97 protein-coding genes and 2 pseudogenes (2 of these 99 running past the window's edge) are annotated in these 115,343 nt (G+C 72.6%); 49 read left to right on the forward strand and 50 right to left on the reverse strand.

The features are described from left to right. Positions 1–588 carry the 3' portion of a glycerophosphodiester phosphodiesterase gene (locus tag B0I32_RS47210; protein WP_245956581.1) on the forward strand. It extends 507 nt beyond the left edge of the window, so the window shows 588 of its 1,095 coding nt (coding positions 508–1,095); the start codon falls outside the window, past its left edge; its stop codon occupies positions 586–588. An 11-nt stretch (positions 589–599) separates the two neighbouring features. Here B0I32_RS47210 and B0I32_RS47215 read toward each other — a convergent pair whose 3' ends face one another. Then, positions 600–1,418, reverse strand: coding sequence for a DUF1206 domain-containing protein (locus B0I32_RS47215; protein WP_245956583.1), 819 nt, complete (start codon positions 1,416–1,418; stop codon positions 600–602). A gap of 126 nt (positions 1,419–1,544) precedes the next feature. Between B0I32_RS47215 and B0I32_RS47220 the strand changes: the two genes are divergently transcribed. The 3 genes from B0I32_RS47220 to B0I32_RS47230 all read left to right on the forward strand — a co-directional run bounded on the left by B0I32_RS47220 (position 1,545) and on the right by B0I32_RS47230 (position 5,879). Next, positions 1,545–2,960, forward strand: coding sequence for a tetratricopeptide repeat protein (locus B0I32_RS47220; RefSeq protein ID WP_106250932.1), 1,416 nt, complete (start codon positions 1,545–1,547; stop codon positions 2,958–2,960). A gap of 55 nt (positions 2,961–3,015) precedes the next feature. Beyond that, entirely contained in the window at positions 3,016–3,843 is an 828-nt protein-coding gene (locus tag B0I32_RS47225) for a PIG-L family deacetylase (RefSeq protein WP_106250934.1), read from the forward strand. 359 nt (positions 3,844–4,202) lie between these two features. Next, the gene (locus B0I32_RS47230) at positions 4,203–5,879 is read left to right on the forward strand and encodes a PQQ-dependent sugar dehydrogenase (protein ID WP_106250935.1); all 1,677 of its coding nucleotides are present in this window, start codon (positions 4,203–4,205) and stop codon (positions 5,877–5,879) included. A gap of 57 nt (positions 5,880–5,936) precedes the next feature. Here B0I32_RS47230 and B0I32_RS47235 read toward each other — a convergent pair whose 3' ends face one another. Next, on the reverse strand, positions 5,937–6,971 hold the full coding sequence (locus B0I32_RS47235; protein ID WP_219912369.1) for a LacI family DNA-binding transcriptional regulator: 1,035 nt from the start codon (positions 6,969–6,971) through the stop codon (positions 5,937–5,939). 173 nt (positions 6,972–7,144) lie between these two features. Here B0I32_RS47235 and B0I32_RS47240 point away from each other — a divergent pair. Next, positions 7,145–8,358, forward strand: a pseudogene (locus B0I32_RS47240) (RNA-guided endonuclease InsQ/TnpB family protein). A 28-nt stretch (positions 8,359–8,386) separates the two neighbouring features. On the opposite strand, the gene B0I32_RS47245 reads toward B0I32_RS47240, so the two are convergent. The 3 genes from B0I32_RS47245 to B0I32_RS47255 are packed head-to-tail and all read right to left on the reverse strand — an operon-like array spanning position 8,387 to position 11,177. Further along, positions 8,387–9,205 carry an ATP-binding cassette domain-containing protein gene (locus B0I32_RS47245; RefSeq protein WP_106250940.1) on the reverse strand — a complete coding sequence of 273 codons (819 nt, stop codon included), beginning with the start codon at positions 9,203–9,205 and terminating at the stop codon, positions 8,387–8,389. Then, positions 9,202–10,179, reverse strand: coding sequence for an ABC transporter permease (locus B0I32_RS47250; RefSeq protein ID WP_219912370.1), 978 nt, complete (start codon positions 10,177–10,179; stop codon positions 9,202–9,204). Before B0I32_RS47250 ends, B0I32_RS47245 begins: the two co-directional genes overlap by 4 nt. 8 nt (positions 10,180–10,187) lie before the next feature. After that, a complete protein-coding gene (locus tag B0I32_RS47255) occupies positions 10,188–11,177 on the reverse strand; it encodes a sugar ABC transporter substrate-binding protein (protein ID WP_106250944.1) in 990 nt (329 codons plus the stop codon). Positions 11,178–11,328: 151 nt separating this feature from the next. Between B0I32_RS47255 and B0I32_RS47265 the strand changes: the two genes are divergently transcribed. Then, positions 11,329–12,399 carry a carbohydrate kinase family protein gene (locus B0I32_RS47265; RefSeq protein WP_245956588.1) on the forward strand — a complete coding sequence of 357 codons (1,071 nt, stop codon included), beginning with the start codon at positions 11,329–11,331 and terminating at the stop codon, positions 12,397–12,399. A gap of 81 nt (positions 12,400–12,480) precedes the next feature. On the opposite strand, the gene B0I32_RS47270 is transcribed toward B0I32_RS47265, so the two are convergent. From B0I32_RS47270 to B0I32_RS47280, 3 genes are read right to left on the reverse strand one after another with little or no spacing between them, the layout of a single operon-like run. Next, positions 12,481–16,833 (reverse strand): TIGR02680 family protein, encoded by a 4,353-nt coding sequence (locus tag B0I32_RS47270; protein WP_219912371.1) that lies wholly within the window; start codon positions 16,831–16,833, stop codon positions 12,481–12,483. Further along, a complete protein-coding gene (locus B0I32_RS47275) occupies positions 16,830–18,155 on the reverse strand; it encodes a TIGR02678 family protein (protein ID WP_106250949.1) in 1,326 nt (441 codons plus the stop codon). The genes B0I32_RS47270 and B0I32_RS47275 overlap by 4 nt, the downstream gene beginning before the upstream one ends. Further along, on the reverse strand, positions 18,152–19,720 hold the full coding sequence (locus B0I32_RS47280; RefSeq protein ID WP_219912372.1) for a TIGR02677 family protein: 1,569 nt from the start codon (positions 19,718–19,720) through the stop codon (positions 18,152–18,154). The genes B0I32_RS47275 and B0I32_RS47280 overlap by 4 nt, the downstream gene beginning before the upstream one ends. 225 nt (positions 19,721–19,945) lie before the next feature. Here B0I32_RS47280 and B0I32_RS47285 point away from each other — a divergent pair, with 225 nt between their 5' ends. Genes B0I32_RS47285 through B0I32_RS47295 form a run of 3 tightly spaced genes read left to right on the forward strand, consistent with a single transcriptional unit; the run spans position 19,946 to position 23,530 of the window. Further along, complete coding sequence (locus B0I32_RS47285) at positions 19,946–21,097, forward strand: LacI family DNA-binding transcriptional regulator (protein ID WP_181308562.1); 1,152 nt, start codon at positions 19,946–19,948, stop codon at positions 21,095–21,097. Then, on the forward strand, positions 21,094–22,209 hold the full coding sequence (locus B0I32_RS47290) for a mandelate racemase/muconate lactonizing enzyme family protein (protein ID WP_106250953.1): 1,116 nt from the start codon (positions 21,094–21,096) through the stop codon (positions 22,207–22,209). The genes B0I32_RS47285 and B0I32_RS47290 overlap by 4 nt, the downstream gene beginning before the upstream one ends. Before the next feature lie 34 nt (positions 22,210–22,243). Further along, positions 22,244–23,530, forward strand: coding sequence for an MFS transporter (locus tag B0I32_RS47295; RefSeq protein ID WP_106250954.1), 1,287 nt, complete (start codon positions 22,244–22,246; stop codon positions 23,528–23,530). Between the two features lie 13 nt (positions 23,531–23,543). On the opposite strand, the gene B0I32_RS47300 is transcribed toward B0I32_RS47295, so the two are convergent. Continuing rightward, positions 23,544–24,422 (reverse strand): helix-turn-helix domain-containing protein, encoded by an 879-nt coding sequence (locus B0I32_RS47300; protein WP_106251073.1) that lies wholly within the window; start codon positions 24,420–24,422, stop codon positions 23,544–23,546. Positions 24,423–24,527: 105 nt separating this feature from the next. On the opposite strand from B0I32_RS47300, the gene B0I32_RS47305 reads away from it, so the two are divergent. The 8 genes from B0I32_RS47305 to mnhG all read left to right on the forward strand — a co-directional run bounded on the left by B0I32_RS47305 (position 24,528) and on the right by mnhG (position 33,367). Then, a complete protein-coding gene (locus B0I32_RS47305) occupies positions 24,528–25,223 on the forward strand; it encodes an SDR family NAD(P)-dependent oxidoreductase (RefSeq protein WP_106250956.1) in 696 nt (231 codons plus the stop codon). 193 nt (positions 25,224–25,416) lie between these two features. Next, the gene (locus B0I32_RS47310; RefSeq protein WP_106250958.1) at positions 25,417–26,808 is read left to right on the forward strand and encodes an alpha/beta hydrolase; all 1,392 of its coding nucleotides are present in this window, start codon (positions 25,417–25,419) and stop codon (positions 26,806–26,808) included. 145 nt (positions 26,809–26,953) lie between these two features. Then, positions 26,954–29,734, forward strand: coding sequence for a Na+/H+ antiporter subunit A (locus B0I32_RS47315; protein ID WP_245956590.1), 2,781 nt, complete (start codon positions 26,954–26,956; stop codon positions 29,732–29,734). A gap of 16 nt (positions 29,735–29,750) precedes the next feature. After that, positions 29,751–30,563: a Na(+)/H(+) antiporter subunit C gene (locus B0I32_RS47320; RefSeq protein ID WP_245956592.1), complete on the forward strand. Its 813-nt coding sequence runs from the start codon at positions 29,751–29,753 to the stop codon at positions 30,561–30,563. Between the two features lie 15 nt (positions 30,564–30,578). Continuing rightward, positions 30,579–32,135: a Na+/H+ antiporter subunit D gene (locus B0I32_RS47325; RefSeq protein WP_245956593.1), complete on the forward strand. Its 1,557-nt coding sequence runs from the start codon at positions 30,579–30,581 to the stop codon at positions 32,133–32,135. A 54-nt stretch (positions 32,136–32,189) separates the two neighbouring features. Next, positions 32,190–32,726, forward strand: coding sequence for a Na+/H+ antiporter subunit E (locus tag B0I32_RS47330; protein WP_245956594.1), 537 nt, complete (start codon positions 32,190–32,192; stop codon positions 32,724–32,726). Further along, positions 32,723–32,983, forward strand: coding sequence for an MrpF/PhaF family protein (locus B0I32_RS47335; protein ID WP_106250961.1), 261 nt, complete (start codon positions 32,723–32,725; stop codon positions 32,981–32,983). Before B0I32_RS47330 ends, B0I32_RS47335 begins: the two co-directional genes overlap by 4 nt. A gap of 66 nt (positions 32,984–33,049) precedes the next feature. Further along, complete coding sequence (gene mnhG, locus B0I32_RS47340) at positions 33,050–33,367, forward strand: monovalent cation/H(+) antiporter subunit G (protein WP_106250962.1); 318 nt, start codon at positions 33,050–33,052, stop codon at positions 33,365–33,367. 13 nt (positions 33,368–33,380) lie between these two features. Here the strand turns inward: mnhG and B0I32_RS47345 are convergent, their stop codons facing one another. The 4 genes from B0I32_RS47345 to B0I32_RS47360 are packed head-to-tail and all read right to left on the reverse strand — an operon-like array spanning position 33,381 to position 37,445. Then, complete coding sequence (locus tag B0I32_RS47345) at positions 33,381–33,911, reverse strand: DUF6328 family protein (RefSeq protein ID WP_219912373.1); 531 nt, start codon at positions 33,909–33,911, stop codon at positions 33,381–33,383. Between the two features lie 50 nt (positions 33,912–33,961). Then, complete coding sequence (locus B0I32_RS47350; protein ID WP_106250964.1) at positions 33,962–35,992, reverse strand: xanthine dehydrogenase family protein molybdopterin-binding subunit; 2,031 nt, start codon at positions 35,990–35,992, stop codon at positions 33,962–33,964. Beyond that, positions 35,989–36,960, reverse strand: a complete 972-nt coding sequence (locus B0I32_RS47355) for an FAD binding domain-containing protein (RefSeq protein ID WP_106250965.1) — start codon at positions 36,958–36,960, stop codon at positions 35,989–35,991. Before B0I32_RS47355 ends, B0I32_RS47350 begins: the two co-directional genes overlap by 4 nt. Next, positions 36,957–37,445 carry a (2Fe-2S)-binding protein gene (locus tag B0I32_RS47360; RefSeq protein ID WP_106250967.1) on the reverse strand — a complete coding sequence of 163 codons (489 nt, stop codon included), beginning with the start codon at positions 37,443–37,445 and terminating at the stop codon, positions 36,957–36,959. The genes B0I32_RS47355 and B0I32_RS47360 overlap by 4 nt, the downstream gene beginning before the upstream one ends. A 125-nt stretch (positions 37,446–37,570) precedes the next feature. On the opposite strand from B0I32_RS47360, the gene B0I32_RS47365 reads away from it, so the two are divergent. The 3 genes from B0I32_RS47365 to B0I32_RS47375 all read left to right on the forward strand — a co-directional run bounded on the left by B0I32_RS47365 (position 37,571) and on the right by B0I32_RS47375 (position 41,599). Beyond that, positions 37,571–38,722, forward strand: coding sequence for an acetate/propionate family kinase (locus B0I32_RS47365; RefSeq protein ID WP_245956599.1), 1,152 nt, complete (start codon positions 37,571–37,573; stop codon positions 38,720–38,722). Positions 38,723–38,852: 130 nt separating this feature from the next. Beyond that, on the forward strand, positions 38,853–40,985 hold the full coding sequence (recD2, locus tag B0I32_RS47370; protein WP_106250970.1) for an SF1B family DNA helicase RecD2: 2,133 nt from the start codon (positions 38,853–38,855) through the stop codon (positions 40,983–40,985). Positions 40,986–41,056: 71 nt separating this feature from the next. Then, positions 41,057–41,599, forward strand: a complete 543-nt coding sequence (locus B0I32_RS47375) for an RNA 2'-phosphotransferase (RefSeq protein WP_106250972.1) — start codon at positions 41,057–41,059, stop codon at positions 41,597–41,599. Between the two features lie 23 nt (positions 41,600–41,622). Here B0I32_RS47375 and B0I32_RS47380 read toward each other — a convergent pair whose 3' ends face one another. Continuing rightward, on the reverse strand, positions 41,623–42,201 hold the full coding sequence (locus tag B0I32_RS47380) for a riboflavin biosynthesis intermediates N-glycosidase (protein WP_106250973.1): 579 nt from the start codon (positions 42,199–42,201) through the stop codon (positions 41,623–41,625). Between the two features lie 124 nt (positions 42,202–42,325). Then, positions 42,326–43,294: a helix-turn-helix transcriptional regulator gene (locus B0I32_RS47385; RefSeq protein ID WP_106250975.1), complete on the reverse strand. Its 969-nt coding sequence runs from the start codon at positions 43,292–43,294 to the stop codon at positions 42,326–42,328. A 154-nt stretch (positions 43,295–43,448) separates the two neighbouring features. On the opposite strand from B0I32_RS47385, the gene B0I32_RS47390 reads away from it, so the two are divergent. The 5 genes from B0I32_RS47390 to B0I32_RS47410 all read left to right on the forward strand — a co-directional run bounded on the left by B0I32_RS47390 (position 43,449) and on the right by B0I32_RS47410 (position 47,477). Continuing rightward, entirely contained in the window at positions 43,449–44,618 is a 1,170-nt protein-coding gene (locus tag B0I32_RS47390) for an epoxide hydrolase family protein (RefSeq protein ID WP_106250977.1), read from the forward strand. 85 nt (positions 44,619–44,703) lie between these two features. Then, positions 44,704–44,925 carry a hypervirulence associated TUDOR domain-containing protein gene (locus B0I32_RS47395; protein WP_106250979.1) on the forward strand — a complete coding sequence of 74 codons (222 nt, stop codon included), beginning with the start codon at positions 44,704–44,706 and terminating at the stop codon, positions 44,923–44,925. Continuing rightward, on the forward strand, positions 44,922–45,251 hold the full coding sequence (locus B0I32_RS47400; protein WP_106250981.1) for a DUF3140 domain-containing protein: 330 nt from the start codon (positions 44,922–44,924) through the stop codon (positions 45,249–45,251). Before B0I32_RS47395 ends, B0I32_RS47400 begins: the two co-directional genes overlap by 4 nt. A gap of 221 nt (positions 45,252–45,472) precedes the next feature. Continuing rightward, a complete protein-coding gene (locus B0I32_RS47405; protein ID WP_106251078.1) occupies positions 45,473–46,822 on the forward strand; it encodes a TrkH family potassium uptake protein in 1,350 nt (449 codons plus the stop codon). Continuing rightward, entirely contained in the window at positions 46,815–47,477 is a 663-nt protein-coding gene (locus B0I32_RS47410) for a potassium channel family protein (protein ID WP_181308564.1), read from the forward strand. The genes B0I32_RS47405 and B0I32_RS47410 overlap by 8 nt, the downstream gene beginning before the upstream one ends. A gap of 6 nt (positions 47,478–47,483) precedes the next feature. Here the strand turns inward: B0I32_RS47410 and B0I32_RS61505 are convergent. Further along, positions 47,484–48,305, reverse strand: a pseudogene (locus B0I32_RS61505) (alpha/beta fold hydrolase). A 77-nt stretch (positions 48,306–48,382) separates the two neighbouring features. Between B0I32_RS61505 and B0I32_RS47420 the strand changes: the two are divergent. The 7 genes from B0I32_RS47420 (at position 48,383) to B0I32_RS47450 (ending at position 59,738) form a co-directional block, all read left to right on the forward strand. Further along, positions 48,383–49,237: a helix-turn-helix domain-containing protein gene (locus tag B0I32_RS47420; protein ID WP_245956606.1), complete on the forward strand. Its 855-nt coding sequence runs from the start codon at positions 48,383–48,385 to the stop codon at positions 49,235–49,237. 22 nt (positions 49,238–49,259) lie between these two features. Then, complete coding sequence (locus tag B0I32_RS47425; protein WP_106250983.1) at positions 49,260–49,703, forward strand: CBS domain-containing protein; 444 nt, start codon at positions 49,260–49,262, stop codon at positions 49,701–49,703. Between the two features lie 106 nt (positions 49,704–49,809). Next, entirely contained in the window at positions 49,810–50,418 is a 609-nt protein-coding gene (locus tag B0I32_RS61210) for a TetR/AcrR family transcriptional regulator (protein ID WP_106250985.1), read from the forward strand. Between the two features lie 202 nt (positions 50,419–50,620). Then, positions 50,621–50,986, forward strand: coding sequence for an STAS domain-containing protein (locus B0I32_RS47435; protein ID WP_181308566.1), 366 nt, complete (start codon positions 50,621–50,623; stop codon positions 50,984–50,986). Positions 50,987–51,311: 325 nt separating this feature from the next. Continuing rightward, entirely contained in the window at positions 51,312–55,283 is a 3,972-nt protein-coding gene (locus B0I32_RS47440; RefSeq protein ID WP_106250987.1) for a HAMP domain-containing protein, read from the forward strand. Continuing rightward, positions 55,280–57,562, forward strand: coding sequence for a SpoIIE family protein phosphatase (locus B0I32_RS47445; protein ID WP_106250989.1), 2,283 nt, complete (start codon positions 55,280–55,282; stop codon positions 57,560–57,562). Before B0I32_RS47440 ends, B0I32_RS47445 begins: the two co-directional genes overlap by 4 nt. A 52-nt stretch (positions 57,563–57,614) precedes the next feature. After that, complete coding sequence (locus B0I32_RS47450; RefSeq protein ID WP_245956608.1) at positions 57,615–59,738, forward strand: DEAD/DEAH box helicase; 2,124 nt, start codon at positions 57,615–57,617, stop codon at positions 59,736–59,738. 15 nt (positions 59,739–59,753) lie between these two features. Here the strand turns inward: B0I32_RS47450 and B0I32_RS47455 are convergent, their stop codons facing one another. From B0I32_RS47455 to B0I32_RS47480, 6 genes are all read right to left on the reverse strand, one after another. Next, positions 59,754–61,448: a RyR domain-containing protein gene (locus tag B0I32_RS47455; RefSeq protein WP_106250992.1), complete on the reverse strand. Its 1,695-nt coding sequence runs from the start codon at positions 61,446–61,448 to the stop codon at positions 59,754–59,756. A 98-nt stretch (positions 61,449–61,546) separates the two neighbouring features. After that, positions 61,547–64,072 (reverse strand): CHAT domain-containing protein, encoded by a 2,526-nt coding sequence (locus B0I32_RS47460; protein WP_106250994.1) that lies wholly within the window; start codon positions 64,070–64,072, stop codon positions 61,547–61,549. 16 nt (positions 64,073–64,088) lie between these two features. Next, positions 64,089–64,586: a hypothetical protein gene (locus tag B0I32_RS47465; protein WP_106250995.1), complete on the reverse strand. Its 498-nt coding sequence runs from the start codon at positions 64,584–64,586 to the stop codon at positions 64,089–64,091. After that, positions 64,583–65,317 (reverse strand): RNA polymerase sigma factor, encoded by a 735-nt coding sequence (locus B0I32_RS47470; RefSeq protein WP_106250997.1) that lies wholly within the window; start codon positions 65,315–65,317, stop codon positions 64,583–64,585. Before B0I32_RS47470 ends, B0I32_RS47465 begins: the two co-directional genes overlap by 4 nt. Then, positions 65,317–66,915 (reverse strand): S8 family peptidase, encoded by a 1,599-nt coding sequence (locus B0I32_RS47475; RefSeq protein WP_106250999.1) that lies wholly within the window; start codon positions 66,913–66,915, stop codon positions 65,317–65,319. Before B0I32_RS47475 ends, B0I32_RS47470 begins: the two co-directional genes overlap by 1 nt. Positions 66,916–66,996: 81 nt before the next feature. Then, positions 66,997–67,989 (reverse strand): helix-turn-helix transcriptional regulator, encoded by a 993-nt coding sequence (locus tag B0I32_RS47480; RefSeq protein ID WP_106251000.1) that lies wholly within the window; start codon positions 67,987–67,989, stop codon positions 66,997–66,999. A gap of 89 nt (positions 67,990–68,078) precedes the next feature. Here B0I32_RS47480 and B0I32_RS47485 point away from each other — a divergent pair, with 89 nt between their 5' ends. Genes B0I32_RS47485 through B0I32_RS47495 form a run of 3 tightly spaced genes read left to right on the forward strand, consistent with a single transcriptional unit; the run spans position 68,079 to position 70,835 of the window. Next, a complete protein-coding gene (locus tag B0I32_RS47485; RefSeq protein WP_106251002.1) occupies positions 68,079–69,209 on the forward strand; it encodes an ABC transporter ATP-binding protein in 1,131 nt (376 codons plus the stop codon). Continuing rightward, positions 69,206–69,988: an ABC transporter permease gene (locus B0I32_RS47490; RefSeq protein ID WP_245956610.1), complete on the forward strand. Its 783-nt coding sequence runs from the start codon at positions 69,206–69,208 to the stop codon at positions 69,986–69,988. Before B0I32_RS47485 ends, B0I32_RS47490 begins: the two co-directional genes overlap by 4 nt. Positions 69,989–70,016: 28 nt before the next feature. Next, the gene (locus B0I32_RS47495) at positions 70,017–70,835 is read left to right on the forward strand and encodes an SDR family oxidoreductase (protein ID WP_106251004.1); all 819 of its coding nucleotides are present in this window, start codon (positions 70,017–70,019) and stop codon (positions 70,833–70,835) included. Positions 70,836–70,905: 70 nt separating this feature from the next. Here B0I32_RS47495 and B0I32_RS47500 read toward each other — a convergent pair whose 3' ends face one another. Continuing rightward, positions 70,906–71,679, reverse strand: a complete 774-nt coding sequence (locus B0I32_RS47500; protein WP_219912375.1) for a phytanoyl-CoA dioxygenase family protein — start codon at positions 71,677–71,679, stop codon at positions 70,906–70,908. Positions 71,680–71,808: 129 nt separating this feature from the next. Between B0I32_RS47500 and B0I32_RS47505 the strand changes: the two genes are divergently transcribed. Both B0I32_RS47505 and B0I32_RS47510 read left to right on the forward strand, forming a co-directional pair. Beyond that, the gene (locus B0I32_RS47505; RefSeq protein WP_106251081.1) at positions 71,809–72,783 is read left to right on the forward strand and encodes an aldo/keto reductase; all 975 of its coding nucleotides are present in this window, start codon (positions 71,809–71,811) and stop codon (positions 72,781–72,783) included. A gap of 107 nt (positions 72,784–72,890) precedes the next feature. After that, on the forward strand, positions 72,891–74,039 hold the full coding sequence (locus tag B0I32_RS47510) for a DUF418 domain-containing protein (RefSeq protein ID WP_245956611.1): 1,149 nt from the start codon (positions 72,891–72,893) through the stop codon (positions 74,037–74,039). 138 nt (positions 74,040–74,177) lie between these two features. Here B0I32_RS47510 and B0I32_RS47520 read toward each other — a convergent pair whose 3' ends face one another. Beyond that, the gene (locus tag B0I32_RS47520; RefSeq protein ID WP_106251007.1) at positions 74,178–75,161 is read right to left on the reverse strand and encodes an aliphatic sulfonate ABC transporter substrate-binding protein; all 984 of its coding nucleotides are present in this window, start codon (positions 75,159–75,161) and stop codon (positions 74,178–74,180) included. Between the two features lie 427 nt (positions 75,162–75,588). Here B0I32_RS47520 and B0I32_RS47525 point away from each other — a divergent pair, with 427 nt between their 5' ends. Both B0I32_RS47525 and B0I32_RS47530 read left to right on the forward strand, forming a co-directional pair. After that, positions 75,589–76,179: a hypothetical protein gene (locus B0I32_RS47525; protein ID WP_146178566.1), complete on the forward strand. Its 591-nt coding sequence runs from the start codon at positions 75,589–75,591 to the stop codon at positions 76,177–76,179. Positions 76,180–76,445: 266 nt separating this feature from the next. Then, positions 76,446–77,489 carry an endo-1,4-beta-xylanase gene (locus tag B0I32_RS47530; protein WP_245956612.1) on the forward strand — a complete coding sequence of 348 codons (1,044 nt, stop codon included), beginning with the start codon at positions 76,446–76,448 and terminating at the stop codon, positions 77,487–77,489. A 60-nt stretch (positions 77,490–77,549) separates the two neighbouring features. On the opposite strand, the gene B0I32_RS47535 is transcribed toward B0I32_RS47530, so the two are convergent. The 6 genes from B0I32_RS47535 to B0I32_RS47560 form a co-directional block, all read right to left on the reverse strand. Next, positions 77,550–78,083 carry a hypothetical protein gene (locus tag B0I32_RS47535; protein ID WP_146178567.1) on the reverse strand — a complete coding sequence of 178 codons (534 nt, stop codon included), beginning with the start codon at positions 78,081–78,083 and terminating at the stop codon, positions 77,550–77,552. A gap of 55 nt (positions 78,084–78,138) precedes the next feature. Continuing rightward, entirely contained in the window at positions 78,139–78,639 is a 501-nt protein-coding gene (locus B0I32_RS47540; protein ID WP_106251015.1) for an RrF2 family transcriptional regulator, read from the reverse strand. Between the two features lie 12 nt (positions 78,640–78,651). Beyond that, a complete protein-coding gene (locus B0I32_RS47545) occupies positions 78,652–79,590 on the reverse strand; it encodes a sulfite exporter TauE/SafE family protein (protein WP_106251016.1) in 939 nt (312 codons plus the stop codon). Between the two features lie 175 nt (positions 79,591–79,765). Further along, a complete protein-coding gene (locus B0I32_RS47550; RefSeq protein ID WP_106251018.1) occupies positions 79,766–80,158 on the reverse strand; it encodes a hypothetical protein in 393 nt (130 codons plus the stop codon). Then, positions 80,155–81,507 (reverse strand): hypothetical protein, encoded by a 1,353-nt coding sequence (locus B0I32_RS58380; RefSeq protein WP_181308568.1) that lies wholly within the window; start codon positions 81,505–81,507, stop codon positions 80,155–80,157. The genes B0I32_RS47550 and B0I32_RS58380 overlap by 4 nt, the downstream gene beginning before the upstream one ends. After that, positions 81,504–82,610: a hypothetical protein gene (locus B0I32_RS47560; RefSeq protein ID WP_181308571.1), complete on the reverse strand. Its 1,107-nt coding sequence runs from the start codon at positions 82,608–82,610 to the stop codon at positions 81,504–81,506. The genes B0I32_RS58380 and B0I32_RS47560 overlap by 4 nt, the downstream gene beginning before the upstream one ends. Before the next feature lie 342 nt (positions 82,611–82,952). On the opposite strand from B0I32_RS47560, the gene B0I32_RS47565 reads away from it, so the two are divergent. Further along, positions 82,953–83,990, forward strand: coding sequence for a PP2C family protein-serine/threonine phosphatase (locus B0I32_RS47565; protein WP_106251020.1), 1,038 nt, complete (start codon positions 82,953–82,955; stop codon positions 83,988–83,990). A 98-nt stretch (positions 83,991–84,088) separates the two neighbouring features. Here the strand turns inward: B0I32_RS47565 and B0I32_RS47570 are convergent, their stop codons facing one another. From B0I32_RS47570 to B0I32_RS47600, 7 genes are all read right to left on the reverse strand, one after another. Beyond that, positions 84,089–85,117, reverse strand: coding sequence for a LacI family DNA-binding transcriptional regulator (locus tag B0I32_RS47570; protein WP_106251022.1), 1,029 nt, complete (start codon positions 85,115–85,117; stop codon positions 84,089–84,091). 182 nt (positions 85,118–85,299) lie between these two features. Next, on the reverse strand, positions 85,300–86,349 hold the full coding sequence (locus B0I32_RS47575; RefSeq protein WP_219912376.1) for an ABC transporter substrate-binding protein: 1,050 nt from the start codon (positions 86,347–86,349) through the stop codon (positions 85,300–85,302). After that, positions 86,346–87,161 carry an ABC transporter permease gene (locus tag B0I32_RS47580; RefSeq protein WP_106251023.1) on the reverse strand — a complete coding sequence of 272 codons (816 nt, stop codon included), beginning with the start codon at positions 87,159–87,161 and terminating at the stop codon, positions 86,346–86,348. The genes B0I32_RS47575 and B0I32_RS47580 overlap by 4 nt, the downstream gene beginning before the upstream one ends. Further along, a complete protein-coding gene (locus tag B0I32_RS47585; protein WP_219912377.1) occupies positions 87,158–87,928 on the reverse strand; it encodes an ABC transporter ATP-binding protein in 771 nt (256 codons plus the stop codon). Before B0I32_RS47585 ends, B0I32_RS47580 begins: the two co-directional genes overlap by 4 nt. Positions 87,929–87,936: 8 nt before the next feature. Then, positions 87,937–88,857 carry a DUF6282 family protein gene (locus B0I32_RS47590; protein ID WP_106251027.1) on the reverse strand — a complete coding sequence of 307 codons (921 nt, stop codon included), beginning with the start codon at positions 88,855–88,857 and terminating at the stop codon, positions 87,937–87,939. Between the two features lie 68 nt (positions 88,858–88,925). Continuing rightward, on the reverse strand, positions 88,926–89,558 hold the full coding sequence (locus B0I32_RS47595) for a GntR family transcriptional regulator (RefSeq protein ID WP_245956613.1): 633 nt from the start codon (positions 89,556–89,558) through the stop codon (positions 88,926–88,928). Positions 89,559–89,690: 132 nt separating this feature from the next. Beyond that, positions 89,691–90,482 carry a class I SAM-dependent methyltransferase gene (locus tag B0I32_RS47600; RefSeq protein ID WP_106251029.1) on the reverse strand — a complete coding sequence of 264 codons (792 nt, stop codon included), beginning with the start codon at positions 90,480–90,482 and terminating at the stop codon, positions 89,691–89,693. 145 nt (positions 90,483–90,627) lie between these two features. Here B0I32_RS47600 and B0I32_RS47605 point away from each other — a divergent pair, with 145 nt between their 5' ends. Next, a complete protein-coding gene (locus B0I32_RS47605; RefSeq protein ID WP_106251089.1) occupies positions 90,628–91,791 on the forward strand; it encodes a citrate synthase/methylcitrate synthase in 1,164 nt (387 codons plus the stop codon). Here the strand turns inward: B0I32_RS47605 and B0I32_RS47610 are convergent. Beyond that, positions 91,721–92,980: a cytochrome P450 family protein gene (locus B0I32_RS47610; RefSeq protein ID WP_219912378.1), complete on the reverse strand. Its 1,260-nt coding sequence runs from the start codon at positions 92,978–92,980 to the stop codon at positions 91,721–91,723. The genes B0I32_RS47605 and B0I32_RS47610 overlap by 71 nt on opposite strands. A gap of 239 nt (positions 92,981–93,219) precedes the next feature. Continuing rightward, positions 93,220–93,834 carry a TetR/AcrR family transcriptional regulator gene (locus B0I32_RS47615; RefSeq protein WP_106251032.1) on the reverse strand — a complete coding sequence of 205 codons (615 nt, stop codon included), beginning with the start codon at positions 93,832–93,834 and terminating at the stop codon, positions 93,220–93,222. A 137-nt stretch (positions 93,835–93,971) separates the two neighbouring features. Here B0I32_RS47615 and B0I32_RS47620 point away from each other — a divergent pair, with 137 nt between their 5' ends. Together B0I32_RS47620 and B0I32_RS47625 are read left to right on the forward strand one after the other, a co-directional pair. Next, a complete protein-coding gene (locus B0I32_RS47620) occupies positions 93,972–95,201 on the forward strand; it encodes a cytochrome P450 (protein ID WP_106251034.1) in 1,230 nt (409 codons plus the stop codon). Next, positions 95,198–96,016, forward strand: coding sequence for an oxidoreductase (locus tag B0I32_RS47625; protein ID WP_106251036.1), 819 nt, complete (start codon positions 95,198–95,200; stop codon positions 96,014–96,016). Before B0I32_RS47620 ends, B0I32_RS47625 begins: the two co-directional genes overlap by 4 nt. A gap of 1,080 nt (positions 96,017–97,096) precedes the next feature. Here the strand turns inward: B0I32_RS47625 and B0I32_RS61870 are convergent. From B0I32_RS61870 to B0I32_RS47635, 3 genes are all read right to left on the reverse strand, one after another. Next, positions 97,097–97,414: a helix-turn-helix domain-containing protein gene (locus tag B0I32_RS61870; protein ID WP_425438146.1), complete on the reverse strand. Its 318-nt coding sequence runs from the start codon at positions 97,412–97,414 to the stop codon at positions 97,097–97,099. A 293-nt stretch (positions 97,415–97,707) separates the two neighbouring features. Further along, positions 97,708–98,916 carry an acyl-CoA dehydrogenase family protein gene (locus tag B0I32_RS47630; protein WP_106251038.1) on the reverse strand — a complete coding sequence of 403 codons (1,209 nt, stop codon included), beginning with the start codon at positions 98,914–98,916 and terminating at the stop codon, positions 97,708–97,710. A gap of 54 nt (positions 98,917–98,970) precedes the next feature. Next, positions 98,971–99,897: a glucosyl-3-phosphoglycerate synthase gene (locus B0I32_RS47635; protein WP_106251039.1), complete on the reverse strand. Its 927-nt coding sequence runs from the start codon at positions 99,895–99,897 to the stop codon at positions 98,971–98,973. A 214-nt stretch (positions 99,898–100,111) separates the two neighbouring features. On the opposite strand from B0I32_RS47635, the gene B0I32_RS47640 reads away from it, so the two are divergent. Further along, positions 100,112–100,756: a TetR/AcrR family transcriptional regulator gene (locus tag B0I32_RS47640; RefSeq protein WP_106251041.1), complete on the forward strand. Its 645-nt coding sequence runs from the start codon at positions 100,112–100,114 to the stop codon at positions 100,754–100,756. On the opposite strand, the gene B0I32_RS47645 is transcribed toward B0I32_RS47640, so the two are convergent. Both B0I32_RS47645 and B0I32_RS47650 read right to left on the reverse strand, forming a co-directional pair. Next, positions 100,677–102,776: a bifunctional copper resistance protein CopD/cytochrome c oxidase assembly protein gene (locus B0I32_RS47645; RefSeq protein WP_106251042.1), complete on the reverse strand. Its 2,100-nt coding sequence runs from the start codon at positions 102,774–102,776 to the stop codon at positions 100,677–100,679. The genes B0I32_RS47640 and B0I32_RS47645 overlap by 80 nt on opposite strands. A gap of 300 nt (positions 102,777–103,076) precedes the next feature. Next, the gene (locus tag B0I32_RS47650; RefSeq protein ID WP_245956614.1) at positions 103,077–103,940 is read right to left on the reverse strand and encodes a helix-turn-helix transcriptional regulator; all 864 of its coding nucleotides are present in this window, start codon (positions 103,938–103,940) and stop codon (positions 103,077–103,079) included. Between the two features lie 168 nt (positions 103,941–104,108). Here B0I32_RS47650 and B0I32_RS47655 point away from each other — a divergent pair, with 168 nt between their 5' ends. Beyond that, positions 104,109–105,038, forward strand: coding sequence for an NADP-dependent oxidoreductase (locus B0I32_RS47655; protein WP_219912379.1), 930 nt, complete (start codon positions 104,109–104,111; stop codon positions 105,036–105,038). Positions 105,039–105,307: 269 nt separating this feature from the next. Here the strand turns inward: B0I32_RS47655 and B0I32_RS47660 are convergent, their stop codons facing one another. The 3 genes from B0I32_RS47660 to B0I32_RS47670 form a co-directional block, all read right to left on the reverse strand. After that, a complete protein-coding gene (locus tag B0I32_RS47660; RefSeq protein ID WP_219912380.1) occupies positions 105,308–107,440 on the reverse strand; it encodes a SpoIIE family protein phosphatase in 2,133 nt (710 codons plus the stop codon). Positions 107,441–107,507: 67 nt separating this feature from the next. After that, on the reverse strand, positions 107,508–108,140 hold the full coding sequence (locus tag B0I32_RS47665; RefSeq protein ID WP_106251044.1) for a response regulator transcription factor: 633 nt from the start codon (positions 108,138–108,140) through the stop codon (positions 107,508–107,510). After that, positions 108,133–109,425 carry a sensor histidine kinase gene (locus B0I32_RS47670; RefSeq protein ID WP_106251045.1) on the reverse strand — a complete coding sequence of 431 codons (1,293 nt, stop codon included), beginning with the start codon at positions 109,423–109,425 and terminating at the stop codon, positions 108,133–108,135. The genes B0I32_RS47665 and B0I32_RS47670 overlap by 8 nt, the downstream gene beginning before the upstream one ends. 174 nt (positions 109,426–109,599) lie before the next feature. Between B0I32_RS47670 and B0I32_RS47675 the strand changes: the two genes are divergently transcribed. The 3 genes from B0I32_RS47675 (at position 109,600) to B0I32_RS47685 (ending at position 112,234) form a co-directional block, all read left to right on the forward strand. Next, positions 109,600–110,130, forward strand: a complete 531-nt coding sequence (locus B0I32_RS47675; RefSeq protein WP_106251047.1) for a hypothetical protein — start codon at positions 109,600–109,602, stop codon at positions 110,128–110,130. A 71-nt stretch (positions 110,131–110,201) separates the two neighbouring features. Continuing rightward, the gene (locus B0I32_RS47680) at positions 110,202–110,690 is read left to right on the forward strand and encodes a PH domain-containing protein (protein WP_106251049.1); all 489 of its coding nucleotides are present in this window, start codon (positions 110,202–110,204) and stop codon (positions 110,688–110,690) included. After that, entirely contained in the window at positions 110,687–112,234 is a 1,548-nt protein-coding gene (locus B0I32_RS47685) for a PH domain-containing protein (RefSeq protein WP_106251051.1), read from the forward strand. Before B0I32_RS47680 ends, B0I32_RS47685 begins: the two co-directional genes overlap by 4 nt. Positions 112,235–112,283: 49 nt before the next feature. Here the strand turns inward: B0I32_RS47685 and B0I32_RS56945 are convergent, their stop codons facing one another. Beyond that, positions 112,284–113,381, reverse strand: a complete 1,098-nt coding sequence (locus B0I32_RS56945) for a hypothetical protein (protein ID WP_146178568.1) — start codon at positions 113,379–113,381, stop codon at positions 112,284–112,286. Positions 113,382–113,906: 525 nt separating this feature from the next. On the opposite strand from B0I32_RS56945, the gene B0I32_RS47690 reads away from it, so the two are divergent. Continuing rightward, positions 113,907–114,404 (forward strand): signal peptidase II, encoded by a 498-nt coding sequence (locus tag B0I32_RS47690; protein ID WP_106251053.1) that lies wholly within the window; start codon positions 113,907–113,909, stop codon positions 114,402–114,404. A gap of 105 nt (positions 114,405–114,509) precedes the next feature. Here the strand turns inward: B0I32_RS47690 and B0I32_RS47695 are convergent, their stop codons facing one another. Together B0I32_RS47695 and B0I32_RS47700 are read right to left on the reverse strand one after the other, a co-directional pair. Next, positions 114,510–115,109, reverse strand: coding sequence for a DinB family protein (locus B0I32_RS47695; protein ID WP_106251055.1), 600 nt, complete (start codon positions 115,107–115,109; stop codon positions 114,510–114,512). Between the two features lie 142 nt (positions 115,110–115,251). Further along, positions 115,252–115,343 carry part of the coding region annotated (locus tag B0I32_RS47700) for a sigma factor-like helix-turn-helix DNA-binding protein (RefSeq protein ID WP_281262603.1) on the reverse strand (this coding region is incomplete at its 5' end). 2 nt of the annotated region lie beyond the right edge of the window, so 92 of the 94 annotated nt are shown.

Consider the following 115,343-nt stretch of genomic DNA (forward strand, 5'->3'; position numbering starts at 1 on the left):
GGCGTCTACCCCGAGACCAAGCATCCGACCTACTTCGACTCCATCGGCCTGTCGCTGGAGGAGCCGCTGCTCGACGTGCTGGGCCGGCACCGGGTGCGGAAGGCGTACATCCAGTCGTTCGAGACCGCCAACCTGCGTGAGCTGAGCGGCCGGACGCGGCTGCCGCTGATCCAGCTCATCAGCGCCGGCGGGGCGCCCTACGACTGGGTGGCCGCCGGCGGCACGCGGACCTACGACGACATGGTCACGCCCGAGGGGCTGCGTGAGGTGGCCCGCTACGCCGACGGGATCGGCGTGGACACGCGGCGGGTCGTCCCCGTGGACGCGGCCGGCCGGACGCTGGAGCCCACGACACTGGTCGCGGACGCGCACCGCGCGCGGCTCGACGTGCACGTCTGGACGGTGCGTAACGAGAACTCCCAGCTTCCCGCCGACCACCGGCTCGGCGATCCGGCCAGCCCGGCCTATCCGCGGGCCACCGGGGACGTCATGGGGTGGCTGTCGCGGCTGGTCGAGCTGGGGATCGACGGCGCCTTCTGCGACGACCCGGCCATGGGCCGCGCGGTGGTGGCCCGGCACTCGGCCTGAGCGGTCGCTGATCAGGTGCGGCGCCAGCGGGACTCGCCGAAGCAGTAGCCGGCGAACAGCAGCAGCCCGAGCGCCACCACGACCAGCAGCCACGGCCCGACCGGCGTCTCGGCGAACTCGCGCAGCGTCGCGTCGATGCCGCCCGCCTTGTCCGGGTCGTACGTGAGCGCCGCCTGGACGACGAGGACGCCGGCCAGCCCGGCGATCACGCCCCTGGCCACGTAGCCGCCGACGCCGAGCCGTTCCATGATCGTCCTGGCACGCGGCGACATGCGGCCGAGCTCCAGCTCCTCCTTGAAGCCCTTCGTCACGCCCCGGTGGATCCAGTAGACGCCCAGCGCGATCAGGCCGAGCCCGACCGCGCCCACGATGATCTGCCCGCCGGGCAGCTCCAGCAGCTTGGCCGTCAGGTCCTGCGACTTCTGGTCGTCGGACTTCGCCTTGTGCGTGGTCAGCACGCTGATCAGGGTGAAGACGAGCAGCCCGTACACCACGACCCGGGCGACCGCCTCACCCTTCTCGAGTGCCTTGCCGGAGCCGAACAGCGCCTCCGACGCCTGCCAGAGCGCCAGCGCGACGAATCCGGCCGTCATCACCCACAGGATGACGGCCCCGAACGGCAGCCCGGCCAGCGTGGTGATCGCACCCGCCTTGTCGGCCTGCTGCGAGCCGTCGCCGGTGGCGATCTGCAGGGCCACCACGCCGATCAACGCGTACAGCACGCCGCGGCAGGCCAGGCCCACCCGGGTCAGCACGGCCATGGGCCGGCTGGAGGTCGCGCGCCGCGTGGCGGCCTTCGCCTCGCGACCCGCCTGTTCCGCTGTGTTCACGCTTCCTCCCAAGAGAACGCTCATTCGTTGCCGGTCCCGAGTGCCCTGGAACGGGGCGTCTAGGCGTGGCACACCTGTTTCCGCAGGTCTTCCCGCTGGTCACGGCGGCCCGGTTACAGTGGGGCGGTGAGCTGCGATCAGCACGGCCTGGCCATGACGGGTGCGGGCGCCGCGGCGGTGCGGCACTACGACCGGGCGATCGACGAGTTGCTGCGGTTCCGGGCCGAGGTGGACGCCGAGTCGGGGGCCGCGCTGGCCGAGTCTCCCGACTTCCCGATGGGCAACGTGCTGGCGGCCTACCTCGGGCTGCTGACCACCGAGGTCGAGGACGCGCGCACGGCCCGGGTCCGGTTCGAGGCGTTCCTGCGCAGGATCGACGCCACCTCGCTGCTGCCGCGTGAGCGCGCGCACGTGGCGGCCGTGCGGGTGCTGTTCGGCGGCGACTACCTGACCTGCGGCGAGCTGCTGGCCGGCATCGCGGCCGAGCATCCGCGCGACGCGCTGGCGCTGGCCGCCGGCCACCAGATCGACTTCTTCACCGGCGACGCCCGCATGCTGCGCGACCGGATCGGCGGCGCGCTGAACGCCTGGCACGAGGACGATCGTCACTTCGGTCACCTGCTCGGCATGTACGCCTTCGGTCTGGAGGAGGCGGGCCACTACGACCGGTCCGAGGAGGTCGGCCTGCGGGCGGTGGAGCTCGACCCGCGCGACGTGTGGGGCATCCACGCGGTGGTGCACACCTACGAGATGCAGGGGCGCTTCGGCGAGGGCCTGCGCTACCTCGACGCCCGGATGGGCGACTGGTCCACCGGGACGTTCTTCAACGTGCACAGCTGGTGGCACTACTGCCTGTACGCGCTGGAGAGTGGCGACGAGCGGCGGGTGCTGGCGATCTACGACGCGGTGCTCGCCGACGGGCAGTCCTGCATGGAGCTGCTCGACGCCGCCGCGCTGCTGTGGCGGCTGCACCTGGAGGGCTCAGAGCAGCCGGAACGCTGGCGGGTCCTGGCCGAGGCGTGGCCGCCGCGGATGGGCGAGCCGTTCTACGCCTTCAACGACATGCACGCGGTGATGTCGTACGTGGGGGCGGGGCGGATCACGGAGGCCGAGCGGCTGATCACGGGGCGGGAGGCGTACGTGGCGCGGCCGCGTCCCGGCGTCACCAACCACGCCATGACGCTGCGGGTCGGGCTGCCGGTGTGCCGGGCGATCGTGGCGTTCGGGCGGGGCGACTACGAGGCGGTGGTGGAGCTGCTGCATCCGATCAGGCACCGGGTCGGCGAGTTCGGCGGCAGCCACGCGCAGCGCGACGCCGTGCAGCGCACGCTGCTGGAGGCGGCCCTGCGGGCGGGGCGGCGCGACGTGGCCAGGGTGCTGGTGAGCGAGCGGATCAGCGTGCGGCCGTGCAGCCCGTACAACTGGCTCAAGCAGGCCTCGCTGGCCGACGCGATCGGCGACGGCGCGGCGGCGGCCGTGGCGCGCACGCGGGCACGGGAGCTCGCGGCGGGCGGGGGCCGGATCGCCGGCTCCCCCGGATAGCGATCCCACCGGCGGGGCGCTCGCTTGTCGGACCCGGCGAGTAGTGTTTCCGGACATGAACCGGCAACTCACCCTGATGGTCGTGCACGCCCACCCCGACGACGAATGCCTGACCACGGGCGGCATCCTGGCCCGCTACGCCGAAGAGGGCGTGCGCACCGTGCTGGTCACCTGCACCAACGGTGAGCAGGGCGACGACCGGAACGGCGTCAAGCCGGGCGAGCCCGGTCACGACGACGCGGCGGTGGCCGCGAAGCGGCTGGAGGAGCTGCGCGAGTCCGTGGGCCACCTGGCCGTCGAGCACCTGGAGCTGCTCGGCTACCGCGACTCGGGCATGGAGGGCTGGGAGGCCAACGGCCATCCCGACGCCTTCGCCAACGTCCCGGTGGAGAGCGCCGCGGCCCGGCTGGCCGCGCTGATGGAGCACTACCGGCCCCAGGTCGTGGTCACCTACGACGAGACCGGCGGGGGCGGCTACGGTCACCCCGACCACGTGCAGACCCATCGCGTCACGGTGGCCGCCGTCGAGCGCAGCGGCATCCCCGACAAGTTCTACTACACCGCCATCCCCAGGTCGTCGATCATGCGCATGTTCGAGCTGATGAAGGAGAGCGGCGTCGACGTCGGCGACTTCGATCCCTCCGGCGACTTCGGCACCCCCGACGAGCGCGTGACGAGCGTCGTCGACGTCGCCCCCTACGTCGAGCGCAAGCTGAAGGCGCTGCAGGCGCACGAGAGCCAGGGCGACAACATCTTCCTGCTGCGCATGGCGGAGGACGTGCGCATGCAGGCGTTCGCGCACGAGGCGTTCGAGCGGGTGCTGAGCAAGGTCGACGCACCCGCCCACGAGGAAGACCTGTTCGCCGGCCTCCGCGACTCCTGACGCCACCGGCGCCCCCGACACGTCCGGCCTGGTCCGGGACCACGCGATCCGGGACCACCCGGCCCGGGACCAGCCGGCCCGGGACCACCCCGTCCGACCGGGACCTGCGACCGCCCGACCGGTGCACGTCACCACCTGGGCGGGTGATCTCAACGGCCCGCGGCATGACCTCGACGGGTTCGGGCCGTGACCTTCGACGGTCTCGGTGGTGAAAGTTTCAGCGGGCCGGTGGTCGCCGCCGACGATCACCGCAGATCGCCCGATGTCTCCGGAGCCGGGCGGCCGGGCGGATTGTGATGCGGTGACCGATGCGCGTACGGTGCTGACATCCGCCCGGTGGCCCGGTCAAGGAGTCCGTCATGCGCGCGAGAGTCGTCCCGGCCCTGATCGTGATGCTGCTCGCGCTGGGCATCCACGTCCCGGCCGCCCACGCCCTGGGCGGCTTCGACTTCTCCAGGGCGGAGGTCTCCGTCACGGGTCTCCAGGTGCCGTGGGCGATGGCGTTCCTGCCCGACGGCAGCGCGCTGGTCTCCGAACGGAACACCGGGCGCGTCATGCGCGTGCGTCCCGGCCAGGCGCCCGCCGCCGTCGCCACGATCAGCGGGGTCAGCGCGTCGGGCGAGAGCGGGCTGCTCGGCCTCGCGGTCTCCCCCGGCTACGCGCAGGACGGCTGGGTGTACGCGTACTTCACCAGCACCAGCGGCGACAACCGGCTGATCAGGTTCCAGCTGAGCGCCCCGCAGACGCAGACGGTGCTCTTCTCCGGGGTGCCGAGCGCGACGATCCACGACGGCGGCCGCATCGCGTTCGGCCCCGACGGCATGCTGTACGCGGGCACCGGCGACGCCGGTAACACCGCCAACGCCCAGAACCTGGCCAGCCCGGCCGGGAAGATCCTGCGCATGACGCCCACCGGCGGTGTCCCCTCGGACAACCCGTTCCCCGGCTCCCGCGTCTGGAGCTACGGCCACCGCAACGTACAGGGCCTGGCCTGGGACGCGCAGGGCCGGATGTACGCCACCGAGTTCGGCCAGAACACCTGGGACGAGATCAACCAGATCGTCGCGGGCGGCAACTACGGCTGGCCTTCCTGCGAGGGCGACTGCGGCAACACGAACTTCCGCCGCCCGATCGTCACCTGGCCGACCGCGCAGTCCTCGCCGAGCGGGCTCGCGTACGCGAACGACACGCTGTTCGCGGCGGCCCTGCGCGGGCAGCGCCTGTGGACGGTGCCGCTGACCGGCGCCGGCACGCCGGGCACGCCACAGGCCGAGTTCACCTCTCAGTACGGCCGGCTGCGCGCGGTCGCGGCCGGGCCCGACGGCTGGCTCTGGGTGGCGACCAGCAACCGCGACGGCCGCGGCACCCCGGTCGCCCAGGACGACCGGATCATCCGCGTCCCGCCGGCCGCCGGCGGCACCGACACCGCCGCGCCCACCGCGCCCGGCGGCCTGGCCGTCACCGGCACGACCGCCACCACGGCCACCCTGACCTGGACCGCCGCCACCGACGACGTGGGCGTGACCGGCTACGACGTGCTGCGCGCCCCCGGCACCTCCGGCGGGGCCTTCACCCAGGTGGGCACCTCGGCGGCCACCACGCACACCGACACGGGGCTGAGCGCCGGCACCGCCTACCGCTACCAGGTCCGCGCCCGCGACGCGGCCGGCAACGTGTCACCGGTCTCCGCCACGGTCACGGTCACCACCACCGGCGGCGGCGGTCCCTCGGGCGGCTGCACGGCGACGGCGTCCGTCCAGTCCCAGTGGGGCACGGGCTACGTCGTCCAGCCGGTCACGGTCACCAACACGGGCACCACCGCGACGACGGGATGGACGGTGACGTTCACGCTGCCCGCGGGCCACACGGTCACCGGCTCGTGGAACGCCGTCCTGACCACCTCCGGCCAGACCGTCACGGCCGGGAACACCACGCACAACGGCGCCCTCACCCCAGGCCAGAGCACCACCTTCGGCCTCCAGGCCACCCGCCCGACCGGCGACACCCGGCTCCCGGCCACCTACACCTGCACCTGACCGCCTCAGCCAACCGACCCTCTTGAATCCCCCGCTGAATCCCCCACGACAGGCGTCTCATCCCGGTCCCGCGCTCACCCCCACGGCGGGCGGAGCGGCCCCGGGGGGCGGAAGCTCGCCGGAGCCGCGGGTGAGCAGGCGGGTGGGGACGACCACGCGGCGGGCGCGGGAGCGGTCGCCGTCCAGCCGGGACAGCACCAGGTCCGCCGCCGCGGCCCCCACCGCCGCCGGGTCCTGGGCGACCACCGTCAGCGGCGGGTCCAGGACCTCGGCCAGCGGCAGGTCGTCGAAGCCGACGAGCGCGACGTCCTTGCGCCCGGCCCGCGCCAGCGCCAGCACCGCCCCCATGGAGGCGAAGTTGTTCCCGGCGAACAGCGCGGTCGGCGGGTCGGCCAGGGCCAGCAGCCGGAGGGTGGCGCGGGCGGCGGCCTCCATGTCGTGCCCGGTGTCCACGAGCGACCGGTCGAACGGCAGGCCGGCCGCCTCCAGGGCGTCGCGGTAACCCTGGAGGCGTTCGCGCCGGGTGTAGAGGGTGGCGGGCACGTCGCCGACGAAGCCGATCCTGCGGTGGCCGTACCCGATCAGATGGGCGACGCCGGCCCTGGAGCCCTCCCGGTTGGCGCTGACCACGCAGTCCGCGGTCAGGCCGGCGGCCGGCCGGTCGAGGAAGACGATCGGCAGCCCGGCCACCCGTTCCGAGCGCAGGTGGCGATGGTCGCCGCCGGCGGCGGGGACGACCATGAGGGCGCTCACCCGGCGGGCCAGGAACGTGGCGATCAGCGACTGCTCCAGCCCGGCCGTCTCGTCGGAGGAGCCGACGATGAGCGTGAGCCCGCGCGCCCGTACGGCGCTCTCGACGCCGCCCGCGACCGTGCCGAAGAACGGGTTGCCCATCTCGGGGATGACCAGGCCGATCGCGGCGTCGCGCGCGCCCACCCGGGTGTTGCGGGCCATCAGGTTGGGCTGGTAGCCGAGCCGCATGACCGCCGCCAGGACGCGCTCACGCGTCTCGACGGCGACCGGGCCCTCGTCGTTGAGCACCCGGGAGACGGTCTTGGCGGTGACTCCGACCTCGCGTGCCACGTCTGTCATCGTCGGACGCCGCATTCGGCTCATCAGAAGCCTCCGAAGAAACCCCCGCCTTGAGGCGGGGGAGGAATCGGACTCCTGCGGAGCAGGGCAGGAACAGGCGATTCGCCGACAGCCGAACCGGCATATCGAACACAAAAGCGAATTTTCCTTGATCGTTCGATAGGATGCCAGGCATGGCGCAGATCGTGAAGCGGGCCTACAAGTACCGCTTCCACCCCACCCCCGAGCAGACCTCGCAGCTTGCCCGGACGTTCGGCTGCGTCCGCTTCGTCTACAACAAAGCCCTCGAAGAGCGCACCCGCGCCTACGCTCTGGAGGGCAAGCGGGTCTCCTATGCGGAGTCGTCGGCGATGCTCACGGCGTGGAAGCACAGCGGCGAGTTCGGCTTCCTGCGCGAGGTGTCGTGTGTGCCCTTGCAGCAGGCGTTGCGCCATCTGCAGGCTGGGTTTGCGAACTTCTTCGCCAAGCGGGCGAAGTACCCGGTCTTCAAGTCCCGTAAGAAGTCGCGGGCGTCGGCGGAATACACCCGCTCTGCCTTCCACTGGCGGGATGGGGAGTTGACGCTGGCAAAGATGGACGCCCCGCTGGCGATCGTGTGGTCGCGTTCGCTGCCGGAAGGCGCGCAGCCGTCCACGGTGACGGTGTCGAAGGACGCTGCGGGGCGCTGGTTCGTGTCGATCCTGGTGGAGGAGACGATCGCCCTGCTCGCTCCAGTGCAGCAGGCGGTGGGCGTGGACGCGGGCATCACCGCGCTGGCCGCCCTGTCCACCGGCGAGAAGATCGTCAACCCCCGGCACGAGCGCCGCGACCGGCGCAAGCTGGCCAAAGCCCAGCGGGCGCTGTCCCGCAAGGAGAAAGGCTCGAACAACCGGGCCGAGGCCCGCCTGAAGGTAGCGAAGGCGTACGCCCGGATCGCCGACCGGAGAAGAGATCATCTGCACAAGGTCACCACACGGCTTGTTCGCGAGAACCAAGTGATCGCCGTGGAAGACCTGACCGTCCGCAGCATGGTTCGCGATCACTCGCTGGCCCGCGCCGTCTCCGACGCGGGCTGGCGGCAGTTGCGGTCGATGCTGGAGTACAAAGCGCGCTGGTACGGGCGCACGCTGGTGGCGGTGGACCGCTGGTTCCCCTCCAGCGAACTGTGCTCCGTGTGCGGCTGCGTGCAAGAGAAGATGCCGCTGAACGTCCGGATGTGGCAGTGTGCCTGCGGCGCGCTCCATGACCGGGATGTGAACGCGGCCCAGAACGTGCTCGCCGCCGGGCTGGCGGAGAACTGAAACGCCTGTGGAGCCGGTGTAAGACCTCAACGAGACCCCTCTCGGGCGGGCGACCGGCGGTGAAGCAGGAAGACCCATGGGCGACCGTGGGACTCTCCCTCCTTTAGCGGGGAGAGGATGTCAACCTAGATCCCGTTACAGGCCGATCGCCTTCGCCGCGTCCTCGTCGTGGACCACGGACTTCCCGTCCGACAGCTGCAGCGCGCCGGTCATGATGGCCACCACCTCGGCCATGCTGTGGTCGCGCGGGCTGAGCTCGGCGACCCTGCGGCCCAGGCGCTGCACGTGGACGCGGTCGGCGATCTCGAACACGTGCGGCATGTTGTGGCTGATCAGCACCACCGGGGTGCCCCGGTCGCGGACCTGCCGGATGAGGTCGAGCACCTGGCCGGACTCCTTGACGCCGAGCGCCGCCGTGGGCTCGTCCATGACCACGACGTTCGTGGCCCACGCCACCGCCCTGGCCACGGCCACGCCCTGCCGCTGCCCGCCGGACAGCGACTCGACCGGCTGGGTGAGCGAGCGCAGCCCGATCTTGAGCTCGGCCATGTGCCGGGCCGACTCCTCCCGCATGCGTTTCTTGTCGAGCATCCGGAAGACCGTGCCGAGCAGGCCGGGTTTGCGCACCTCCCGGCCCAGGAACATGTTCGTCGCGATGTCGAGCGAGGCCGCGATGGCCAGGTCCTGGTAGACGGTCTCGATCCCGTGCCGGCGCGCGTCGAGGGGGTCGCGGAAGCGCACCGGCTCACCGTCCAGCCGGATCTCGCCCGAGTCGGGCTGCAGCGCGCCGGTCAGCGCCTTGATCAGGCTGGTCTTGCCGGCGCCGTTGTCGCCGATGACCGCCAGCACCTCGCCGGGCATGAGGTCGAAGTCCGCGCCGTCGAGCGCGGTGACGTGACCGTAGCGCTTGACCAGGCCGCGCGCCTGGAGGATCGGCGTAGGCGGGCTCGTCATCGGTTCCTCCTGCGGGAGAGCTGGTCGACGGTGACCGCGAGGATCACCAGGATGCCCGTGATGAGCGTCTGGTAGATCGACGGTACGCCCATGAGCTGCAGCCCGTTGCGGAAGACGCCCACGATGAGCGCCCCGACGAGCGTCCCCAGGACCAGGCCCCGGCCGCCGAACAGGCTGGTGCCGCCGAGCACGACCGCGGTGATGCTGTCCAGGTTGTCGGTCTGGCCGGCCTGGGGGTCGCCGACGCCGGTCCGGCTGACCAGGAGGAGAGCGGCGATGCCGTAGACGAGGCCGGCCACCGTGTAGACGCCGACGGTCAGGCGGCCGGTCCTGATGCCGGTCAGGCGGGCCACCTCCGGGCTGTTGCCCAGCGCGTACACGTGCCGGCCCCACGCGGTGGAGCCGAGCAGGTACGCGAACAGCACGAACAGCAGGATCGTCAGCAGCGAGCCGTAGGTGACGTTCGTCTGGCCGACCTGGAACGTCTGCCCGAGCACCGTCAGCAGCGCGGGCAGCTCGGTCACCGTCTGCTCGTCGGAGTAGATGTGCGTCAGGGCGAAGACCACGTTCAGCATGCCCAGCGTCACGATGAACGGCGGCAGCGAGATCCGCGTCACCAGCAGCCCGTTGACCAGCCCGAACCCGGCGCAGACGGCGAGCCCGGCGGCCAGCGCGAGCACGGGCGGCAGGCCGGTGTCCACGGCCAGCTTGGTCATCACGATCCCGCCGAAGGCCATGATCGCGCCGCAGGCGAGGTCGATGCCCGCGGTCAGGATGATCAGGGTCTGCCCGATGGCCAGCGTGCCGACCACCATGACCTGCTGGATGATCAGCGAGAAGTTGGGGCCGGTGAAGAACTGGCCGCTGTTCACGCCGAAGAACAGGCAGGCCAGCAGGAGCGCCACCAGCGGGCCCGCGACCGGGGTGGCGGCCAGGCGGCGCGGCAGCGTCGCGTGGGTCGTCGCTTGCGTCACGGCCATGCTCAGCCCCAGCAGTTGGCCAGGCCGAAGGCGGTGTCCTCGGCGTCGACGCCGGTGACGGCCTTGTCGGTGATGAGCGTGACGCCGGTGTCGGTGTAGCCGCTGGCCTTCTGGCCGCTCTTGGCGAACGTGGCCACGGCCTTGACGCCCTCCTCGGCCATCTTCAGCGGGTACTGCTGGCTGGTGGCGGCGATCTGGCCGGACTGCACGGCCTTGGTGCCGGTGCAGCCGCCGTCGACGGAGACGACGAGCACGTCCTTGTCGCGGCCCTTGGCCTTCAGCGCGGTGTGCGCGCCGAGCGCGGCCGGCTCGTTGATGGTGTAGACGAGGTTGATGTCGGGGGCCTTCTGCAGGCAGTTCTCCATGGCGGTCTGGCCCTTGGCCTGGTCACCGCGGGTGTCCTGGGAGCAGACGATCGACGGGTCGCCCTCCTGGACGCCGAACCCCTTGAGGAAGCCGTCGTGCCTGAGCTGCCCGACGGTGATGCCGGGGGCCAGGTCGAGGGTGGCGATCTTGGCGGGTTCGCCGGCCATGGCGGCCTTGGCGTACTGGCCGATCAGCTCGCCGGCCTTGAAGTTGTCGGTGGCGAACAGCGCGTCGGTGGCGTCCTGCGGCTCGGTGGGGGTGTCGAGGGCGATCACGAGGACGCCCGCGTCGCGCGCCTTCTTGATCGCCGGGACGATGGCCTTGGTGTCGCTCGGGGTGATGAGGATGCCCTTCACCCCGGCGGCGACCATGTTCTCGATCGCGGTGATCTGGCTGGCGTTGTCGCCGTCGAACTTGCCCGCGGCGCTCATCAGCTCCAGGCCGCCGGCCTGGGCGGCCTTCTGCGCGCCTTCCTTCATCTTGACGAAGAACGGGTTGGTCTCGGTCTTGGTGATCAGGCCGACCTTGGTGGCGGAGGCGCTCTGCGTGCCCCCTCCTCCGCCGCCGCCGCAGCCGGCGACGAGCAGCACGGTGACCAGGATTCCGGCAGGAAGCTTCGCGTTCATTGCGGTTCCTAACAGGGGGGATTCAATGTCATCGTTGACATATGTCATCGTTGACATCGGCTGTGCTGCGATGATGAGCTTCGATCCGGGAAACGTCAATGCCCTTGTGCCGTAACGAATCGGCAACAGGCGGCGAGAGGCAGGCCGGACCATGATCGCTGTCCTGGGCGAGTGCGTCGCCGACGCCTTCACCGACCACCGCCCCGCCGACCCGCCTGTCCGCCCGTCCGACGGGCCGGCGGGCGGGCGGACAGGCGGGTCGGAGAACGGGCCCGCCGGCGGACCAGAGGACGGGCCGGCGAGCGGACCGGCGAGCGGACCGGGCGCCAGGCCGGTGGGGATGGCGCTGCGGGTGTTGCCTGGTGGCGGGCCGGCGAACACGGCGGTGGCGCTGGCTCGGCTGGGGACCGCCGCCCGGTTCCTGGGCCGGCTCTCCCATGACGTCTTCGGCGACCTGTTCCGGGCGCACCTGACCTCCTCGGGGGTGGACCTGTCGGCGGCCGTCGCGGCCGGCGAGCTGAGCACGCTGGCGGTCGCCGCGCTCGACGCCGACGGCCGGGCGGTCTACACCTTCTACGCCGACGGCACCGCCGACTGGGGCTGGACCCCGGACGAGCTGGACGGCGACCGGCTCGGCCCGGCCTCCTGCCTGCACACCGGCTCGCTGGCGCTGGTCAGGCGGCCGGGTGGCGAGGCGGTGGAGGAGTTCGCCCGCGCCGTGCGCTCCCGCGCCACGGTCTCGATCGATCCCAACGTCCGTCCCGGCTTCGCCACCAGGGACGACTACCGGGTGGAGCGCTGGTGCGCGTGGAGCGACATCCTCAAGCTCAGCACCGACGACGTGGACTTCCTGCTCCCCGGCGTGCCGTACGAGCGGGCCTGCGACACCTGGCACGCCGCCGGCGCCCGCCTCGTCGTCGTCACCAAGGGCGCGGCGGGCGCGCTGATCTCCCTGGACGGCGAACGGGCCGAGGTGCCGGCGCCGCGGGTGCGGGTCGTGGACACGGTCGGCGCGGGGGACGCGTTCACCGCCGGGCTGCTGCACGACCTGGAGGCGCGGGGCCTGCTCGGGGGCCGCCTCGACGCCCTCGACCTGGAGACCGCCGTGGCGGCGGCCACGTTCGCGGCCGAGGTGGCGGCGCTGACGTGCTCGGTCCCCGGGGCCGACCCGCCCTGGCGCGACCGACTGACCGGACGTCGGTCGTCCGGCCCTGCCCGATAACCGTCCCCCTGCGTCGATCCCGCACCGGGACCACGGACGACGTCAGTCGCCCGGCACCGTCCGAGACCACTACGGACGACGTCAGTCGCCCGGCACCGTGCGGTAGCCGTTCCAGACGAAACGGGCGGTCGTCACCGCGTCGTCGCCGTCGCCCGTGATGAGCTGATGGATCGCGATCCCGTCCAGCTCCCGGTACTCGCACCACTCGTGGTCGGAGGTGAGCACCAGGTCCAGCCCCAGGTCCACCAGCAGGTCGAACACCTGCCCCCGGTTCGTCCTGTCCACCCCGACGAACACCTCGTCCAGCAGGATGAACCGCGGGCATCCGGGATCGGTCTGATAGTGCGCGGCCACGGCGGCGAACAGCGGCAGGTGCAGCGCGATCGCCTTCTCCCCGCCCGACAGCGCCCCGTGCAGCTTCCTGGTCAGCTCCTGCCAGCCCTGCCCGTCGCCGCGGTCGAGCCGGACCACGAACCGGTGCCAGGCCGTGTAGTCGAGCACCTTCATCAGCTGGTCCTCCCAGCTCGCCGAGGAGTCGTCGGCCCGCGCCTCCTCCACGCGGTCCATGAAGAAGACGTACAGGGCCTCCTTGTCGGCCTCGCTCAGCCCGGCGGGGTCGCGCAGCAGCAGGTCGCGGGCGGCGCGGGTGCCGGGCGCCTGGGCAGGGTCCACCTGCCACACCAGCCGCACCGCCACCCGGGAGGCGGTGCGGACGCGTTCGAGGCGCTGGTTCATGCTCTCGACCAGCGCGGTCGCCTGCCTGATCCGGTCGGCCAGGTGCCGCCGCGTGTCGCCGGCCAGCGTGCGGTCGAACAGGTCCCGCTCGGCCTCCGTGATGTCGGTGCGCCGCTCGTCGCGCTCCTCGCGCAGCACCTGGCTGAGCGCGGCGGCGCCGGCCCGCACGCCGCTGACGGTGGCGGTGAGCACCTGCACGTCCTCCTCCGGGGCCAGCTCCAGGTCCGCGCGACCGGCCAGGATCTCCCTGGCGTGGTGGAAGGCGTCCTGCAGCCGCGTCTCGGCCTCCCTGACGTTCTTGTGCTCGTACGGGACGGCCGCCAGCTGCTCGGCCACCGCCCTGGCCGCCTCCAGCACCGCCCGTGTCCCGGCCTCCGGCGCCAGCTCGATCGTCACCCCGGCGTCCACCGGCAGGTGCCCGGCCGCCAGGCGGCGGAAGCGCCCGGACACCTCGTCGCGCTCCCGCCTGGCCTCGGCGTGCCGGTCCTCGGCGGTGCCGAGCTCGCCCCTGAGCCGGCCGAGCTCGGCGTTCAGCTTCGCCAGGCCGTCGTTGATCGACTTGATCAGGCGACGGCACGCCTGGTGAGCGCCCTGGGCCTCGCGCAGCCGCTCCAGTACGTGCGCCTGCCCGGCCCCGTCCTCGCGATCGATGTCCGACGTGTCCCCAGATCCGTGTCCTGAGCCGTCGGCGGAGCCGGTCGCGCGATCGATGCCCGGCTTGATGGCGGATTCGATCGCGGACAGTCGTTCGGCCAGCACCATCGCGGCGGCGGCGGCCTCCTCGGCCCGTTCGACCGCCTGGACGGCCAGGCGTTCGTACTCGCCCGCCGTCGCCTCGGCCTGCTCGGCGCGTTCCCGCGCGGCGCGGGCGTCGGCGCGGCGGTCGTGCCAGACGGTGCCGGTCGTCTCGGTGCCGCGCAGCGCCTCCTCCAGGTTGTCCAGCGCGGGCGGCGCGGCGGGCAGGGCATGCCGGTCGGCCAGCTCGGTGAGGTGGCGCAGCGACCGGCCGACGTCCTGCTCGCGCTCGCGCAGGCGCTGCTCGCCGGCCCGGAGCCGGTCCTCCAGCAGCGCGACCTTGCCTACCGCGCCGTCGAGGTCCTGAAGCGCGTCGGCGTACGGCGTCCGGTCGGGCCTGCGCCGCAGCTCGGCGGTCAGCGTGTCGCGGTCGGCCTCGATGACGGCGAGCAGGTGGTCGCACTCGGCGATCCGCCCGGCGAGCTCGCCGAGCCGGTCGTCGAGCTCGGCGACGCGGCGGCGCCTGGCCCGCTCGCGAGCGGTGGCGCCGATGTAGGAGGGCTCGGGCTTGACCCAGCGGCCCGTCGCGGGGCCCAGCCGCCAGGTGCCGTCCGCGCCGATGACGGCGGGATGGTCGACGCCGATCGCGGTGGGCGCGAACGCGATCCCGGCCAGCACGGTGTCCGCGGACACCGGCGAGTCGGCCTCGGTGAACAGCACGTGCGCCAGGCTGTAGCCGGGCGCGGGCCTGGACAGCGCGGCCACGGCGAACGCGTCGTGCTCGCCGGCGTCGAACCCGCCGTCGGGGCGCAGCCACAGGTCGAGCAGGCCCGACGCCTCCAGTGCGGCCTCCAGCCCGGCCTGGGCGACGGGGTCGAGCCCCGACCTGAACGCGATGGCCCGCCACAGCGGGGTGCCCGGGCGTCCCGGTCTGGTGGCGGTGGCGCGAGCGTGCGGGGCGGGCGGCTCCAGTACGGCCTGGTCGGTGAGGCTCTCGCGCTCCTTGGCCAGCTCGGCGCGCTCGGTGAGCAGCCCGGCGCGCCGGCTCGTGACGTGCTGCTCGCGGGTGGTCAGCTCGACGGCGGCCATCGTCCTGGCGGTGCCGACCAGGTCGTCGGCCCGCCCGAAGTCGGTGGCCAGCCCGGCGAGCGTACCGGGATCGAGCTGGAGCTGCGCGCAGCCGCCCGCCCAGTCGGCCAGGGCGGCGGCCAGATCGCGGGCGCGTTCCTCACACCGGCGCCCGGCCTTCTCGTGCGCCTCCTGGGCGGCGGCCAGGTCGTCGCGGGCCTGGTCGCGCTCGTGCTCGGCGGCGGTACGACGCCTGACGGCCTCGTCGTGCCGGACGGCCCCCGCCCTGACGTCCCTGATCTGCGCGGCCCGGCTGGTGACGGCGGCCCGCAACAACTCCCGCGCCCGCCGCACAGCCTCATCACTGTCCGGCACCCGACCGCCGGACACCCGATCAGCGGGCCCGCCACCGCCGGCCCCGGAGACCGGGCCACCACTCGCATGACCGCCGAACGCGGGCGCGCCGGACCCGGAGTCGGAAGACGCGGGCGCGCCGGAGGCGGGGGCGGAGGACGCGAGGGCGCCGAATGCGGGGGCGCCCGACGCCAGACCACCGGACGCGGGGTCGGCGGGCGCGGGCTGGGTGGGGTCGTCCTGGTGAAGGGTCGGGGTGGCGTCGGTGACCGTTCGTTCGGTTTCCTCGTGGACGCTGAGCAGGCCGGCGCGTTCGGCCGCGTGGCGGGCCTCCGCGCGGGCGCGGTCGGCCAGGGCCGCGGCGGCGCGGGCCGTGCCGGCGGCGCGGGCCGACAGCTCCTGCTTGGCCGTCACGGCACGGGCCGCCTGGCCGGCCTGGTCGCGCAGGCGGGCGGCCAGTTCGTGCGCGGCGCGTGCCTCGGTGCGCAGCCGGTGCAGGTCGCCGCCCGTCCGGTACGCCTCGCTCTCCTTAAGCCCGTCGATCTGCGCGGCCAGGGCCAGCTCCTGGGCCTCCTCCTCCCCCAGCCGCAGCGTCGTGGCATCGAGCTCCCGTTCGGCCTCCTTGAGCCCGTCGCGCCTGGCCCTGACCTCGGCGGCGAGCGTCTCCAGGGTGTGGCCGGCGGAGGTGACGGCGTGGGCGGCGGCCCGCAGAACCCGCTGGGCGTAGCCGCGCTGCCGGACGGCCAGCCGGTCGGCCTCCTCCACGTCGCGGTCGAGCAGCCGCAGCTCCTCGCGCCGGCGGTCGAGCCGTTCGAACCCCTCGGCGATCTCGTGGATCTCGCCCTCGCCCAGCGGCGGCAGCGCGCTGGACAGCAGCTCCGACAGCAGCCCCGGATCGAGCCGCTCGGACAACTTGGGCGTGCGGAGCTGGCGGAGCGCGGTGAGCAGGGAGTCGTAGCGCTGCTCGTTGAGCCCGGGGTAGAGGGTCCGGCGTACAGCGGTTCGATAGGAGGCGGCCGATTCGTGGACCGTTCCACAGCCGTCCAGCTCGTCGGCGAGCTGCGCCTTGGTCAGCGGCTGGCCGGCCTCGCCGCTGAGACTGACGCCGTCGGGGGCGCCGACGCGGGCCTCGGTGGTGAAGTAGGTGGCGGTGACGTTCTTGGTGTGGACGGTGGCCTGCAGCCGGGCGCCGCAGGTGAACCAGCGGCCGTCGGCGTGCCGGAACTCCAGCCACACGTAGCCGACCCGGGTGGCGCCGCCGGCGCCGTCGCCCATGAGGTTCCAGTGCATGGTGCGCTCGGTGCCGCCGAACGTGGACAGCCGGCTCGGCTTGAGGCTGGCGTCCAGCACGTACGGCAGCAGCAGCTCCAGCACCTTGGACTTGCCGCTGCCGTTGGGCCCGCGCAGCAGCAGCCGCCCCCGGTGGAACTCGAACACCTCGTCGTAGTAGCGCCACACGTTGAGGATCCCGGCGCGTACGGGAGTCCAGCGGGCGTCCATCCCGTGCGCGGGGCGCGACGGGGTGAGCTCGGTGACCGTCAAACTTCCTCCTGTACGTGCGAAGCCTGAAGCTGGAGGCCGGAGTTCTGCGGACGGTTGCGGTAGCGGGCGGCGGCGGGCAGGGCGGCGATCCGGCCCCCGGCGCGGCGGGCGAGCCCGAACGACGTGAGCACCTCCAGCGCGTCGGCGGCCAGCCGCGGCCCGCCCCCGTCGGACTGGTACGCCTTGGCCCACTGGGGGAAACGGCGCAGCAGCCCGGCCGCCTCGGCGTCGAGCCTGGCGTCGGTGACGGGGCCGGAGGTGACGAGCAGGTCGAGCATGAGGAGGGCGGCGACCTTGGCGTGGCTGCCGTCGTCGGGGAAGCGGGTGTCGGTGGCGATGCCGTCGGGGTCGATGAGCAGGAAGCCCTCGGCGCGTTCCTCCAGCACGAACCCGGCCTCCCCGGCGGCGCGGCGCAGCAGGCGGCGGCCGGTGAGGGAGTCGGCGTAGGCGGCCTGGTCGGGGGTGAGCTCGTCGCGGTGGACGACGGGCTCGTCGAGCAGGCGGCGGATGAGCGAGTGGCGGGCCCAGAGATTGCGCTGCGTGGCGGTCGGCTCGTCGCCCCCGTAACGCGCCTCGAACGTCAGCGCCGCCGTCACAGGCGACCCCTCCCCCACCGGCCGCTCCCCTGCCGGCCGCTCCCCTGCCGGCCGCTCCCCTGCCGGCCGCTCCCCTGCCGGTCCGGCGCTCGCCGCCGGAGGCCCGCCCTCCAGCGTGGCGGCCACACGGGAGGGCGGGACCGGGGCGGCCAGGAGGCGGATCACGCGGGTGGTGTCCACCCGGTAGAGCACCTTGGCCTCCTCGTCGTCCAGGTAGGCGTCGGTGGCGCCGTCCATGGCGGTGAGCGCACCGTAGTGCTCAAGCAGCTTGAGCGCGTCCACGAACGCGGCCCGCTCCTCGCTCCTGACCGGGTCGAACGCGGGCACCCCGTCCTCCACCGCCGCCGCCTGCACGACCCGCTGGGCCAGCATCCCGATCGTGGTGACCGGCGAGGTGAGCAGTTCGGCCGCGCACAGGCAGAGCAGTGTGTAGCGGCGGCGGTCGAAGGGCGCCCTGGTGGTACGGCGGCGGCGCGCCGGCCGGGTGGCGCCGGGCTCGGTCTTGACCTTGACCAGCCGGGCGTACCCCTGGCGCGGCTCCACGACCAGCCGCCAGCCGCAGAAGTAGTCGAACCACTGGATCAGCGGCTGACGCCGCTTCCTGATGAGGTCGAACGCGGCCGGGTCGTCGTGCCGGGACACCAGCGGGCGGCCGAGCAGGGTCCTGATCGCGCGGGCGATCTCCTCCTTCTCGGCCCGGACGAGCTGGTTGGCCAGGCTGCTCATTCGCCCGCCGCCCGCCCGCGCAGGCCCGCGCCGCCGCGCGCCTCGCCCAGGGAACGCACGTCGATGAGGTAGTCGGGCCCCCTGAACCAGCCCGCGGGCGTGCGCAGCACCGCCACCGCGCCGTCGTCGGGCGCTCGCAGCACGATCTCGACCCGGCCGTCGGAGGTGACGGCCCGCCGGAAGCCGGTGGAGTCGGGCCGCTCGGCCAGGGCCCGGCCGAGCAGGTCGAGCAGCCGGCCGAACGTGTCGTGGTCGAGGTCGCCCATCCGCGACAGCCGCATCGCGCCGGTCGTGACCAGCGCCGCCCAGGCGGCCTCCAGCTCGGCCCGCTCCCGTCCGGCCAGCGCCCTGCGCTGGGCCCGCAGCGCCGCCACGTCGCGCACCCGGCCGGTCCGGCCCATCCGTTCGGTACGGCCGCGCGAGCGCAGCAGCGCCGACACCTCCACCGGCGCGGCCCGCGCCCAGGGCACCCCGGCCGGGATCAGCTCGGCGTCAGCGTGCCCGAGGTGGGCATGGCGGGCCGAGCCGAGCCCGAAGGCCGCCTCCCACAGCCGGTGCGCGTCCTGCTCGCCGGGCGCGGCGGCGAACCAGCGGGCCAGCGTACGGAAGTCGGCGGCGGCGCTGGAGGAGCGGCGGCGCGAGTCGGTGATCCGGTCGAGCACCTGGAGCAGCGAGACGATGGCCCGCCGCGCCACGTCGTGCAGTTGCCGCACGCGCGGCCGGGGGTCGGCGGACCCCTCCTCGGGCGCGAACCACTGCCGCAGCCCCTCCCACCTGGCCCGTCTCGCGGCCAGCCACGGGGTGGCGTGGTCGGCCCCCGGAACCCTGGGCAGGTCGGCGCCGTCGAGCGCGCGGGCGTGCAGCACGCCGACGCCGTGGCCGGCCACGGCCCGCACGCCGGCCGCGACGGCGTCGCCGCGCTGCTCCAGGTTGGTCACGAACTCCTGGAGGTAGGCCACCGTGGCCGCCTTGACCTCGTGGAACGTGGCCAGGTCGGCGCCCTCGACGCGCAGCAGCCGCTGCAGCTCGCCGTTGAAGCGCTGGGTGTTGCCGCGCAGCCCTTCGAGGTGGCCTTCCAGCTCCTGGAGCGCGGTGAAGATGCGCCGGTCACGGCCGGGGTCGGGGTCGCGCAGCAGGGCGTCCAGCTCGCGCAGCCGGTCGGCGATGGCGTCGAGCACAGCCGTCTGCAGCGCGCCGGCCGACTCCAGCGCGGCCATGGCGTGCCGGACGCCCGCGACCGCCGCCTCGCCCCGCCTGGTCAGCGAGTAGTGCAGGTTCTTGCGCTCGTACTCCTCGGCGGTGGCGAAGCTGCCGGCGTGGTTGAAGATCACGTCGAGCAGGCCCCAGCCCGCGAGCTGCTTGAGCGTGGCGGCCAGCTCCTGCTCGCGTACCGGGGCGTACCATCCCGACTCGCGCAGCCGTTCGCGGACCTGCTCGACCGTCAGGGCCGTTTCGAGCCGTTCGCCGGCCTCGCCGAAGGCGTGCAGGACCGCCGTGTGCAGGTCGGCCCGCTCGGTGGTGGTGAACCGGAACATCTCCGGCGGCACCCGTGGCGGCTCCGCCATCGCCCCGCTCCCCTCGCCGCACGATTGTCCGGACGCCACCGTAGCGGGAGAGACCGGCGGCGGGACCGCTGTTTGCGAGCAGATCACGGGCGTTCGGCGCTCGCATGGGAACGCCGGGGGGCGATCTGGCCGGGTTCGGGATGGGGCTTGTCGCTCCGTCCCGCGACGGGGTAACGTGCGGTTTTGTCCACAGTTATCGATAACAGCGCGGAGAGTAGCCGGACGGTGGCGGAAGCGAAGGCGACGATCTACACGGTCGCGCGGGCGGTCGGGGTGAGCGCCCAGACGGTGTCGCGGGTCCTCAACGGGACCGGCCAGGTCAGTGAGAAGACCAGGGCCGCCGTGCTGGCCGCGATCGAGGCGCAGGGTTACCGGCCCAACGCGGTCGGCCGGAGCCTGCGCGCCTCCCGTACCCCGATGGTCGGGGTGCTGGTGGCCGACATCGGCAACCCCTTCTACGCCCGGCTGCACCGCGCCATCGAGCGCCGGCTGTCCGGCAGCGGCTACTCGCTGATGCTGATGAACTGCGACGACGACGCCCGCATCGAGCGCCGCCAGCTGGAGCTGCTGCGCTCGTACCGGCCGACGGGGCTGGTCATCGTCCCGTCGGTGGGCAGCTCGCTGAGCGCGGCGGACCTGCCGGCGTACGGGCACGTGGTGAGCGTCAGCCGGGTGCTGGACGGCCTGCCCGTGCCCGCCGTCGTCACCGACGAGCGGGAGTCCGTCAGGGCGGCGGCGGAGGAGCTGATCGCGCACGGGCACACGGAGCTCGCCCTGATCTCCGGCCCGGAGCAGGCCTCCACCGCCCGCGCCCGCGAGGAGGGCTTCCACCAGGCGCTGGCCCGGCACCCCGGGCGGCGCGGGATCGTCCGGCACACCGACGGGACCAGGGCGGGCGCGCAGGCCGCGGCCGGCGAGCTGCTCGGCACGCGACCAGGCCCGGCCGCAATGGGCCCGGCCGCGACGAATCCAACCGCGACGGGCCCGACCGCGATGGTCGGGTTCAACGCGCTCGTCACCGAGGGGATCGTCAGCGCGATCATGGCGGCCGGTCTGCGCTGCCCCGAGGACGTCTCGGTGGTGGGGTTCACCGACGCCGGCTGGATGACGCTGCACCGCCCGCCCATCTCCGTGATCGACCAGCCGGTGGAGGAGATGGGCGCCCTGGCCGGGCGGCTCCTGCTCGACCTGGCCGCGGGCGAGAGCGTCGCCCCCGGCCCGCGGGTGGTGCCGAGCACGCTGATCCGGCGCGGCTCCGTCGCCGCACCGTCCACGAAGATCGCCGCACCGGCCATGAAGACCGCCGGGCCGGCTACGCAGGTCACCGGGTCGGACACGAAGACCGCCGCGCCGGACACGAACGAGGAGAGGTCATGAAGATCGACCGGGTGGAGACGCACGTCGTCACCGAGCGGTTGCGGACGCCGTTCGGCATGTCCCAGTGGCACTGGGAGGCGCGCTCCAGCTGCCTCGTCGAGATCGTGACCGACGAGGGCGTCACCGGGTGGGGCGAGTGCTTCGGCCCGGCCGAGGGCAGCCGGGCGCTGATCGAGACGGTCTTCGCCCCGCTCCTGATCGGGGCGGACGCGTTCGAGCACGTGGCCCTGTGGGAGTCGATGTACAACCGCAGCCGCGAGTGGGGCCGCGCGGGGGTGCCGATCGCCGCCGTCTCCGGCATCGAGATCGCCCTGTGGGACGCCGTCGGCAAGGCGCTCGGCCAGCCGGTGCACCGGCTGCTCGGCGGCCGGGCGCCCGCCTCGTTCGAGTCCTACGCCTCCGCGTTCTACTACGACGGCGAGTGGGCCGGCGACCTGGAGGCGGAGGCGCGTCACCTCCTCGACCAGGGCTACCGCCACGTCAAGATGAAGGTCGGCGCCGACCTGCGCTCCGACGTCGAGCGCGTGCACCGCGTACGCGCCGCGCTCGGCCCCGGCGTGCGCCTGGCCGCCGACGCCAACCGCGGCTACACGACGGCGGAGGCGCTGGCGTTCGCCCGCGAGACCGAGTCCGACGGGCTGTGGTTCTTCGAGGAGCCGGTCATCCCCGAGGACCTGGCCGGCTACCGCGAGCTGCGGGCGGCCACAGCGGTGCCCATCGCGGGCGGCGAGTCGGCGTTCACCCGGTGGGGCTTCGCCGAGCTGATCGAGTCGCGGGCGGTGGACCTGCTCCAGCCCGACGCCACGGCCTGCGGCGGGCTGCGCGAGACGCTGCTGATCGCCGGCATGGCGAGCGTCCACGGCATCCCGACGCTGCCGCACGTGTGGGGGTCGGCGATCACGGTGGCGGCCGGGCTGCACCTGGCCACCGCGCTGCCGGTGGTGACTCCTTCGCTGGGGCGCACGCCGCCGGTCATCGAGCTCGACCAGGCGCCCAACTCGTTCCGCCAGACCCTGTCGGACCTGGAGATCGGGCCGGTGATGTCCGTGCCCCATGGTCCCGGGCTCGGCATCGAGATCGACCGTTCGGTGATCGAGGCGTACCGGGCCTGACCACCACCACAGTTCCAGCTCTAAGGAAGACCCCGTGCCATCGGATCAGCGTTCCACCCCGCACCCCCTTCCCGCCACCGTCCCCTCGCTTCCGCACAAGTGGTTGCGCATCAGCGGGCTGCTGCTCGTCGGCCTGTTCGTCGCCTACCTCGACCGTTCGAACCTGTCGATCGGGATCAAGAACATCAGCACCGACCTCGGCTTCGCCGGCGACGGCTTCGCCGCCACGTCGAGCCTGGCGTTGACGGCGTTCCTGGTCGGATATCTGATCTCGAACTTCCTCGGCGGCTTCCTCACCGCCCGCGTGGACGCCAAGTGGATCCTGCTCGTCACGGTCGCGGGCTACTCACTGTGCACGCTGCTCATCGGGTTCACCGACTCCGTGGGCGTGCTCGTCGCGCTGCGCGTGGGCGTCGGCGTGTTCGAGGGGGTCTACTGGCCGCAGCAGTTCAGGATGGCCAAGGCCTGGTTCGACGAGCGGGAGATGACCCGGGCCAGCGCCATGATCCAGTACTACGGGCAGTATCTCGCGCTGGCGCTCGGGTTCTTCCTGCTGACCCCGATCGAGGCGTCGTTCGGCTGGCGGCCGATGTTCTGGGCGCTCGGCGCGATCGGCCTGCTCGTCGTCCTGCCGCTCTACGCCCGCTTCCTGCCGGCCGCGCCCGGGACCACCACTCGCGCCACCCCGGCGGAACGCGGCGGCGGGGCGGGCGGGCGGCTCACGTTCGCGGCCTTCGGCGGCGGGCGCTTCCTGCTGCTCGTCTTCAGCTACTTCGCCAACGGCATGCTGTTCTGGGGCATCACGCTGTACATCCCGCTGATCGTGCCGACGTTCGGGTTCGCGCCGAGCGTGAACGGGCTGCTGTCGGCCGCGCCGTACCTCGTCTCGCTGGTGCTCACGGTGCCGATGATGCTCCTCGGCGACCGTACGGGGCGGCGCGGGCCGATCGCGGTCTCCGGCCTGGTGGTGGGAGGCGTGCTGCTGGCGTGCGTGGCGCTGACCGGGTCGCCGGTGGCGCAGTTCTCGCTGATCTGCCTCGGGCTGGGCTATTTCACCGCCGCGTACACGCCGAACATCTGGGCGATCGCGGTGACCGACCTGCCCGCGCACGTGGTGGGCCCGGCGACGGGCATCATCAACGGTTTCGGGGCCGGCGGGGGCGGCGTCGTGGCGGGGGCCCTGGTGGGCGCGCTGCTGGCGGCCACGGGGACGTACACGCTGGGGCTGTCGATCCTGGGGCTGGTGGCCATTCTGGGCGGGCTCGCCCTGTTCCTCTACACCAGGATGCGTCCGACGACCCCCGCCGTCACCGCCGCTTGACCAGGCGGCCGGGTCACGGCGTGGGGAACGGGCCGCGCAGCGAAGGTGCGGAGCCGTCGGCGGACAGGCCGTTGGTGACCCGCAGGAACTCCAGCTTCTCCGCGTCGGCCGAGCCCGCCGCCACCGTGTAGAGGACGAGCCGGACCTCGCACCCGGGGACGGTGAGCACGTCGCAGTCGCACGTCACCTCGCCGACCTGGGGATGCACGATGACCTTGCGGGCGGAGACGTGCCGGCCGACCGCGCCCTCGTCCCACAGCCGGGCGAACTCCGCGCTGCCGACCCGCAACTCGGCGATGAGGTCGGTCAGGCCGCGGTCGGCCGGGTGGTCGACGAGCGCGGTACGCAGGTCGGCGACGAGCGCGCGGTTGAGCCCGTCACCGTCGTTCAGCACGGGCCAGGAGGCCAGCCCGCGCGGCCCGGTGGCGAAGACCGCCCGCACCAGGTTCCGCTCGGCCGGTGAGCGCGCGGCGGGATCGCCGATCAGCACCGCCCACGCGGGCGTCCAGGACAGCAGGGTCCAGTCGGCGCTGAAGACGCCCACGGGGAACTCCCCGAGGCGGGCCACCATCCGCTGTACCCCGGCGGGAACGTGCGTGGAGATCGTCCCGTCGCGCGGCGGCAGCAGGCCGGCCAGCCGGTAGGCGTGGTCGCGTTCTGCGGGCTCCAGTTGCAGCGCCCTGGCCAGGCTCGCGACGACCTGCGCCGACGGGTGCGTGGCACGGCCCTGCTCCAGCCGTACGACGTAGTCGACCGACAGGCCGGCCAGCTCGGCCAGCTCCTCGCGGCGCAGCCCGGCCGCGCGCCGCCCGGCCCGCGCGATCCGCCCGACGTCGGCCGGAGAGAGGCGGTCGCGCCAGCGGCGCAGCGCCGTTCCCAAGGTCTCGTCCACATCCTCCATCATGCCTCCCCGCCCCGCCGTCCTGCCTGGTACTGGCCGACCCACCGTCGCGCAGGGCACTGGCCCGCCCGCTCGCCACCGGCCGAGAGTGGAGGCATGACCACGACGTTCATCACCGGAGCCAACAAGTCACTCGGGTACGAGACCGCCCGCCGCCTGATCGAGGCCGGGCACACGGTCCTCGTCGGCGCCCGCGACCCGGAGCGCGGCCGGGCCGCCGCCGACGCGCTCGGCGCCCGTTTCGTCCAGATCGATGTGACCGACGACAGCTCGGTGGCCGCGGCCGCCGCCGACATCGAAGCGCACGAGGGCCACATCGACGTCCTCGTCAACAACGCGGGCGTGCACGGGACGCACAAGCCCGCCGACCGGATCACCGCCGCCGACGCCAGGGAGGTGCTGGAGGTCAACGTGGTGGGAATCGTCCGGGTGACGCACGCGTTCCTCCCGTTGCTGCGCCGGTCGGCGAACCCGGTCATCGTCAACGTGTCCAGCGGCATGGGGTCGTTCGCCGCCACGCAGGACCCCGCGCGCCCGGAGTCGAAGGCCGTCGAGCCGCTCTACTCGCCGTCGAAGTCCGCCGTGACCATGCTGACGACGCAGTACGCCAAGGCCCTGCCCGACGTGAAGGTGAACGCGGCCGACCCGGGCTACACCGCGACCGACTTCAACGCGCACAGGGGACCGCAGACGGTGACCGAGGGGACCGACGCGATCGTCGAACTGGCCACCATCGGGAAGGACGGTCCCACCGGGGTCTTCCGTGACCGGAGGGGCCCGATGGCCTGGTGAGCAGGGCGGGGAAAAGGGCCGGGCGGCGCGAATTTCTTTACTAAAATCGCTATCCCTTTCCCCGCCGCGCACCTGGGCAAATGCGCGCCCTAAACGATCTGATGGCACTTGCGATGGATCTTTTCCGTTGCCTATAAAGGTCGTCGAATCGTTTGCCTACCCATGTCTGAGTATGCGAATTCTAAGCAAAGTCATGACGCCCGCGGTCGCGGGCCTGCTCGCCGTGGCGGGCCCCGCCTGCCCGGTCAAGGCCGCGGAGCCCGGCGGGCTTGGCGCTTACTATCAGCAGCGACCGGCCTGGACCGCCTGCGGCGACGGTTACGAATGCGCGGACGTGACGGTGCCGCTCGATTACGCCAAGCCGGACGGCAAGAAGATCAAGATCGCGCTGACCCGTCTGCCCGCCACCGGCAAGAAGATCGGCTCGCTCGTGCTCAACTTCGGCGGCCCGGGCGGCTCGGGCGTGGACGCGCTGAAGGGCAGCGGGGCCACGGTCTCGCCGGCCGTGCGGGAGCGGTTCGACATCGTCAGCTTCGATCCGCGGGGCGTCGGCGGCTCCTCGCCGGTGCGCTGCCTGGACACCGTCAGGCAGGACACCTACCTCGCGCTCGACCCCACCCCGGACAACCGCGCCGAGGCCAAGCGGGCGGACAAGTGGGACAAGGTGTTCGCCAAGTCCTGCCTGGCGCACTCGGGCAAGGCGCTGCTGTCCCATGTGGGCACCGTGGACGTGGCCAAGGACATGGACGTGCTGCGTTCCGCGCTGGGCGACCAGCGGCTGAACTACCTGGGCTTCTCGTACGGGACCTACCTCGGCTCGATCTACGCCGACCTGTTCCCGAAGCGCATCAGGACGATGGTGCTGGACGGCGCCGAGGACCCCTCGCAGCCCGCCGCGGACTTCTACGCCGACCAGGACCGCGGGTTCGACGTGGCGACGAAGTCGTTCCTGCGCGACTGCTTCAGGTCCAAGGACTGCCCGTTCCGGGTGCACACCGTCAAGGCGGCGATGAAGCAGCTCGACGAGCTCTACCGGCGGGCCGACGAGTCGCCGCTGCGCAACGACCACGACGGCAGGCAGGTCAACGAGGCCATCGTGCGCACCGCGGTGAACGCCGCCATGTACCAGGCCTCCAGCTGGCCGCTGCTGCGGCGGGCGCTGGCGAAGGCGTACGAGAGCGGCGACGGCACCAAGCTGCTGCTGCTGGCGGACGGCTACAACGGGCGCATGCCGGACGGCAGGTACGACAACAGCCTCGACGCCCTCATGGCCGTCAACTGCGTCGACCATCCCGAGGAGCCGTGCCCGTACTGGCCGGTCAAGGGCACCCGTTACCCGAAGAAGGTGACGGCCGACGGCGCGCCGCCGATCGTGGTCGTGGGCACCACGCGTGATCCGGCGACGCCGTACAAGCTGGCCAAGGCGCTGGCCGGGCAGCTGTCGAAGGGCGTGCTGCTGACCAACGACGCCGACGGCCACACCGGCTACGCCACCGGCTCGGCGTGCCTGGACGCCAAGGTGGACCGGTACCTCATCACGGCGGTGGCGCCGAAACCGAGCACCTGCACGAACGAGAAGGCTTAGGGGCCGGCGGCACCAGTTCCACCCCTCGGTGTGGGACTGGTGACGTTCGGGTCAATCCCGGCCGCGCCTGCGTGGCCGCGGTGGCGTGGCGGGAGAGATTGGGCGGACGTAACCCGAAATTCCCGCCCGAGAGCCCGAGGAGCCCGTGGGTCCCCTGCAGCCTGTCGAGTCGCTGCTGATTCTGCACGCGGTCGCCGCGGCCTGTGCTCCCTGGCTGGTCGTCCGCCTGGGCCGGGCCTCCTTCGCACTGCTGGCGCTGCCTCCGGCGGCCGGATTCGCGTACGCGGGCTGGACGGGGTGGCGCGGGCTGCCCGCCCGCGAGAGCACCCCGTGGGCGCCGGTGGCGGGCCTGGAGCTCTCCTTCCGCGTCGACCCCCTGGCGCTGCTGATGACGGCGCTGGTGACCGGCGTCGGCGTGCTCGTCCTCTGCTACAGCGCCCGCTACTTCCCCGAGGGCGACGAGGGGCTCGGCCGCTACGGCGGCGTGATGGTGGCCTTCGCCGGGTCGATGCTGGGGCTGGTCACCGCCGACAACCTGCTGCTGCTGTACGTGTTCTGGGAGCTGACCACGGTCTTCTCCTACCTGCTCATCGGCTCCGACCCGCAGAGCCGGCCGAGCAGGCAGGCCGCGATGAAGGCGCTGACGGTCACCACGCTCGGCGGGCTGGCCATGCTGGCCGGGTTCGTGCTGCTCGGGCAGGCGGCGGGGACGTACCGGATCTCGGAGATCGTGGCCAGCCCTCCCGGCCTCGCTCCGGCCGCCGTGGTGCTGGTGCTGGTGGGCGCGCTGTCGAAGTCGGCGATCTTCCCGTTCAGCACGTGGCTGCCGGCCGCGATGGCCGCGCCCACGCCGGTGTCGGCGTACCTGCACGCGGCGGCCATGGTGAAGGCCGGGGTGTACCTGCTGGCCAGGCTCGGTCCCGCGTACGGCGACCTGACGCTGTGGCGGGCGGTCGCGGTGCCGCTCGGCGTGGTGACGATGCTGCTGGGCGGCTGGCGGGCGCTGCGCGAGAACGACCTGAAACGGCTGCTGGCCTACGGGACGGTCAGTCAGCTCGGCTTCCTGGTGCTGCTGTTCGGGGCGGGCACCAGGGGCGCGGCGCTGGCCGGCGTGGGCATGCTGCTGGCGCACGCGCTGTTCAAGGCGGCACTGTTCCTGGTGGTGGGCATCGTCGACCACGCGGCCGGCACCCGGGACCTGCGCGAGCTGAGCGGAGCCGGGCGGGCGATGCCGTGGGTGTGCGCGGCGGCGGTGCTGGCGGGCGCGTCGATGGCGGGACTGCCGCCGCTGGCGGGGTTCGCCGGGAAAGAGGCGGCGCTGGAGTCGCTGATGGGCTCGCCGGCGCTGGTGGGCGTGGTGGCGGGCTCGGCGCTGACGGCCGCGTACACACTGCGCTTCCTGTGGGGGGCGTTCGCCGCCAAGCCCGGCGTGCCGCCGCGCCCGATGCACCCGACGCCGGCGGCCATGTCGGGCCCCGCCGCGCTGCTCGCCGTGCTGGGGCTGGTGCTCGCCCCGCTGACCTCCTGGTACGCCGGCGCGATGTCCGGCTACACGGACACGTTCCGCGAAGCGGGCCATCACTCCCATCTCGCGCTGTGGAGCGGCTTCACACCCGCGCTGCTGCTGTCCGCGCTGGCGCTGGCCGCCGGCGTGCTGCTCTTCCTGACCAGGGCGCCGGTGGCACGGGCGGGGGCGGCGCTGCACGTGGCCGACTCCGGCCAGCTCTTCTGGCTGGCCGTACGCCGGCTGGACCGCTTCGCCATCCAGCTCACCGGTTTCATCCAGCGCGGATCCGTGCCCGACTACCTGATGCTGACGCTGCTGGCGGCGGTCGGGGTCGGGCTGTTCTCCGTCGTCTACGGCGGCGCGCCCCACGTGGACGTGCCGATCGTGGCCTGGCAGCGCCCTGAGCAGCCGATCGTCGTGGCGCTGCTGGCCGCCGCCGCCGTGCTGGCCCTGTTCTCTCGCGCGTACGTGCTCCTCGCCCTCGTCGTCGGCCTCACCGGCTACGGCACCGCCCTGCTGTTCCTCGCCCACGGCTCCCCCGACCTGGCGCTGACCCAGTTCCTGGCCGAGACGCTGAGCCTGGTGGTGTTCGCCCTGGTGCTGCGGCGGCTGCCGATCCAGCCCGTCAGAGGGCGGGTGCCGGTGGCGGTCAGGCTGGCGCTGGGGCTGGCGGTGGGCGTGGTGGCCTCGGGAGGCGGCATGGTGGCCATGGCCGCGCGGGGCACCGAGCCGGTCGGCGCGCTGATGGAGGAGGCGGCCAGGGAGTCCGGCGCCCGCAACATCGTCAGCGCCATCATCCTCGACATCCGGGCGTGGGACACGCTGGGCGAGAGCGCGGTGGTCATCGTGCTGACCCTGGGCGTGACGAGCATGGTGTTCCTGCGGCGCAGGACGTTCGCCATCGAGCGGAGTCTGGCCGGGCACCGCACCGAGGAGCGTCCCCACTGGCTGGCGGCCACGCTGCCGCGCGGGCAGCGGGCGCTGGCGCTGGAGGTGGTGGCCAGGCTGACGTTCCACACCGTGCTCACACTGTCGGTGTTCCTGCTGTTCATCGGGCACAGCGGCGTCGGCGGCGGGTTCGCCGGCGGCATCGTGGCCGGGCTGGCGATCACCGTGCGCTACCTGGCGGGCGGCAGGAACGAGCTGGCCGTGGCCGTGCCGGCGCACGCGGGCGTGCTGATGGGCGCCGGGCTGACGCTGTCGGCCGGCACGGCGCTGATCGGGCTGCTGTTCGGGCGGGCGGCACTGGAGATGCTGGCCACGGACGTGAGCGTGCCGCTGCTGGGGCACGTGCACCTGTCCACCGGCCTGCTGTTCGACCTCGGCGTGTACGTGTCCATCGTCGGCATGGTCCAGGACGTCCTGCGCGGCCTGGGCGCGGAGCTGGACCGGCAGATCGACGCGGAGGAGACCCCGTGACCGCGGAGGAGATCCCGTGAACAGCGTCTCGCTGCTGCCCTTCGCCGCCTGCTGCGTCATGATCACCGTCGGGGTGACGCTGCTGCTGGAACGGAGCCTGGTCCGCGTCCTGGCCGGCGTCATCGTGCTGGGCAACGGGGTCAACCTGCTCATCGTCACCTCGGGCGGCGACGCGGGCGGCCCGCCCTTCGTCGGCCGGCCCGGCATGGCCGATCCGCTGCCGCAGGCCATGGTGCTCACCGCCATCGTGATCACGCTGGGCGTGACCGCGTTCCTGCTGGCCATGGTGCACCGCTCCTGGCAGCTCACCGGCAGCGACGAGGTCCAGGACGACACCGAGGACCGCTGGGTGCGGCTGCGCCTCAGGCGCGGCGAGCTGGGCGACGCCGTCCGCGCGCGGCGCGACGCCTACCGGCGGCTGGTCGTCGAGCAGCGGGCCGAGCTGGCGAACCTGGAGGCCGAGCAGGCCGAGCGGGAGCGGCTGGAGGAGGCCGACCTGGAGCGGCGCATCTCCCGGGTGCACAACGAGCTCGAACAGTGGGCCACCCGGCTGCGCGAGCAGGGCCTGCCGGAGGAGGAGCTGCAGCTGCGCCTGGAGGAGGCCGGGCTGCGCGACGACACGGGCGCCCTGTCGAACCTGGAACGCATCGAGCAGCTGCGCGAGGAGTACGAGCGCAGGCGGGCCCGGCAGGCGGGCCGGGAGAAGGAGCTGTTCAAGCAGCTCAAGGCGCGCCAGAAGGAGGCGCGCAAGCAGATGCGGACGGCCATCAGGGAGGAGCGGGAGCGGCAGGCGCTCGCGCAGGACCCCGAACTGGAGGGCGACGACTGACCCATGGACGGTCCGGTGCCCCTTTCCAGCCTGGTCTGCGTGCCCGTGCTGCTGCCGCTGCTGGCGGCGGGGGTGAAGCTGGCGATCGGCGGGCGGCTGCGCCGGCTGCAGTCGCTCATCAGCCTCGTCACGCTCGGCCTCTCGCTCGCCGTCTCGGTGCTGCTGCTGGTCGCGGCCGACACGAGCGGCCCGCTGGTGACCGACCTGGGCGGCTGGGCGGCCCCGGTCGGGATCTGCCTGGTCGCCGACCGGCTCTCCACGCTGGTGCTGGTGGTGTCGTCGGCGGTGACGCTGTGCGTGATGGCGTACTCGGTGGCCAACTCCTACGACGAGCAGGAGCACGACGCGCCGATGGCGATCTTCCATCCGGCGTTCCTGGTGATGGTGGCGGGGGTGGCGGACGCGTTCCTGTCGGGGGACCTGTTCAACCTGTTCGTGGCGTTCGAGCTGCTGCTGAGCGGTTCGTACGTGCTGCTCACCTTCGGCGGCACCGAGGCCAGGATCCGGGCGGGGGCCACGTACACGCTCATGGCGCTGGCCTCGTCGATGTTGTTCCTGATCGCGCTGGCCATCACCTACGGCGCCACGGGGACGCTGTCGATGGCGCAGCTCGCCGAGCGCTTCGCCACGCTGCCCGAGCAGGTGAAGCTGATGGTGGAGCTGACGCTGCTGCTGGCGTTCGCGATCAAGGCGGCGATCTTCCCCATGTCGGCGTGGCTGCCCGACTCCTACCCGACCGCGCCCGCCCCGGCCACGGCCGTGTTCGCCGGGCTGCTCACCAAGGTCGGCGTGTACTCGATCATCCGGCTGGAGGCGCTGCTGTTCCCCAGTGGGCCGGTCTCGACGCTGCTGATGTGGGTGGCGCTGGCGACCATGCTGACCGGGGTGCTGGGCGCGGTGGCGCAGACCGACATGAAACGGATGCTCTCCTTCACGCTGGTCAGCCACATCGGCTACATGGTGTTCGGCGTCGCCCTGTCCACGGTGGCCGGGCTGGCCGGGGCCGTCTTCTACGTGGTGCACCACATCACCGTGCAGACGAGCCTGTTCCTGGTGGTGGGGATGGTCGAGCGGCGCACCGGCACCACGTCGGTAACCCGGCTGGGCGGGCTGATGCGGGCGGCGCCGCTGATCGCCGTGCTGTTCTTCGTCCCGGCGATGAACCTGTCGGGCATCCCGCCGATGTCGGGCTTCCTGGGCAAGCTCATGCTGGTGCAGGCGGGGCTGGCCGACGGCGGGTGGCTGCCGGTCACGCTGGTGGCGGCCGGCCTGGTGACGAGCCTGCTCACGCTGTACGCGGTCGCGAAGGTGTGGGGCAAGGCGTTCTGGCGCGGCCCCCGGGCCGACCGCATGGGCCGGGTCGTGGAGAGCGAGGAGGGCACCGGCGAGGACCCGGTGGTGACCACGACCGCGATGCCCGCCGCGCTGCCGCTGTCGGTGGCGGCGCTGGTCACGCTGGGGCTGTCGTTCACGGTGCTGGCCGGGCCGCTGTCGGCGCTGGCGCAGCGGGCGGCGGCGGAGCTGATGGCGCGCGAGCCGTACATCTCGGCGGTTCTGGGGAGGCACCCGTGAGGCGGCGGGTCGCGGGGAGGCGTTCGTGAAGCGGCGGGTTGGGGGGAGGCGTCCGTGAAGCGGCGGGTTCTGACGACGGTGCGGCTCTTCGGGCGGCGGGTGCCGCTGGCGCTGGTGGCCTGGCTGGCGCTGGTGTGGGTGACGTTGTGGGGCGACCTGTCGGCCGGCAACGTGCTGGGCGGGGTGGTGACCGGGCTGGTGGTGACGTGGCTGCTGCCGCTGCCTGTCCTCGATCCGGGCATCCGGATCCATCCGGTGGGGCTGGTGCGGTTCCTGCTCTGGTTCGGCTGGGACATGGTGATCTCGACCGTGCGGGTGGTGTTCTGGGTGGCGCATCCCGGCCGGCCGCCGGCGCAGCTGGTGCTGGTGCCGCTGCGCACGTCGTCCGAGGCCATGACGGTGATCATCATGGTGGCGCTGTCGACCGTGCCCGGCAGCCTGGTGCTGGAGGCCTACCCGAGGGCGCTGATGCTGCACGTGCTGGGGCGTCCCGGCGACGTCGCGGACGCCGTGCGGGCGGACGTGACCCGGCTGGAGTCACGCGTCGTGGCCGCGTTCGGCACCCGGAGGGACCGGAAGGAGCTGGAATGACGTCGGTGTACGCGGTGACGCTCGTCCTGCTGGGGGCCGGGGCGGCGGCCTCGCTCTACCGGGTGGCGCGCGGGCCCTCGATGCTGGACCGGGCGGTGTCCCTGGACGTGTTCACGTCGCTGTCGATGTGCGGCGTCGGGGCGTTCGCGGTGGCCAGGGATGACTACTCGGACCTGCCGATCCTGCTGGTGCTGTCGCTGCTGGGGTTCGTCGGGTCGGTGTCGCTGGCCAGATTCTTCGCGGGGAGGTCCCGATGAGTGTCCCGGTGAAGGTCCCGGTGAAGGTCCGGTGAAGGTCACGGTGAATGTCACGGTGATGACGCGATGAGCGCGCTGGACGTGGCCGCGGCGGCCTGCCTGCTGGCGGGCGCGCTGCTGGCACTGTCGGCCGGGGTCGGCCTGGTGCGCTTCCACAACACGCTGAACCGCATGCACGCCGGCACCAAGCCACAGGTGCTCGGCGTGCTGCTGGTGCTGCTGGCCATGTGGCTGCACCGGCCCACCTGGTCGACCGCCGGGCCGCTGCTGCTGGTCGCGATCTCCCAGGTGGTCACCGTGCCGGTGGCGGCGTACATGATCGGGCGGGCGGCCTACTCGCGGGAGTCGTCCGACGACGACACCGAGCTGCCGGCCGCGGACTGAGCCCCGGGCGGGGTCAGCCCCGCCGGTCGAGCGAACCGGCGTCCTCGGACCGGCCCTCGTCGTCGGGGGCGTCGCCCGCGGGCCCGTCGCCGGAGCCGTCCTGCCGGTCCAGGGCGGCCTGGCCGAACCACGTCCACAGCGCGAACGCGGCCAGCAGCCCCGCGGTGACCCAGGCCAGCGTCGCCTCGAACAGGTAGTCGATGACGAACATGGTCGACGTGGTCATCGACACCATCAGCGCGAGCGCCCCGGCGATGCCGTACAGGTTGGACCGGCGTACCAGCGTCTCCTTGCGCCCCTGCCGGAACAGCACGCGGTGCTGCGCCGTCGGCGCGATGTAGCAGATCGACGCGACCGCGGCGCTGAGCAGCGCCGCGAAGTAGAGCCACCGGTCGGCCTGGTCCATCCGGGCGAACCCGGTGGAGAAGGGCACGGTGAGCAGGAACGCGAACAGCACCTGCACACCGGTGACCGCGACCCTGGCGCCCTGGAGCAGCTCGACGAAATTACGATCCGCGCGCTCCTGATCCGACTCGTTCTTCAACGCCGCCTCCCGCCTTCCACGAGAGACTTCCTCTTCTCTGCCAAAGAGGGCTAAAACCTCGGCATGAGAACCTTCGCCGGAGTGATCGGAAGCTCGCGCACCCGGTGGCCGGTGGCATGGAAGACGGCGTTGCCGATCGCGGCGGCCGTCCCGACGATGCCGATCTCGCCGATGCCCTTGCTGCCCATCGGGTTGAGCTCGCCGTCGCGCTCGTCCAGCCAGACCGCCTCCACGTCCCGCACGTCGGCGCAGACGGGGACGTGGTACTGGGCCAGGTCGCGGTGCAGGAAGCCGCCGAACTCCGCGTCGGTGAGCGTCTCCTCCATCAGCGCCATGCCCAGGCCCATCGTCATCCCGCCGATGAACTGCGACCTGGCCAGCGTCGGATCCACGATCCGCCCGGCGGCGAAGACGCCGAGCAGGCGCGCGACGCGGATCTCGCCGGTCACCGAGCTGACCCGCACCTCGGCGAACTGCGCGCCGAAGGCGTGCCTGGCCAGCTCGGCGTCGCCCTTGATCTCCTCGGTGGTGTCGGCCCGGCCCTCCTTGCCGTCGCGCTTCAGCTCCTCGCAGGCGCGCACGACGGCCGAGCCCCACGAGGCCGTGCCCATGGACCCGCCCGCCACCGGCGCCCGCGGCAGGTCGCTGTCGCCCAGCTCGACGTGCACCCGCTCCGGCGACACCTCCAGCGTGTCCGCGGCGATCCTGGTCAGCGCCGTGCGCGCGCCGGTGCCGATGTCGGCGGCGGCCACCTGGACGAGGAAGTCGCCGTCCCGGACGGTCGCCACGGCCTGGCACGGGCTGCGCCTGGCCGGGTACGTGGAGGCGGCCACGCCGGTCCCGACCAGCCACTCCCCCTCGCGCCTGATCCCCGGCGCCGGGTCGCGGCGCTCCCAGCCGAACCGGCGGGCGCCCTCGCGCAGGCAGCCGACCAGGTCGCGGGAGCTGAACGGCAGGCCGGTGCCGGGCTCGGTCTCCGCGTCGTTGACGATCCGCAGCTCGACCGGGTCCAGGCCGGCCGCGTAGGCCAGCTCGTCCATGGCCGACTCCAGCGCGTACATGCCGGGGCACTCCCCCGGGGCGCGCATCCACGACGGCGTGGCCACGTCCAGCCGGACCAGCCGGTGCGCGGTGCGCAGCGCGGGGGTGGCGTACATGACCCGCCCGGGCACGGTGGTCTGCTCGGCGAACTCGATCAGGGTGGAGCTCTGCTCGTACGCCACGTGCTCCAGCGCCGTGAGCCGGCCCTGGGCGTCCGCGCCGAGCCGCAGCCGCTGGATGGTGGGCGTGCGGTAGCCGGTGACGTCGAACATCTGCTGCCGGGTGAGCGCGATCTTGACCGGGCGGCCCACCACCCTGGCGGCCAGCGCGGCCAGCACCGCCTGCGGCCGGGTGGTGCCCTTCGAGCCGAACCCGCCGCCCACGTGCCTGGAGACCACGCGGACCCGGTCCGGTGGCAGGCCCAGGGCCGTGGCGATCATGTCGCGGCTGGTCGAGGTGCCCTGCGCGGTGTCGTACACCAGCAACCTGCCCTCCGCGTCCCAGTAGGCCAGCGCGGCGTGCGGCTCCATCGGGTTGTTGTGCAGGACGGGCGTCTCGTAGGTGACCTCGACGGTGGTCGCGGCCGCGGCCAGGCCCGCCTCGACGTCGCCCTTGCCCGTGTCGGTGGGGAAGCCCGGGTTGACGACGTCGGGCTTGTAGAGGCCGGGATGGTCGGCGCTCAGGGTGACGTCGTGGTCGTCGGGGTCGTAGTCGACGCGGACGGCCGCGGCGGCGGCGCGGGCGTTCTCGTAGGTGTCGGCGACGACGGCCGCGACGATCTGCCCGCGGTAGGCGACCTCGCGGTGCTGGAACAGGGCCAGCTCAGGATCGGCGTCCTCGGACATGCGCGGCGGGTCCTCGCAGGACAGCACGGCCAGCACGCCGGGCGATTCCAGCGCGGGCCCGCCGTCGACGCGCTTGATCCGGCCCTTGGCGATCCGGGACTGGACGGCGCAGGCGTAGGCGACGCCCTCGGCCGGGTATTCGGCCGCGTACGTGGCCAGCCCCGTGACCTTGACGCGGCCCTCGATGCGGTTCACGGTGCGAGCTCCTCCAGCGTGGCGACGATCAGGTTGCGGGCCAGCGGCACCTTGTAGGCGTTGCGCGGCAGCGGGCCCGCCTGCTCCAGCTCGGTCTCGGCGGCCTGGAGGAACGCCTCCCCGGTCGCCGGGCCGCCGATGAGGGCCTGTTCCGCGCGCTCGGCCCGCCACGGCACGTGCGCCACGCCGCCGAGCGCGATCCGGCAGCCGGCCACGGCGCCGTCGCGCACGTCGAGCACGGCGGCGACGGACACCAGCGCGAACGCGAACGACGACCGCTCGCGCACCTTCCGGTAGTGCGAGGCGCCCGGGGGCGGCGGCGGCAGCTCCACCGCGGTGATCAGGTCACCGGGTTCGAGCACGGTGTCGCGCTCGGGCTCGTCGCCGGGCAGCCGGTGCAGGCCGGGCATGGGGATGATCCGGTCGCCGCCGGGCCCGGTGACGTGGACGTCCGCGCCGAGCGCGGCCAGGGCGACGGCCATGTCGGAGGGGTGGGTGGCCACGCAGGCGTCGGACGCGCCGAGCACGGCCAGGCCGGCGTGGTCGCCCTCGATGGCGGGGCAGCCGGAGCCGGGGCGGCGCTTGTTGCACGGCCTGCTGACGTCCTGGAAGTAGGTGCAGCGGGTGCGCTGGAGCAGGTTGCCGCCGACGGTCGCGACGTTGCGCACCTGGCCGGAGGCCCCCGCCAGCACCGCCCTGGCCAGCATCGGGTAGCGGCTCCTGATGACGGGGTGGGCCGCCAGGTCGGTGTTGCGCACGGTGGCGCCGACGCGGACGCGGTCGCCGTCCGTCTGCTCGATCGCGTCGAGCGGCAGGCGGCTGACGTCGAGCAGCCGTTCCGGCTCGGCGACGCCCAGCTTCATCAGGTCCACGAGGTTGGTGCCGCCGCCCAGGTACATGGTGCCGGGGGCGAAGCCGCGCACGGCCTCGGCGGGGCTGGCGGCGCGGGCGTACTCGAAGGGCTTCACCGGGCCACCTCGCCGATCGCGGTGACGATGTTGACGTACGCGCCGCACCGGCACAGGTTGCCGCTCATGCGTTCCCTGATCTCGTCGGGCGTCAGCCCCGGGTCGGTCAGGAGGTCCTCGGTGATCGCGCTCGGGCCCGGCTCTCCCAGCATCCCCTCGGCCGAGCAGAGCTGGCCCGGCGTGCAGTAGCCGCACTGGAAGGCGTCGTGCTCGATGAAGGCCGCCTGCAGCGGGTGCAGCTCGTCGCCGTCGGCCAGCCCTTCGACGGTGGTGATGTCGCGGTCGTCCACCGCCACGGCCAGCGCCAGGCAGGAGTTGGCCCGGCGGCCGTCGATCAGCACCGTGCAGGCGCCGCACTGGCCGTGGTCGCAGCCCTTCTTGGCGCCGATGAGGCCGAGTCGTTCGCGGAGCAGGTCGAGCAGCGACATTCGCGGGTCCACGTCCGCCTTGCGCGGCACGCCGTTCACCCGCAGGGTGATCTCCATGGCGCTCGACTACCCGACCTGACGACGAGACAACCCATGAGTGCGGCAAAACATGTGACCGTTCGTCCAAAGATGCCCGTTTTGCTGGGGCGGTCGGGGGTAGCCGGGCGGGCATGGTCCTGGCCATGGACGAGCAGGTGACGGAGTCGGCGGCGGTGCTCACCGTCAACGCCGGGTCGTCGAGCCTGCGCCTCGATCTCGTACAGGGCGGGTGCGTGATCGACAGCGCCCGCTCCGAGCGCGCCGTCGACCCCGGCTCGGCCGGGGAGAAGCTGTCGGACTTCCTCGGCGGGCACTTCGACCGCGACGTCAGGGCGGTGGCGCACCGGGTGGTGCACGGCGGCGACGTCGTCCCCGCTCCCGTGGTCGCCGACGACGAGACGGTGCGCGCGCTGCGCGGCCTGACCGGCCTGGCGCCGCTGCACCTGCCGCCGGCGCTGGCGCTGATCGAGGCGGCCCGCGAGCAGCTGCCCGCGGTGCCGCAGGTGATCTGTCCCGACACGGCCTTCCACGCCGGGCTGCCGGAGGAGGCCGCCGTCTACCCGCTGCCGCGCGAGTGGCGAGAGCGGCACGGCCTGCGCCGGTACGGCTTCCACGGGCTCTCCTACGCCTGGGCCGCCGACCGGGTGGCCGAGCTGCTCGGCCGCCCGGTGGCCGAACTGGACCTGGTGCTGACGCATCTGGGCGGCGGCTGCTCGGTGTGCGCGCTGTCGGGCGGGCGCAGCCTGGACACCTCGATGGGGTTCACGCCGCTGGAGGGCCTGCCCATGAGCAAGCGCTCGGGCAGCGTGGATCCCGGGATGCTGCTCTGGCTGCTGCGCTACGGCGGGCTCACGGCCGAGGAGCTGGCCGACGGCCTGGAACGCCACTCGGGGCTGCTCGGGCTGTCGGACGGGCGCTCGGGGGACACCCGCGAGCTGGTGGCCGCCGAGCGGGACGGCGACGAGGCGGCCGGGCTGGCGCTGCGGGTCTTCGCCCACCGGGCGAGCCGGGAGATCGCCGCCGCGGCCACCTCGCTCGGGCGGATCGACGCGCTGGTGTTCACCGGGGAGATCGGCTGGAACCAGCCCGAGGTGCGCGAGGCGGTGTGCCGGCGGCTGGGGCTGCTCGGCGTGCTCCCGCCGGTGCTGGGCAACCGTTCCGACGACGGGCCGGTCAGCGACGGCGGCGTGCCCGTCCTGGTGGTGCAGGTACGCGAGGAGCTGCAACTGGCCCGCGAATGCCTGCGCGCCCTCGCCGAGGACGACGAGCCGGAGATGTTCCCGACGGCGGGGTGAGCCGTCCGCCGCCGGGTGAGCGGTCCGGCCACCGGGTGAGCCGTTCGCCGCCGGGTGAGCCGTTCGCCGCCAGCGATGTTCCCGCGGCCGGTTGCGCCGTTTGTCGGTCGCGAATGGTTGGATCTCCCGTGTGGAGGCGTCCGTCGAGCAGCTCGTCTACGTCCGTGACGACGAATACACCGTCGCGCGCATGAGCGCCGACGGCGAGCCCGACTTCGTGGCCACCGGGCGGGCGCTGGCCGGGGTGCAGCCGGGCGAGACGCTGCGGCTGTTCGGCGACTGGAGCAGGCACGCGCGGTTCGGGCGGCGGTTCGCGGTCACCGGGTGCGAGCGGGTGACGCCGTCGTCGGTCCGGGCCATCCGCATCTACCTGGGCTCGGGGCTGATCAGGGGCATCGGGCCCAGGCTGGCGTACGCGATCGTCGACCATTTCGGCGAGGCCACGCTCAAGGTCATCGACGGCGAGCCCGAGCGGCTCACCGAGGTGGTCAACATCGGGCCGCTGCGGCAGGGGCAGATCGTCGAGGCGTGGCAGGAGCAGAAGGCCATCGCCGCGCTGATGGTGACGTTGCAGGGGCTCGGCGTCAGCCCGCTGCTCGCGGCCAAGATCTACCAGGTGTTCGGGCAGGACGCCGACGAGGTCCTGACCACCGACCCCTACCGGCTCATCGGGCGGGTCAGGGGCGTCGCCTTCCGGGTCGCCGACCGGATCGCCCTGCAGGCCGGGGTGCCCGAACGCAGCCCGCAGCGGGTCAAGGCGGCGCTGCTCGACCGGCTGGAGGCGGCCGGCAGCCGCGACGGCCACTGCTTCGTCCCGGTCGCCACGCTGGTCAGGGAGGCGGCCGAGCTGATCGAGCAGGACCAGGAGCTGGTGCGGCCGATGGTCGACGCGCTGGCGGCCGAGCGGCGGCTGGTCGTGGAGGCGGCCCCGGACCAGCCCGGCCAGGTGGTGGCGTACCTGAAACACGTGCACAGCCGCGAGGTGGCGCTCACCGCCCAGCTCACCGCGCTCATGGAGGCCCGCTCGACGCTGCCGCTGCGCTCCTACCGCGAGGACCCGGGCCTGCACGAGGACCAGCGGGCCGCCCTCACCATGGCCCTGACCAGCACCGTCTCGATCATCACCGGCGGTCCTGGCTGCGGCAAGAGCCACACGGTCAAGTCCATCGCGACCACCGTGCGCGCGGCGGGCGGCACGGTGACGCTCACCGCTCCCACGGGCAAGGCCGCCAAGCGGCTGTCGGAGCTGACCGGGCTGCCCGCGATGACCGTGCACCGCATGCTCGCCCAGCAGCCCGACCCCGACCCCGAGACGCTCTTCGACGAGCTGCCCGCGCAGGCCGACCTGATCGTGGTCGACGAGGCGTCCATGCTCGACCTGCACCTCGCCACCCGGCTGACCGCCGCCGTCCGGCCCGGCAGCCATCTGCTCCTCATCGGTGACAGCGACCAGCTGCCCAGCATCGGCCCGGGCGACGTCCTGGCCGACCTGCTGCGGGTGCCGGCGCTGCCCCGGGTCCAGCTCACCCACGTCTTCCGGCAGGCGGGCGGCAGCGGCATCATCGACGCCGCCCACCGCATCAGGACCGGCCGGCTGCCTTCGACCCCGGGCGGGGGCGGGTTCTGGTTCGAGGAGCTCGACGACCCCGAGCAGGTGGCGCGGCGGGTGGCGCACCTGGCGATGGTGGCGATCCCGCGCAAGCAGAACGTCGATCCGGGGCAGGTGCAGGTGCTGTGCCCGATGCGCAAGGGCGACACCGGCGCCACCGCGCTCGGCCGGCTCATCCAGGACCAGCTCAACCCGGCCGCCGACGACAAGCCCGAGCACTGGTCGGGGTCCTCGGTGTTCCGGGTGGGCGACCGGGTCATGCCGATCCGCAACAACTACGACAAGGGCGTCTTCAACGGCGAGACCGCCACGGTGACGGCCGTGGTGCGCGAGGAGCGCGTGGTCGAGCTCCGCACCGACGACGGCGAGAGCGTGAGCTACTCCTTCGACGAGCTCGACGACCTGACCCACGCCTACGCGATCAGCGTGCACCGGTCGCAGGGCAGCGAATACCCGTTCGTGGTGGCGCCGATCGTGGCCGAGTCCGGCGGCGTCATGCTGCGCCGCAAGCTGCTCTACACGCTGGTGACGCGGGCCAAGGCGTGGGTGGTGCTGGTGGGGCAGCGCGAGGCGCTGGAGCTGGCGGTGCACCGCCTCGGCCACCGCCGCAACACCGGCCTCGCCCGCCGCCTCGCCTCGGCCCTCGACGCCTGACCGGACCCGGCGGCGGGTTCTCCGGTTATCCGGTTGGCGGGGTCGTCTCCGGCACGGCAGCATGGCCGGTGATGGACGAACCGCGCATGATCCGCATCTCCAAATATCTCGCCAGGCACCTGCGGCACGATCCGCGGCGCATCGGCCTCACCCTCGACGAGGGCGGCTGGGCGGAGGTGGACGAGCTGCTGCGCGCCGCCACCGAGCACGGCTTCGCGATCACGCCGGAGGAGCTGCGGGAGGTCGTCGCGGCCAACGACAAGCGGCGCTACACGATCGAGGGCGGCCGCATCAGAGCCAGTCAGGGGCACTCGGTGCCGGTGGACCTCGGGCTGCCCGCCGTCGAGCCGCCCGAGGTGCTCTACCACGGCACCGTCGGCCGCTTCCTGCCGGCGATCAGGGCGGAGGGGCTGCGTCCGATGAGCCGGCACCACGTGCACCTGTCGCCCGACCGGGAGACGGCCATCCGGGTGGGGGCACGGCGCGGCGTTCCCGTGGTGCTGGTGGTGGCCGCGGGTGACATGCACAGGGACGGGCACACGTTCCGGCGCAGCGCGAACGGCGTGTGGCTGACCGACCACGTCCCCCCGGCCCACCTGCGCTTCCCGTCCTGACGACCGGCCCGGTCACGCGGGGGTCAGCGGGCGTGGTCGGCGGTGAGGGCGGTGCGGGTGGCCATGAGGGCGAAGCCGAGGAGGTTGAGGCCCTTCCAGGCGGACGGCGTGGTGGCGCGTTCGTCGGTGGCGGCCAGGCCGATCCCCCACACCCGGTCCAGCGGGCTGGACTCCACCAGGACACGGCCGGCCGTCCCGAGCAGGTAGGCGGCCAGCTGCGGGTGCTGCCCGAACTTGGCCGCGTTCCCGCGCACCACGATGGCGAAGCGCCGGTCCTCCCACACCGCCTCGTCGAAGCCCCGTACGCCGCGGCCGAGCGCCTTGGCCTCGCCCGGGCTGCCGGCGGCCAGGATCGCGGCCGCGGTCGCCTCGTCCCCGAACAGCCAGGCCTTGTGCGCCATCATGTAGTGCTCGGCCGAGGCGAACGTGTGCCCGTCCTCGGTGAAGGTCACCGGCCACCACTGACTCAGGCAGCCGGCCCCGACGCCTCCGTCGCGGGCGGGCCGGTGACCCCAGAAGCAGAGGTACTTGAGACGCCGGCCGGATCGCTCGGCGGCGATCGCCTCGGCCACGGTCATGGGCAGGGGGAGCTCGTCGGACATGACCCTCACCGTCCCACAAAACGGGCCACGACTTCGTGTCATTTCTCCGGGCGGCGACCCCACCGCATCGCCTCACTGAGACGCCTCTTTCGACCGCCTCACTGGGCACCCCCGCTAGGCCGCCTCACCGTTCCTCCGGTCCGGCGGCGCGGCTGAGGCGGTCGGAGAGGGCGCGGAGCACCGGCACCAGCTCCGGCGGCTCCAGGACCTCGAAGTCGAAGCCCTTCGTCGCGACGTAGACGGCCAGGTCGTCGAGCGAGTCGGAGCCGGCCAGGAACCGGCACGTGTGCGCGTCCACGGCCTCCAGCCGGCCCGCCCCGGGCGAGGTGCGCGGCGCGACCGCCGCCAGGGGCGCGTGGAAGAGGATGCGGGCCTGGTAGCGGTAGGGGGCGGAGGTGATGGAGCGCGACACGTACGCGGCCACGTCGTCCTGCGGCAGCGGCCGGGGCGTGAACCGGGCTCCGGGCAGGCTCAGCGGCCCCTCGATCCGGTCCACCCGGAACGTGCGCCAGTCGTCCTTGCCGGTGTCCCAGGCGAGCAGGTACCAGCGCCACGGCGTGTGCACGAGCCGGTGCGGCTCCACCTCCCGCTCCGTGACCCCGTCGCGACCCCGGTAGCGCAGCCGCTGCCGGCGCCGGTCGCGGCAGGCGGCGGCCAGGTCCGCCAGGAGGTCGGCGCCGACGGCGGGCGCGGCGGCTCCCGCCAGCGGCACGGTGGCGGCCTGGAAGGCGCTCACCCGGTGCCGCAGCCGCGACGGCAGCACCTGCCGCAGCTTGGCCAGCGCCCGCAGCGCGCCCTCCTCCAGGCCCGCGACGCTGCCGGTGGCGGCCGTGCGCAGGCTGATGGCCACGGCGACCGCCTCCTCGTCGTCGAGCAGCAGCGGCGGCAGCGCGGCGCCGGGCCCAAGCCGGTAGCCGCCGGCCACGCCGGGGGTGGCGTCCACGGGGTAGCCGAGCTCGCGCAGCCGGTCGATGTCGCGCCGCACGGTACGCAGCCCGACCTGGAGCCGGCCGGCCAGCTCGGCGCCGGTCCAGTCCGTACGCGACTGCAGCAGGGACAGCAGGCGCAGCAGCCGCGCGGAGGTCTCCAGCATGCTCCCGATTCTGCCCTGGCATCGATGCCAGAGGCTGACACCGATTCCGTGGCATCGGTGCAAGACCGCGACCCCGACGGCCTTTGGCGGGACCACGATTCCGCCGTCGAATCGGTGCCAGAAGCTGACACCAATCGTTTCTATCGTCGATGACATGACGAAGAGCGACAGCACCTCCCAGATCCGCCCGTACCGCATCGAGATCCCGCAGGCGGAGCTGGACGACCTGCGCGACCGGCTCCGGCGCACCCGCTGGGCTCCCGACCTGCCCGGCGCCGGCTGGGAGCGCGGCGTGCCCGCGAGCTACCTGCACGACCTGGCCGCGTACTGGGCCGACGGCTTCGACTGGCGCGCCCAGGAGGCGGCGCTGAACGCGTACCCGCAGTTCGTCACCACCGTCGACGGCGCGGACGTGCACTTCCTGCACGTGCGCTCGGCCGTGCCGGACGCCACCCCGCTGCTGCTCCTGCACGGCTGGCCGGGCGGCGTGATCGAGTTCCTCGACCTGATCGGCCCGCTCACCGACCCGGCCGCGCACGGCGGTGACGCCGCCGCGCCCGCCTTCCACCTGGTGATCCCGTCGCTGCCCGGCTACGGCTTCTCCGGGCCGCTGCCCGGCACCGGCTGGACCGACGGCCGCACGGCCGCCGCTCTGGCCACGCTGATGGACCGGCTGGGCTACGACCGGTACGGCGTCCAGGGCGGCGACGTCTCGGCCTTCATCGCGCCGCTGATCGGGCGGGCCGCGCCGGACCACGTCATCGGCGTGCACGTCAACGCGCTGCTGACCTTCCCCACCGGCGACCCGGCGGTGATGGGCGCGCTGACCGAGACCGAGCGGGCCCGGCTGGCCGGGATGGAGGAGTGGCAGGAGCGGCTCGGCGCGTACATGCGGCTGCAGGGCACCCGCCCGCAGACCCTCGCCGCCGCGCTGCACGACTCCCCCGCCGGGCAACTGGCCTGGATCGTGGAGAAGTTCAAGGACTGGACGGACAAGGCCGCCGAGCTGCCCGAGGACGCCGTGGACCGGGATCGGATCCTGGCCGACGTGAGCGTCTACTGGTTCACGGGGACGGCGGGTTCGTCGGCGCACACGTACTTCGAGCGTTTCACCGATCCGGGCATGTGGCGGCCGGTCGAGCGCGGGAGCGTGCCGACGGCCGTGGCGGTGTTCCCGACGGACTTCTCGGTGCGGCCGCTGGCCGAACGGCAGCACAACGTGGTGCGCTGGACGGAGTTCGGGCACGGCGGCCACTTCGCGGCCCTGGAGACGCCGGAGGTGCTGGTCGCGGAGCTGCGCGCGTTCTTCGGCGCGCTCAGCTGAGCGGCGTACGCCGCCGACGGCGGTGAAGCGTAAAGAAACGGCAGGTGGCGGCTACGGGGCGGGGCGCCGGGTAGCCCGGGTCGGCATGACGAAGAAGAAGGAGCCGAAGCCGGGCGACGAGGTCACCTGGCGCAGCCATGGCTCCACCGCCAAGGGCAAGGTCGAGAAGAAGCTGACCGAGCGGCAGCACGAGGCGGGCCGCGAGGTCGCCGCCTCGCCCGACGACCCCCAGTACGTCGTGCGCAGCGAGAAGAGCGGCAAGAAGGCCGTGCACAAGCCGTCCGCCCTGCGGAAGGGCGGCAAGTGAGCGACGACGGCGAGGCGGTCGCGGCCGAGTTCGGCGAGGTCGTGAACATGACCGCGAAGGAGATCGAACGCTGGCTGGACACGGACGAGTCGAAGTCCGTCGGCCAGAAGGACGGCGGCGGCGAGTCCGTGGGCCACGAGTCCGGCCGCAAGATCGTCAAGCTGCTGCAGGGGAAGGCGTCCGACCGGACCGAAGAGGACTACGCCCACATGCGCAAGGTGATCGGCTACGTGCATCGGCACCTGGCCCAGCGCCCCTCCGGCGACGTGAAGGACACCCACTGGCGCTACTCGCTGATGAACTGGGGCCACGACCCGCTCAAGTGAACGCCCCAGCTCGGGGCGCGTATGTTTCCCGTAGGGATCCGTCGTTTCTCCGTCAAGGAGGCGTAGGTGCGCTGGTGGCGGCGGGGCCTGTTACGGTAGTGCGCGGCACGCCGGGAAGTACGGTCGGCATCGACTGCCGGTCCGCTGCCTGGGGAGGCGTTCACAATGTGTGGCCGTTGCCGAAGCCGGCGCCGGGGCCGCAGCCGCCGGACGGCGCGGTGGTGAGCGTGCGCCTGCCGTTCAGCTTCCGCTTCCAGCACCCGGCCCAGGTCGTCGTGGCCGGGTTCGGCCTGGTCATCGCGGCCGGCACGCTCCTGCTCACGCTGCCGGTCGCGACCGCGTCCGGCGAGCCGGCCGGCTGGATGGCCGCGCTGTTCACCTCGACCTCGGCCGTGTGCGTGACCGGGCTGGCCGTCGTCGACACCGAGACGCACTGGTCGGCGTTCGGCGAGGTGGTGATCGCCGGGCTGGTCCAGGTGGGCGGTCTCGGCATCATGACGCTGGCCACCCTGTTCACCCTGCTCGTGTCGGGCCGGTTAGGACTGCGGGCCAGGATCGCGGCCCAGGCCGAGACCAAGGCGCTGAGCATGGGCGACGTGCGCCGGGTCGTGCGCAAGGTGGTGCTGTTCAGCCTGCTGTGCGAGAGCGTCGCCGCCGCCGTCCTGGCCGCGCGCTTCCTCATCGGGTACGGCGAGCCGTTCGGCCGCGCCCTCTACCTGGGCGCCTTCCACGCGGTCAGCGCGTTCAACAACGCCGGCTTCGCGCTCTGGCCGGACAGCCTGGTCCGGTTCGTCGCGGACCCGTGGATCTGCCTGACCGTCGCGTTCGCCTGCATCGTCGGCGGGCTCGGCTTCCCCGTCGTGTTCGAGCTGGCCCGCGCCTGGCGGCGGCCGCGCACGTGGTCCGTGCTGACCAGGATCACGCTGGGCACGAGCCTGGCCCTGCTGCTGCTCGGCACCGGGGTCTTCCTGGCCACCGAGTGGAGCAACCCGGGGACGCTCGGACGGCTCGACGATCCGGGCAAGGTGCTGGCGGCGTTCTTCACCGCCGTCATGCCACGCTCGGCCGGGTTCAACACCCTCGACATCACGCAGCTGTACCCGTCGAGCTGGCTGGCCACCGACCTGCTGATGTTCATCGGCGGCGGCAGCGCGGGCACAGCGGGCGGCATCAAGGTGACCACGATCGGGCTGCTGGCCTTCGTCGTGTGGGCGGAGATGCGCGGCGAGAGCCGGGTCAACGTCGGCCGCCGCAGGCTGCCGGACACCACCCAGCGCCAGGCCGTCACCATCACGACGCTGGGCGTGGCGCTCGTGGGCCTGGCCACCTACCTGCTGCTCGCCCTCACCCCGCACGGCCTCGACGTGGTGCTCTTCGAGGTGATCTCCGCGTTCGGCACGGCCGGCATGACCACCGGCATCACCGCGAGCCTCGGCACGGCCGGCCACCTGCTGCTGGTCGTGCTCATGTTCATCGGCCGGATCGGCCCGCTCACGCTGGGCTCCGCGCTGGCCCTCAACACGCGCGCACGACACTACGAACTACCCGAGGAGCGAGTCATCGTTGGTTGAGTACAAGGGCGACCCGGTGGTCGTCATCGGGCTGGGCCGGTTCGGCACGTCGCTGGCCCTGGAGCTCACCCGGCGCGGCACCGAGGTCCTGGCCATCGACCACCGGCCGAAGATCACGCAGAGCCTGGCCGGTCACATCACCCAGATCGCCACCGCCGACGCCACCGACATGGAGGCGCTGCGCCAGCTCGGCGTCCCCGACTTCTACCAGGCGGTCGTGGCCGTCGGCAGCGACATCGAGGCCAGCATCCTGACCACGTCGCTGCTGGCCGAGCTGGAGATCAACGACATCTGGGCCAAGGCGATCAGCACCCAGCACGGCCGCATCCTGAGCCGCATCGGCGCCCACCACGTCGTCTTCCCCGAGCACGACATGGGCGAGCGGGTGGCCCACCTGGTCAGCGGGCGGCTGCTCGACTACATGCAGGTGGACGAGAGCTTCGCCCTGGCCAAGACCCGCCCGCCGAAGGAGTACGTGGGGGTGCCGCTGGGCCGCTCCAACCTGCGCCGCAAGTACGGCGTCACGATCGTGGCGGTGAAGCCGCCCGGCGAGGACTTCACGTACGCGACGGCCGACACGGAGCTGACCTACGGCGACATCGTCCTGGTCTCGGGGCGGACCGAGCAGGTCGAACGCTTCGCCGAGCTGCCCTGAGGACGATCACCGGCGGGCGGTGAAGGCCAGGAGGGGCGCGGCCGTACGCGGCGGGTCCTCCAGGATGGGCGAGTGCCCGAGACCGGGCAGCAGCTCCACCGTCGCGCCGGGGACGACGCGGTAGCGGTCGGCCGAGGCGGACCGCCACCTGCGGTCGTCCGCCCCGAAGAGCACCAGGAGCGGCTTGCCCAGCTCCGCCAGCCGCTCGGGGAGCGCCCGCGCCGCCAGGTACTCGCCGGTGGCCCGCATCGTCGCGGTGAGGCTGTGGTGGGTCATGGCGCGCACCTCGTCCAGGAGCTCGTCCGGGATCCGGTAGCCGGGGCGGCTGAACCCGGTGCGCGCGAACCGGCGGATCTCCTCGTCGGCCGGCGGCTACGTCCCGGGGCTGATCGCGGCCTGCTCCGAGGCGATGAACGCGTCCAGCCCCGGTCCCGTGTTGATCAGGACGAGCGCGGTCACCAGGCCGGGCCGCAGCTCGGCGAGGGCGGTGGCGGCCACGCCCCCGCTGGAGTGGCCGGCCACCACCGCCCGCCGGACGCCGAGCAGGTCCATCGCGGCGGCGACCCGGCGCGCCTGGCCGGGCAGCGCGTAGTGGTCACCGGCCGGTTTCGCCGACCGGCCGTGCCCGAGCAGGTCGATCCTGATGACGCGGTGGGATCCGGTCAGCAGCGGGACCAGCGCGTCCCACGACCGGGCCGAGGACGCGGATCCGTGGATGAGCAGGAGCGCGGGGGCCTCACGCGGGCCGTCCTGGCACACGTGGACGTCACCGCCGTCCAGGGGCAGGAGCAGGCTTTCCGTCGCGTGCGGTTCGTGGTGAAGAGTCACGGCGTCACTGTGGCCGCCGTTGGGCGGCGGCGTCTTGAACGAATGTTCCCTTCGCCCGGCTCACGTAGCATGGCCTGGTGCGTAGGTTCGTGCACGGTGCGGCGGAGTGGGGGGTCGCGCGCCCGCGCCGGTCCAGCCGGGTGGCCGGCGTCACCATGGCCGGGTTCCGCGTCGGTGACCTCCACACGCTCAGGATGGTCCCGCACCCGGCCGTGACGCTGCTGCTCGACTTCGGCGCCGGCACCTCCGTGGTGGAGTGCGCCGCCGGGCGGCGGCAGCGGGGCAGCCTCGTCGCCGGGCCCGGCTTCGGCTCAGGAGGCACGGTACGGGCGCGCGGCGAGAACGTCGAGTGCGTGCAGGTGCGCCTGTCGCCCGTCATCGCCCAGGCGGTCCTCGGCGTCTCCCCCGCCGAGCTCGACGACGCCCCGGTCGCCCTCGACGACCTGTGGGGCCGGGACGTGCCGTTGATCAGGGAACGGCTGAGCGAGGCCGCGTCGTGGCCGGAGCGCTTCGCGCTGACCGAAGCGCTGATCACCCGCCGCCGCGAGTACGGGCCGCCGGTGGACCCGGAGGTGGCCTGGGCCTGGCGGCGCATCGTGGACCGTCACGGCCTGCTCCGGGTGGAGGGGCTGGCGGACGAGGTCGGGTGGAGCCGTAAGCGCCTGTGGTCCAGGTTCAGGTCCCAGCTCGGGCTGGCCCCGAAGCGGGCCGTCAAGCTGGTCCGCTTCGACGAGGCCGCGCACCGCCTGGTCGCCGGCGAGCCCGCGGCCGCCGTCGCGGCGGAGGCCGGTTACGCCGACCAGTCCCACCTGCACCGGGACGTCATGGCGTTCACCGGGACGACCCCCGCGGCGGTGGCGGATGAGACGTTCCTGGCGGTCGACGACCTCGCCTGGGCCTGGCCGGGAGCGCCGGGCGCGGCGGTTGGCTAGGCTGACCCGCGGAGGATCACTGATGCGCGCACGCGATCTCGCCGTCGAGTTCCCGACGGTCACTCTCGGCACCCCTGCGCTGGAGGCCGCCAAGCTGCTGGCCGACCAGGATCTGCCGGGCCTCATCCTGGTGGACGACGACGGCCGGCCGCACAGCATCCTGCCCGGCACGCAGGTGCTGCGGCTGGCGGTGCCGGCGTACTGCCAGGACGATCCGGCGCTGGCGCGGGTGGTGGACGAGGCACACGCGGACCGGTTCCTGCACCGGCTCGGCGGCAAGAGCGTCCGGGAGTGCCTGCCCGAGCGGCGGCGCGAGCTGCCGGTGGCGGACCCGGGGGCGACCGTGCTGGAGCTGGCGGCGCTGATGGCGCGCACGCACAGCCCGCTGGTGGCGGTGGTGGAGGACGATCGCCTGATCGGGGCGGTGACCCTGCAGTCCCTGCTCGACCGGGCGCTGCTGCTCTGACGAAGGCGCGCCACCGGCTCCCCTGGTCACGGCCCTCGGGAGAACGTGCGCCGGTCAGGGGTGGTGCCTGCGGAAACAGGTCCTGACGGGGTCGTAGGCTGGTCACATGGTGACGACCGTGGCATGTCAGCCCGTACCCGCCCGGCGCGCGGACGCCGAGCGGGACGTCGCCGCGATCCTCGAAGCCGGCGCCCGGCTGCTCAGCGCCGATCCCGCCGCCGGCCCGGCCGACGTCGCCACGGCGGCCGGCGTGAGCCTGGCCGTGCTCCACCGCCACTTCCCGTCACGGGAGGCGCTGGTCGACGCCGTGCTCGACCGGGCGGCGGACCTGGCGGACGCCGTGCTGGAGCACGAGTGCATCGACGCGGCGCCCGCCCCGGAGGCGATGGCCGGGCTGCTCCGGTCGGCGTGGGAGGTGCTCGACCGGCATCGCCGCCTGTTCGTGGCCGTGGACCCGGCACCGGCCACGGAGAAGGACAGGGAGCATCGCGAGCGCCCGCTGCGTGGGGTGCGGCGGCTCATCGAGCGCGGCAGGCGCGACGGGGACTTCCGGCACGACCTGCCGTTGCCGTGGCTGGTGACCACCTTCTTCGCGATCATCCGCGGCGCCGCGCAGGAGCGGGAGGCGGGCCGGCTGAAGCCGGAGGAGGTCGGGCACGTGCTGGCCACCACGATGTTGTCGCTGCTCGCGCCCGCCGGCGACCGCTCACGCTGAAGCGAGGTCCCGTCCGGGCACCGCCCGGGAGCCGGCCGCTTCCTGCGGCGCGACATCCGGCCTGACCCGGCCTGACACGACCTACGACAGCCGGCCCGACCGGACCTGACAGGACGCACGAATGTGGGATATCGCCGGCGAGTCCGGCGGTCTATCCTTCGTTGATGGTCGCATTACCCCGGCAAGACCGGTGACCCCGCCGATGCCGTCCCTGACGCTGGCTCACCAGCACCTGCCCGAGGTGACCGTGATCGTCGTGACCGGCGAGATGGACGCCACGAACCGGGCGCAGCTCGAAGGTTATCTGCGCGAGGTCAGGCGGAGCCCGGCCGAGACCCTGGTGTTCGACCTGGCACGGGTGCCGTTCATGGACAGCTCGGGCCTGCACGTCCTGCTGGTGTGCGCCACCGAGTGCCTCAGGCTTGGCGGGGCCGTGCACCTGGCCGGCGTGCAGCCGCTGCCGTCCCGGCTCTTCGAGATCACCGGCGTGGTGGCGCACCTGCCGATGCACGACACGGTCGAGCAGGCCGTGGCCGCCGCCACCCCTTCCTCGCAACCCTCCCACTGACCGCGCCCCGCGAAGCCGTGCAACGACTGTGCGGGCGGAAGGGCACGGCCGCGCCAGGCAGGGTGAGAGTGTTCTCACCACCCGTACACGTCCTGTGATAGATAGATGACAACTCGCGGCTAGCGCGCGCGGCAGGCACGTCCGGCTACTCTCTCCGCTACCTGAGCAACTCAGGCACGGAGGTCCGGTATCGATCCTCTCCCTCCGGGGAGAGGAGCTCTGCTTCATCGCCGATCGCCCGCCGAGGAGGATTCCTCTTGAGGTCTTACGCATCGCGCAGACGTTCCGCCCCGCAGCACCTTTCCGCGTTGCTCAAGGAGATTCGATGAGCGATCCCAGCGTCGGCTCGTCCCGTCCGCCGGCACGGGTCAAGCGCCCCAGAGGCTCAGGCGAGGCCGGCGAGGAACCGGAGCTGCGCCGGCTGCTGGCCGGGCTGACCGCCGTCAGGGACGGCGACTTCCGCACCAGGCTCCCCGACGACGCCGACGGGCTGCTCGGCGAGATCGCCTCGGTCTTCAACGGCATGGTCGACCAGCTCTCGCTGTTCACCTCCGAGGTGACCAGGGTGGCGCGGGAGGTCGGCACGGACGGGCGGCTCGGCGGGCAGGCCGACGTGCCGGCGGTGTCCGGCACCTGGAAGGACCTCACCGAGTCCGTCAACGCCATGGCGGGCAACCTGACCGACCAGGTACGCAGCATCGCCCAGGTCACCACGGCCGTGGCCAAGGGAGATCTGTCGCAGAAGATCACCGTGCACGCGCGCGGCGAGATCCTGGAGCTGAAGAACACCGTCAACACGATGGTGGACCAGCTGTCGTCGTTCGCCGACGAGGTCACCCGGGTGGCCCGCGAGGTCGGCACCGAGGGCCAGTTAGGCGGCCAGGCCGACGTGAAGGGCGTGGCCGGCACCTGGCGCGCGCTGACCGACTCGGTGAACTTCATGGCCGGCAACCTCACCGACCAGGTGCGCAACATCTCGCAGGTGGCCACCGCCGTGGCCCGCGGCGACCTGTCGCAGCGCATCACGGTGTCGGCGCGGGGCGAGATCCTGGAGCTGAAGAACACCCTGAACACGATGGTGGACCAGCTGTCGTCGTTCGCCGACGAGGTCACCCGGGTGGCCCGCGAGGTCGGCACCGAGGGCAACCTGGGCGGCCAGGCCACGGTCAGGGGTGTGTCCGGCACCTGGAAGGACCTGACGGAGAACGTCAACGTCATGGCCTCCAACCTGACCAACCAGGTGCGCAGCATCGCCCAGGTGGCCACCGCCGTGGCCCGCGGCGACCTGTCGCAGAAGATCACGGTCGAGGCGAAGGGCGAGGTCGCGGCGCTGGCCCAGACGATCAACACCATGGTCGACACGCTCGGCGCGTTCGCCGACGAGGTCACCCGGGTGGCCCGCGAGGTCGGCACCGAGGGGCAGCTCGGCGGCCAGGCGCGGGTCCCCAACGTGGCCGGCACGTGGAAGAACCTCACCGACAACGTCAACTCGATGGCCGACAACCTGACCAACCAGGTGCGCAGCATCGCCCAGGTCACCACGGCCGTGGCCCGCGGCGACCTGACCCGCAAGATCGACGTGGACGCCCGCGGCGAGATCCTCGAACTCAAGACCACGATCAACACGATGGTGGACCAGCTGTCGTCGTTCGCCGCCGAGGTCACCCGGGTGGCCCGCGAGGTGGGCAGCGAGGGCAGGCTCGGCGGCCAGGCCGAGGTCGAGGGCGTGTCCGGCACGTGGAAGCGGCTGACGGAGAACGTCAACGAGCTGGCGGGCAACCTGACCCGCCAGGTCCGCGCCATCGCCGAGGTGACCAGCGCCGTCACCTCCGGCGACCTGACCAGGTCCATCACCGTGGACGCCGAGGGCGAGCTGGCGGACCTGAAGGACAACATCAACTCGATGGTGAAGTCCCTGCGCGAGACGACCAGCGCCAACGAGCAGCAGGACTGGCTCAAGTCCAACCTGGCCCGCATGTCCGGGCTGATGCAGGGGCACCGCGACCTGGCCGCCGTGGCCGAGCTGGTGATGAACGAGCTGGCGCCGCTGGTCGCGGCCCAGTACGGCGCGTTCTTCCTGGCCGAGGAGAGCGAGCTGCAGCTCATCAGCGCGTACGGCTACCCGGTGGCCCCCGATCGCCCGGCCCGGTTCAAGCTGGGCGAGGCGCTGGTCGGGCAGGCGGCACGCAGCCGCAGGACGATCGCGATGACCGATCTGCCGCCCGGCTACATCACGATCTCCTCCGGGCTCGGCCGGACGGCGCCCACGTCGGTGATCGTGCTGCCCATCGTGGTGGAGGAGCAGGTGCTCGGCGTGATCGAGCTGGCGTCGGTGCAGGCGTTCACGCCGGTGCACCGGGCCTTCCTCGACCAGCTCATGGAGACGATCGGCGTCAACCTCAACACGATCGTGGCCAACGTGCGCACCGACGAGCTGCTCAAGGAGTCGCAGCGACTGGCCGTGGAGCTGCAGGCCCGTTCGGAGGAGTTGCAGCAGCAGCAGGAGGAGCTGCAACGCTCCAACGCCGAACTGGAGGAGAAGGCCACGCTGCTGGTGCGGCAGAACCAGGACATCGAGACCAAGAACCTGGAGATCGAGCAGGCCAGGCAGGAGCTGGAGGACCGGGCGCACCAGTTGTCGCTGGCGTCCACGTACAAGAGCGAGTTCCTGGCGAACATGAGCCACGAGCTGCGCACGCCGCTCAACTCGCTGCTCATCCTGGCCCAGCTGCTGGCGCAGAACCACACCCGCAACCTGACGCCCAAGCAGGTCGAGTACGCCGGGATCATCCACTCGGCCGGCTCGGACCTGCTGCAGCTGATCAACGACATCCTCGACCTGTCCAAGGTCGAGGCGGGCAAGATGGACATCAATCCCGAGTGGGTGCAGCTGCCGCAGCTGCTCGACTACGTCGAGGCCACGTTCCGGCCCATGACCGGGCAGAAGAGCCTCGACTTCCGCGTCACCACCGCGCCGAACGTGCCCGCCGAGCTGCTCACCGACGACTCGCGGCTGCGCCAGGTGCTGCGCAACCTGCTCTCGAACGCGGTCAAGTTCACCGAGACGGGCAGCGTGGAGCTGCGCATCGAGCCGGCCGCCGCCAGCGAGCTGCCGGCGTCGGTGCGCCCGAACGGGCCGGCGATCGCGCTGCGGGTGATCGACACCGGCGTGGGCATCCCGGAGCAGCAGCTTGAGGTGATCTTCGGGGCGTTCCAGCAGGCGGACGGCACCACCAGCCGCAAGTACGGCGGCACGGGGCTGGGCCTGTCGATCTGCCGCGAGATCGCGTACCTGCTGGGCGGGGCCATCACGGTGCACAGCACGCCGGGGCAGGGCAGCGTGTTCTCGCTGTATCTCCCGGTGGCGCGGCCCGGGTTCGACGCCCAGGTGGACGTGGTGCCCGCGGAGAGGGGGCAGGACGCGCAGCTCGCGGAGGGGGCGCCGATGCCGGCGCGGCGGCTGCTGGTCATCGAGGAGCGGCGGCACGGGCTGCTGTCCCTGGTGACCGAGAGCGTCGTGGGCGATCTGGCGAGCGCGCACCATCTCGGCGGTTCCCTGGAGGTGGTGACGGCCGCCGGGGCGGAGGAGGCGGGCCGGTTGCTGCTGACCGGGGAGACCTGCCACTGCATCGTCATCAATCTCGACATGCCCGACATGTCGGCATATCGGCTGCTGGAGGTGATGGACGGGGACGCGCGCCTGCACGGCGTGCCCGTGCTGGCCTACAACAACTGGCGCTCCCACCCGCAGCAGGAGGTCGGCCTGGCCAACCAGCCGCTGGAGCTGCTGTCGAGCCTCGACGAGCTGCGCGAGCGGATCGCCCTGCACCTGACCGCGAACCAGCCCGGCGACGTGCTGCCCCTGGTCAGGACCGGCACCGTGGCCGCGGCGGCGGGCCGGGAGATCGACAACACCCTGGCCGGCCGCACGGTCCTGGTCGTGGACGACGACGCCCGCAATCTCTATGCGCTCACCAGCATGCTGGAGATCCACGGCATCAACGTGCTGCACGCCGAGAACGGCCGCAAGGGCATCGACACGCTGACCGCCCACCAGGAGACCGACCTGATCCTGATGGACGTCATGATGCCGGAGATGGACGGCTACACGGCCACCGAGACGATCAGAGCCATGCCGCAGTACGCCGACCTGCCCATCATCGCGGTCACCGCCAAGGCGATGCCGGGCGACCAGGAGAAGAGCCTGGCGGCGGGGGCCAGCGACTACGTCACCAAACCGGTCGACGCCGACCATCTCATCGAACGCATCCAGCACTGGATGGACCCGTCCCGATGACGGGCCACCCCCACCCCGCCCCGGACGAGCGCGGTCTGGAGCGGCTGGTGGCCACCGTCGAGCGGCTGCGGCGCGAGGCCGAGCGGGCCCGGCGCGAGGCCGACGACCGCGCGCTGATCGAGCTGGCCACGGGCGTCCTCGTCGAGCGGCTCGGCTGCGGGCCCGCGCAGGCGGCCGGGCAGCTGGCCACGCTCGCCGCCAAGGCGGGCGTGTCACGGCTGGAGGTCGCCGCCGACGTGCTGCGCGCGGTGGCCGGCGACCGCATCGGCGCGGCCGGCGCGGCGGATCCCCAGGCCGCGGTACGGCTGCGCGTGGCCGAGAGCGCGGCACTCGGCGCCCCCGACACCCAGGCGGCGGCCGCCGGGCTCCTGGAGCACGCGCTCGCCCCGCTCGGGGCCACGGCGGTGGCGGTGTGGGCGACCGAGCCCGGCGGCGCCCTCACCCTGGCCGGCTACGCCGGTTTCACGGCCGAGGAGGCCCGGCGGTGGCGGCACGTGCCGCCCGGCGTGCTCACCCCGGCCGGGCGGTCGCTGACCGAGCGGCGGATGATCTGGCATCCCGACTCCGGCCTGCCCGCCATCGGCCGCCCCGCCTCCGCCGGCGGCCGGGTCACCGTGCCCATGACCGCGGCCGGGCGGCAGCTCGGCGTGCTGGAGATCTGCTGGCCGCACGACCTGCCGCCGCGGCCGCCCAGGATCGAGCGGCAGATCGAGGCCCTGGCCGAGTTGTGCGCGCACACGCTGGACGCCCCGTACGCGGCCCACGCGCCCGCCACACCCGCCCAGACCGAGATCGTGGACCTGGCCGACACACTGCCCGATCCGGCCCTGGTGCTGCGGGCGCACCTGGACGCGGAGGGCGAGCCGGCCGACTTCCTGGTCCGGCACGTCAACGAGCGGATCACCGCCGGTGACGGGCTGCTGCTGGAGGCGTACCCGCTGATGCCCGGCGCGCGGCTGCTGGAGGCCTGCCCGCCGGCCGCGGAGGGCCTGTTCGCGCGGCTGGAGCACGTCCACGCCACCGGCGAGCCGTTCCGCGCGGAGCGGATGCCGTTCGGCCTGACCACGACCGGCGTGGCCGACGTCAGCATCACCCGCCACGGCGACAGCCTGCTGCTGGTGTGGCGCGAGCACGACGAGGACGCCCGGCTGGCCGGGCTGCTGGAGCACGCGCAGCGGCTGGGCCGCATCGGCGGCTTCGAGGAGAACGCGCTCACCGGGCAGATCACCTGGAACGCCCAGCTCTACTCCCTGTACGGCCTCGCGCCCGGCGACCCGCCCATCCCGCTGGAACGCCTGCGCGACCACGCCCACCCCGACGACGAGGTCGCGCTGGGCCGCTTCCTGCGCACGGTGCTGCACCACCGGCGCTTCGCGGCCACGGCGTTCCGGCTGCAGCGTCCCGACGGGGTGGCCCGGCACATGCGGGTGGTGGCCGAGCCGGTCTTCGGGCCGGACAGGCGGCTGATGGCGGTCCGGGGGGCGTACCAGGACATCTCCTCCCAGCACTGGACGGAGGTCGCGCTGGCCGTCACCCGCGACCAGCTCGCCCACACCGAGGAGCAGTCCGCCGCGCGCGACCGGCTGGCCCTGCAGCTGCAGCAGGCCATCATGCCGCCCTCGCACGGCCGGATCGACTCGCTCGGCCTGCGCATCGCCGTCCGCTACCGGCCCGCGCAGAAGGAGCACCTGGTCGGCGGCGACTGGTACGACGCGGTCGCGCTCCCCTCCCGGCAGGTGCTGCTGTCGGTGGGCGACGTGGCCGGGCACGGCGTGGAGGCGGCCACGGGCATGGTCGTCCTGCGCAACGCGCTGCGCGGCCTGGCCGCCACCGGGGCCGGCCCCGCCCAGCTCCTGTCCTGGCTCAACCAGGTCGCCCACCACCTCGCCGACCGGATGACCGCCACCGCCGTCTGCGGCCTGTACGACCCGCCGACCAGGACCCTGCGCTGGGCCAGGGCCGGGCACCTGCCGCCCATCCTGTTGCGCGAGGGCGACGGGGCGGAGCTGGCGCTGGTCAAGGGGCCGCTGCTGGGGGCGTTCACGGACGCCCGGTACGAGGAGAGGCAGGTGCAGGTACAGGCCGGCGACACGCTGCTCATGTACACCGACGGCCTGATCGAGCGGCGCGACCACAACCTGCGGCACGCCCAGGACCGGCTGCTGGACATCGCCAGACGGCCGGCGGCCACCCTCGACCACCGCCTCGACGACCTGCTCACCCACTGCAACTCCGACACCGACGACGACACCTGCCTCATCGGCGTACATGTCACCTGACAGGGTGGCCGGGGATTTCGTGCGGCGCCCCGGCTGGGGCATGCTTGATCCGGTGGACTTCCGTGAGGCGGACCGGCTGCTGGCCGACGCACGCGCGCTGCTCGACGAGCACGGCTCGGTGCGCGCGCAGGCCGCGCACGCGCTCGACGCGCTCCGCCGCGACCTGGCCAGGGCCGGGCTGGAGGCCGTGCCCGTCTCCCGGCTGAAGGACGTGACCGACGGGCGGCTGCGCGTCGGCACGCTGGAGAAGGCCGGATACACGACGGTACGGCAGGTGCTGGAGACGACGCCGTACCAGCTGCAGCTGCTGCCGGGGATCGGCGCGCGCACGGCGGGGCAGATCCACGCGGCCGCCCGGCAGATCGAGCAGGCCGCCGCCGAGGCCGCGAGCCTGCGGCTCGACGTGGACGAGCCCGACCACCACACCACCGAGCTCGTGATCGCCCTGCACCGCCTGGTGAACGTGGGCCCCGAGCTGCCGCGCGCCCTCGACGCCGCCCGCGACCTGGCCGGGCGGCTGGAGCCGCTGCTGGCCGAGGCGCGCCCGGCGCGCAGCCGGCTGCGGATGGCGCTCACCCTCCCCCGGCGGCGCCGGCGGGCGCGCGAGGCGGTGGCGGCGATCGAGGAGCTGCTGGCCGGGTTCGGGGAGCGGCTGCTGCTCACGCAGGTCACCACCGACCTGCTGCGGCCCGCGGCGCGGGACTTCGAGGCGTGGGCGGACTTCGAGTCCCGTTCACCCGAATATTTCGGCTTACTGGCGGAGATGGCCGGGGAGCCGATCGGGCGTGAGCAGGGGCTGCTGCCCGACGACCTGGCCGCCAAGGTCGCGGCGCAGCCGCTCGACGACCGTCACCGGCGCGTGTCGCTGCGCGGCTACCAGGCGTTCGGGGCGCGGTTCGCGCTCGCGCAGGAACGCGTGATCATCGGCGACGAGATGGGGCTGGGCAAGTCGATCGAGGCCATCGCGGCGCTGGCGCACCTGCGGGCGGGCGGGGAGACGCACTTCCTGGTGGCCTGCCCGGCGAGCGTACTGATCAACTGGGTACGCGAGATCGAGACGCGCAGCACGCTGGGCGCGTACCCGCTGCACGGGCCCGACCGGCTCGCCGCCCTGCGGGAGTGGACCCGCGTGGGCGGCGTCGCCGTGGTCACCCTGGACGGCCTGCACCGCTTGGAGCCGGGCACGACGAGCGGTGCGGAGGGGCTGCCCGAGGTGGGCATGCTGGTCGTGGACGAGGCGCACTACGTCAAGAACCCGGAGACCAGGCGCTCGCGGGCGGTCGCCGCGTGGTGCGGGCGGGCGCGGCGGGTGCTGTTCCTGACCGGGACGCCGATGGAGAACCGGGTCGAGGAGTTCCGTACGCTGATCGGTTACCTGCGGCCCGAGCTGGCGGCCGGGCTGCGCAGCAGTGACGTGGTGGCGGGGGCGCAGGCGTTCCGCAAGGCGGTCGCGCCCGTCTACCTGCGGCGCAACCAGCAGGACGTGCTGTCGGAGCTGCCCGAGCGGGTGGAGGCCGACGAGTGGGTGGAGTTCAGCGGGGCCGACTTCGAGGCCTACCGGCGGGCGGTGACTGCGGGCAACTTCATGGCCATGCGGCGCGCCGCGTACGCCGAGCCGGCCACCTCGGCCAAGCTCAAGCGCCTGCTCGAACTGGTCGAGGACGCCGAGGCCAACGGGCTGAAGGTGGTGGTGTTCTCCTACTTCAGGGCGGTGCTGGCGGCCGTGGGCGACGCGCTGGACGGGCGGACGCACGGGCCGCTGTCCGGTGACCTGGCGGCGGCGCGGCGGCAGCAGGTGGTGGACGACTTCTCGGCCGCCGCCGGGCACGCGGTGCTGCTCAGCCAGGTGCAGGCGGGCGGGGTCGGCCTCAACCTGCAGGCGGCGTCGGTCGTGATCCTGTGCGAGCCGCAGGTCAAGCCGAGCATGGAGACGCAGGCGGCGGGCCGGGCGCACCGGATGGGGCAGGTACGCCGGGTGCAGGTGCACCGGCTGCTCAGCGTGGACTCGGTCGACCAGCGCATGCTGGACATCCTGCGGCGCAAGTCGAAGCTGTTCGACGCCTACGCCAGGCGCAGCGACCTGGCCGAGTCCTCCGGCGACGCGGTGGACGTGTCGGAGCAGTCGCTGGCCCGCCAGGTCGTGGAGGAGGAGCAACGCCGCCTGCTCCCCTCCTGACCCCCGCCGCCCGGGTCAGGGGCCTGTGCTCGTGGGGAGTCTGACGATGCGGAAGCCGGCGTCCTGGAGGATGTCGGGGAGTTGCGCGACGGCCTCCCTGTCCTTGTCGCGGGCCTGCTCGGACAGGTACTCCCAGTCGAGCAGGTCGGGATGGCGCAGGGCGTCGTCGTCGCGCTCGGGGCCGTGCGTCCATCCCCGGTCGGTGAGGTACCGCATCCAGCGCGTGTGCTCCATCCGGGCCAGCCGCTCCACCTCGTCCCCGGTGAACGCGAACGTGTGCGGCGCCTCGGTGCTCGGCGCCGGCACGCAGCCGACGGCCGCGAGCTTGGCGCCGATGTGGGCGGCCTGGTCGCGGTTCTGCCCCTTCTTGGCCTCGCTGAGTTCCTCGTACGGGACCATGGAGGCGTTGCCGCCGGGCGTGTCTCCCCGCTGGACGCACGCGAGCACGTACCTGTCGTGGATCGCCCGCGCGATGCGTTCGATCACGTCCTCGTCGATCAAGTCCGGTTTCCCCGCTTCCTCGGTGACGGCGAAGATCTGGAGGGACCCGGCCAGGTCCTCCATCAGCCGGCCGTCGCGGAACACCTCGCCGAACATCCGCCGCCGGCTCACCCGGACGACCACGGGCGCGCCCGTCCACAGCGGGGCGACGGTCAGCGTGGCGGTCAGGGCCAGGTGGTCGTCGGCGTAGCACACGTACACCCGCTGGGGGTGCTCCCTGCCCGCGTCGAGGAGGTCCCGCAGGTCGTCGACGCCGGCGTTCTCGCAGGTCAGCGCGCAGTTCTCGGCCACGAACGGGTACGTGCGGCACACGGCCGCCACCTCGGAATCCGCCTCCGGCGCGATCACCCGTACGGGCAGGCGGGTGCCGGGCGGCGGGGCGAGCAGCCGCCACCGCCTGGCCAGCTCGACGAGCAGGGCCGCGCCGAACGTCTTCAGTCCCAGCAGCAGCACCGGCCGGGGCTGCTCGACCGGGTCGCGCGCCAGCAGCACCCGGACGGCCAGCTCGTCGAGGTTGAAGAAGTCGAGCCGGTGGTCCCGCGGCTCGCTCACGCCCAGCCGGCGGGCCCGCAGCGCGGCGCACAGCCGGGGGTCGGGGACGTGCGCGTACGCCGCGACCGGGGCGGGCGGGTTCATGCCGTGGACGGTCGCGGCGATGGCCACGTTGACGGTGGCGTCGTCCTCGCAGGCGTAGACCGTCCTGGCCCGGCTCGCGCCGGCCGCCCGCAGCACGAGCGGGTCGGTGGCGTCCCCGGTGACGTGCAGGACGCCCGGGCCGCGCGGCAGGTCGCCGCCCCCGGTGCCGATGACGACGACCTTGCGGCCCTCCTCGCGCAGCCGCTGGGTCAGGGCCTGGCCCAGCGCCCCCGTGCCGCACACGATCGCGTGCCGGCTCGCCTCCCGTGCCCTGAGCCGGCGCACCTCGCTGCTCAGCAGCAGCCGTACGGTCTCGATCAGCGCGTAGACGGTGACCGCGGGGGCGGTGAACCTGGCGATCTCCAGCGGCCACGGCAGCGGGCCGCCCTCGCCGAGCGGCGTGCTGTCGATGACGAAGAGCTGGAGGTCGTAGTAGACGAGGTCGAGGAAGGAGACCTGCGGCTGGTCCGCGAGGTAGGCGCGCAGCCCCGCGTAGCCCAGGACCAGCGACAGCAGCGCCAGCACCCCGAACGCCGCCATGACGGAGGACCTGATGGAGGTCGTTTCCTTCATCTAACCTCGTTCCGCAGCCGGGGGGACGAAGGGAATCGCCGCCCTCTTCATACCCGGGCACGCCCGCCGCGTTACCCCCTGACCCGCCGGGGGGGTGTTCAGCCGGCGCCGAAGCAGACGAAGGTGGCGGCGGGTTCGGCGGCCGAGGCGGTCGCGAGCGCGTCGGCGGGGCGGGCTCCGTCGGCCACGCCCTGGTGGTAGGCCAGCATGACCCGCTCGGCCACCTGGTCGGGCACGCGGGTGATGCTGGAGACGACGGTGGAGGTGCCGAGGTGGAGCAGCGCGGCGGTGAAGCCGAGCAGCTCGTCGCCGGGCCTGACCACGGCCTGCCCGACGTCGCAGGCCGACAGCACCACGTGTCCCGGCGCCCGGTGCAGGCTCTGCAGGTCGTGCGCCATGAGCGGGCCGTCGGCCAGGTCGAGGCGGGAGAAGAGCACGTTCTCGCGCTCGTGGTGGCCGTGCACGGCGAAGTGGGCGAACGGCGCGCCGTCGAGTGCCGCGAGCGTGGCCGACACGGTGGCCCGCTCGCCGCTGAGCCGCAGGGCCTTCGGGTGGACGACGCCGAGCCGCTCGACCTCCCGCTCGGCGTGCTCCAGGTCGGGCCCGGCGACCAGGACGGGAGGACCGCCGTCGTACGGGTCGCCGGCCCGCCTGGCCGCCAGCCACACCAGCGCGGACGGGGCCACCACCAGCGGCGTGCCGGTCAGGCCGGGCAGCAGGCCCCAGGGCACGGCCGACAGGCCCATGGTCGGGACGAGCACGATCCCCCTGGCCCGGGACAGCGCCTGCCGCAGGGGCGCCTCCAGCGCGCCGGCGATGACGCCGAGCTGCCGCCGGACCGACGCCTCGATGACCTCCTTCAGCGCGGGCCGCAGGGCGCGTCCCGCCTGGGCGTTGAGGTCGCCGGCCAGCCGTCTCGCGGCCTCGGCGACCGGTTCGTACGCGCTCAGCCGGTGCAGGTGGCACCGCCCGCGGACGAGGACGAGCGCCAGCAGTGCGCCGTCCACGTTCAGCAGGCTGACGAGGGCGAGATCGTCCTCCGCCAGCGCCGCCTCGACGTCCGGGGCCGGGGCGGGGGCCAGCCGCTCGCCGACGCCGGGCAGTTGCCAGCCGCGCTCCCTGATCACCTGCTCCAGCTCCAGGCAGCGCCTGCGCAGCGCCGGCCGGCGGCGGCCCGCGGCCTCGTCGGTGTGCATCCGCTGGGCCAGCTGGCGCAGCTCGGCCAGCGCTTCGGCGGTCTGGGGGTCCTGCGGGGCGCGGGGCGGGCGGTACCGGAACGCCTGCGCCCGGCACCGCTCCGACCAGGCGAACACCTGGCGCGGCGGGCCGCCGTCGAGGGCCGCCCTGAGGCCGTGGGCGGCCAGGTCCGCGCCGAGGGCGGCGACGCCGGTGAGCATGTCGAGGCTGCCCAGCCGGCCCCGGTGGGAGTCGATGAGCGCCAGCCCCGAGCGCACCTTGCGCAGCGCCGGCCCGCGCCGCCCCTGCGCCCCGGCCAGCTCGGCCTCCGCCAGCTGCCGCATGAGCCGCACCCCGAGCGGCCCACCCCTGGCCCCGGCGGTCGTGGCGGGCACGGTGCCCGCCGCCACCAGGGCCCGGATCGCGACCAGGCGGGCCATCTCCGCGTCGTCGCGCATGTCCAGCTCCGCGAACCGCGCCGCGAGGTCGCCCGCGCGCCGGGCCACCGAGCCGGGTGCCTTCCCCAGGGCCAGCTCCGCGCGCAGCCGCATGAGCGCCGCGCGCAGCGCCCACGCCGTGCTGCCCCTGCGCCGGAAGTGGGTCTCCGCCTGCCTGGCCCGGTCGCGGGCCTCGTCGTGCCGGCCCGCGTCGAGCGCGCACTGGGCTCTGGCCAGCTCCGCCTCGGCGTAGTCCTGCATGAGGCGCTGCCTGCGGAACCCGTCCGCGGCCCGGTCGAGCGTGCGGCCCGCCTCGTCGGTCAGGCCCACCGCGAGCAGCGCCCGCGCCCGGTCGAGCGCCAGCACGGGCAGGAAGCCGGGGTTCAGGTCGCGGTAGAGCTCCTCCACCCGGGCGAAGACCCCGAGCGCCGCCGGCACGTCTCCGAGCAGCAGGTCGCAGTAGCCGTCGTTGTGCAGGGCCTTGGCCGCGATCACCGAGTGTCCGTGGGCCTGGGCGAGCTGGGCGCTCCTGCGGGCGTCGTCCCTGGCCTGCCGGACGCTGCCGGTCATGAGGTGGATGACCGACCGGTTGAGCAGCACCCTGGCCAGCTCGACGGGGTCGCCGCCGAGCAGCCGCGGAGCGGCGATGTCCAGCTCCCGCAGGGCTTCGGCGTTCGACCCCAGGCGCAGGTGCAGCAGGCCGCGCTGGGCGTGCACGATGGCCTCCTCGCCGTCGGGCGCGCGGCGCTGGGCCTCGTCGAGCAGCTCCATCCCGAGCATGGTGCGGCCCTGCTCGGCCTCGGCGTGGGCGAGGCTGGTCAGCAGCCGCGCGAGCAGCCCGTCGTGATGCTCCTCGGGGGTGGTGACGGCGTCCCAGCCGAGCAGCCGGAGGCCCTGGCGCAGCCTGCGGGCCGCCAGCGCCGGGCGGCCGTCGTCGGTCGCCTCGACGCTGAGCCTGTGCAGGCGTTCCACCCGCTCGCGCAGCTCGGTCACCGGCTCGTGGTCACGCAATCGGACCTCGCGGGGGTCAGAGGATGAGTGAGGGAGTCACCGCCAGTATCGTCGCCCGCGCCGGATCATCAAGTCCCTGGCGCACCACGAGTTGCGACAGTCCTCTCGGCACCACGTCCAGGACGAACCTGCCCTGGTCGTCCGCCCGCACCTGCTGCGCGCCTCCCCCGGTGCGCAGCTCGACCAGGTGCTCGCCGGGCGGCGCCAGCCAGCCGTCCACCCGTACGGCGTGGTCGTCGCGCGCGCTCACGCTGATCATGATGGTGAGGATCTCGCTGTCGAAGGTGATCGTGCGGCTGTCCTCGCCGCCGCGCACGCCCGACGGCAGCCCGGCCTCCTCGAACGGCCGCAGCACGGCGAAGTCCGCCGACTCCAGGGCCAGCGCGAACCGCAGGCGTTCGACCAGGGTCGCGGGAACGGGGTCGATCATGCGGTAGACGTCCGCGATCTCCGCGGCGAGCACCTGGTCCTCGGGGGTGAGATGGGGAGAGCTGCTCCCCTCGGCCGTGTTCATCGGGGACTCCAATCCGGATCCTTCGCGAGCAGGACCCGCAGTTTCGCGAAGCACCGGCCGCGCGTGGGCCCGATGCTGCCCAGCGGCATGTCCAGCGCGGCGGCCACCGCGTCGTAGTGCGGGCGCGGCACGAAGGCGACGATCCTGAGCAGCTCCGCGCACCTCTTCGGCAGGCTCTCGACCGCCTGCCAGAGCGCCCGGCGCCGCTCGTCGTCCACGAGCAGCTCGTCGGGGGTCAGCACGCCGTCGGGCAGGTCGTCGAACACGTCGTCGCCGGGCAGGTCGTCCTTGCGGGAGGCGGCGCCGGCCCGCCACGCCTCGCGCCGGGCCGTGGTGACCAGCCATTCGATGAGCGCGCCCGGCGCGGCGATGGTGTCCAGGCGGCGCAGCAGGATGAGCCAGGTCGTCTGGACGACGTCCTCGGCGGCCTGCCGGGTGAGGCCCTGGCTCCGCGCGGTGTGCCAGAGCACGGGCGTGAGCTCGGCCACGATGGCGTCGAGCGCGGCGCTGTCGCCCTGCCTGGCCGCCACCAGCCACTCGGCGAGCCGGGCGCGCCGCTCGGCCCCGGCGGCGGAGACACGGGAGCCGGCGGCGCGGGAGCCGCCGGCGGGGGCCCCGCCAGCGCGGGAGCCGGCGGTGGGAGCGGCGGCAGCACGGGAACCGGCAGCGGAGGCCGCGGCGGCGCGGGAGCCGGCGGTGGGGGCGTGGTCTGTCGCGGGGTCGCCGGCCATCAGATGCGCACGACTTCCGGCCGGGCCACCTTGTCCTCGATCATCCGGTCGATGACGGCCCTGGCCCGCTCGACGGGATCGACGCCCACCTGCCCGATGGTCCTGGTCAGCTCGGCGGCGATGACGCCCGCGACGATCGGGGCGGCGAACGAGGTGCCGCTCCAGCCGCAGAACGGCCCCACGGCGTCGCAGTCGAGCGAGGCCCGCTCCCCCGTGGCGAGCAGCGCGCTCTGGGCGCCGCCGAACTGGGGCGGGAAGGTGCTGACGACCATCGCGCCGGGGGCGCGCCAGCGTACGGCCGGATGGTCGTTGCTGAAGATGGCGATCGTGCCGTCGGGGTTCTTGGCGGCCACGCCGAGCATGGGCGCGACCGGCGGGCCCGGCACGGCCGTCTCGGAGAGGGCGGCGAGGTAGAACGGCCGGGTGGTGGCGTAGTTGCCGGCCGCGTTGACCACGATGACGCCGCGCGCCCGCAGCTGGTTGACCTTGTCGAACAGCGCCTGCATCGCCGCGTCGCCGGTCTCGGCGAACCCGCCGAAGGAGCAGCACAGCACGTCGATGTTCCGGCCCTCGTCCATCAGCGCGAGCAGGCGGTCGAGCGCCGCGTGCACGGCCTCCTCCGGCACCACGCCGTCGCTGTGCATGACCTTGTACGAAAGGACGCGGGCGTCCGGCGCGATCTGGGCGATGAGGCCGGCCAGCATGAGGCCGTGGCCGGTGTGCGAGTTGAGCGTGCCGATCAGCGGGTTGGGCAGGTGGCCGAGGTCCTCGTAGCCGACGAGCCTGGCGATGTCGCGGCCCGCGTAGGCGGGGTGGGTGTCCTCGATGAGCTGCTGCCCGTCCGGGTCGACGGTGAGGAACGCGTCGGGGTCGGTGACCGGCAGGAACCAGGGGTGCGCGGCCACGCCGGTGTCGAGGGTGACCACGGTGATCCTGCGCCCGCCGAGCTCTTCGAGCGTGCGGCGGCGCGGCGGCCCGGCGACCACGGTCAGGGGGACGCGGCCGTATCCGGGGCGTGCCCCCGTGCCCGGCTCGTCGGTGACGGCGTGGCCGCTGGTGGCGGGCTCGCCGCCGAGGCCGAGCGAGCCGATCCCGCTCGTGGCCGAGCCGACGAACAGGTGGTCGAGCGAGATCTGGGCGACGCCGTCCCTGATGGCCTGGTCGGTGCCGGACTCCGCGGCGAGCCGCCTGCGCACGGCCCTGAGCGCGGGCCAGGCGTCCGCCACGACGTCCCGGCGGTCCGGGGCGATCTCCAGGACGGCGGGCATCCAGACGGTCCCGGCGCCGAGGTCCCGGTCGCGGGCGCGGTCGATGCTGGCCCGCGACAGTCTCAGCCCGACCTCGTCCAGTGCCCCGTCGATCCAGTCGGTGAGCTCGTCGTTGCGGAGCAGCTGACCGGGGATCAGCAGCACGTCCGTGCGGTAGACGGTGGAGTCGGGACGGGTCTCGCCCGGGTCCAGGCCGACGGCCCACGGGTCGAGCACCTTGGCGCCGTGCCGGTCGAGGATCTCGCGGGGAAGGTTGACGCCCTGCCAGGACGGCCCGAAGGGCTCGCCCCCGCCGTGCCGGTAGGGCTCGGAGATGTAGTCGATGGTCAATTGCACCGCCTCCGTTCTGGCCTCTGTGGCGTACGAGAGCGGATCGGCGGCGGCGATACGCGGCGCCGGGTAACGGAAGCATCACGATCCCGGCCCCCTGAGATCGTCGAGCGGGGGCCGCCGGGTGCCGTCGGTGAGGCGCCGGCCCCAGGCGCGCATGTAGGCGACGGCTTCCGGCGGGCCGTGGATCACGACGGGGGCCTCGATCGCGCCGATGCAGAAGGTGGCCCAGTCGAGGGAGTCGGTGGGGATCTCCACCCGGCACGAGGTGTCGTCGAGGGGTTCCACCGTGCCGTAGTGCGCGATCTCCTTCCGCACCCGTCCGGCCGGGGCCTGGACCGTGGCGCGGACGAGATACCTGGTCGGCGTCGCCCTGATCCGGGCGCGCACGTACGCGACGGGATCGTCGCCGGGCAGCGGGCGGCGGGCGAACGTCGTGCCGGTGCGGCTCACGTCGCCGACGCGGTCGACGCGGAAGGTGCGCCAGCCGGCCCGGTCGAGGTCCCAGGCGAGCAGGTACAGGCGGCCGTCGACGCGGACGACGTGGTGCGGGCAGACCGTCCTGGCCGCGGTCCCGCCGGTGCGGGTGCGGTAGGCGAACTCCACCGTCTCCGCGTCGCGGCAGGCCAGGGCGAGCGTGGTCAGCGAGGCGACATCGGCGCCGCCCGCGCGCGCCTCGGGGTTCCGTGCCGGGACGGCGACGGCGCGCAGGCTGTCGATGCGGCGCCGGATCCGTACGGGAAGCACCTGGACGATCTTGGCCATGGCGCTCAGCGCGGCGTCGGCCGACGCGGGGAAGGGCCCGGAGGTGATCACCTGCAGCCCCATGACGATGGCGGCGGCCTCGTCCTCGCTGACGACCAGCGGCGGGAGCGAGGCGCCCGGGCTGAGCTGGTAGCCGCCGCCGGTGCCGCGCGTGGCGGTGATCGGATAGCCGAGCTCCTGGAGGCTGTCGATGTCGCGGCGGAGCGTGCGCTGGCTGACGCCGAGGCGGCGCGCGAGCTCAGGGCTGGGCCAGTGGCGCCGGTTCTGCAGCAGGCCGAGGAGTTCGAGGGCGCGGGTGCCGGTCGACATGCGCCCAATCTAGATCCCCTTGCGGACATATAGCGGCCACAAGCCCGCCGAGGATGGGAGCCGCCACCGACAACGGAAGCGGAGCGTACATGATCAGCACTTCCCATCTCTCCCGGACCTTCCGGGCCCCCGGCGGCGAGGAGGTCCGCGCCGTCCGGGGCATCGACCTCTCCGTGGCGCGCGAGGAGACGGTCGCCGTCCTCGGCCCCAACGGCGCGGGCAAGAGCACGCTCATGCGGATGCTCTCGACGCTGCTCCCGCCCACGGGCGGGACCGCGCGCGTCGCCGGCTTCGACGTACGGACCCAGGCGCCGCAGGTGCGCGAGCGCATCGGCTACGTCGGCCAGGGCCACGGCGCCGGGCACGCCCAGCGGGCCGTGGACGAGGTCGTCACCCAGGGCCGCATCCACGGCCTCGACCGGGCCGCGGCCCGCGCCAGAGCCGCCGAACTGCTCGCGGCGCTCGGCCTGGAACGGCTGGCGCGGCGCAGGACGCAGGCGATGAGCGGCGGTCAGCGGCGCCGCCTCGACCTGGCGATCGGGCTGGTGCACCTCCCGGAGCTGCTGTTCCTGGACGAGCCGACGACGGGCCTCGACCCGCAGAACCGCGACAACCTCTGGGAGCACATCATCGGGATGCGGCGCCGCGGCGGCACGACCGTCGTCTTCAGCACCCACTACCTGGAGGAGGCCGATCGGCGGGCGGATCGGATCGTCGTCGTCGATCACGGGCGGGTCATCGCCGACGGCACGCCGGCCCAGCTCAAACAGCGTCACGCCGGGGACCGGCTGACCCTGGAGACCGCCGATCCCGCCTCCGCCGAGCGCCTGCGCGGGCTCGTCGCGGCGATGGACGGCGTCGGGACGGTGACCCGGCGGGGCGCCGTGGTCACCGGACGGGCCGCCGACGGCCGCGCGGCGCTGCCGAGCGCGATCGTCGCCGCCCGGGACCAGGGGATCACGGTGGTCGCGGCCGACACCCGGCTTCCCACGCTCGACGACGTGTTCCTCGAACTCACCGGCCGGAGCCTGCGCGACGTCGGCGAAGACCCGGCCACCGGCGCCGAGGAGCGCGGAGGTCCCGTCACCGGCGTCAAGGACCGCGAAGGACCGACCACCTGCGCCGAAGACCGCGAAGGACCGACCACCTGCGCGGAAGACCGCGGGGGGCCGGCCACCGGCGTCGAGGGCGGCGACCGGGTCCCCGGGCAGGCCGCGTGAGCGCCGTCAGCCCACCGCGCCGACGTGGTCTCGCCGGCGACGTCCTCATCGTGACGACCCGCGAGCTGCGTCCCGTGGCCGCGGACCCGTTCTCCCTGGTCGTCGGGCTGATCCAGCCGCTGTTCTTCCTGCTCCTCTTCGGGCCGCTGGTCGTGTCCGGCACGACGCCGGGGACCGCGCACCCGTGGGCGTGGTTCGTCCCGGGGATCCTCGTGATGATCTCGCTCTTCGGCACGGCGGGGACCGGATCGAACCTCCAGTACGACCTCCAGGACGGCTCGCACGAACGCCTCCTGGTCACGCCGCTGGCGCGCTCGTCGCTGTTCGTCGGCCGCGCGCTCAAGGAGTTCGTGCCGCTCGTCGTCCAGGCCGTCGTGGTCGTCCTGGTCATGGTCCCGTTCGGGTTCCGCCCCCACGCCGGCGGCGGCGTCCTCGGACTGCTGCTCCTGGGCGTGCTCGGCGTCGGGATCGGGTCGCTCAGCTACGCGCTGGCCATCGCCGTACGCGAGCAGGACTGGATGTTCTGGACCGTGCACCAGACGGTGCTCTTCCCGCTGATGATCCTGTCCGGGATGCTGCTCCCCCTCGACGAGGGGCCGGCCTGGATGCGCGTCCTCGCCCGGTTCAACCCGCTCACCCACGTCGTCGAGGCCGAACGCGACCTCTTCGCCGGACGGATCACGACCCCCGAGGTCGGCTACGGATTCCTCGCCGCCGGCACGACCGCCGTCCTCGGCTTCCTCCTCGGGCTGCGCGCCCTGCGCGCCGCCACGCATTGATCACCCCCGTACGAAAGGACCCACGCACATGCGCATTCTCGTCACCGGAGCGACCGGCCAGGTCGGGCGGCACCTCGTCACGCGACTCCACCAGGACGGGCACCACGTCCGCGCGCTCTCCCGCACCCCCGCCAAGGCCGATCTCCCGGCCGGCGTCGAGGTGGTGGCCGGTGAGCTCGCCGACGCCGCCACGCTCGGAGCGGCGTTCGACGGGGTCGAGGCGGTGCACCTGATCACCTTCGGCGGCGACCAGGACCTGACCAACGGCTCCGAGCTCATCGACCTCGCCGCCCGCCACGGCGTCATCCGGGCCACGGTCCTCGGCGGCTGGTCGCCGACCAGCGTCGAGAGCGCCCTGGAGGCCGGCCCGATCCCCTGGACCCTGCTGCGGCCGGTGGAGTTCATGGCCAACGCGCTCGAATGGGCCGACGAGATCCGTTCCCAGGGCAGCGCGTCCATGTTCGCCGGCTTCCCCAGCGCGATGGTGCACGAGGCAGACATCGCCGCCGTGGCCGCCACCGCGCTCACCCATGAGGGCCACGAGGGACGGAGCTACCCGCTCACCGGGCCGGAGGCCCTCACCCCGGCGGAACGCGTCCGGATCATCGCCGAGGCCACCGGGCAGGAGATCGCATTCGTGCAGCTCGACGAGAAGGCGGAGCGCGCCCGGCTGCGCGGCTACGGATACGACGAGGACTATGTGGAGTTCGGCATCCAGCTGGCCACGAGCCCGCCCGAGGCCGCCGGCGTGGTCCTGCCCACCGTCGAGGACGTCACCGGCACACCCGCGCGAACCTTCGCCCAGTGGGCACGGGAACACGCCGACCGATTCCGCGCCACCCCCTGACCGCCGCCGGCCCGATGCCGGTCCCGTGCCGTCCTCCGACCGCCGCCGGAGCCGCGATCCTGGCGGCGGATCATCCCCGGGAGCCGGCCAGCGGGTCGACGCCGCGCAGCATCATCCCCTGCCCGCGTGAGCGGTGCACGTCGTCGGCGGGCAGGTCCTCGGGGTCGCGGAACTGCACCAGCAGCGTCGTACGGGCCTCGTCCGACCGGTTCACCCCCGACCCGTGCACGGTCAGGTAGTCGAGGAACAGCACGTCACCCGCCCGCGCCTCGACCGGCACCGCCTCCTCCAGCGGCCAGCTCGACGGAGGCAGGTGCCAGCCGCCCTCCTCGACGTGCGGCAGCGGGCCCTGCCGGTGGCTGCCCGGCACGACGCGTACGCAGCCCTTCTCCTCGGGCGCGTCGTCGAAGTGGAAGATGGCCGCGCCGACCGTGTGCCGGGTGTGCGGGAAGTGGGCGGCGTCCTGGTGCATCGGGAACGGCGAGCCCTTCTCCGCCGGCTTGACGAAGATCTTGGTGTGGTGGAGCTGGACGTTGCCCGATCCGATCAGCTCCGCCGCCACGTCGGTGAAGCGCGGGTCGACGATGAGCCGGGCGAACGCGGCCGAGTAGAACTGGGCGTCGTGGCAGTGCCGCAGCTCGGTGCCGCCGCCGGCGATCCGCCGCGCGCTGCCCCAGGTGGGGTCGGAGGGGCGCAGCCGCGCCAGGAGCGCGTGACACTCCTCGCGGTAGGCCCTTGCCTCATCGGCGCTGATCAGCCCCCTGACCAGCGCGTAGCCGTTGTCCCGGTAGAACCGTGCTGGGGAGATCTCGTTCATGCAGCCCTCCAGTCCATCCATGGTCATGCCCACTGCAGGCCGCCGGCCCACTTCGTACCGGTCTGTGCCGGGGACCGGCCGCCCGGAAGGAGGAAGAAGATGATTGACTGTGCTCCGTAAAACGTTTCATTGCGATCTTTGCGGAAGGTCACCCCCGTGGACTACGAACGCCAGCCGTACCGGAGGTGCGGCCGCAGCGGACTGCTCCTCCCCGCCGTCTCGCTCGGCCTGTGGCACAACTTCGGCGAGGCCAAGCCGCTCGAGAGCCAGCGCGCGATCCTGCACAAGGCGCTCGATCTCGGCATCACCCACTTCGACATCGCCGACCGGTACGGCCCGCCGATCGGCGCCGCCGAGACCGCGTTCGGGCAGCTCTTCCCGCGGTCGCTGCGCGACGAGGCCGTGGTGACCACCAAGGGCAGCAACCCCATGTGGGACGGCCCGTACGGCAAGGGCAACTCGCGCAAGCACCTGCTGGCCACGCTGGACCGCTCGCTGGCCCGGCTCGGCCTCGACTACGTGGACGTCTTCTACCTGCATCGCGACGACGAGGAGACCCCGCTGGAGGAGCAGGTCGCCACGCTCGACCACATGGTCCGCACCGGCCGCGTCCTCTACGTCGGCGTCTCCAACTTCTCCCCCGAGCGCACCGCCGAGGCCGCCCGCCTGCTGCGCGGGCTCGGCACGCCGCTCCTGGTGCACCAGCCGTCGTACTCGCTGCTGAACCGGGGCATCGAGGACGCGCTGCTGGGCGTGCTCGAACAGGAGGGCATGGGCTGCGTGGTGTACTCGCCGCTGGCGCAGGGCCTGCTCACCGACCGTTACCTGAACGGCATCCCGGCCGACTCGCGCGCCGCCGAGGGCCGCTTCCTGACGCCGGACCGGGTGACGCCGCAGGTGCTGACGTTCGTCCGGGCGCTGGCCGACCTGGCGAGCGCGCGCGGGCAGACGGTGGCCCAGCTCGCGCTGGCGTGGGCGCTGCGCGACCCGCGGATCACCTCGGTGCTGGTGGGGGCCTCCAGCCCCGAGCAGCTGGAGGCGAACGTGGCCGCGGTGGACCGGCTCGACTTCACCGACGACGAACTGGCCACCATCGAGCGGGCCGCGAAGGAGTCGGGCGTCGAGTCCTGACCCGACGGGGGTGACCGAAGTATCGGGGCGGTACATCGATCGATGTACCGCCCATTTCGCTCCTGGGGACGATCAGAACGGGCCCGCGCGCCAGCACGCTTGAGGGTGTGGACAGACGTATCGGCGCACTCGACCTTCTGCGCGGCGTGGCCATCGCGGGCACGCTGGGCACCAACATCTGGATCTTCACCGACCCCGGCGGCCCCGGGGCACTCCTGGGCTTCGGCGCGGACGCCGGCGGGGTGGAGACGTTCCTGCGGTTCCTGTCCAACGGCAAGTTCCTCGGGCTGCTGACGCTGCTGTTCGGCGTCGGGCTCGAACTGCAGTACCGAAGCGCGGTGCGCAGGGGCCTGACGTGGCCGGGCCGCTACCTCTGGCGGGCCACGCTGCTGCTGGCCGAGGGGATCCTGCACTACGTGCTGATCTTCGAGTTCGACGTGCTCATGGGGTACGCGATCACCTCGATGATCGTGGCGTACCTGATCGGGCGGAGCGAACGCGTCGTCACGGCCTGGATGGTCGCGGCCGGGACGCTGCTCCTGGCCATGGTGGGCCTGCTCACCGCGCTGCTCATGACGATGCCGGCGGGCGGCGGCACGGCGGCCGCGCACCCGTCCGGCTGGCTGGAGCAGGTGGAGCTGCGCCTGCGACATGCCGCGATCTTCCGCGCGGAGCTGCTCTTCATCGTGCCGCTCGGCATCGTGCTGTTCCTGCTCGGCGCGCGGCTGATGCGCGCCGGCGTCTTCGAGGAACGCGGCGCGCGGCTGCGCGGCCGGCTGATCGCCGCCGGGATCGGCGCCGGGGTGCCGCTGAACCTGCTCACCTCCTTCGCCGGGCCCGCCTGGTTCATGGTGGACCGCTACCTCGTGGCGCCGCTGGTCTCGCTGGGCCTGCTGGCGCTGATCACCTCGATCGTGCTGCGGATGCGGAGCGCGCCGGGCCTGCTGCGCCGCGGCTTCACCAACGTCGGCCGGACGGCCCTGTCGTGCTACGTCTTCCAGAACCTGGTCGCCGGCGCGCTCTGCTACGGCTGGGGCCTGGGCCTGGCCACCCGCCTGGACGGGCTGCGGCCCTGGTGGGTGCCGGTCGCCTGGGCCGGGATCTGCGTGCTGTTCATGACCCTGTCGTCGCTGTGGCTGCGCCGCTTCGACCGCGGGCCGATCGAACTGGCCTGGCAGTGGGCCTACCAGGCCCCGTGGCGACGGACGCGCGCCGGAGGCGGGCAGGCGGAGCAGGTGAGCGGAGCGGGCCGGTAGGGCGAGCGGGGTCAGGCCGGCGAGGGCACCGCGCGCAGGGCCGCCACGGTGGGCGCCAGCAGGGCCCGTACCGGCGCGGACAACCCGACCGCCGCACCCAGCACCAGACCCCCGCCGCGTCTCAGGCGGCCACCACCGTCAACGGAAGTCCGGCGCGAACAGGCTGTCCAGGGCCGTCCTCGCCTCCTGCTCGGAAGGGACCTGACCCTCGCGTACCAGCGTCGGCAGGATGCGTTCCAGCACCGCTCGCTGCTCGTCGCCGGGAACCGGGCCGACCTCGACCTCCGTCCGCTCCTTCAGCACCACCGCGGCCACCTCGGGGGCGAGCTCGGCCTCGGACGCCAGCAGCTCCACCGCCTCGTCGGGATGCTCGCCGATCCACACGCGGGCGCGCTCGTAGACGTCGATCACCTTCCGCGCCAGCTCGGGCTGGTGGGTGAGGAACTTCTCCCTGGCGTTGAGGAAGCCGTAGGAGTTGAAGGCCGGGTTCCGGTAGACGAGCTTGGTGCCGGCGTCCACCTGGCTCTGCGCCATCAGCGGGTCCAGCCCCGCCCAGGCGTCCACGTCGCCGCGTTCCAGCGCCGTCCTGCCGTCCGCGTGCTGGAGGTCGACGACCTCGACGTCCGTGCCCTTCAGCCCGGCCTCCTGGAGGGCCTGGAGCAGGAAGAAGTACGGGTCCGTGCCCTTGGTGGCGGCGATCTTCCTGCCCTTGAGCTGGGTCACCTTGGTGACGTCGGAATCCTTGGGGACCACGAGCGCCGTCCACTCCGGCCGGGCGTAGACGCCGATGGTCTTGATCGGGGTCCCGTTCGCCCGCGCCTGCAACGCCGCGGCGCCCGCCGTGGAGCCGACGTCGATGGTCTCGGCGCGCAGGTTCTCGTCGGCCTTGTTGCTGCCCGCCGACAGCACCCAGGTGATCATGGTGCCTCTCAGCTCGGTCTCCAGCCAGCGCTGCCTTCGTACGACGAGGCTGAGCGGGTTGGAGTAGGCGTAGTCGAGGCGCAGCCGCCGCGCGGAGGACGTCGCGGTGCTGTCGCCCTCCCCCGCCGCGCAGGCGGTGGTCAGGGGGGCGAGCAGCGTGACGAGCGAAACGACGGCGACCAGGGAACGACGGCGGCTCATGGGGTGGACTCCTCGGCGGGGTGGGACGGGGGACGCCGAGCCGCTCCGGCAGATCGGCACGGAGCGCGGCGAGTTCGGGACGGGCACGATCACGCGGCCTCGGATACGGCACATCGCTCGTCGACGCCGATGACGGCACGCCCGTCCCGCCGCCGTCCGCACGGGAACCGTGGCCTGCCGGCTCGTCATGCGCCTCCTCCATACCGGATCAAACGGCAGGAAAGATGGGTTGATAGTGTCAATGATCTATCATCAGAGCGCCCCCGATGCTCGGTGAGCACTCACGAGTCCTGCGACGACAGGCGAGGTTCGGGTCGGGCCCTAAGTATTCGAGGGCAAGGGCCGGGCGGACAGGATGCCCAAGATTGCGGACCTGGTGTTTCCCGCGGCTCGGCGGCCGGCGCGGCCGTACCTGACAGTCGTCTGTATGAGCGACATATCACCCTCAGCCGCGCCCACCGCCGCCCCCGAGCGACCGCTGCCGATCCGCGTGCTGCTCGGCGTCGCCCACCGCTGGCCCACCTGGCTGGGGCTGGCGGTCATGGCACAGAACGCCTTCGGCCTGAACGACGGCCGCCCGCAGGCGCTCATCGTGTTCCTGGCCGCGCTCATCTACCTGGGCACCGCGCTGCTCGGCCGGCCTGCCGTGGTCTGGCCGCTGTTCGGCGCGTGCGTGGCGGGCGTGGCGGTGCTGCGGCTGCTCGACGCGGAGCCGTGGCCCGCACTGGTGGGAGGCGGAGTGTGCGTCGCCGTGCTGGCCCTGGCCGGCGGCGTGGCGCGGCGGCCGCCGCTGACGGCTCTGCAACTGCCCGCCATGCTGCTCTTCGGCGGCGCCGCCGTCGTGGCGGTGTCCCTGTCGCCGGTCGCGGGAAGTTATCTCGTCGCCGCCGCCCTCATCGGCCACGCCGTGCAGGACGTCATCGTCTGGCGGGCGAACCAGGTGGTGACGCGGTCGCTGGCGGAGTTCTGCGCGGTGCTCGACTTCACGCTCGGCGTGGCGATCCTGGTCCTCGTCTGAGCGACGCTGGTCGATCCTGGGCGCCCGTCTGAGCGACGCATGGTCGATCTTGACTGCTCGCCTGAGCGATGCGAGCTCGATCCCGGGTGCTCGTCCGATCGACCCGGCGGCGTCCGGCGATTCGTCCTTGCCCGGAGGTTGACGACCTGTCCGGACAGCGCTTACGGTTCCGGCAGCCGGTGAAATTATCGACACACCACCGAAACTTTCGGTCGCGTGTCGTCGCTCGTCTGGCACCCCCCGGCTCCGGCATCGGAGGTAACACGGTGAAGCTCCTGGTCCTCGCTTTAGCGCTCGTCCTCGCCACCCCGGCCCTGCCCGCGTCCGCCCATCCGCGCCCACCGCGCGACCTGCGGCAGCTCGCGCAGCAGACCGGCGTCAAGATCGGCTCTGCCGTCGACATCGCCGCCCTGCGCGCGGAGTCCGACTACCGCAAGGTGCTCAACCGCGAGTTCAGCCACGTCACCGCGGAGAACGCGATGAAGTGGGAGTCCGTCGAGCCGGAGCGCGGGGTGTTCACCTGGGCCGACGCCGACACGCTGGTCGAGAACGCGCGCCGCAACCACCAGCAGGTACGCGGCCACACCCTCGTCTGGCACAACCAGCTGCCCGCCTGGCTGACCAGCGGCGTGGCCGACGGCTCGATCGACGCCACCGAGCTCAGGAAGATCCTGCGCGACCACATCACCACCCAGGTACGCCGCTACAAGGGCAAGATCCGGGCCTGGGACGTGGTGAACGAGGTCGTGGAGGAAGACGGCACGATGCGGCAGACCCTGTGGCTGACCCACCTCGGCCCCGGCTACATCGCCGACGCCTTCCGCTGGGCGCACAAGGCCGACCCGCACGCCAAGCTCTACATCAACGACTACAACCTGGAGTGGAACGCCCCCAAGATCGAGACGACCCTGGCCCTGGTCAAGGAACTGCGGGCGCAGGGGGTGCCGATCCACGGAGCCGGCTTCCAGGGCCACCTCGGCATCCAGTACGACTACCCCGGCGACTGGGCGAACGTGATGCGCCGCTTCGCCGACCTGGGCCTCGAAGTGGCGGTCACCGAGCTGGACGTGCGCATGGTGCTGCCCGTGACGCCGGAGAAGCTGGCCACCCAGGCCACGTACTACAGCCGGGCGCTGTCCGACTGCCTCAGTGTCCGCGCGTGCCGCGAGTTCACCGTGTGGGGTTACACCGACCGGCACTCGTGGGTGCCCGGCTGGTTCGAGGGTGAGGGCTCGGCCTGCCTGCTCGACGAGAACCTCGCGCCCAAGCCGGCGTACCGGGCGCTGCTGAACGTGAAGCGCCCGCGCTGACGCGGCACCTCCCGGCCTGCCCCAGGTCCTCACTCACGGTCGGGTGAGGGCCCGGGCGTCTCATTCCAGGCGCTGGATCAGCCCGTACACGAAACGGGCGCGGTACGTGCGGCCGTCGTGGGGGAAGTCGACCGTCCAGTGGTGCGGGGCGGGGCCCTCGATCTGGACGGCGCCGGGGAAGCTCGCGCCGAGGTCGCCCACGACGCACGCCCACGGCGTCAGGTCCGTGAACGCGACCGTCATCGGGCCTTCCGGGCGGACGAACCACTGGTTCCACACCTCGCCGCCCGGGCCGAGCAGGGCCTCGAACGCCAGGCCCGGCCAGCTCGGCAGCGGCCAGCGCAGGACGTCGCAGGTCAGACTGCCCGCGGGCCTGCTCCCCCGGTACGGCGGCGCCCCCAGCGCCATCCGCAGCGCCGCGGCCCCCTTCGGCGCCCTCGGGGCGTGGGCCAGCCGCGTCCAGTGGGCGTGGGCGGCGCGCAGCTCGGCGCGGGAGGCGCTCATGCCGTGCAGCGCCTCCTCCACCTTGCCGGCGTTGAGGTCCTGCATGCGGTGCATCAGCGCCAGCTCGAACTCGCGCACCCGAAAAGCCACGGGACCAGCTTGCCAGCACCTCGGGGGCACGGCGTCCGTCAACGACCGGAACTCTTCACCGGGCTTCCCGGCCGACGGCCGCCGAACCGTTGCCGGTCGATCGCGGGCCACCATCCAGCAATCCGTTGGGCGACGGCCGGAAGCCGCCGTCCTTCGAGGCGTCGGCCGGCGATCTCGGGTCGCCGGCGGCGATGACGTCGGCCAGGGTGATCTCGCTGAGCAGCGCGTTCTCGTGGCTGCGCAGCCGGTCCCAGATCTCGGCCAGCGGCGCGGCGGCCGGGGAGAAGGGACGGGCGGGCGGTTCCGCGCCCTCGGTGACGCGGATGACGTCGGCGAGCGCGATCTGCCCGGCCGGGCGGGCCAGCCAGTAGCCCCCGTCGGGGCCCCGCTGGCTGCGGATCAGGCCCGCCCGGCGTAGTTGGAGCAGGATGTTGTCGCAGAAGCGGCGCGGGATCTCCTGCGTGACGGCGATCCGCTCGGCGTGCACCGGACGGTCGGCCACGGCCAGGGCGAGCATGGCGCCTAGGGCGTACTGGGTACGAGCGGAGATTCTCATCGGCGGCGGGCTTCAGGCGGAGGCCGTCTCCTCCTCTGAACCGCGCTCGCGCAACTCGCTCTCCACCGCCTCGACGGACTCGTTGGCCTTGTCACGGCGGTACTCACGGACCGAGTAGGCGATGGCCGCCGCCCAGATGACGGCGATGATGATGTACGCCACCGTCTGGACGCCGGTGGAGGCGTCGATCCAGTCGCTGCGCAGCAGCGTGCGCACGTTCGTCAGCACGATGACGCCGCCGACGGCCGAGCCGAGGATGCGCGGCGGGATGTGCCGGACCAGCCAGGCGGCGATCGGCGCGGCGATGACGCCGCCGAGCAGCAGCACGGCCACCCAGGAGAAGTTGATGTTCTCCGAGCCGATGCCGACGAAGAAGCCGACGCTGGCCGCGATGGCGACGAGGAACTCGCTGGCGTCGATCGAGCCGATCACCTTGCGCGGGGCCATGCGCCCGCTGGCCAGGATGGCCGGGGTGCCGACGGGGCCCCAGCCACCGCCGCCGGTGGCGTCCACGAAGCCGGCCAGCAGGCCGAGCGGCGCCAGGAAGCGCCGGCGCAGCGGCTTGCCCAGGTTGCCGCGCGGCAGGCCGAAGGCGGTGAAGCGGATGAGGATGTAGACGCCCAGGGCGAGCAGGATGATCGACATGACCGGGGCGGCGACGTCGGTGGACAGGCTCGACAGGAACGTCGCGCCGGCGAACGCGCCCACGGCCCCCGGGATGCCGATCTTGGCGACGACCTTCCAGTCCACGTTGCCGAAGCGCCAGTGGGAGATGCCCGATGCGAGCGTGGTGCCGATTTCGGCGAGGTGGACGGTGGCGGATGCCGCCGCCGCGTTGGTGCCGATGGCCAGCAGCAGCGTGGTCGAGGTGACGCCGTAGGCCATGCCTAGGCTGCCGTCGACCAGCTGGGCCGCGAGACCGACCAGCCCGAGCAGGATGAGTGCCCGCACGATCTCCCCTTTCCTACCATTCCTACTATACAAGTAGGAATAATAATTAAAGGCGAGGGCCGTCCTGTCAACCCCTGGCAGGGGAACGACTGAACGCCGGCGCTCCGGACGACGACGGCCGCCCCGCCCCTCGAACGGGACGAAGCGGCCGCGGCGGCTCTTCTCGGAGCGGGGATCAGGCGGGAATCAGGGCCTTGACGGCGAGCTGTTCCTCGCCGGCCGGGCCGTCGAGGCGGATCGACAGCTCCCACACGCCGCTCATCGCGAACAGCTCCCCCTCGGCCAGGAAACGGCCGGGCTCCCGTTCGCGTGCGGCGACCTCGGGCGTCGAGTGCCCCATGTCGGCCATCACCGCCGACAGGGTCACGGTGTCGGCGTCGCCCGAGGTCACCTCGACCTCAGCGGTGACGCGCCCGGGCGCCGGATCCTCGATCAGTACGGTGACGGCGTAGCGCGTGCCCGTGGTCGTCAGACGCAGCGGCTCGGCCGCCATGCTCCGCCCCACGACGAACAGCGTCACGGCGACGACCACGAGCGCCACGGCCGCCAGAGCCCGCTTCCCGCTCATCGCGTGGCCTCCGACGCCGTCACGTCCACGGCGAAGGGCACGGTGACGACGCCCTCCCCGGTGGCGTACTGGGCCCAGGCCAGGTAGCGGCCGGCCTGCGGGAAGCTGAAGGTGAAGCGCAGCCGGGAGCCCGGGGTGCCCATCTCGTGGACGTGGCCGGAGAAGGCGCCGTCCTGGCTGCGGATGAGCAGGTGACCGGCCATGCCGAGCCAGGACCGTACCCCTGCGGGGGTGTCCAGCTCGATCGTCGCCGGACGCCCCGCCACCGGAGTGCCGGGCCGCACCCGCGGCACGGCACCCACGCCCCCGGCACCCGCCCCAGCCGGGTCCGAGGTGGCCGGGTCCGATGACTGTGTCTCCGGCGCAGGGGCCTCGCCGCCCACCGTGACGGTCGCGGAGGTGAGTTGGCCGCCTGAGTTCTCCCGTTCCAGCTCGGTATGGGCCAGGTAGCGGCCCGGGCGGTCGGCGCGCATCCTGACCTCCAGCCGCCCCGGCGCCGTGCGCAGAGGGTGCAGGTGGCGGAAGTAGCGGCCGTCCTCGCTGGTCACGACCACGTGCGCGAGCGCCTCATGGTGCACGGCGAGGTCGTCCACGGGACGCCCGGTGGAGCCGTCCACGAGGTCGATCCGCAGCGTGAACTCCTCCCCGGCCTCAGGCCGGGCCGGTACCGTCGCCACCCGCGCCTGCGCGTACGGCCGCCCGCCCGCCGCCACCCCCGCCTCGGACGAGGACGCCTCAGGAGCGGCGCCGTCGGGAACGGGAGGCGGCATCCAGGGTTCGAACACGATGACCATGACGGCGACCGTCACCCCGGCCGCGGCCCCCGCCGCCAGCAGCATCGCCGCGCCCCGCCGGGCCAGCGCCCCGGTGAGCAGGCCGCCTGCCAGCAGCAGCCCGGCCACGAACAGGCCGCCGTAGATCAGGAAATCGCCCGCGGAACCGCGGTCCACGAGGACGCGGAACGGGATCACGGCGACCTCGTTCCCCGCGCTCAGCCTCAGCTCGTACGGTCCGGTCCGGTCCACCTGGAGCCGCGCGTACTGCGGATCACGCGCCGCCGCCCGCGCCGTGCCGGTCACGGTCCGCCCGTCCTCGACCGAACGCACCTCCAGGCCGACCGGCAGCGCGGCGACCGGCTGGTACGCGACGACCCCGATCCGCAGCGGCCCCGGCACGCGCGGCGTCCCCTTGATCACCACCGTGACCTCGGCGCCGGCGATCGTCTGGGCGATCCGCAGATCCGCCCCCGCCGTGACGTTGTGCGCCGCGGCGGGAACGGCGGCGCCCACGACCAGCACGGCGACGAGGCACAGCACCAGGATCGCCGCCGCTCGGAGCCGTCGGATCATGCCCGCTCGGGGTCGTCGAGCGCGTTGGTACGGGCGAGCACGCCGGAGTCAGGGGACGCGGTGGAGCCAGTGGATGCGCTGGAGTCGGCGAGCACCTGGCGGTCCGCTGTCACGTCCGGATCGGGGCGCGTATCGGGGAGCGCGTTGGGCAGGAACAGGGCTCCGAGTGCCAGCCCGATCAGCCCGGCCACGACCGGCGCGCCGGTCCACAGCTCCGGTACGGCGGGCAGGCCGCCGCCCGCCACCGAGGCGACCGCGAAGTAGAGCGACCAGGTGGCGAGGGCCGACAGCCCGGCGAAGGCCCAGTAGGCGCCCCGGCGCGCGGCCGACGGGCGCAGCCGGAGGATCAGCAGGTCGCTCACCAGCCCGCCGGCCACGAACGCGAGCAGGATCGGCAGGTTGCTGAACTCCGTCTGCGCGCCGGGCATGAGGACGCTCAGCGCGTACAGGACGGTCACCGCGCCGAACGGGAGCCGCCAGCGGCGGACGAGGAACAGCACGGGGGTGAGCGTGATGACGTTGGTGATGACCAGCGCGGACGCGAGCCGGGCGGCGCCCCCGTTGTCGGTGGCGGAGAAGTTCTCGACGATGCGCTGCGGCCCGTACTGCATGGCGTCGCCGTACGAGAGGAAGAGCCACACCAGCGCCGTGGCGAAACCGAGCCCGATCAGCGCGGGGAGCAGGCGTCCGAGTGACGGCGCGGCGCCCATGTCAGGGGCGTTCCAGGCCGAGCGGAGCGGTGTCGTGATGATGATGAGCATTGTCACGATAAGGCCGAGGTGCGAAGGACTGAACAGGATATCCAGATTTGTCTCGATGCCGAGGATCGTGTGCCACATCATGTCCACGAATCCGAAGGCGGCGAACGCGGGAATCGCCACCAGCCCGGCCAGATATCCGTTCGGCACGGCCGCCGGCCCCTGCCGTCCGGCGCGCACCCCACGCCACACCTGCCAGAAGATCCAGCCCGAGACCACGGCGAACCCCGTGTAGAACACCGCGTGCCACGGCGTGAAGAACGTCTCCAGCTCGGTGAGGTTGGTGTGCGCCCACGCGTCGATCATCAACCCGACGCCGAACCAGATGCCCAGCACCGCCGTCACGAGGTCGGTCCGGGGAGAGACCCAGCCGCGCGGTTCACCTGAATCCGCGAGTAAACGCCGCATACCAGTATTGGCCAACGCCACTTGACGTCCCCTTTCGACGGCCCGATTTCCCGACGACTCGAATCTAGCGCGGCGCGGTGAAATGCGCGTAAGTAGAATTCCAGTACAATTTCACGCTACGTACCTGCACGGACACGATTCTGCGGCTTTCTGCTGAAAAGGGGTATATTTCTGGCGGCCCGAATACACAGGAAACCTGGAACTGTCCCGCTTGAGAACCGGACGGGTCCTGCGCGATGCTGGTATGTCAACAGCGCGTGAAGTCCGTACGGGGGTGGGATGAGGTCGTCTCTGCGGGTCCTGCGCTGGCTGCCGTTCATCGTCATGCTGGGTGTCACCCTGGCCGATCTGCTCGCCGGCCAGAGCCTCGTCTTCCTGCCGCTGCTCACGCTGGGCCCGGCCTTCGCGTCGGTGTCGGGCGGCGTACGGCGCACGGCCGCCGTCGGAGCGGTGGCGCTGGCCGTCTGCGTGCCCATGGCGATCTACAACGGCCTGTTGTTCACCTGGACCAACAATCTCACCCTCATCTCCATCGCCGGAGTCACGGCGGCGAGCATGCTGGCCAGCCGGCTGCGCCTGCAGCGCGAGCGCGAGCTGGCCAGCGTGCGGCAGGTCGCCGAGGCCGCCCAGCGCGTGCTGCTGCGGCCGGTGCCGCGGCGGGCGGGCGACCTGCGGGTGGCGCTGTCGTACACCTCCGCGGCGGCCGAGGCGCGGATCGGCGGCGACCTGTACGAGGTCGTCACGACCCCGCAGGGTGTCCGGCTGCTGATCGGCGACGTGCAGGGCAAGGGCCTGGCGGCGGTCGAGACGGCGGCGTGGGTGCTGGGCGCCTTCCGCGAGGCCGCCTACGACGAGGCCGACCTGGGTGACATCGGCGACCGCCTGGAGGCGAGCCTGGCCAGGCACTTAGGCGGTGAGCAGTTCGTCACCGCGATCATCGCGGAGATCCACGACAAGGAGATGTCGCTGGTCAACTTCGGCCATCCCGCGCCGCTGCTGATCCTGAGCGACGGCGAGCTGCACGCTCCCGAGCCGACCGAGCAGGGGCTGCCCCTCGGCCTGGGCGTGTTCGAGACCTCGGCCCCGAAGCCGCAGCGGATCCCGTTCGGCTCCGGCGACCGCGTCCTGTTCTTCACCGACGGGGTGATCGAGGCCAGGAACGCGGCCGGCGAGTTCTACCCGCTGACGGAGCGGGCGTGGCTGCTGGGCCGCGACGATCCGCAGGAGGCGCTCGACTCGCTGCGGATGGACCTGGTGCAGCACACCGGCGGCCCGCTGCACGACGACGCCGCGATGCTCCTGCTCCACCGCCCGTGACCCACAGCCCGTGACACGACGCCCGTGACACGACGCCCGTGACGTGTTTCGGTCATGCCGAAATGCGCGTCGGGCAGCACGACGACGAAGGGACGCCGTCAGGCGGCGCCGGGCACCAGCGGCACCGCGGTCGACTCCCGGACCACCAGGTGGCAGGGGCGGGCGTGCCGCCCCGGCGACGGCGAGCCGTTGATCGCGGCCAGCAGCATCTCCGCCGCCGTCCTGCCCAGCCCTTCCAGGTTCATGTCCACGCTGGTCAGCGGTGGCTGCGAGCCCTCCACCATCACGCCCCAGTTGTCGAATCCGACCAGCGCCACGTCCTCGGGCACCCGCCGCCCCACCGAGCGCAGCGCGTCGGCCACGCCGCGGGCGATCTGGTCGCTGCCGCAGAAGACGGCGTCGAAGTCCGCCCCGCCGGCCAGCAGCATCCCGATCGCCTGCCGCCCCCACACCTCGCTCCACGCCCCGAACAGGGTCGGCCCCGCGGGCGCGAGCCCCGACTCCGCCAGCCGCTCGGCCGCCGCGCCGGCCCTGACCCGGGCGGAGTGATGGTGCTCCGGACCGGTGATCTGCGCGACGCGGGTGCGGCCGACGGCCAGCAGGTGCTCGACCGCCTTGCGCGCCCCGCCCGCCTCGTCCGGCACCACGGAGCAGTCGTCGGGGTCGGCCGAGCCGATGTAGGCGTACACGACGGGGACGGGCAGGGCCGGGGAGATCGGCGCGCGCGCCTCGGTGCGGCGGCCGGTGACGATGATGCCGTCCACGCGGCGGCCGATCAGCGTCTTGACGTGGTATTGCTCCCTGATCGGGTCGTCGCGCCCGTCGCACAGGAACACCGACATCTGCCCCGCCCCCAGCGCGTCCTCCGCGCCCATGAGCACGGGGATGCTGAACCGCCCGATCGTGTCCGTGGTGATCATGCCCACGGTGTACGTCCGGCCCGAGTGCAGGCTGCGCGCACCCGCGTTCACCTCGAAGTTGAGCTGCCTGGCCGCCTCCCTGACCCGCGCCCTGGTCTCCTCGCGCAGCGATCCGCGCCCGTTGAGGGCCTTGGAGGCCGTGCCCACCGACACCCCGGCCAGCGCCGCGACGTCGGTGATCGTGACGTGCCGCTCCAATTTCCCCATTTTTCCTCCGCTTTCCCCATCCCTCGCCACCCCTACTTTATCCTCCGTTGACGTTGTCCCTACGGGGCACCGTACGGAGGAAAAGGCTTTCTCTGGCTTTCCGCGACAGCGCGGAAGGTTCAGCGGAGGCGGGCGAAAGGCGGAGGCTGGGGCGGGCAGGAGGGGGAGCCCGCCCCAGCGGGTCAGGTGGCGTTCGTCCGCAGCGCGGGCGGCACGATCTGCTCGTACGACGGCAGATGCTTGACCAGCCCGGTCACCCGGTGGAAGCCGATGGCGGTGTCGAAGGACGAGCGCGAGAAGCCGATGCTCTCCGGGATCTCGCTCCGCATGAGCGCGGGCAGCTCGGTCAGCGCCTTCGGGTCGATGCCCTTGAGGTAGAGGCCGAGCAGCCGGATGATCTCGCCGGTGTCGGCCTGGTGGATGAAGCGCTGGGCGCGGCCGAGCGCGTTCTGGAAGGCGGCGACCTCCTTGGGCTTCTTGTCGATGATCCGCTGCGTGGTGAACACGACGCCGTGCGAGGTCCGCTCCAGCCCCGGCACGTCGCCCGCGGCGGGCGAGATGAAGCGCACGCCGATGCCGGCCGCCGTGGCCTGCTGGGCGATCGGCTGGAAGAAGGCGAGCGCGTCCACCCGTCCCCCCTTGAGCGCGCCCAGCGCGGCGGCGGCGGTGCTGCCGAGGTTGACGAGTTCGCTGTCCGTCGCGGAGTTCATCCCGGCCTTGGCGAACAGGTACGTCACCAGCGCCTCGGTCCCGCTGCCCGGCCCGGTGATGCCGATCTTCTTGCCGCGCAGGGCGCGGATGCGCTGGTCGAGCGGGTCGGACGGGCTCGCGCCGGCGAAGGAGGCGCCGACCACGACGTCCACGTAGTAGCGGTCGACCAGGTTGGCCACCAGCCGGCCCTTGTCGTCGATCCTGGCCAGGTTGAGCGCGTCGGTCATCACTCCGGCGCCGAGGTCGATGCTGCCCGACTTGAGGGCCGCGGCGACCTTGGCCCCGGTGCCGAGCCGGGGCCGCTCGCCGAGCTTGACGCCCTCCTCGGCGAAGTAACCCTTCTGCTCGGCCACGAACAGCGGGAAGAACGCGAGCGAGTTGCTGATCTGGCCGACGTTCAGGACGCCGGGCGGCGTGGTCGAGCTGCGTTGCGCGCAGCCGGTCACGGCCAGCAGGAGCGCGGCGACGATCAGCGCGCTCAGGGCGGCCGGACGGGGGCGGCGGGTCCCGGCCCGGCTCACCGCTCCTCTCCCAGCGGCTTCCACCGGCTGGCCCGCCGGTCGAGCAGCCCGACGACCAGGTTGAGCAGCGCCGCGATCACGCTCAGGACAACGAGCGTGGCGAACACGCCGGCGGTGTCGAACTGCGCGGCGGCGTCGTTGATCAGGTAGCCCAGGCCCCGGTTGGAGGCCACCAGCTCGCCGATCACGGCGCCGATGAGCGCGTACGGGATGGCCACCTTGAGCCCGGTGAGCAGCCCGGTCATGGACGACGGGACGACGACCTTGACCAGGATGTCGCGCCGGCCGCCGCCCATCAGCCGTACGGCGTCGATCAGGCCGCGGTCCACTTCGCGCACGCCCGCGGCGACGTTGAGGAAGACGAGGAAGAACACGGTCGCGGCGGCCAGCAGCACCTTCATGCTCATGCCGATGCCGAACCAGACGATGAACAGCGGCGCGAGTGCGACCTTCGGAATGGCGTACAGCGCCATGATGAACGGGTCGAGCACCTGGTAGAAGGCCCGTGCGGAGGCCAGCACGAAGCCGGTCAGCGCGCCGGCGGCGGCTCCGAGCAGGAAGCCGTAGACCACCTCCTGGACGGTGATCCAGGTGTTGGACCACAGCGTCCCGTCCTGGTGCCACTGGACCAGGCGGGTCCAGATGTCGCTGGGCTTGCTGGTGAAGGTGATGTCGAACCACCGCTCGGCCGTCAGCTCCCACACGACCAGCAGCGCCACCACCAGCAGCGCTCGCAGCGACCACACCGTGGCGGTGCCGCCGTGCCGTCCCCACCAGCTCCGGTCGAGCCGCACGGTCTGGATCGCGGTCATCGGGCTCCCTCCCGCAGCGCGGCGGTGAGCTCCCGGTGCAGGGCGACGAACTCCGGGTCGATCCTGAGTTCGTCGGCGTCCCTGGGCCGGGGCAGGTCGATGGGACGGTCGAGCACGATGCGGCCGACCGGGCCGAGCACCACGACCCGGTCGCCGAGCAGCAGGGCCTCCTCGATGTCGTGGGTCACGAACACCACCGTCTGGCCGCCGTCCGCCCACAGCCGGAGCAGCTCGGCCTGCAGCTCGCCGCGGAGCTGGGCGTCGAGGGCGCCGAACGGCTCGTCCATGAGCAGCGTCTCAGGATCGCCCGCGAGCATCCTGGCCAGGCTGACCCGGCGGCGCATCCCGCCGGACAGTTCGCGCGGGTAGTGCCGTTCGAAGCCTTCGAGGCCGACCTTCCCGATCAGCTCGGCCGCGTGTTCCGTGCGTCGCTGCGCGGGAACGCCCGCGATCTCCAGGGGCAGCTCGACGTTCTTGTGCACGCTGCGCCACGGCATGAGGGTGTCGGACTGGGTCAGGTAGCCCACCTCGGTCCGCGGCCCCGCGACCGGCCGGCCGCGGTAGGAGACCGTGCCCGAGGTCGGCGTGGTGAGGCCGGCGAGCAGGTTGAGCATGGTGGACTTGCCGCAGCCGCTGCGGCCGAGCACGGTGACGAAGCTGCCCTGCGCGATCGTGAGGTCGAAGTCGCGCAGTGCCACGATGCCGACGGCGTCCTTGACGAACTGCTTGCCGAGCCCGCTGACCTCGATCACGGTCTCGCTGGTCACGGTGTCGCTCATCGGGGGCCCGCCAGCAGGCGGGAGTTGTCCACGGCCATGGTGCGTACGTCCTTGTCGGTGAAGCCCTCGGCGAGCAGCCGGTCGGCCAGCAGGGCCAGGCCGTCCTCCACGGGCGGGTTGAAAGGCTGGCCGAGGTCGCTGGAGAGCACGGAGTACTCGGGGCCCACGGCGTCGATGTGCTCGAACCAGGTCCGCCAGGTGACCTTGCCGGAGTGCGGGGTGGTGAAGCAGCGTTCGAGCAGGGCGCCCTGGGCGGCCAGGGCGCGCTGGCGGTCGATCGCCACCCGCTGTGAGGTGAACTCGGGATGGGTGATCACGATGCGGCGTACGCCCTCGGCCACGGCGGCGGCGACCACCGCGTCGATCTCGTCGGCGCTGAGGTGGCCGGTGGCGAGGGTCAGGTCGTGCTGGGCGATCAGCCGCAGCACCTGCCTGACCCGCTCCAGCACCGTCCCGTCCGGCCCCAGCACGTCCACGGGGTCGGCCGCCATCCCGGCCTCCCGCAGGTCGTCCTGGAGCCTGGCCCACATGGGCGGCGTGGCGCCCTCGGGGTCGCTCGCGGTGCAGGCCCGCTGGTTGGCGCTGTCCACGGTGGGCAGCCAGACGAATCGGGCGCCGCCTCTGGCGGCGATCTCGACGGCGATGGGGTTCATGCCGCCGACGGAGGCGTTCAGCGTGATCGCCCCGACGGCGTCGAAGCCGGGCACCGCGGCCCGCACGACCTCGGCCCGTTCCGCGGTGGGCACGTAATGGGACTTGAGCACGAAGCCGGCGAGCCCGACCTCGGCGAAGCGCGCCGCGAGCGTCAGGTCGTCGATCCGCCTGCGCATCACATCCGGTGCGACGTGGATGTGGATGTCGTAGGCGTCCGCGACGAGGTCACGTGCTCGCGCGGAGGGCTGGGGGTGGTCCGGCATGCAGGTCTCCCACGATCTGTTTGCTGAAACAGATTGTTAACAATATGGGCGACAACCGTCAAGGGCGATCAGTCTTGAGAATCGCGCAGCGCCGCGATCACGCTGCGCAGATGGCGGCGGGCCGCCCGTTCGGCCGCGCCCGGATCCCCCGCGCAGATGGCGTCGATGATGGCCAGATGCTCGCCCAGCGACCTGGCCGGGCGGCCGCGCTGCATGGACAGCCGGAACTGGTGGCGGACGACCTGGCCGCGCAGCCGTTCCAGCACCCGGCCCGCGATGGACTGGCCGCTCAGCTCGCGGACGCGGCGGTGCAGCAGCTGGTTGAGCTCCGAATAGCCGAGCACGTCGCCCGACCGCACCGCTTCGGACATGAGAGCGCCGATCTCGCGCAGCTCCGCGACCGCGTCAGGGGTGACCCGACCGGCCGCCTTGGCCGCGCACAGCCCCTCGACCACCATGCGCACCTCGGTGATCTCGACGGCCTCGTCCAGGGAGACCGCCCGCACCCGCGCGCCGCGGTTCTGCACCCGCTCCACCAGGCCCTCGTTGGCCAGTTGCAGCAGCGCGGAGCGCACGGAACTCCTGCTCGCGGAGAAGCGCTCGGACAGGTCGGCTTCCACGAGCCGCTGATCGGGCACGAAATCGCCCCGCATGATCCCCTCGCGGATCGCGTCAAGGACCGTTCCCGCGTCTGTGGACACGTTCCCTCACTCAGATTGTCAACAATCGTGTGAGAGATATCGTAACCATCTGGGTCACGCGTCAACCGTGACGCGGGCTCTGTTCACGTGACGCGGGCCCCGTTCACCGTGACGCGGGCTCTGTTCGTCGTCTCAGCGGCGGCGGCAGATCATCAGCTCCGTCGTGGGGCTCTCGCGGACGACGCGCACGAGCCGCCGCTCCACCGGCGACAGCAGCGCCCCGGCCACCCGGCCGGTGGCCTCGGTGAGCGTGACGCCGCGCAGGAAGCCGCCCCACAGCTTGCGCCACACGGGGTTGGCGTCCACCTGGGCGTTCATCAGCACGAGCATGGGCGCGCGCCGGACGACGTCGAAGCCGGCCTCGCCGAGCGCCGTGGTGATCCACGGCAGCGTGTGGTTGACCTGGTGGTCGCCGCGCTGCTCGGGCCGGTGCAGGAAGTTCTCCGACAGGACGAGGACGCCGCCCGGCTTCGTGGCCCGCCCGAGCGTGCGCAGCGCCGCGCGGTAGCGCTCGTCGTCGGTGATGTGGAACAGCATGTCCATGGCCGAGACCGCGTCGTACGAGCCGGGTTCGATCAGGTCGCCGGGGTCGGCGAGGTCGAGCTGGAGGATCTCGGAGTCGGGGAAGCGGGCGCTCAGGCGCTCGACGGCGGCCTTGGTGAGGTCGGCTCCCGTGATCGACCGGGCGCCGAGCGCCCGCCACTGGCGCAGGTAGAAGCCGGTGCCCGAGCCGACGTCGAGGACCTTCGCGGCGGCCAGGTCGAGCCCGAGCCGGCCCACCTCACGCCGGAAGACCTCGCCTCGCACCAGGTACATGTACGAGTTGAACGCCCGCCCGAGCTGCTTGTAGCCGACCCCGCTCTCGGTCCAGTCGGACTCGAGGCGGCGCTCCCAGAAGTCCTTCAGTTCGGTGTGCCTCATCAACCAGCGCTCCCCCACTGAGTCGTGCCGAAGGCCAAAGCCTTTCGGCAGCACACCTGGCTGTCAAGAAACTCCACATGGACGAAAATCAACGTTGACAGTCGGCCACGTGGATTGGAGGGTTCCTGGGATGAAGGAGGACCCCAGCATGACTACCGATCCGGCGTCCGTGGACGTACCCAGAGGGCTCAAGGGCGTGGTCGTCACCGAGACGCGCCTGAGCGACGTACGGGGGCGCGAAGGCTTTTACCACTATCGCCAGTACTCGGCGATCGACCTGGCGGAGCGACGCACGTTCGAGGACGTGTGGCACCTGATGCTGCTCGGGACGCTGCCGTCCGGGGAGGAGCGCGAGCGCTTCGCCGGACGCACGCTGCCGCTGCGGCGCGTGCCGGACGCCCTGCGCCCCCTGTTGCCCGCCCTGGCCGCGTCGGGGCGGGGCGGCCAGTTGGACAACGTGCGCAGCGCCATCTCGGCCGCGGGCGCGGTGCGCGGCATGCGGCCGCTGTACGACCTCGACCCCGGCGAACGCCTGGACGACGCCCTGTTCGTCACCGCCCTGATGCCCACGTTGCTCACCGCGCTGCACCGGCTGGCCGACGGGCTGGAGCCGGTCGAGCCGCGCGACGACCTGGGTCACGCGGCCAACTACCTCTACATGCTGACCGGCCGGGTGCCCTCCCCCGACCATGCCAGGGCCGTCGAGCAGTACCTGATCTCCACCGTCGACCACGGCTTCAACGCCTCCACGTTCACCGCGCGGGTGATCGCCTCCACGGGCGCGGACCTGGCGTCGTGCGTGGCGGGAGCGCTCGGCGCGCTGTCGGGACCGCTCCACGGCGGCGCGCCGAGCCGCGCCCTGGACACCCTGGACGCGATCGGCAGCCCCGATCGCATCGACGCCTGGGTGCGCGAACGCGTCCTCGCGGGCGATCGCATCATGGGGTTCGGGCATCCGGTCTACCGTACGGAGGACCCGCGCTCGCGGATGTTGTCCGGCATCGCCAAGGGATTCGGCGGCGACCTGGTGGACTTCGCGCACGAGGTGGAACGGCGGGTGGTCGACATCCTGGCCGAGCTCAAGCCGGGCCGCGAGCTGCACACCAACGTGGAGTTCTACGCGGGGGTGGTGATGGAGATCTGCGGCATCCCGCGCTCGATGTTCACGCCGACGTTCGCCGCCGCGCGGACCGTCGGATGGAGCGCGAACATCCTGGAGCAGGCGGAGGACAGCAAGATCATCAGGCCGTCGGCCCGGTACGTGGGCGACCCGCCGCCCCAGCCGGTGCCGGCGGATCCGCGCGCAGGATGACGGGAAGGGCTTCCAGGCCGCGCAGGATCATCATCGCGCTCTGCTCGCACCACCGGAGCTGTTCCGGCGGGCGGGCGAGCCGGATCCCGGGGAAGCGGCCGAGCAGCGAGGTGAACGCGATCGTGCCCTCCAGCCTGGCCAGCGGCGCGCCGAGGCAGAAGTGCAGCCCGTACCCGAAGGCGAGGTGCTGGTTGTCCCGCCTGGCCAGGTCGAGCTCGTCGGGCCGGTCGAACCGGGCGGGGTCACGGTCGGCGCAGGCCAGGGCGACCACGACCAGGCTGCCGGCGGGGACGGTGACGCCGTCCACGTCGACGTCCTCGACGGCGGTGCGCAACGTGGCCCGCTCGACCGGCCCGTCGTAACGGAGCAGCTCCTCCACCGCCGCAGGCACCAGCCCGGGATCGGCGACGAGAGCGCCGAGCACCTCGGGGGCGCGCAGCAGGGCCAGGGTGCCGTTGCCGATGAGGTTGACCGTGGTCTCGTGCCCGGCCACGAGCAGCAGCATGAGCATGCCGAGCAGTTCGGCCTCGTCCAGCTCGCCCTGCCGGTCGGCGGCCAGGATCAGGGCGCTGATCAGGTCGGGCTGCGCCTCGCTCGCGAGCTCCATGTCCATGTGTTTCCTGCGCTCGGCGACCAGGCCGGACAGGTAGCCGGTGAGCGCCGCGGCGCCGGCCTCCCGCCGCCGCCTGAGCTCGGGGGCCGACGAGGTGGTGATCAGGGCGCGGCTCCACGTACGGAACCGATCGCGATCGGAGACGGGAACGCCGAGCATCTCGCTGATCACCGTGATCGGCAGTGGGAAGGCGAACCCCTCGATCAGGTCGGCCTCCTCGTCTTCCGGCAGGGCGGCGAGGAGGTCGTCCGCGATCCGCTGGATGCGCGGGCGCAGGGCCAGCACCCGCCTGGCGGTGAAGGCCCCGCCGATCACCCGGCGCAGGCGGGTGTGGTCGGGCGGGTCGGAGGAGAGCATGTTGACGCCGAGCGGCCCGGCGTCGCCGGTGATCAGCCCGGCCTCGCGCAGGAAGGCGGGCGCGTTCTTCGGATGCTTGGACAGGCGCGGGTCGTTGAGCGCGGCGCGGGCCTCGGCGTACCTGGTGATCAGGTAGGCGTCGCCGCCGAACGGGGTGCTGACGCGGTGCACGGCGCCGCGGTCGCGGAGCCTCGCGTATGCCGGGTACGGATCAGCCATGTGTCTGCCGCCTTCGCGCTCAGCCTGCACAGGCGCGCCTCGCGGAGCCCGCGCGGCCATTTTACGACGGCCCGCGCGGGCAGGCCGAGCATCATGTCGACGCTTGCGCCGTCCACTTGCGCCGTCCACTTGCGCCGTCCGCTTGACCGGGGCCGCTTGACCGGGGCCGCTTGACCGGGGCCGCTTGACCGGGGCCGCTTGACCGGAATCGAGTCGTGCAGCTCGACCGCGGCGTCGCGTCATAGCGTGCCGAGCCCGCGCATGACGAGGTCGATCGCACGCCGCATCGTGGCCAGCAACTCCTCGTCCGACTGCCCCATCTCCATGCTGACCAGCCCGAGCGCCCCCACGGAGCCCGTCATCGCGCCCACCGCGGCCAGCGCCGTCATCCAGTCGATCTCGTCGGGAAACGCGGCGACGAACGCGTCGGCGATCCTGCGCTGCAGGTCGAACAGCACGTGCAGGCCCTTGGCCTGGACGCTGGGAACGGTGGCGAGCAGATTGCGGTAGACGTCCGTCAGCTCACGGTCGCCCGCCATCGGCCCCTCGGCCAGGTATCCGGCCGACAGGGACAGCTCGCAGGTCCGCAGCAGCAGGTCGCCCATGCGTTCGCCGGGCCGGCGCCCTTCGATCACGGACAGGGTCAGCTCGTAGTAGCGCTCGGCGTCGGTGAAGACCACGTCCTCCTTGCCGGAGAAGTAGTTGAAGAAGGTCTTGGTTGCTATGTCCGCCTCTGCACTGATCTGCGCGATGGTGGTCTGCTCGTACCCCTGCTCCTTGAACAGCCTGAAGGCCGTACGGACCAGCAGCTCCCTGGTCTGGCGTTTCTTGCGCGCCCGTCGCGTCTCCTCCACGGTGACACATCTTACACGGCAGAAATTTTTACACGGCTTGTACTTTTACACGTCGTGATGCTTAATGGCTTGCATCGGCCGTGCGAGTGCCGCCGGGCAGGACGCCGCTCGCACGGCGTACCCACCCGAGGAGTGACATGTCCGATCCATCAGAACTGCCGAGACTGCTGGTCCAGCACGCCGAGGCCTGCCCCTTCGATCCGCCGGAAGAGCTCGCGCGGCTGCGCGCCGAACGGCCCGTGGCGCCGATGACCTACCCGGACGGTCACGAGGGCTGGCTGGTGACCGAGCACGCCCTGGTCCGCGAGGTGCTGGCCGACCCGCGCTTCAGTCATCGGGCCGAGCTCGTCCACTTTCCGCTGCCGGGAGCCTCGCTCGACGCCGAGCCGCAACCGGCGCCGCCAGGGGCCTTCACCGCGATGGACCCGCCCGAGCACACCCGCTACCGCCGGCTGCTCACCGGCCAGTTCACCATCCGCCGGATGCGCCGGTGGACCACCCGGATCGAGGAGATCGCCGCCGAGCTGCTGACCGCGATGGAGCGGCACGGCCCTCCCGCCGACCTGGTGGAAACGTTCTCGGGCCCCCTTCCCGGGCTGGTGATCTGCGAGCTGCTCGGCGTTCCCGCGGGTGACCAGGACGAGTTCGTCCGCGCGATGAGCGTCCTCGGCCGCCTGGACGTGCCCGCCGGCGAGAAGGCGGCCGCCTTCGGCAGGATGCAGGCCCTCATGCTCGATCTCATCCGCGCCAAGCGCGAGCGGCCCACGGACGACCTGCTCGGCGGGCTGGTCAGCGGCGGTGACCTGACCGACGACGAGCTGGCGGTCATCGGCGGCGTACTGACCGGCGCGGGCTTCGACACCACCGCGAACATGATCGCCACCGGCGTCTTCGCCCTGCTGAGCCACCCCGGGCAGCTCGCCGCCCTGCGCTCGGACCCCGCCCTCGCCGGCAATGCCGTCGAGGAGCTGCTCCGCTACCTGAGCATCATCCCCGCCACGGTGCGGGCCGCCCTGGAGGACGTCGAGCTCGGCGGCACGCTGATCAAGGCCGGCCAGTCGGTCACCGTCTCCGTCCCGGCCGCCAACCGCGACCCGAAGCACTTCCCCGACCCCGGCACGCTCGACCTCCACCGCCCCACGTCCGCGCACGTCGCCTTCGGCCACGGCATCCATCAGTGCCTCGGCCAGCAGCTCGCCCGGGTCGAGATGCAGGTCGCCATCCCCGCCCTGCTCGACCGCTTCCCCTCCCTGCGCCTGGCCGTACCGCCGGAGGAGATCCCCATGCGCGAGGACATGCTGATCTACGGCGTGCACCGCCTCCCCGTCACGTGGGACGTACCGGCACACAAGGAGAATCGCTCATGAAAGTCATCCTCGTCACCGGAGCCTCGTCCGGCATCGGCAAGGCCACGGCGCTCGAACTCCTGCGGGCCGGCCACACCGTGTACGGCGCGGCCAGACGCGTCCCGGCGATGGACGCCCTCCGCGACGCCGGCGGCCACGCCCTCCCCATGGACGCCCGCGAGCCGGAGGACCTGGAGCGGGCCGTCCGCACCGTCGTCGAGGAGCAGGGCAGGCTCGACGTCCTGATCAACAACGCCGGCACCGTCCTGCACGGGGCCGCCGAGGACGTCCCGCTGCCCCGCGCCCGCGACCTGTTCGAGGTCAACGTGTTCGCCCCGGCCCGGCTGACCCAGCTCGCCCTGCCGCACATGCGCGCGCGGGGGTCGGGCACGATCGTCAACGTGTCGTCCGTCGGCGGCGAGATCTCCCTGCCGCTCGGCTGCTGGTACTACGCCTCGAAGCACGCGCTGGAGGCGTACTCCGACACCCTCCGGATGGAGGTGGAACCGTTCGGCATCGACGTCGTGATCATCCAGCCCGGCATCATCAGAACCGACTTCGAGGACCATACCGCCCAGGACCTGCGGGAGATCTCCGGCTCGACCGCCTACGGCCCGATGGCCGAGAAGATGGCCCAGAAGGCCGAGGCCCAGACCACCGCCGACGCTCCGGCCTCCGACCCGGACCTCGTCGCGACCACCATCCGCGAAGCCATCGAGGCCGACAAGCCCCGGACCCGCTACGCCGTCGGCTGGCTGGCGGACAAACTCCTCGAACTAGACCGCACCCTCCCGGACCGCGACTTCGACGCCCTCGCCACCAGATCCCTCAGGTAGCGGCGCCCGGCGAACCCCAAGGTCCATGAGGGAGGTCCGCCGGGCGTCACGTCGAGCGAGGACAAGGCATCTCTCACCCTTCTCGCAGCAGACCGCGAATTCCCGCACCAGTAGTTTGAGCGGACCTGTATGAGGCACGGTAGGCGGGCTCCGCGGACATGATCACCATCCGGTCGCACTGCCTCGAGTCTGGTCGCGAGGTCTCGCTCCCCATACCTGGAGAGGTCCCGAGCGGACTCGCCGGGGCACTGGCCGCAGCAGTGGTCACCATCCCGGCGTGCCCGTGCCGGGTCCACGCGCACACTCGTCACCGTGTTGCGGCTGTGGCAGCGATTGCTCCCTGTCGCCGGCGACAGACAGAAAGCAGAACAGCTGCTCCGCATCGCCATGAAAGCGCGTGGCAATCCCGCCGGGCTGCCTGCCGAGCCGGACATGCCCGAGCCGCCCCGTAGGCCTACACCGAGCCGGCTGAGGAGCACGCGGGAGGTGACCGGTGCACGAGAGCCGTGCGTGTGCTGGCCGTCGCCGTCGCCGTCTTCACCTTGATGACTGAGGTGCTGGGTGATTGGGCGGACATCGCCGCCTTCCTCAGCTACGTCAAAAGCTCCAGGACCTGCCACCGACCGACCGACCGGACCAGCTCTCGCCGTCATCGTCGCTACGCGAGTCCTACCAGATGTAGCCCGCGTTGAGACGAGCCGCCCGGGGACGGCGTGATCCTCGAACGCTCACTCGAAGACCGACGACGACCCGGACACGCGCTTCCTCTTCCTTGATGAGCGATACAGAGCTCACCGGTCCCACGATGGGGTGACCACTCGGAGTTCTCCTTCATGCGGCTTCGCCACGTCTTCGAAACGGTCCACGTGACGACTCCTCGTCTGCGCCGAAGTGGGGTGTGTTGACTTCGTCACTTCCCGAAAGAAAGACTTGGGGTCCCCAGCAAGATAGAGGTCATCGTGCGCCTGCATACGAAAGTCATCCTTGCGTTCATGGGATCTTTCGTCCTTGTTTTGACGGTCACCCGGGACGCGGACGGCCTCTGGGGCCTCTCCCTGGGAATCTTTCTGGCCTACCTGCTCATCGCGTACGTGTTTCGTGACCTTCCGGGCGGTAGTACCGGCCAAGGCGGGAGTGCAGGCAGCCACAGAGGCGCTGGATATGACGGAGGCGGAAGAAGCGGAGACGGGGGCTTCGGTGACGGCGGAGACGGGGGCGAGTGAGAAGGCCGGCCCGGCTGAGGTGGGGTGGTGTGCCGCGATGAGACGGCACTACTTGAATTGAGCACCTCGCGGCCGCGGGGTCGGCCCCTGGTTGTCGCCCCCGCGGCCGGAGCGGTACTCCGACCTCCTCCAGCAGTCGGTGGACGAACCCGGACGAGTGGCCCTTCGAGAGCAAGGTTCAAGAAGGCGCTTACGAGGCGAATGACTTAATAGCGCTCTTGTAGCTTGAATAGGAATCAGAGTCATCCCCGAGCCGGTGAAGGACGCCCAGGGCCGGCGACGGTACTCACCGCGCGACAACGCGCACATGCTGCCTTCGTCGCACATCCGCGTCCGCGAAGCCATTGATCCGCACTTCCGAGGACCCGGTAACCCACGAAACAGACCTGAGGTCTGCGAAGTGGCGAGGGGTGGCGTATCGCACATGATGGCCGTGTGGGTATGCCGCCCCTGTGACATGCGCAATTGTCAGCGGACGGGCAGGCCGGTGACGGCGCGGCCGATGATGAGCCGCTGGATCTCCGACGTTCCTTCGAAGATGGTGAAGATCTTGGCGTCGCGGTGGAAACGTTCCACCGGGTGCTCCCTGGTGTAGCCGGCGCCGCCCAGAATCTGGATGGCCTGTTCGGTCACCCACACCGCCGTCTCCCCCGCGACCAGTTTCGACATCGAGCCCTCCGCCTGCTCGAACTGCCTGCCGTTGCGGGCCATCCAGGCGGCGCGCCAGGTCAGCAGGCGGGCCACGTCCACGCGGGTGGCCATCTCGGCGAGGAGGAAGGCGATGGCCTGGTTGGCGCCGATCTTGCGGCCGAACTGCTCGCGTTCGCGGGCGTAGTCCCTGGCGTACTCGAAGCCGGCCCGGGCGATCCCGACCGCCATCGCGGCCACCGACGGGCGGGTGGTCTCGAACGTGCGCATCGCGGCCTGCTCCCCCGCCCGCTCCCCGTTGCGTACGCGGGCCAGCCTGGCCTCCAGCTTGTCCCTGCCGCCCAGCAGGCACTCGCCGGGCACGCGCACGTCGTTCAGCACCACCTCGGCCGTGTGGGAGGCGCGGATGCCGTGTTTGCGGAATTTCTGCCCCATCGACAGTCCCGGCGTGCCCGGCGGGACGATGAAGGAGGCCTGGCCCCTGGTGCCGAGCGAGGGGTCCACCGAGGCGACGACCACGTGGACGTCGGCGATGCCGCCGTTCGTGGCCCAGGTCTTGACGCCGTTGAGCACCCAGTCGGACCCGTCGGGGACGGCACGGGTGCGGATGGCGCCGACGTCGGAGCCGGCGTCGGGTTCGGAGGCGCAGAACGCGCCCAGCTTGACGTCGTTCTCCGTGCCGAACATCTGCGGCAGCCACTCCCCCATCTGCTCGGGGGTGCCGTTGGAGGCGAGGGCCGCGGCGGCCAGGCCGGTGCCGGTGATCGACAGGCCGATGCCGGCGTCGCCCCAGAAGAGTTCCTCGAACGCCACGGGCAGCGCCAGGCCGCTCTGCTCGAACCACTGGGTGGCGAAGAAGTCGAGGGAGTAGAGCCCGATCTTGGCCGCCTCCTGGATGACCGGCCAGGGCGTCTCCTCGCGTTCGTCCCATTCCGCGCCCGCGGGGCGGATCACGTCGCGGGCGAACGTGTGCACCCAGTCGCGTACCTCGACCACGTTGTCACTGAGCTCCGGGCAGAACCCCGTCATCGCGCCGCACTCCTCGATCCGAGACGTTACCGGTGGTAACACCTTAGCGGCCGGTCACTCGTCGAGGGTGAGCATGGGCGGGCGTTCGCCGATGCCGACGTCCCGCGTGCGCACGTCGTACCCCTCCTGGCCTCTCCTGAACTGCGCCAGCCGCACGGAGGGCTCGCCCAGCGCGGCGATCTTCCCCTGCCGGTCGAGCCGCGACCAGGCGGCGAGCATGATCTGCGCGGCCATGCCTCCGAGCGCCTCGGTGGACTGCGGCGCGTGCTCGCGCGATCCCAGGTCCACCTGGGCGAACGCGTCCAGCCCCGCCAGCTCCAGCAGGTCGATGAGCAGGCCGAGTTCGACGCCGTAACCGGTGAGGAACGGTACGCGTTCCAGGGCGGAGCGCCGGCCGGCGTATTCCCCCGCGAGCGGCTGCACGAAGCCGGCCAGCTGAGGCCAGTGCAGGTTGATCAGCGGCCGGGCGACGAGCTCGGTGACCCGCCCGCCGCCGTCGGGGGCGCCGTTCAGCGGACGGTCATAGCACCCCTTGGCGTAGACGATCGTGGGATCGGCCAGCAGTGGGCCGAGCACCCCCGCGACCAGCGAGGCACGGAAGTTCCTGATGTCGGCGTCGGCGAACACCAGCACGTCCCCCGATGTGACGGCCAGCGACTTCCACAACGCCTCCCCCTTGCCGTCGAGCGGCTTGAGCCGCGGCAGGATCTCGTCCTGCGCGTGCACCGTGGCCCCGGCCCGCGCGGCCACGCGCGCGGTGTCGTCGGTGGAACGTGAGTCGATGACGACGACCTCGTCGACCAGCGCGCCGAGGTCCCGGAGGATGATTCCCACGATCTCCCCCACGGTCTCCCGCTCGTCGCGGGCGGGAAGCACCACGCTGACCGTGCTGTCCCCTTTGGCGGCCACCAGGTCCCGCAGCGGCCAGTCTCCGGCGGTAGAAGTACGGCGTCCCAACCATCCGCGCACCTCAGGCAGCATGCGACCCCTCCCCCCGCTATCCCATTTGTCAGCTTATGCGAAGTCTTCTCGGTCGCCTGGTCCCGTCCGTATCGCTCGTCGTCCGCAGCCCCTCAGGTCACATAGGTCTCCGCGCGGGGCCGGCGGCCGGATCGCCGACGAGGGCGGGGATCGCGGGTCACAACCACTACACTGAACGGGCAATCCGGTGTGGTCTTATCGAGAAGGTGGCGGAGTGGCGGAACAGCCGGCTGAGCGGCGTACACGGGGGCCCGGCGCGCACCACGCGCAGCGGCGCGCCGAGATCGCGGACGCCGTGCTCGCCATCGTCGCCGAACGCGGCCTGGCGGCCGTCTCCCTGACCGAGGTGGCCGCCCAGGCCGGCATCTCGCCCGGCCGGGTGCAGCACTACTTCCCGGCCAAACGGCAGCTCGTCGAAGCGGCCTTCGAACGCGGCAACCATCTGTCCAGCGCCCGCATCCGGCAGCGGGTCGGCTCCGACCTCGGCGCCGCCGAGCCGCGGCTGGTCCTGACCACCGTGCTCACCGAGCTCATCCCGTACGACGCCACGACCGAGGCCCACATGCGGGTCCGACAGTCCTTCCACGCCTTCGCCTTCGCCGACGAGGCCATCGCCGCCCGGCTGCGCGTCCTGTACGCCGCCTTCCACCGCGACATGGCCGGCCTCGTCGAGCGGGACCAGCGGGCGGGGCGCATCCCCGCGGCCATCGACCCGCACGGGGCCGCGCTGTCGCTCGTGGCGCTGGCCGAAGGGCTGGCCGCCTACGTGCTCACCGGCGTCACCCCGGGGGGCGTCGCCCGTGAGCGGGTGCTGGCGGCCGTCGCCGGCCTCTATCAAGGAGCAGCGCCCCGTCCGTGAGCGACACGGGGTCGTCCCGCACGACACGACCCTGCACACGGCCGGCGCTCACGTCGGCGCTTCTCTCACCGCTCCCGTCGGTGCCCGTGTCGGTGCTTACGTCTGCGCTCACGTCGGTGGTCACCTCGGCGCTCACGTCGGCGACGCGGACGTGGGACCAGGGCCATCGCGCGGCCGGTCGCCGTCTGGCCAGGCGCAGGGCCAGGGGCGCGAGGGTCAGCAGGGGCACGATCAGGAACACGGCCGCCGCCACCCGCTGGCCGGTGAGCAGGTCCGGCGCGCCGGGCGGGGCGGTCTGCACGAGCCAGTCCGCCGCGACCGGCGGCCCCAGCATCAGGTACGCCCCCACCGCCACATGCGTCCCGGCCACCACCCCCAGCAGCCGCATCCGCTCGCCCCGCGCGAACGGCCTGGGCAGCGGATCGACACCGGTCAGCACCCATGACGTCACCAGGCCGACGCCGAGGAAGAGCAGTTCGGTGACCAGATGCGGGGCGTACCCGGTCAGCGACCACGCCAGCCAGTCCGTCCCGTACAGGAGCAGGAAGAGCAGCGGATAGGCGGCCAGGAGGACGGGCCCGGTCAGGCGCCGCCCGAAGGCGGGCGAACCCGGGCCGCCGGACCGGGACTCAGGCGATCCGAGAGCACCGGACCGGGACTCAGTCGATCCGAGGGCGCCGAACCGGGACGCCGGCGAGGTGGCCCGGCTCGCCAGGGTCAGTGGAGCGCCGAGGCAGAGCAACAGTGGCACCGCCACGGCCAGCGCGACGTGCTGGAGCGCCTGCGCGGGCAGCATCGCCCTGGCGTAACCGGCCACCCCGCCGAGCAGCGCCGGCGCGGCCAGGCCGAGCCCCGCGTACCAGGCGATCGTGCGGCTGAAGGGCCACGCGGCCACCCTGCGCACGCCGAGCGCATAGGCGACGGCGGGCAGCGCCAGCAGCAGCACGATCAGCACGTCCGGCCGCCACTCGCCGATCAGCGCGCCGGGGGAGAACGGGGCCAGCGTGTACTCCAGCAGGGGATGCGCGTGCCCGCCGCCCTCACCGCCCGGCGGCGGCGGAGTCCTGGCCAGGCCGACGCCGAGGCCCATCGCCACCGCCATCACGCCCAGCTCACCCGCCGCCAGCCGGACGAAGGTACGGCGTACCCCGCGATCGGCGACGCCCGCCACGGTCCTGCGCCGGTGGACCCAGCCGAACCAGCCGAGCACCGCCAGGGCGGCGATTTTGGCCAGCAGAAGCAGCCCGTACGGACTCCGCCACAGGTCGGAGAGGGCGTTCAGCCGCACCCAGCCGCTGACCGCGCCGGAGAACGCCACCGCCGCGAAGCAGCACAAAGCGATCGTGCTGAACCTCGGCAGCACCACCGGCAGATCGCCGGAGCGGCGGAAGTAGACCAGCACCGCGCCCAGGCCGCCGACCCACAATGCCATCGGCACCAGGTGCGCCATCAGCGCGGACACGGCCAGGTCGTGATCGCCCGCCGAGGCGGCGTGGCCGACGTACGCGGGCGGCAGCAGCCCGCAGACCGCGACCACCACCGGGATCCACCTCGGCAGCCGCGGCGCCATCGTCGCCACCGCCACCACGAACGTCACCGCCGTCACCACCAGCAGGGCCCGCGTCTGCGGCAGGTCCGTGCCGACGCTGAGCAGGCCGGGGGCCGCGAGCAGGTCCGCCACCGGCATCGGGATGAAGCTGGACAGCGTGAGCACGTAGCCCAGCAAGCCGGCGAACGCCCATCCGAGTGCCCACCATCCGGCCGCGCGCAGGCAGCGCGCCGACTCGGGCGAGACCGCCGGAGCCAGTACGGCCGCCAGCGCGGTCCCCACGCACGCCACCGCGCACAGTTCGTGCGCGAACCGCGCCAGCGGCAGGCCCCAGTCGGTCAGCGGTCCGGCGGCCGGCAGCCCGGCGATCGGCGGCACCCCGGCACCTCCCCCGAACCGCAGCGCCGCCACCAGCACCAGAACGCCCGAGCCCACCGCGAGTACGGCGTACAGCCGTGCGGAAACTGCCATCAGGAAACCGCCACGTCGTCAGGGACCACACCGTCGCACGCGGCGGCCCGCCGTGCAGTCGCCGCGTACCTGGGATACGCGCGACCGGCGACCGGAGTTCACCCCAAACCGGTCAGTGGCGGTCAAGCGGCATCCCCCGGCACGGAAACGACGGCCGTTCGCCTTCAGCGCGGGGCGAACGGCGTTCAGCCGTGGTCGAGCGTCGGCCGAACCGCATTCGCCGCCGCCGAGCCCTCCATCGGCGATCGGACGACGGTCGAACGGGCGTTCAGCGGCGGTCGAACCGGCATTCAGCGGCGTTCAGCGGCGGGCCGGGGCAGCGGGGACGAAGTCGTTGTGCGCGAGGACGCGGAGCAGGCTCAGGTGCTCGATGGCGGACGTCCCCGGAACCGGCGTGTAGATGACGAGCCGCTGATCCTCGGCGGGGCTGAGCAGGGTCTCGCAGTGCAGCTCGATCGCGCCGACGGCGGCGTGGGCGACCCGCATCCGGCTGACGCGTCGTACCGCCACCTCGTGCAGGTCCCACAGCCGGGTGAACTCCTCGCTCGTGGCGCGCAGGCGGGCGACCAGGCGGGCGGAGGGCTCGTCGCCGCCCCGGCGGGCGTAGGAGGCGCGCAGGTCGGCGACGTGGTCCCGGCTGAGCGCGGCGCGTTCCTCCGGATCGTAGGCCTGGCTCATCGCCGGGTCGGTGAACCACCGCCAGACGAAGTTGCGGTCCTGCTCGCGGATCGAGCAGATGCAGCCCAGCAGCGCCTCGGCCATCTGGTTGCGGGCGAGCAGGTCGCCGAGGTCGTTGGTGATGTGGGCCGGGGTCTCGGTGAGCTGGTCGAGGAGGTAGAGCAGACCGGGACTGACGTGGTCGTGGGCCAGCGGGCCGCTCGGCGGCCGGTGGCCGGACAGCAGGTAGAGGTGGTCGCGCTCGTCGTCGGTCAGCCGCAGCCCGCGGGCCAGCGCGGCCAGGATCTGCAGCGAGGGTTGCGGGCTGCGGGCCTGTTCGAGGCGCATGTAGTAGTCGGCCGACATGCCCGCGAGCTGCGAGACCTCCTCGCGGCGCAGGCCGGGCGTACGGCGGCGCGGCCCGGCCGGCAACCCCACCTCCTGGGGACGCAGCCGCTCGCGCGCCCGGCGCAGGAAGTCGGCGAGCTGGGCCCGGTCCATGTCCATGCGTCCATGATGGCGCGGCCGCGGGGCCCGGCCGACCGCTCAGCCTAGGAGCGTGGATCCTAGGGAGACCTGTCCGATTCCGCCTCTCGTCAACGCTTGGCAAGGTGAGTCCCGAACCGGGTTTCACCAGGTCACCCGGAGTTAGAACAACAGGTCAGGGAGGTCGAGATGACGGTCGAGACGATGCGAGCGGTCCGGTTCGACGACTTCGGCGGGATCGAGGTGCTGCGGATCGCCGAGGTGGAGCGGCCGGTGCCGGGTCCCGGGCAGGTCCTGGTGAAGGTGGTGGCCGCCGGGATCAATCCGGGTGAGGCGGCGGTCCGCCTCGGGGTGTTCCGCGACGTCTGGCCGTCCACGTTCCCGTCCGGGCAGGGCAGCGACCTGGCCGGGGTGGTCGTGGCGACCGGCGGCGGGGTGGAGGCCTTCGTGGCGGGCGACGAGGTGCTCGGCTTCACCGACAACCGGGCCAGCCATGCCGAATACGTCGTGGTGCAGGCGTCCGACCTGGTCCGGCGGCCGCCTGAGGTGTCGTGGGAGCAGGCGGGCTCGCTGTACGTCGCGGGCACGACGGCGGTGGCGGAGGTGCGGGCGGTCGGCCTGCGTTCCGGCGACACGGTGGTCATCGCGGGGGCCGCCGGCGGAGTCGGGACGATCGCGACGCAGCTCGCGGTCGAGGCCGGCGCCACGGTGATCGGGCTGGCGAGCGAGCGCAACCACCAGTGGCTGCGCGAGCGCGGGGCCGTGCCGGTCACGTACGGCGAGGGGGTCGCCGCCCGGATCAAGGCCGCGGCCGGGCACGTCGACGCCTTCATCGACAACTTCGGCAGCGGCTACGTGGACCTGGCGATCGAGCTCGGGGTGAGCCCCGACCGGATCGACACCATCATCGACGTCGCCGCGGTCGAGCGTTACGGGGTCAAGAACGAGGGCAGCGCCGCGGCGGCCACGGCCGAGGTGCTGGCCGAGCTGACCGAACTCATCCGCACGGGCCGGCTGGAGATCCCGATCGCCGCCACGTACCCGCTGGACCGGGTCCAGGACGCCTACCGCGACCTGGAACAGCGACACACCCGCGGCAAGATAGTCCTCAAGCCCTAGCACGGCCGACCCAGCACCAATCTCCCAGACGGTCCCGCGCCGACCTACGGAGAGATCCCGCCTGAGACGTCCGAACGATCCAGCGTCAGCACTCGGGAAGAGTCCCGCCTGAGATGTCGAACGGTCCAGCGTCAGCACTCGGGAAAGGTCCCGCCTGAGATGTCGAACGGTCCAGCGTCCGCGCCCGGGAAAGGTGCCGCATGAGTCATTCGGGCGGTTCGACGTCTGCCTGTGGGAGGGTTCGGGTCGGTCTCGCGGGCGATCCGGGGTCAGTCGGGTCCTGGTCGGCGTAGGGCCAGGACGGCGATGTCGTCGAGGCCGGTCGTCGGGAGTCCGCTGAGCAAGCGGTCGCAGAAGGCGTCCACGGGTTCGCGGGCGAGTGTCTGCGCCAGTTCGCGCAGTCGTTCCAGTCCCAGGTCCAGGTGTTCGCCCATCCGTTCGATCAGGCCGTCGGTGTAGAGGAGCAGGGTGCTGCCCGGCGGCAGCGGCACCGTTGACGAGGGGCAGTCGAACACGTCGCCGATGCCGAGCAGGGAGCCGGTCGGGTCGTCGAGGAAACGCGCCGTTCCCTCGTACGTGACGAGCAGGGGTGGCGGGTGACCGGCGACGGCGTAGTGGAGCCGGTGACCGCCGCCGGTCTCCTCGACGCGGGCGAGCACGCAGGTGGCCGTGACCTCGCCGGACAGGGCCGACATCACCTTGTTGAGCCGGGTGAGGATCTCGCCCGGCGGCCCCCAGCGGTCCATCGCCAGGGCGCGCAGCATGTTGCGGAGCTGGCTCATCTCGACGGCGGCGGCGAGGTCGTGGCCGGCGACGTCGCCGATGGCGATGACGGGGGCGCCGTCGGGCAGGACGAAGGAGTCGTACCAGTCGCCGCCCACCTCGGCGGCGGCCGGGCTGGCCCGGTAGCGGGCGGCGATGCGCAGTCCGGGAAGGAGGGGCGGCTCGGCGAGCAGGCTGTGCTGCAGGGCCAGCGCGATCTGCTGGGCCCGCTGGAAGCGGATGGCGCTGCTCAGGGCGTCGTGCGCGTGGTCGAACATCTGGGTGAGCAGCGCGATGTCGGCCTGATCGAGCGGCGGACGGTTCCCGCAGGTCAGCGTCGTGACCACGGCCGGGACCGCGCCGTCGACGACGACGGGCACGATGAGCATGCCGTTGACGTCGTTCTCCGCCACCCACCGCTGCGCTCCCGAGGGGGCGAGGTCCGGCGGCGGGTTGCCCGGCGCGAACGTCGCCAGCAACGGGCGCCGCTGCCGGACGGCCTGCACGAGCTTGTTCTCGGGCCGCACCTGCTCCTGCCCGTACGGGGTCATCATGGGCAGCCCGGGACGTACGGCGGCCGCGACCCGCTCGACCAGCAGCGGCCCCCCGCGATCGGCGCCGGACATGTCGGTGATCAGGTGGATGCCGCACCCGTCGGCCAGCTCCGGCACGATCACCTCGGCCAGAGCGCGCAGCATGTCGGGCAGGCTCGACAGCTCCCCCATGGCCGCGGCGGCCCGGTCGAGCAGGTCCTGGGAGCGTCGTTCCTGCCATTGCCGCTCGACGTCGCTGCAGCTCCCGACCCATTCCACCAGCCGGCCGTGCTCGTAGACGGGCACGGCCCGCACCCGGAAGTGCCGGTAGCCGCCGTCGGCGACACGCAGCCGGCAGACGTTGTCGTACGACTGCGCCCTGCTGTCGAGGGCGTCCTGCCACGTACGCAGGACCTCGGCCTGGTCGTCGGGGTGCACCATCCGCAGCCAGCCGTTGCCGCGGAACTCCTCCCACGGCTGCCCGGTCACCCGTTCCCAGCTGGGGCTCGGCTCGATCGGGTCGCCTCCGGGCCCCGCGACCCAGATGATCTGCGCGCTGACCTGGATCAGGCTCTGGTAGCGCCGCAGGATCCGGCGGCGTTCGTCGGCGATGGCCTGGACCTGCCGGGCGGCGGCGATCTGCTCGGTGACCTCCATGGCCATCACCAGCACGCCGTGATCGCCGGGCTCGAACGAGATCCGCGACAGACTGCAGGTGAAGAACCGCTCCTGATCCCGAGTCGAGCCCTGGTCCTGGCCCTGGTCCTGACCCTGATCTTGGGTCGGGTTCTGGCACTGGTCCTGGCTCGGGACCCGGTCGGGCGGCGCTTCCGTTTTCAAGGGGACGACGGTGAGCACGACGGACTCGCCGGTCCTGAACACCTGGTCGCACAGCCGCCAGAAGCGCTCCCGCGTCGGCGACGTGAAGGCGCACGGGAACGGGCTGCCCAGCTCGGGATCGCCCAGCTGGGACCGGCACATGCGGTTCAAGTAGATCAGCCGGTGCTCAGGGCCGCGCGTCACCGCCACGCCCACCGGCGCCGGATCCAGCATCTCGAAGGCCGGCCCGTCGCCGCAGCCGGCGCCGGCACCGAGACCACCACCCATCGTGACCTCCCCCTGGCCACAGCCCCCCGTGATCCTCATCCCCCGCGACGCGGCGGAAACACTCGGATCAGGACAGCAGACCGCGTTCGACGGCGGTCATGACGGCGGCGGTGCGGTCGGAGACGCCGAGCTTCTTGAACGAACGCAGCAGGTACGTCTTGACCGTCGCCTCGCTGATGAACAGCCGGCCGCCGATCTCGGCGTTCGTCAGCCCCTGGCCGACCAGCCGCAGCACCGCGCACTCACGCTCGGACAGCGCGGCCGGCTCGGGCGTCCGCGCGCGGAAGAGCTTGCCGGCCAGGGAGGGGGTGAGCACGGTCTCCCCGCGCGCGGCGGCGCGGACCGCGTCGATCAGCTCCTGCCGTGAGCTGCCCTTGAGCAGGTAGCCGGCCGCGCCCGCCTCCACGGCGCGCAGGATGTCGGTGTCGTCCTCGTACGTGGTCACGATGACGACCTTGGCGTCCGGCAGCTCGCGCCGGATGTGCCCGGTGGCGGCGACGCCGTCCACGCCGCCCATGCGCAGGTCGAGCAGGACGACGTCGGGCCGCAGCACCGGCGCCCTGGCGACCGCCTCCTCCCCCGAGCCCGCCTCACCGACGACGGTGATGCCGGCGGCGGACTCCAGCATGGCGATGAGCCCCTCGCGGACCACCGGATGGTCGTCGGCCACCAGGATGGTGATCGGTCCCGCCTCAGCCACGCGCCCGCTCCTCGCCCGCCGTTCCAGCCGCCGCCGTCACGGGAACACGCTTCTCGCCCGCCGTTCCAGCCGACGTCACGGGTACGCGCACCTCGACGGCGGTGCCGCCGCCGGGGCGGCTGCCGACGCTCACCGTGCCGTTGATCTCCGCCACCCTGGCCCGCATGCCGCGCAGCCCGTAGCCGTCGTGGTCGCCCTCCGGGGTGAAGCCCTCGCCGTCGTCGCGGACGAGCAGGCGTACGGCGTCCTGTTCGAACGTCATCACCACGTCCACCGCGCGCGCCCCCGCGGCGTGCCTGCGCACGTTCGCGACCGCCTCCTGCATCGAGCGCAGCAGCACGACGTTGACCGGCATCGGCAGCGGCTCCTCCTCGCCCCGCACCGACGTGCGCACGTCGAGCCCGGTGTCGGCGACCAGACCGTCGGCCTGCCTGCGCACGGCCTGCACGAGGGAGCCGCCGCGCAGGGTGGGCGGGGTCAGGGCGGCGACGAACTCGCGGGCCTCGGCGAGGGACTCCCTGGCCACCTGCCCGGCCCGCGACAGGTGCCCGCTCGCCTGGTCCGGCGCGTCGCGCACGTTCGACTCCGCCGCCTGGACCAGGCTGATGATGCTGGTCAGACCCTGGGCGAGGGTGTCGTGGATCTCCCTGGCGAGCCGTTCGCGCTCGGCCGAGATGCCCGCCTCGTGGGAGAGCCGAGCCACCCGCTCCTGGGTGCGGCGCAGCTCCTCGATCAGCTCGGCGCGCTCCCTGCTCTGCCGGGTCACCCGCTTGATCCAGACGCCGAGCAGGATCGACAGCGCGTAGCTCAGCAGCGAGAGGGGCAGCGCACTCCAAGGCGGGATGCCCAGCTCCTCGCTCCTGATCCAGGTCACCAGCACGGGGAACAGGTTGGCCACCGCGAGCCAGCCGACGGCCTGCCTCATCGGCAGGGTCATGATCAGCATGGGGGCGACGGCGTACAAGGAGAAGGAGCTGATGAGGCCGAACCACGTGGTGAGGCAGAACAGCGCCACCAGCCCGGCCGCGAAGATGAGGTTTTTCCGTCCGTACGCCTGGCCGGTCATCAGCCCGCGGCCGAGCCCCGCGTACCACGGCACGATCAGGGTCAGCGCGCCGATCGCGGCGGCCTGGGCGGCCGTGGGGCCGCCGGAGAAGAACAGCAGCACCGCCGTGAGCAGGTAGGAGACGGCGAAGAAGCCGTCCCACAGGCCGAACCAGCCGGTACGCGGCTCGGTGGCGGGGGGCTCGTCGCCGCTCGCTCCGGTGTCAGGTCGTACACGCACGGCAACAGTCGTACCACGGAAACGTCCGTGTCCACTGATCGGTTGACAGCCGGACCCACCGTTCGGTCGTCTCCGGGCGGGAGCGCCGTCTCTAGCGTGGAAAGCGCCGAAGAGAACGTGCGAAGCGCCAAGCCGCACGGGACATCCCCACTCACGATCCGGAGTAACCCCCTGATGAGTCAGTTTCTTGCTGCCCTCATAGCGAGCGGAACCATCCTCCTCGTCATCCTGGCCACCGACCTCGGCCGGCGCCGCATCACCAGGACGCGGCTGCTGCGCTCGGTGATCGTCGTCGCCGTCATCATCCCCGTCTTCGTCCACTCGTTCCCGACGCAGGGGAACGACCTGTCGCTGCAGCTCGTGGGCATCGGCACGGGGATCATCTGCGGGCTGATCGCCGGCTCGCTGCTGCCCGCCCACCGGCGCCCGTCGGGCGAGCTCTACACGACGGGCGGGCTCGGCTACGCGCTGGTGTGGATCGTGCTGTCCCTGGGGCGGATCGTGTTCGCGTACGGGGCCGAGCACTGGTTCGCCGAGGGCCTGGTCCGCTTCTCCGTCGAGTACCAGGTCAGCGGCGCCGACACCTACGCCAACGCCTTCGTCTTCATGTCCCTGGCCATGGTGCTCGCCCGCACCACGGTGCTCGTGACCAAGATGCGCAGGCTCAACGCCACCGCCGCCGTGCCGGTGTCCGTGACCCGATGACAAGCGATCCTAGGACAGGCGATCCAGTGACAAGCCATCCGATGACAAGCCATCCGAGGACAGGCGACGTCATGGACAACGTCAGGCTCAGGCCGCCGCGCAACCGCGTCGAGGGGCGGGCGATCGGCTGGTGGAGCGCGCAGGCGGCGGTGTTCGCCCTGCCGCTGCCCCTCACCTTCGGGATCCTGTGGGCGAGCATCCCGCCCACGCGGGAGCTGTTCATGTGGTTCACCCTGGGCTCGCTGGTGCCCGGGCTGCTCTACTTGGCCGTGATGCCGCTCTGGCGCTACCGGGTGCACCGCTGGGAGGTCACCGGCGACGCCGTCTACACGGCCTCCGGCTGGCTGTGGCAGCAGTGGCGGGTCGTCCCGCTGTCGCGGGTCCAGAGCGTCGACACGCTGCGCGGGCCGCTGCAGCAGCTCTTCGGGCTGTCGGGCATCACCGTGACGACCGCCTCGTCCTCGGCGGTCAGCATCAAGGGGCTCGACGCGAAGGTGGCGGACGAGCTGGTGGCCTACCTGGCCGGCCGGACCCAGGCCGTACCGGGAGACGCCTCATGACCTCCACTCTCACGCGGACCGCGCCGCGCGACCACGCGGGACGGCTGAGCGGGCGGCTCGTGCTGGTCAGCCTGAGCGCCCCGCTCACCCCGGCGGCCCTGTTCGCGCTCAGCCTGCTCGTCACCGGCGGCGAGACGAACCTGCAGATCCTCATCACCCTCGGCTCACTCCTCCTCACCGGCCTGATCGTCGGCGGCATCGGGCTGTCGCGGCTGGCGACCACCCACTACCGGATCACCGGCGACCGGTTCGAGGTCAGCGCCGGCCTGCTCTTCCGCAGCCGGCACTCGATCCCGCTGGTCCGCGTCCGCGGCATCGACGTGACCGCCCATCCGGTGCACCGCCTGTTCGGCCTGACCACGCTCAGGCTCGACACCGGCGGGCAGGGCGCCGCGGCCCGCCGCGCGGTCCGGCTGGACGGCGTCACCAAGGGCCAGGCCGCCGAGCTGCGCCGCCTGATCCTCGAAGGACGCGAGAGCGGGCACGCCGCGGACAGCGACGGCGTCATCAGCGAGCTGGACCGGTCGTGGCTGCGTTACGCCCCGCTCACCGTCTGGGGCGTCGGCAGCGTCCTGGCCGCCGCCGGGACCGTCTACCGCACCCTGCACGAGATGAAGATCGACCCGCTCGACCTCGGGGTCGTCCAGGACCTCGTGCGCCGCTTCGGCTCGGTCCCGCTCTGGTTCGGCGTCCTGGTGACCGTGCTCGCCGTCGTCGCCCTCGGGGTGGCCTCCTCGACGCTCACGTTCATCGAGAACTGGAGCGGGTACGAGCTGCGGCGCGCCGAAGGCGGTGTCCTGCGCGTCCGCCGCGGCCTGCTGGCCACCCGGTCGGTGAGCATGGAGGAGCACCGGCTGCGTGGCCTGGAGCTGGTGGAGCCCCTGCCGCTGCGCTGGGCCGGCGGCGCCAGACTGAACGCGGTCACCACCGGCCTCGGCGACCGCGACGAGAACCGCCGGCGCCGCGTCCTGACCCCGGCCGTCCCCCGCGCCGAAGCGCTCGCCGTCGCCGCACAGATCCTGCCTCCCACCGATCCGGCCGGGCGGGAGCTGCTGGACGGGCGGGAGTTGCTGGGGCGGCGGGAGCTGGCCGCTCATCCTCGTGTCGCCCGGCGCAGGCGGGCCGGCCAGGCGCTGACGGCCTCGGTGCTGATCGCCGCGATCCCCGCCGGGCTCGGGCTGTGGCTCGGGCCCGGGCTCGTCACCACCGGCGCGATCACCGGCCTGGTCCTGGTGCCCGTCCTGACGGCCCTGGCCCGCTCGGCCTACCACTCGCTCGGGCACGCCGTCCGTGGCCGTTACCTCGTCACCTCGTACGGGGCGTTCGCCCGCCGCACCGTCGTCCTGCGGCGGGACGGGGTCATCGGCTGGAACATCACCCGCTCACCGTTCCAGCGCCGCACCGGCCTGCTCACCCTGGGAGCCACCACGGCGGCGGGCGACGGCATCTACCGGGTCCGCGACGTCTCGGTGAACGAGGGCCTGACCCTGGCCGAAATCGCACTCCCCGGCCTGCTCACCCCTTTCATCGAACGACACCCATGACCTCTCCCCGCTCGCCACGCACCGGCCAGATCCCCGGACGGACCCTCAGTCACCGGTGGCGGCTTACCGTGTCCTCGCCCGAAGGCCGGGTGGGGGCCGGCGAGTTCCCCGTGTGGGGTCGTCCGGGGGCGGCCGAGGCGGAGGGCATGGTGTCCGGCAGTGCGGCCTCCGGTGCTTCGAGCGGGGCGGCAGTGGATGAGCCGGGCGGTGGAGCGGACGCTCCAGACGCCGGGCCGTCCGGCGGCGCGGCGGTGCCGTTCACCGCGCCGCCTGTGCCGCCGTCTCCACCGATGCCCGCGCCCTCTTGGAGGTCGCCGCCTGCGCCGTCGGCCGTGCCACCGTCCGGCCCGGTCGTCGTACCGATGGCTGGGCCGGTGGGTGAAGCGGTGGCCGCAGCGGGCGACCCGGACGGGCCGGTGGGTGACGGTGTGGCGGGCTGTCCAGACTGCGTCGGGAGGTACTGCTGTGGCCTGCGGGCTGCGCGCCGGTCCCGGTCAGGACCGTGACGCTTGCCCGTGCCCGCCTTCTTCGCGCTCGTGCCGTCCCCCTGATCAGCCGCCATCTGCCCGCTGAACGCCTGGTAGATGAGGACGCCACCGAAGCTGACCGTGAACACGAGCGCGAGCACCGCCCCGACCCGCAGCCAACCCAGCCGCCCCCGCAACCCGTGCGACCATCCACCGCCCCCGGCCGCCGGCCCTGCCACCGACGTCCCATCCGCCTGCCCTTCACCCACAGGCCCGCCGCCGATGAGGCCGCCGCCCGCTGGAGCACCGCATACCGGATCTTCGTCTGCCCGAGCCTCGTGACCCGCCGGGTCATCGCCTGCCCGAGCCGGAGCGTCATCACCGGCCGGAGTGCCGTGCCGGGCTGGGCGGGTCCGGCGGCTGGGCACGGTGTGTTGCTTGACCCTGTGGCCGGTGCGGCGCAGGAGATGGGCGTAGAACTCGGTTCCCACCGTGGTGGCCACGCTCATCACGGCCGCGCCGATCACCGTGCCGGTCACCCCGAGGTACGAGGCCGTGACCGCGGCGGTGAGTGCGGCCAGGCCGCCGCCGGTGATCTGCGCACCGCTCAGGCGCGCCGCGCGCCGCTTGCCACGGTCGCGTCTGGTGGTGCTGGTCGGGGTTGGTCGCCTGCCGGTCATGCTTGCGCTGGCCAGCCTTCCTCATGGTCGGGCGCGGGCGCGCCCCGTGGTGGGTGTGTGGGTTCCCGCGCCCGTGCATGCCTGCGGCCAGGGTGCAGTACTGGGACCGCGACCTGGTCGTGAGCGTGATGTGCGAAGCGCCGGAGGCCGGTGACGGCCCGACGGCGGACCCTCGGGGGCGCTGCTGAAGCAGCCACGATGGCATACCCGGGCAAAGCCGTCAGCAGCGACGCGCGGGGCATGTCCTACTCCTGGGCCGGACATTGCCATTTTGGGGACACCGGCCTGTGGCTCCCGCCGTCGTCCGGCTGCTGCCGGCTCGGTACCTACCCCTTGATCACAGCACGTCTCCGGACCGCGGACACAACCCCGCTTCCCGCCGGACACGTCATGACCCGGCTAGGGAAATGCGGGACGGCATCCGGCGTGACGGCGGCATGCTTTCGGTAGATTCGTGCGCAGACGGACGTGATGGCGAGGTAACGGGTGCCGGACGAACACACTGCACAGGCGACAGGACGCGGGATGCGGCGGTACGGGTGGATGCTCGTACTCGCCGCCGTGGTGCTCGCCGTCGACCAGTCCTCCAAGTTCTGGGCGGTCTCGGCGCTCGCGGACGGTGAACGTGTCACGGTCGTCCCCCAGGTGATCCAGCTACGTCTGCTGCTCAACCCTGGGGCGGCGTTCTCCATCGGCGAGGGCGTGACGTGGGTGTTCACCCTCGCGACCGCCGCCGCGGTGATCGGCATCCTGTACGTCGGCAGGCGGCTGCGCTCGTCGGCGTGGACCGTCGTGCTGGGCGCGCTGCTCGGCGGCGCCGGCTCCCATCTGCTCGACCGGCTCTTCCGCCCGCCCGGCTTCGCCCACGGCCACGTCGTCGACTTCATCGACTACGGCGGGCTGTTCGTGGGCAACGTCGCCGACATCGCCCTCACCGGCGGCTGCGCCCTGCTCATGCTGCTCAGCGTGCGCGGCATCCCCCTCGACGGCACACCACAAGTTGAAGAGCCCGCCCCCTCCTAGCCTCCGCACCATTGAGGTCCCGCCGCACGTGGCGACACAGGAGGCGGTGCGGCATGAGCTCTTCTGCGGCTTCCGGCCCTATCCATTACGGCGGCCGAGCAGCGGCTACCGAGCCGGTGCCTGGCCGGCCTCCCGGGCCGCGCGTTCGACCCGGTCGTGATGCTCCGCCCACCACTCCTCGCCGACCCGCGGCAGGTTGTCGACGCCCTGCCGCAGCCCCGCCGAGCCGTCGATGAGCTCCCGCACGATGTCCGCGTGGCCGGCGTGCCGGTTGGTCTCGGCGATCACGTGGACCAGGATCCGGTGCAGCGTCACCCGCCGCCGCTCCTCCGGCCACCACGGCACCTCGCCCACGTGGTCGAGCGGCAGCGCGTCGAACGTCGCGTCGGCGTGCGCCCACACCCGGCGGTAGAGCCCGATGATGTCCTCGCGCGACTCCTCAGGGGTCGCCCACAGGTCCTCGTTGGGCTCGGCGTCGTCCTCCATCCACGGCATCGGCTCGGCGAACGGCCTGCCGAAGATGTCGCCGAAGTAGCCCGCCTCCACCCCGGCCAGATGTTTGACCAGCCCCAGCAGGTTGGTGCCGGTGGGCGTCAACGGCCGGCGGACGTCGTATTCCGACAGGCCGTCCAGCTTCCACAACAGTGCCTCGCGCACGGTCTGCAGGTAGTGGCGCAGATCCGTTTTCGGGTCCCAGTCAGTCATGCCCCGCATCCTCGCACCCGGCCCCGACAGAAGCATGCCGTCCGCCGAGGCCGGCCGCGCGTATCCGTGCCGTCCGCCGAACCGAGGGCCGCGAACCCTGTTCGCGGCCCCCGGCCCCGTCCGCGGGAAGAAGGTCCCGTCGTCAGTCGGTGAGGGCGGTGCGGAGCTGGGTGAGGACGGCGCGCAGGATGCGGGAGACGTGCATCTGGGAGATGCCGAACTCCTGGGCGATCT

Source organism: Nonomuraea fuscirosea, assembly GCF_003001935.1.
Lineage (GTDB): Bacteria > Actinomycetota > Actinomycetes > Streptosporangiales > Streptosporangiaceae > Nonomuraea > Nonomuraea fuscirosea.

Bases quoted from the DNA above. Each gene is read 5' to 3' on its own strand.
- B0I32_RS47225 (WP_106250934.1), top strand. From the start codon at position 3,016: ATGAACCGGCAACTCACCCTGATGGTCGTGCACGCCCACCCCGACGAC.
- B0I32_RS47230 (WP_106250935.1), top strand. From the start codon at position 4,203: ATGCGCGCGAGAGTCGTCCCGGCCCTGATCGTGATGCTGCTCGCGCTG.
- B0I32_RS47235 (WP_219912369.1), bottom strand. From the start codon at position 6,971: ATGACAGACGTGGCACGCGAGGTCGGAGTCACCGCCAAGACCGTCTCC.
- B0I32_RS47245 (WP_106250940.1), bottom strand. From the start codon at position 9,205: ATGACGAGCCCGCCTACGCCGATCCTCCAGGCGCGCGGCCTGGTCAAG.
- B0I32_RS47255 (WP_106250944.1), bottom strand. From the start codon at position 11,177: ATGAACGCGAAGCTTCCTGCCGGAATCCTGGTCACCGTGCTGCTCGTC.
- B0I32_RS47265 (WP_245956588.1), top strand. From the start codon at position 11,329: ATGATCGCTGTCCTGGGCGAGTGCGTCGCCGACGCCTTCACCGACCAC.
- B0I32_RS47275 (WP_106250949.1), bottom strand. From the start codon at position 18,155: ATGAGCAGCCTGGCCAACCAGCTCGTCCGGGCCGAGAAGGAGGAGATC.
- B0I32_RS47280 (WP_219912372.1), bottom strand. From the start codon at position 19,720: ATGGCGGAGCCGCCACGGGTGCCGCCGGAGATGTTCCGGTTCACCACC.
- B0I32_RS47290 (WP_106250953.1), top strand. From the start codon at position 21,094: ATGAAGATCGACCGGGTGGAGACGCACGTCGTCACCGAGCGGTTGCGG.
- B0I32_RS47305 (WP_106250956.1), top strand. From the start codon at position 24,528: ATGACCACGACGTTCATCACCGGAGCCAACAAGTCACTCGGGTACGAG.
- B0I32_RS47310 (WP_106250958.1), top strand. From the start codon at position 25,417: ATGACGCCCGCGGTCGCGGGCCTGCTCGCCGTGGCGGGCCCCGCCTGC.
- B0I32_RS47335 (WP_106250961.1), top strand. From the start codon at position 32,723: ATGACGTCGGTGTACGCGGTGACGCTCGTCCTGCTGGGGGCCGGGGCG.
- mnhG (WP_106250962.1), top strand. From the start codon at position 33,050: ATGAGCGCGCTGGACGTGGCCGCGGCGGCCTGCCTGCTGGCGGGCGCG.
- B0I32_RS47360 (WP_106250967.1), bottom strand. From the start codon at position 37,445: ATGGAGATCACCCTGCGGGTGAACGGCGTGCCGCGCAAGGCGGACGTG.
- B0I32_RS47365 (WP_245956599.1), top strand. From the start codon at position 37,571: ATGGACGAGCAGGTGACGGAGTCGGCGGCGGTGCTCACCGTCAACGCC.
- B0I32_RS47375 (WP_106250972.1), top strand. From the start codon at position 41,057: ATGGACGAACCGCGCATGATCCGCATCTCCAAATATCTCGCCAGGCAC.
- B0I32_RS47380 (WP_106250973.1), bottom strand. From the start codon at position 42,201: ATGTCCGACGAGCTCCCCCTGCCCATGACCGTGGCCGAGGCGATCGCC.
- B0I32_RS47385 (WP_106250975.1), bottom strand. From the start codon at position 43,294: ATGCTGGAGACCTCCGCGCGGCTGCTGCGCCTGCTGTCCCTGCTGCAG.
- B0I32_RS47390 (WP_106250977.1), top strand. From the start codon at position 43,449: ATGACGAAGAGCGACAGCACCTCCCAGATCCGCCCGTACCGCATCGAG.
- B0I32_RS47395 (WP_106250979.1), top strand. From the start codon at position 44,704: ATGACGAAGAAGAAGGAGCCGAAGCCGGGCGACGAGGTCACCTGGCGC.
- B0I32_RS47425 (WP_106250983.1), top strand. From the start codon at position 49,260: ATGCGCGCACGCGATCTCGCCGTCGAGTTCCCGACGGTCACTCTCGGC.
- B0I32_RS61210 (WP_106250985.1), top strand. From the start codon at position 49,810: ATGGTGACGACCGTGGCATGTCAGCCCGTACCCGCCCGGCGCGCGGAC.
- B0I32_RS47435 (WP_181308566.1), top strand. From the start codon at position 50,621: ATGCCGTCCCTGACGCTGGCTCACCAGCACCTGCCCGAGGTGACCGTG.
- B0I32_RS47440 (WP_106250987.1), top strand. From the start codon at position 51,312: ATGAGCGATCCCAGCGTCGGCTCGTCCCGTCCGCCGGCACGGGTCAAG.
- B0I32_RS47445 (WP_106250989.1), top strand. From the start codon at position 55,280: ATGACGGGCCACCCCCACCCCGCCCCGGACGAGCGCGGTCTGGAGCGG.
- B0I32_RS47455 (WP_106250992.1), bottom strand. From the start codon at position 61,448: ATGAAGGAAACGACCTCCATCAGGTCCTCCGTCATGGCGGCGTTCGGG.
- B0I32_RS47465 (WP_106250995.1), bottom strand. From the start codon at position 64,586: ATGAACACGGCCGAGGGGAGCAGCTCTCCCCATCTCACCCCCGAGGAC.
- B0I32_RS47470 (WP_106250997.1), bottom strand. From the start codon at position 65,317: ATGGCCGGCGACCCCGCGACAGACCACGCCCCCACCGCCGGCTCCCGC.
- B0I32_RS47480 (WP_106251000.1), bottom strand. From the start codon at position 67,989: ATGTCGACCGGCACCCGCGCCCTCGAACTCCTCGGCCTGCTGCAGAAC.
- B0I32_RS47485 (WP_106251002.1), top strand. From the start codon at position 68,079: ATGATCAGCACTTCCCATCTCTCCCGGACCTTCCGGGCCCCCGGCGGC.
- B0I32_RS47495 (WP_106251004.1), top strand. From the start codon at position 70,017: ATGCGCATTCTCGTCACCGGAGCGACCGGCCAGGTCGGGCGGCACCTC.
- B0I32_RS47500 (WP_219912375.1), bottom strand. From the start codon at position 71,679: ATGACCATGGATGGACTGGAGGGCTGCATGAACGAGATCTCCCCAGCA.
- B0I32_RS47520 (WP_106251007.1), bottom strand. From the start codon at position 75,161: ATGAGCCGCCGTCGTTCCCTGGTCGCCGTCGTTTCGCTCGTCACGCTG.
- B0I32_RS47525 (WP_146178566.1), top strand. From the start codon at position 75,589: ATGAGCGACATATCACCCTCAGCCGCGCCCACCGCCGCCCCCGAGCGA.
- B0I32_RS47540 (WP_106251015.1), bottom strand. From the start codon at position 78,639: ATGAGAATCTCCGCTCGTACCCAGTACGCCCTAGGCGCCATGCTCGCC.
- B0I32_RS47550 (WP_106251018.1), bottom strand. From the start codon at position 80,158: ATGAGCGGGAAGCGGGCTCTGGCGGCCGTGGCGCTCGTGGTCGTCGCC.
- B0I32_RS58380 (WP_181308568.1), bottom strand. From the start codon at position 81,507: ATGATCCGACGGCTCCGAGCGGCGGCGATCCTGGTGCTGTGCCTCGTC.
- B0I32_RS47565 (WP_106251020.1), top strand. From the start codon at position 82,953: ATGAGGTCGTCTCTGCGGGTCCTGCGCTGGCTGCCGTTCATCGTCATG.
- B0I32_RS47570 (WP_106251022.1), bottom strand. From the start codon at position 85,117: ATGGGGAAATTGGAGCGGCACGTCACGATCACCGACGTCGCGGCGCTG.
- B0I32_RS47580 (WP_106251023.1), bottom strand. From the start codon at position 87,161: ATGACCGCGATCCAGACCGTGCGGCTCGACCGGAGCTGGTGGGGACGG.
- B0I32_RS47590 (WP_106251027.1), bottom strand. From the start codon at position 88,857: ATGCCGGACCACCCCCAGCCCTCCGCGCGAGCACGTGACCTCGTCGCG.
- B0I32_RS47605 (WP_106251089.1), top strand. From the start codon at position 90,628: ATGACTACCGATCCGGCGTCCGTGGACGTACCCAGAGGGCTCAAGGGC.
- B0I32_RS47610 (WP_219912378.1), bottom strand. From the start codon at position 92,980: ATGGCTGATCCGTACCCGGCATACGCGAGGCTCCGCGACCGCGGCGCC.
- B0I32_RS47620 (WP_106251034.1), top strand. From the start codon at position 93,972: ATGTCCGATCCATCAGAACTGCCGAGACTGCTGGTCCAGCACGCCGAG.
- B0I32_RS47625 (WP_106251036.1), top strand. From the start codon at position 95,198: ATGAAAGTCATCCTCGTCACCGGAGCCTCGTCCGGCATCGGCAAGGCC.
- B0I32_RS47630 (WP_106251038.1), bottom strand. From the start codon at position 98,916: ATGACGGGGTTCTGCCCGGAGCTCAGTGACAACGTGGTCGAGGTACGC.
- B0I32_RS47635 (WP_106251039.1), bottom strand. From the start codon at position 99,897: ATGCTGCCTGAGGTGCGCGGATGGTTGGGACGCCGTACTTCTACCGCC.
- B0I32_RS47645 (WP_106251042.1), bottom strand. From the start codon at position 102,776: ATGGCAGTTTCCGCACGGCTGTACGCCGTACTCGCGGTGGGCTCGGGC.
- B0I32_RS47650 (WP_245956614.1), bottom strand. From the start codon at position 103,940: ATGGACATGGACCGGGCCCAGCTCGCCGACTTCCTGCGCCGGGCGCGC.
- B0I32_RS47655 (WP_219912379.1), top strand. From the start codon at position 104,109: ATGACGGTCGAGACGATGCGAGCGGTCCGGTTCGACGACTTCGGCGGG.
- B0I32_RS47660 (WP_219912380.1), bottom strand. From the start codon at position 107,440: ATGGGTGGTGGTCTCGGTGCCGGCGCCGGCTGCGGCGACGGGCCGGCC.
- B0I32_RS47675 (WP_106251047.1), top strand. From the start codon at position 109,600: ATGAGTCAGTTTCTTGCTGCCCTCATAGCGAGCGGAACCATCCTCCTC.
- B0I32_RS47680 (WP_106251049.1), top strand. From the start codon at position 110,202: ATGGACAACGTCAGGCTCAGGCCGCCGCGCAACCGCGTCGAGGGGCGG.
- B0I32_RS47685 (WP_106251051.1), top strand. From the start codon at position 110,687: ATGACCTCCACTCTCACGCGGACCGCGCCGCGCGACCACGCGGGACGG.
- B0I32_RS56945 (WP_146178568.1), bottom strand. From the start codon at position 113,381: ATGACCGGCAGGCGACCAACCCCGACCAGCACCACCAGACGCGACCGT.
- B0I32_RS47690 (WP_106251053.1), top strand. From the start codon at position 113,907: ATGCGGCGGTACGGGTGGATGCTCGTACTCGCCGCCGTGGTGCTCGCC.
- B0I32_RS47695 (WP_106251055.1), bottom strand. From the start codon at position 115,109: ATGACTGACTGGGACCCGAAAACGGATCTGCGCCACTACCTGCAGACC.